The following is a 113,583-nucleotide window of genomic DNA, read 5'->3' as shown; positions in this document are numbered from 1 at the left end:
GTTTCGATGAGCCGAACGATCTGCTGGTCGCAGGCCGGCTGCACGCCAACTTCTTTCAATACCTGCCGTTCCTGGACGATTTCAACCGTCGCACCGGCAACGGGCTGGTGCCGGTGGCGCCGGTCCATATCGAACCGTTCGGAATGTACTCCACGACTATTCGCGACCTCGACGAAATTCCCGACTGCGCCGAGGTCGCGCTGCCGTCGGATCCGGTGAACGTGGACCGGTCGCTGGTCATGCTGGACGAGCTGGGGCTCATCGAATGCCAGCCCGCGCGCCGCGGCGTGGCGAACGTCGGTGATGTGCGGTCGAATCCGCGTCGCCTGGTGTTCAAGGAGCTGACCAGCCGGCTGCTCGGCGACCTGCGCGAGGATTTCGATGCGGGCGGGCGAAGCGGGGCGGGCGCACATGTGGTGTTCCTGTTCGGCAACCAGGCGATGGAATGGGGCGTCGACACCGGCAGCGCGTTGTACTGCGATCGCGGCAATCCGGCGTACGCGGAATACCTGGTGGCACGGCCCGACAACCGCGAGAGCTTCGGTGTCCGTGCGTTGGCCGAGGCGCTGAACCTGGAGTCCACCCGCGAATTCATCACGAATACCTATGCCGGGCAGGTGCTGGCGGCGTTCTGAGTTGCGCTCAGCGCGACGCAAACCCTGTCGCTGCCAGTGCCGGATCGCGAGAGTAACCGGGTGTACCAAGGGGCATCACGACCCGCAACGCCGCCCGTTGACACCGTCAGGGTGGTGCTGGTCCTCGATGTCCCCGTCCGCTCAGCGGAACTACCCAGTCGCACAGCGCAATTGGCCGACGAGTTCGGCCGCCTGATTGCGCGGTCGGTGCCGGGCGTACGCGCGCACAAGGCAATGGTGGCCGCGAGCCCGGTGCGGCTCCCCACCGTCCCGGCGGCTGGCCTGACCATCGACCGGTTCAACCGCGAGGTGCGCCGCGACGGTGAGCTGCTGCGGTTGGCGTATCGCGAATTCGAGCTGCTGTGCTACCTGGCGGGGATGCCGAGACGGCCGGTGTCACGTGCCGAGCTGATGCGCGAGGTGTGGCATGACAGGGCGCCCGGTGGCGACGTGTCGCTTCGCACGGTCGACACCCATGTGCGACGGCTGCGCGCCAAGCTGGGCCGCTACGCGCGGGTGCTGACGACCGTCCGTGGGCGCGGTTACCGGTTCGACCCGAGCCCCGGCGTGCGATACCTCGCCGCGTGATGGTCTACAGGGTCGCGGTGAGCGGGCCCATCGACTTGCAGATTGGTTGCGGCGGGTTGCCCGTATTGGCGCAGCCGCGCCCGGTCGCGACGTACGTCGCCCCTGGCCGGTACGGCTGGTAGAACACCTGCGCGGTCAGAATTCCGTTCTGCTGCGCGCATTGACCTGGCCCGTCGCTTCCCTGCAGCTGCACGCACGCGACGGTCAGATACCCGACTGAGTCGTTACAAGCCGCGAGCGACAGAGTGGAGGTCACCGCGGTGCCGCCGCCTAGCGGAACTACTTGCGGCGGTGACAGCGTGTATTGGCACGGCGGCGGGCTCGGCTCGGCGCTGGCGACCGGCGCGATGCCTGCGAGCGCCAGCGTAACCGCGGCAGACAGGACTATCGGCAACCGGAACATGCCTGGATGGTAGTTCACCGCAGGTGCCGTTCATCGATGATGAACAGACACAGTGTGACCGCAAGGAATCCCGCGGGCAGCCAGATCGCGTGCACGCCCCACGCCCGGCTGGCGAACGCCCCGATCAACGCCCCTGCGGCGAACGCGACGATCAGCGTGCCGTACACCCCGAATGCTCGGCGCGACTCGGCGTGTTTCTCGACGAAGCCGTCGTATCCGGCCTCCACGAACCGCATCAGATTGCCGGTGGTGGCCACGGGCAGATAGACGAGTTCACCGACGTTGCGGAACAGGCCGATCTGCACGGCGGCCAGAAACGAGATCGGCACGGTGACGTAGCTGTGGGGGACCGACGCCGGAACGAAGCCGATCACCGCGAGGACGACGGTTTGGACCGCCATCGTCCACACCAGCGGGCGTGCGACGAAGCGATCTGCGCGACCCGACTTGATGTGCGACGCCAACCCGACGCCCGCGATGAACGCCAACAGCGGCCAGACATGGGCAAGCGCCAACGCCCACTCCCGCTTCGAGGTGTCGATGGCGCCGAAGATCACGTTGGCGGTCTGCACGTTGGCGAACACCCCGCCACGCGCTAGGTAGGTGTGTGCGTCGAGGAAACCGTTGGCCAGTGTCAACAGCAGCGCGAACCACAGGCTTCTCGCGCGCTCGGTGTCCGCCGCCATCCGGCCAAAGTAGCGCTAGCCTGCGCCCAATGCGCTGAGCATGCCCGCCGCCGACCGGGGCCAGGTGAACTGTTCGGCCCGCCGGCGTGCGCTGTCGCGGCGCAGCCCTTCGGGCCTGCTGATGATCGAGGTGACGGCGCTGGCGATGGCGTCGGGATCGTTGTCCGCGGTGGCACCGCTGTCGATGGTCAGGATTTCGGCGAGCGCCGATGTGCGGGACACCACGGCCGGTGTACCGGAAGCAAGCGCTTCCAGCGCCGCCAGCCCGAATGTTTCGTGCGGTCCAGGGGCGAGCGCGACGTCAGCGGTGGCCAGGATGGTCGCGACGGTGTTGCGGCAGCCGATGAAGCCGGTGAAGTCGACGGGCAGGCCGGCGGCCTGACGTTCGAGCCTGGCGCGCATCGGACCCTCACCGACCACGACGAGCCTGGCGTCGACTCCCGAATCACGCAGTGCAGCAACGGTATCGATGCTGCGGTGGGCATGCTTTTCCACCGAGAGCCGACCGCAGTGCACCAGCAGTGTCTGGTCGGGTTCCGCCCAGCGCTGCCGGAGATCCGCCGAATGTCTGCGGGGATGGAACTGGTCGAGGTCGACGCCGAGTGGCACGGTCATGATGTTGGTCGCGTGGATACGGTCGAACTCTTCGCGGGCGAACGCTGTCGTGCAGACGATCGCGTCGTAACTGGCGGCGGTGCGGCGGTTGGCGACGTTGGCGATCGACCGCGCGATGCGCGCCGGAAGTATTTGTCCGACAAGGCGATCCAGGCGTTCGTGGGAGATCATCACGGTGCCCACATCGTGTCGTCGGCCCCAGTCGCCGAGCGAACGCAGGGTCAGCCGGTCCGACACCTCCAACGCGTCCGGGGCCAGCCGTCTGAGCAGCGACGTGACCGGGCCGGGCAGTACCGCACGATAGCCGCCGGTGAACGGGATCAGCTTGGCGGGCAAGGAAATACGAACGACGCCCGTCGGCAGCTCGCGCCATTCGGAGTACCGTCCCGGAACGACAAGGAAGACTTCGTGGCCGGCGGCGCAGTACTCGGCGCCGAGCCGGTCGACCGCCGTGCGCAGGCCCCCCGAGCGCGGGCCGTAGAAATTGGCAACCTGCACTACCCGCATGTGATGAATCAGAACCGGCACGCGTGTTCGGTCAACAACGCGACATCAACCGGCAGGAAAACAGACTGTGAATTGCCGCGAGCAGAATGCGGAGAATTGCCGCGAGCAGAACGCGCACCCTCGCGTACCGGTGACGGTGCGCGAGTTGTACAGATTTTGCGGCGTGTCTGCGTACAGACGCGCACGCTCGCGGAGAAGGGAGAGAGAGGTCAACCCACGTATTGGGTCAGCCACTCCTGCACCTTGCGCCAGGCGTCGTCGGCTGCGGGGGCGCTGTAGCGATCACCCGTGTCGTTGAAGAACGCGTGGTTGGCGTTGGGTTCGGTGACGAGCTGGTGCACCATCCCGGCCTGCTCGAGTGCAGCCCTGACGACAGGTTCGGTGGCGTTCACCCGTTGGTCCTGCTCACCATAGAACGCAAGCACGGCAACGTCTTTCGAGCCGCGGAAGTCAGGTTTGTCAGGCGCGGGCCCGTAGAACGGGAACGCGGCGGCCAGTTGCGATGCACCAGACGCGAGTAGCTGCCAGACCAAGCCGCCGCCCATGCAGAACCCGACGACCGCCAGCTTCTTGCCGGGAACGCGACGCGCCAGTTCGCCGATGCCCGACTGCAGGTTGGCGATGAACTCCTGCGGCGGGATGGCGCCCAGCGCCGCAGTGGCCGCTGCCGGGTCCTTGAACTTCGCCGTTCCGCCCTGCCCGGAGAGCAGATCGATTGCCAGGCTCGAGTAGCCGATGCCTGCGAACCGGCCTGCCACCGACCGGACCCAGTCGGTGAGGCCCTTGTTCTCGTGGATGACCAGGATGCCGCCCTTGGCGTTCGGTGCCTCCGCCCATGCGGCCTGAAGTTGACCCTGTGGGCCGGCCCAGGTGATGGGCGTGGTCTGCAGTGCCTTCGCCGACCCCGGCGGCACCGACGGTGACGTTGCGGCGCCGCTCGACGTTACCGGCGCGTTCGACGTCGTCTTCTTGTTCTCGCCACACGCGGCTATCAATGCCGTGGCCGCAGCGGTGCTCACCCCCAGGAGCGCGAGCCGGCGCAATGCTTCGCGTCTGGATAACAAGCCGTCGACGTGATCGGTCGCAATTTCTTCGGCGATATAGCGCTGTAGCGGGGTCACATTGGCGAGTATGCACTTATGAACTGGACGCCGGATGCGGATGCGCTGGGCGGCCGCGTAGCGGTCGTCGCTGGCGCGACGCGCGGGGCAGGCCGCGGTATCGCAGCGGCACTCGGTGAAGCCGGCGCGACCGTGATCTGTACCGGGCGCAGCAGCGTGACCGGCAACGCGCAGTCCGACTACGACCGCCCGGAAACCATTGAACAGACAGCGGAACTGGTCACCTCGCTCGGCGGCGTCGGCATTCCGATCCAGGTCGACCACCTCGAGATCGCGCAGGTGCAGGCTCTGGCCGATCGAATTCGCCGCGAGCACGGCGCCATCGACATCCTTGTCAACGACATCTGGGGTGCCGAGGTGCTCAAGGGTCACCCGCCCACATGGAATCGGCCGATCTGGGAACACGACCTGGACGACGGCCTTCGAATACTGAAACTCGGCGTCGGTACCCACTTGATCACCGCGCACTGCCTACTCCCGCTACTCATCGCGCGTCCCGGCGGCCTGCACGTCGAAGTCACCGACGGAACAAAGGAATACAACGACAACACGTATCGGATCTCGGTCTTCTACGACCTGTCGAAGGTGGCTGTGAACAGGCTCGGCTACAGCCTCGGCCACGACCTCGCACGATTCGGCGCCACCGCCGTCGCTGTGACACCGGGCTGGTTGCGCTCGGAGATGATGCTCGACAACTGGGGTGTCACAGAAGAGAACTGGCACACCGCGCTCGATCCGAACCGGTCCGACGGCCCGACCGCTCCCCCGGGATTCGCGATCTCGGAGTCGCCCCGTTTCGTCGGACGCGGCGTCGCCGCAATGGCCGCCGACGCGAACCGGGCGCGTTGGAATCAGTGCTCGATCACGTCTGCCGAGCTGGCCCGCGAGTACGGCTTCACCGACATCGACGGCCAGCAGCCGGACGGTTGGGCGGAGGTATAACCCCAGCTCAGCATCGAAAGTAGACATTTTCTGAAATCTGTTCACGGATATCGTTGACACCCGTCGGCACGCGCTGTTCTATGACTTGGTGAGCTACGACACGATCATCCGAAACGGCCGCTGGTTCGATGGCACGGGCGCCCCATCGGCGGTGCGCAACATCGGTGTCCGCGACGGCCATATCGTGGCGATCTCACCCGATGATCTCGACGACAAGGACTGCCAACGGATCATCGATGCGACGGGCAAGTGGGTGCTACCCGGCATGATCGACATCCACACCCACTACGACGTCGAGGTGCTCAACGGGCCGTCGCTTTCGGAGTCGCTGCGCCACGGCGTGACGACCGTGATGCTGGGATCGTGTTCGTTGTCGACGATCTACGTCAACGGTGAGGACGCGGGCGACATCTTCGGCAGGGTCGAGGCGATTCCCCGCGAACACGTCATCGCCGCCGTCGACGAGCACAAGACCTGGACGAACGCCGAGGAGTACATCCAGGCCCTGGAGACGCGGCCGCTCGGCCCGAACCTGGCCGCGTTCATCGGCCATTCCGACATGCGGGCCGCCACCATGGGCCTGGATCGGGCGACGCGGAAAAGCGAGCGCCCGACCAGAGCCGAGCAGGCCCGGATGGAGCGGATGCTCGCCGAGGCGCTGCGGGCCGGCTTCGTCGGAATGTCTTCGCAACAGCTGCTTTTCGACAAAATCGACGGCGAGGTATGTCGGTCGCGCACGCTGCCGTCGACGTACGCCAAGCCACGCGAGTTGCGACGGTTGAAGTCACTGCTGCGGCGCGCAGGCCGAATCCTGCAGTCGGGCCCCGACATTGCGAACCCGTTCAACCTTGGCTCGCAACTGGCCCAGTCGCTCGGCTTCTTTCGCAATCCGCTCAAGACCAGCTTGCTTTCGGCGGCCGACGTCAAGTCGAACCCGTACGCCATCTGGGGTATGGGACCTGCGGCGAGGCTGATCAACCGCCTCGGCGGCAATTTCCGCTGGCAGCATCTGCCGGTACCGTTCGAGGTGTACGCCGACGGCATCGACTTGGTGGTCTTCGAGGAGTTCGGCGCAGGCGCGGCTGCGCTGCATCTGCGCGACGCGGTCGAGCGCAACGAACTACTGCGCGACGAGTCGTATCGCCGCGAGTTCCGCAAGCAATACGACAGCAAGTTCGGTGTGCGCGTATGGCACCGTGACTTCTTCGACGCCGAAATCGTCTGCTGCCCCGACACATCGGTGATCGGCAAGTCGTTCGGTGAGGTCGGCCAGCATCGCGGCGGCCTTCACCCCGTCGACGCCTTCCTCGACCTGGTCCTCGAGCACGGCACGGCATTGCGTTGGCGCACCACGATTTCCAACCACCGGCCCGAGGTACTGAAGAAACTCGCACGCGAGCCCGGTATTCAGATGGGCTTCTCCGACGCCGGCGCGCACCTCCGCAATATGGCGTTCTACAACATGGGCCTGCGGCTACTGCGTCACGTCGCCGACGCGCAGAAGGCGGGCAGGCCATTCATGACCATCGAGCAGGCCGTGCACCGGCTGACCGGTGAACTGGCCGACTGGTATCGCATCGATGCCGGCCATCTGCGCATCGGTGACCGCGCCGATGTCGTCGTCATCGACCCGGAGCGTTTGGATGCAACGCTGGACGAGTACGCGGAGGACACGGTCGAGCAGTATGGCGGGCTGTCCCGGATGGTGAACCGCAACGATGACACCGTCAGCGCTGTCTTGGTCGGCGGTCGTGCGGTCTTCTACGACGGCAACGCCACCGATCTCGTCGGCAAGCAGCGCACCGGACGCTTCCTGCGCGCCGCACACAAGGCTCCCGCAGTCGCTGCACAAGAGAAGGAGTTCGCAAGTGTCGGTTGAGGATACGGTTCGCGGCATGTGGAAGACGCTCTCGGCGCGGGACTGGGAATCGTTGAAGACGTATCTGTCCGACGACTGCATCTACCTCGACATGCCAGTGGGCCCGACGGCGGCGGCGCGTGGGCCAGAAGACATCGTCAAGCGACTCAAGATCGGCCTCGAGCCACTGGCGTCCTACGAGAACTTCGATGGCCTGATGCTCGACAACGGCACCGACGTCATGTACGAGCATCACGAGGAATGGCACTGGCCGACAGGCGAATCCGCGGTGCTGAAGTTCGTCAGCGTGCATCGCGTGCAGGGCGGCAAGATCACGCTGTGGAACGACTACTGGGACATGGGCGCGCTGACCAACTCTGCGCCGCCGACCTGGATGGAAGATTTCGCCAACGCCGACATGTCGTGGATATTCGACGCTACCGGTTTGGTCTGAGGAGCAGCGATGTTTGACCTGAAGATCACCGGCGGAACGGTCGTCGACGGAACGGGCGCTGAGCGGTTCAGCGCCGACGTCGCCATCAAGGGCGGCCGCATCGTCGAAGTGCGCCGGCGCAATGGTGACGACACTGTGCTTGAAGGTGACGCCGCCGAGACGCTCGATGCGACAGGTCGCGTTGTGGCACCGGGGTTCGTCGACATCCACACTCACTACGACGGCCAGGTCAGCTGGGATCCGCTCTTGGCGCCGTCGAGTCTGCACGGCGTCACCACCGTGGTCGGCGGCAACTGCGGCGTGGGCTTCGCACCCGTCACCCCCGGCCGCGAGCAGTGGTTGATCGAATTGATGGAAGGCGTCGAGGACATCCCCGGCAGTGCGCTGGCCGAAGGCATCACCTGGCAGTGGGAAAGCTTCCCCGAATACCTCGACGCCATCGAGAAGCGGCCCTTAGCCGTCGATTTCGGTACCCAGATCGCACACGGCGCAGTACGCGGCTATGCAATGGGCGACCGCGGCGCCCGCAACGAGGTGGCAACCGACGACGACATCGCGGCGATGGCCCGGATCGTGCAGGAGGCTATCGAGGCTGGGGCGCTTGGCTTTTCGACGTCGCGCACCGAGGGCCACCGTGCCATCGGCGGTGAAGCGGTGCCGGGTACCTACGCGGCCGAACAGGAGCTGTTCGGGCTCGGTCGGGCGATGGCCGCCGGTGGCCGCGCAGTGTTCGAGGTGGCGCCGCAGGGCGTGGCCGGTGAAAGTCCCGCCGAGGCGTCGATTCGCGAACTCGAGTGGATGACGAAGCTGGCGGGCGAGATCGAGCGGCCGGTGTCGTTCGCGATGATCCAGACGCCGGGCGCGCCGGATCTGTGGAAGGAGATGCTGGAGCGCGCGGGCAAGGCGGTCGAGAACGGCATCGAGGTCTACGCGCAGATCGCGGCCCGGCCGTTCGGGATGCTGTTCGGCTTCCCTGGCTACCACGCGTTCACGCACCGACCGACCTACCGCAAGCTCAAGGCGGAACTGGATCGCGAGCAATTGGCCCACCGGCTCGCGGACCCCGCTGTCCGCGCCGCGATTCTGGCCGAGTCGGATCTGCCGCCGGACCCGGCGGTGCTATTCGACGCGATGTACGGCCTGATTCAGCACAGCGCCGACAAGATCTATCCGTTGGGGTTCCCGCTCGACTACGAACCGACGCCTGATCAGACCGTCGCCGCCATCGCCGCGCGCCGCGGACAGGGTCCGTTGGCCACCATGTACGACCTGATGCTCGAGTCCGATGCTGGCGCGATGTTGATGCTGCCGTTCTACAACTACGCCGAGGGCAACCACGACGCCATCTACGAGATGTTGACACATCCCGCGGCGGTGTCGGGCCTCTCCGATGGCGGTGCGCACTGCGGGCTGATCTGTGATGCCTCCTACCCCACGTTCCTGCTGTCTCATTGGGCGCGCGACCGGCACCGTGGCCCGAAGCTCTCGCTCGAGTACGTCGTGCGTAAGCAAACGCTGGACACCGCAACCCTTTTCGGCCTGTCAGATCGCGGCGTGATCCAGGTTGGCAAGAAGGCGGATATCAACGTCATCGATATGGATGCGCTCAACCTCGAGCTGCCGAAGATGACCTACGACCTGCCCGCCGGCGGTCGCAGGTTGATCCAGAGCGCACGTGGCTACGACGCGACAGTGGTCAGTGGGGCCGTCACCCGCCGCCACGGCGTCGACACAGGAGCCAGGCCCGGGCGGTTGATCCGCGGCGTGCGGTAGTCAGGCCAGCCCGTAGACCCGGCGTCCGCCTCGCTCCACTCCCGGGAGCCGACGAAGCCGTCCAGCACGTGACGTCATACGCTCCAGGCCAGCCGGAACTTGTCGGCAAGGTCCGCCGGGCTGAGCTCGCCGTAGTTTTGTTGTTCGTAACGCCGCACCGCAAGCACCGCGTCCACCGAATCGTCGCCGAGAATGCCGCGGATCAAGGCGGATTGGTCGAGCGCATCCAGAGCCTCGGCTTGGCTCGAGGCCAACAACTTGATTCCGGCCCGCGTGCGCTGGTCGTCGGTGAGCTTGGCGGGGTCGACCGTTGTCTCGGGTGGCAACGGCAGTTCGCGCTCGATGCCGTCGAGGGCGAGGCCGAGGATCGTTGCGGTCGCGTAGTACGGATTGGCTGACGGGTCGATCACTTTTACTTCGACATTCGCGCCTTGTGGATTGCTGGGGCCGCCGATCAAGTAGCGCACCGCGGCTTCCCGGTTCTCGGTGCCCCAGCAGACGTATGCGCCCGACCAGAATCCAGGCTGCATCCGCAGCCCCGACACCACAGATCCGGACAGGATGCCTTGTGCCTCGGGCAGACCCGCGAGTAGGCCGGCCACCGCGGACTCGCCCTCTGTTGTCATCCCGCCGGCGCCATCGCCACCGGAGAACAACGGCGTCTCGCCGTGTTTCATCGAAAAGTGTTGATGGGCACCCGATCCGACGCTGCCCGCGAAGGGCACCGGTGACAGGCTGACGCGCAACCCGTACTGCCGCGCCACCCGCCCGATGATGATGCGCATCAGCACGAGTTGGTCGGCGGCCGCGACGGGCGACTGCGGTGACAGCGAGATCTCGAACTGATTCAGCCCGTACTCGGGATGGAACTGTTCGATCGGAACACCGGAAGCCGTGGCGGCATCGGTGACATCGCGTATGAAGCCCTCGAACTCCAGGACCCCCGCCAGGCCGTACTGCGCCCACATGTGAGCAGGGAGTCGGCTGCCGTCGGGTGCGACGAGAACGAACTCCAACTCATGCCCGACGAGCGTCTCGATGCCCGCATCCACAAGTCGCTGCTGCACCCGGCTCAGTGCTCCCCTACTGCAGTACGGGTCGGGTGAGCCGTCCTGATTGAAGAAAGCACCTGGAGCCCAAGCTAATCCGTCGCCGAGGATGCGCAGAGCGCCCAGGTCGATCCGGATGCGCTGATCCCCTACGACGCCTGTCTTCTCCCCGAAGACGGTGCCGACCTGATCGATCGCGAACACGTGCCACACAGGACTTGCACCGAGTCCCGGATCCGCGAATGTGCCCATCCTGCGCAGCGGAACCGTCTTGGCGTGCGTGAGCCCGGCCGGGTTGACGACCGTGCCGATCAGCGTGGCGACCCCGTCGGCCTCCAATTGGGCGATGGCCGCAGCGGCCAGCGGTTTGGCTGCCATGACAGCCATTCTGCAGCGGCTAGCCGCGAATCAGAGCGTGATCTTGCAGCTTTGGCCGATGTCGAGCGTGCGCAGCATTCGGCCCATGCCCAGCCACATCGCGCACGACAGCGCCAGGTCGGTCAGCAGTTCGTCGCTGAACTGCTCGCTGCAGCGGGCCCAGAAGTCCTCGTCGTCGCGCAGGCCCGTGTGGTCACTGGCGAAGCGCTCGGCGAACTCGGCGGCGACGCGCTCCTGAGCGCTGTAGCCAGGCCACGTCCGCCATTCGGCGGCGTGGTCGTAGAGGTCCTCGTCGACGCCTGCCGCGATCCCGTCGGAGTCGCGGGTGTTCTGGCAGACCACGCATTCGTTGTCGAGGGCGATGACCATCCGTGCCAACTCGCGGACCCGCATCGGCAGCCGGTTCTTGTTGTAGACCGCGTTGGTGAAGCCGGCCATGGCGATACCGATGTCGGGGGACTTCGCCACCCAGGCGGCCGCGTCGTCGTCAGCGAAGGGTCCAATTCGGCTCATGGCCGAATCGTACGCGTGCGGCGACAAAAGTGGAACGCGTTCTAGAAATCACCCTGAACCTGCTGTTCAGCTCGCTGTCGCGAGCTCTTTGCGTTCGTCGTCCCAGTCGCGCTGCACCAGGACGCGGTGCGCGATGCGTTCCAGCGCCGCCTCGACCTGGACGCGGTCCGGTCGCCCCTCGAAGGTTGGCGAGGACGCCAGCTTCTCGATGATCCGGTTGATCAAAGCCGACGACACCGCATCGACCTGCCTGGCCCCGGCTTGGGTCAGCCACAACAGATCACCTGTGCGCAGCGCGTAGCCCGTGTCGACCAGCCGATCGAACGTCGGCTCGAGGATTTCGCACGGCACCCGCAACCGCTCGGCGATCCCAGTCAGCCGCGCCGACCCGAAAACCTGATTGTGCCGATAGATCTGGATCAGCGCCCACAGTCGCGCGACGTCGAGTTCGCAGCCCTGCCGTTCACAGATGCTGCGCAGCCGGATCTCCGGTGAATTCCGCATCATCCGGCCAATGGCGGTCTCCAGTACCTTGTCCGGCGAGTCGGTGCTCGGCATGCCGAAGCCCTCGCCGAGATCGACGGCGTTGACGGCGTCCATCTCGCGCAGCGGAACCTCTTTGAGAAGCAGCGCGACGATGAATCCGACGAACGCAACCGGAGCAGCGCACAGAAACACCATGCCCAGCGAATCCGCATACGCGTCGACGATCGGCGCGGCGACATCGTGCGGCAATTGGTGCAACACCTGCGGTGACTGCGCGGCCGCAGGTGGTGCCCCGCTGGCGGCCAGCGCGGGACCGATGCGGTCCTGCAGGAAGTTGGTGAACAGCGATCCGAAAATCGCTGCGCCGAAAGAGCTTCCGATGGTCCGGAAGAACGTGACGCCGGACGTCGCCACCCCGAGATCGGCAAAGTTCGAGGTGTTCTGCACGATCAGGATGAGCACCTGCATACACATGCCGATCCCGGTGCCGAGGATGAACAGGTACAACGACTGCAACATTATTGGGGTCGTCGCATCCATCCGCGACAACAGCACGAATCCGAGAACCATCACCGCGGTCCCGACGACGGGGAAGATTTTGTAGCGGCCAGTGCGGCTCACCAGCACGCCGCTGCCCATCGAAGTCAGAAGCAGACCAGCGACCATCGGCAGCGTACGCAGCCCAGACACCGTTGCCGATACGCCGTCGACGAACTGCATGAAGGTCGGCAGGAAGGTCAACGCACCCAGCATCGCGAACCCGACGATGAACGACAGCACACAACACACGGTGAACACCGGGCTGCGGAACAACCGGATCGGCAGGATCGGTTCTGCCGCACGGCTTTCCACCCATACGAATACGGCCAGCGCCGCGGCGGAGGCGACGAACAGCCCGATGATGACGGGTGAACCCCAGGCGTATTCCGTGCCACCCCAGCTGGTGGCCAGCGTGAGTCCCGAGGCGCCAACACCCACGAACACGATGCCGGCGTAGTCGATCAACGGGCGGCCGGTCCGGCCGAGCGACGGTATCGCCGCGATCGCCACGAAGAACACCACCACGGCCACCGGCACGTTGATCCAGAACGCCCAGCGCCAGCTGAGATGGTCGGTGAAGAAGCCGCCGAGCAACGGCCCCACCACCGTCGTGACGCCGAACACAGCACCGAGCGCACCCTGATAGCGCCCGCGGTCCCGCAGCGGGATGACCTCACCTATCAGGGCGGTGGCGGTCACCATGATGGCGCCGCCGCCGATGCCCTGCAGCGCCCGCGACGCCACCAGCATGGTCATCGACCCCGCCAACCCACACAGCACCGAGCCGCCCAGGAAGAAGACGATCGCCGCAGCGAAGACGACCTTGCGGCCGAACAGGTCGCCGAGCTTGCCGACGACGGCAGTGACGATCGTCGACGCCAGCAGATAGCTGGTCACGACCCATGACTGGTGGCCCGCGCCGCCGAGGTCTGCGACCACCGTCGGCAGCGCGGTGGCGACAATCGTCTGGTCCAGCGCGGCCAACAGCATGCCGAGCAATACCGCAACAAAGATCAAGTTGCGGCGCTGCGGGCTGATCAGGGCGCCGCCGGATTCGGGATCCGCGGCGGCGGCCGTCGGTGCCGTTGTTGTCATACCTGCCTCTCCTCGGCGACCCATTCTCCAGCCCATATCGTTAGTCAAGCTAGAAAAGTTACGGTCGCGGTCCGCGAGTCAGGGTTGCCGCGCGGGGAGATGCGAAACGGGGTCTAGAGCGAGGTCGGTGGCCGCGACACGCACTGTGCGAGGTAGAGCTGCTCGCCGAGCTTGTCCATCAGCTGCAGCTGGGTCTCCAAGTAATCGATGTGTTCCTCTTCATCGGCGAGGATCCTCTCGAACAGGTTCGCGGAGGTGGCGTCTTCCTTCTCACGACACATCACGATGCCCGGCTTCAGCCGCGCCATTACTTCGTATTCGATGGCCAGGTCGGCTTCGAACTGCTCGCGCAGGGTTTGGCCGACCCGCAGCGAGAAAAGGCGCTGATAATTCGGCAGCCCGTCCAAGATGAGAATGCGGTCGGTGATTGCCTCCGCATGCTGCATTTCCTCGAACGACTCTTTCCGGGTGTGTTCTGCGATCTCAGTGAATCCCCAATTCGCCTGCATCTTGGAATGCAGAAAGTATTGGTTGATCGCCGTGAGTTCGCTCGTCAACTGCTCGTTGAGCAGTTTCAAAACGTCCGGATCGCCTTGCATGGTCGCTCCTAAGCAACGTGAGGGCTGGATCAAGCTGGGCTGTCTGTAGCGCCTCACCAATCTAGTGCCTGCATGGCGCACGAGCCCATCTTTGCCCTTGCGGCAGGCGTGTTTCCATGCCCCACCAGTCGTTCCGCCGCGGGGGTGTGCAGATCAGGAGGCCAGCCTGGACCCGCTACGCCAAGTAAGGTTAGACTGCGCTAACACTGCAGCCGCTTCGACCAGACAGGGAACCGATGGGTGAGTTTGATCTGCACTCATTCATTTCGGCCTGTGAACTTCGGGTCGAGGACGTCAACCGGATGTGGAAATGGCCCAATACACACCGCGAACCAATCGGTAGCCATCATGTGTTGCCCTACATTTGGGAACCCGGCGGGGTAATGGTGACAATGGGCACCACTCAATTCGTCGGCAATTCCGCGCACCTGGTCAGAATCGGCGAGCGGGTCTGATCGCGATGTTCGTCTGCCTATGCACTGGGACCACCAGCCACGTCGTCGACGAAGTGGTGGCCAACGGCGCGAAGACGTCCAAGCAGATCGCAGAGGCCTGCGGTGCGGGCGGCGACTGCGGACGGTGCAGGCGCACCCTGCGGGCGATCATCGAAGCCCATTACGCGGGGCGCGCCGCGCAAACCGTCAGCCACTAGCCGAGCAGCTGTCGGATTCGCTCGACACAGAACCCGGTCAACGCGAGATCGCCGGTCAGCAGTCCCTGGTTTCGCAGCCGGGTCTCCAACCGGGACACCGGGATACCGAGCTCGACCGCGGCGAGCACTTCGTTGTAGCGCAGGTTCCGCACCGTGCGCCCCGACAACTGCTCGTAGCGATCGATGGTTTCCTCGCGGCTCGGCGTCCCGTCCAGGCGGGGTACGCCCTGATACTCCGCGCAGGCCCAGTCGACGAACAGCAGCCACGCCAGATCGGCCTCGTGGTCACCGATGTAGGCGAGCTCCCAGTCGAGCACCGCGGTGACCTCATAGTCCGGTCCGTAAAGGACGTTGGACAGTCGGCTGTCGCCCCAGCACAACACCAGATGCTCGGGCTCATAGACGTTGTCGCGCAACCACTTCACCGCGTCGACCAGCTCCTTGGGCCTGCTCGCAGGCGACCCCCATGTGAGCAGCTCATCGCAGTACTCGACGACCTGCTCGAGCGGATGCTCGCCTCGCTGTGGCATCAGCAACTTTTCCAGCCGTAGGCTGCGCCAATCGAGCGCGTGCACGTCGGCGATCGCCTGCACGCAGCCCCACCACATCGTGGATCGCTGTTGGGGAGTCGCGTCGTAGTACAGGCCATGCGAGTGATACGACGGGTAGTCGGCGGCGGTGCCGATCGTCGGCAGCTGCTCCATCACGTAATACGGCGTGCCGAGGTCGGTGCCTTCGCGGTCCAGCCAGTACACGGTCGGCACGCTGATCGGGGTGTCGCGAAGCCGGTTCATCACCATGACCTGACGCGTCAGGTCGTAGTCCGGAAAGATACTGATCTCGGGCGGCCGCCGAAACACCAACTGTTTCAGCGTCGTTGGGTCGTCGTCATGCTCAAGGTCGAACAGGAACGTCTCGGTGGACAGGCCGCGCTCGGCGGCAAGCCAGTTGGCGATGCGCGCGTCCGCGGCGCCTGCGATCCGCTGGCGCGCAATCGGCTCGAGCAGCGCGGCAATCTCGTCCGCTGCGGGACGGGAGGTCATGTCAGCTCGTGCGTTTTTGGGTGAACTCGGCAAGCGCATCGGCGTTGGCGGCCGCGCCGAGCAATTCGGCGAATTGTGCTATCTCCCTGGCAGTGGCGGCGGCGATCTCTGCGCGTGTTGGTTCGACGATTGTCTGCTTGACCGCCATCAGGCTCGAAATCGGGCGGGAGGCAAGAACTTCGGCGTGGCGGCGGGCTTCGGGCAACAGCTCGTCCGGCTCGCACACCTTCCACGCCAGCCCCATCCGCTGCGCCTCGGCGGCGTCGACCCACTCCGAGGACATCAGCAGCCACGCGGCGTTTTGCCGGCCCATCAACTGCGGCAGCAGATATGACGACGCCGCCTCCGGCGCCACACCAAGACTGGTGAACGGTGTCTTCAGCCGGGCCGTCGAGGACATGAACACGAGATCCGCGTAGCCCAAGATCGTTGCGCCGATACCCACTCCGAGCCCGTTGACCGCGCAGATCAGCGGCTTGGGCAGCTCGGCGAGCGCATCGATCATCGTGGAGAAGTGGCTGCCCTGCTCATTGAATGTGGGATCGGTGATGCGTCGCTGCATCTCGTTGAGGTCGTTGCCCGCGGAGAACGCCCGTCCCGCGCCGGTCAACAATACGACTGCCACATCGGGATCGTTCGCGGCGTCACGCAGCGCCATCGCGGTCGCGTGGTAGAGCTCCTCGTTGAACGCGTTGAGGGTGTCTGGCCGATTCAGGGTGAGCGTGCGCACTCGGTTCTGGTCAGAGATCTGCAGGATCACGCCAGAAGCGTATGCGCTAACCGTTGCTGTACACCCGGGTGGGTGCGACCAACACCACCGTTGGCCGTTGTACGGCCATCACCCGGTCGTATTCGACGCCTGGATGGTGTTGTCGGCGCGCAGTGTCGAGAGCACCGCAGGCCGCTTTCGTCGGAGGCGAGTGCGATTGCTTCGTCGAGCGTCGTCATCAGATGTCCTTCCCCGCGAACGGCGTCCGGAGGACATACCGACTCGTCGGGACCGTGTCGATGTCGCGATTCGCGCCGAAGGCGGTGGTGCTTGCCACCATGCGCTCCATCCGATGGCGCAGATCGTCGTCGTCGGCGGCCCCGAAGAAGGCTTGGAGATCGGAGGTCGCCTCGATCGGAAAGAGTTCTTCGACGATCGCGTCGACGACCGGCGCACCTGGTGTCAGCGAACGCACCACCGTGTTCTGCGTGTAGCCGAAGGTCGACTGCGTCTCGATGGCCACCGGTGTGTGGTCGATGTGCCAGCGCTGCCGCCAGGTCGCCTCGTCGAGATCGGCCGGCCTGCGCAGCAGCGCAATGTTCGCCAGGCCGGGAGTGCGCTCTCCGAGCGCGGTGTCCGGCGGCGGCAGCGGCACCGATTCGGTCACCAGGTACGCGGCGACGCAGTCGCATTCCTTTTCCAGCCGGGTGATCGTCGAGGTCACCTGATCGCCGTACGACTGCTGCGTCCACAACGTCACGAATCCAACCACCGGCGGCGCCAGCGTCGTCAGTGTCATCAACGAGTCCCGCACGGGGGCGTCACGCACGTTGACCGCGAGCCCCGGCACACCCGAGTCGAGTAGTTCGGCGGCGACGTCCTCGTGCAGACGGCTGCACCACGCGTCGTCTGCGTCCGCACCCCGCAGGGTGATGATGACTTTCTCCACGAGTCGAATCTAGGCCTCGAGCCTTTCGCGGATGCTCGCGAGCCGGTGTTTGAGCTCCGCTTCGTCGATGATGCCGCGAGCCACCAACGAATGCGCCAGCGCAACGAGCTGGCTCTCCGGATACGGCAGATCCGCGTAGACGGATGCGGACAGCGTGTCCTCCTCGTCGCGCCGCTCTTTGAAGCTGGGGACGTTCTCGTCGCACGCGGCGTGGTCGAGCGCGTCGCACAGACCGTCGAGGCTGGTCTTCCACGGCGGCACGGGATTTTCGACGCCGTACTTGGCGGCCATCACCGGCCAGACCTGATTGCGCACGACGATTTCCTCGAGCGTTTCGATGCGCTCGTTCATCCTGCGGTCCCCGGGTGAACGGCTGGACGGGTGTCGGTGATGACGTTGGTGGTGACGCCCGCCTTCGGCAGCGCAACGCCGATCAGGCAGTCGCGAGTGATGATTTCGGTGAGTTGGTCTTCGGACCAGTCGTCGGTGCCCTCGGGGCGCATCGGCATCACCATGAACCGGTGCTTCTGGTTGGAATCCTGGACGTGGATGGAGATTTCGTCGGGTAGATAGAGCCCGAACTCCGCGAGCACCTGGCGGGGCCAGCGGACCATGCGCCGTCGATAGTTCGGCGTGCGATACCACTCGGGCGAGTTGCCGAGGATCGGTCGCGGATAGCACGAGCACAGCGCGCAGACGATCACGTTGTGCACCGTTGGCGTATCCGCGAGGATCTGGAAGGCGGTGAAATCGCTTGGGGTGCCGAACCCAGTCGGCTCCATCCAGTCGACGCCGACCTCCTTGCTGGCCGTCATCGGTTCGGCGAGCGCGAGCTTTTTGAACTCGGGGTCGAGCCACGCCCTTGCGACCAGACGTGCTGCGGGCGTCGGGCCGATCTGTTCGGCGAACTCGGTGAAGCGGCGGTGTTCCTCCGCGGTGAAAATGCCCTTCTCGATACACAATTCGCGCAGCGCGATCTCAAGCACTTCGAAGTCGGTGATCTCGTCGACCATCGGCTTCACGGTGCGATCGTGGTCGTGATCGTGACCCGTCATTCAAAATCCTTTCTGGGCAGCTTATTTGGCGGGTTCGAGCCAGTGTTCGGGAATCTCGGTCTGGACGACGTCATCGGTGGTGCCGGTGTAGCCGTACCAGAGGTCGGACATGTTGAACCGTACGACGTAGAACCATTCCGGCGTCGCCGGGCGGTCCCATGTCTCGTCCTCGGCGGCCGGGCTTTCGTAGGCTACTGCGGCGATTTCACCCTTCGCGCCACGCACGTACTCCGGGGTGCGCGTGTAGAAGATCACCGGAAGCTCGCGCACCACCACCGCGTCGCCGACCTTGAACTTGGGCGCGCCCGCCTGACCCGCGTATACCTGCGGGTCGCCCTTGCCGACCGCGCGCTTGTGGTGCTCGTTGCGTTTGACCTGAGAGCCGTCGCCCTCGGATTTCGGCTTGGCCTCGAGTGTCTTTCCGTCGAGGCCGCCGGCGTAGCGAGCCTTGACCTCGGCCATTCGTTCGCTCAACTCGGTCAGGCCGATGTGGTGCTTCTCGACGAGCACACGCGCGACGGCGAGCAGCCAGCGACCGTAGTACGGCAGCCCGAGATACTCGGCGCGACCGACGTCGACATTGCCGATGCGCCGCCGTTCCTCCGAAAGCCAAATCCCCCGCCACGCGAGCACCTCGCAGATCACGTAGGTCATGTGCTCCCAGAGCTCGTACTGCTTGTTCTCGTACTTCATCGGTGCATCCGGTTCACCGCCCACGTCATGGACGGGCTTCAGATATGCGGTGATGCGGTCGTGGTCCAACATGTCGGGCGTCGGCGCGTCGGGAAGCTCGGGATAGGCCGACTTGAGCCGGGCGACGAGTTCCAGTTGGGCTGCGCGCTCCGCGGCCGTACTCATGTGAGCTCCCTTCGCTTTTCGGACAGGCTGCGCAACGGCGCGCAAAAAATAACTGGGGGGTAATAACGCGAACTGCATGGGATCCGGGACTTCAGATGAAAATCAGCAACGCCGTTGGCGTTGTCGGCCATCGGCACCTCCGACTTGGTCAGCTGATCCGGTTAGCTGACCGTACCTCCGAGCATGGTTTTCGTAGGCCAAATTCGGCGCCAATGGTATGTGCTGTGCCGCAAAGCGTTTGCTCGACGCAATTGACACAGTGTTTGGGGCGTGTACTCCCCCGATCGACTACCGGCATGGGGTCAAAATAAACGGATGGCCACCGGCAGCGGTGTGATCACCCCGGCGGGCTGGGCGTGGACCCGGGTCCTGCGACAGACGACGCCGGATATCGGTGCGGTGTCGCGCAGCTTGCTCGGGGTGCTTGCGATCGTGGCGGTCGCGTTGGCGTCGGCCTCGCCGGCGGCAGCTGTTTGGGCCTCGGGAGCGGCGGCGATCGCCGGTGCCATCGCGATGCAGGACAGCCCAGCTGGGCGAGTGCCGCTGGTCATCGTCGTGTCGCTGGAACTCGGCGCCGCTGTGTTCCTCGGCGCGCTGACCGCGCCTTACAGCGCTCTGTTCATCGTCGTCGTCGCGATCTGGTGCTTCGCGGCGGCCATGCAATGGGCGCTGGGCGGTAAACCGGCGCTGGTCGCCGCCGCGAGCGCCGCCCTGTTGGTGATCTCACCTCCGGTTGCGCCGACGGCCGCCGGGGTGGTTTTTGCGACGTTGCTGACCGTGTCGGCCGGCTGCATTCAGGCGGCCCTTATCGCGGTGTGGCCGCCGCAGCGATCGCGCGTTCAGCGCGACGTGTTGACGCGCGTGTACCGGGGACTCGCCGCCGATGCCCGCGGCATCGCGGCTGACCGGGACGCCGCCGTCGCCATCACCGCCCCACTCACCTGGCTGCGCGAGGCATTCGTCGACAGCCAGGCGACCCAACGGCCGCTGGCGTACCAGGGCGGCTACCGGCTGCCCGAGCGGATCGCCGCGACGCTGGCTGCGCTACGTGGCGGCGATGAAACGGTTGCTCTGCTGCTCGCGCCCGGCGCAGATTTACTGGAAGCGATTGCAAACCATCATCACACCGCGCGGCGGGACGCCGAATACGCGCTGGCGCGCGTCGACGCCACGGCGGCTGCTGTCACCGGTCCGCATGTGGCTGTCGCGCAACGGTTTTCACAACAGATGCACGAAGCCCTCGCCTCTCGGTTCGGCGAATTCCGCCGTCCCGATCTCGCAGGCTCACTTTTGGCGGGCGTCGGCGCGGCGCGTCACCACCTGACGACGACGTCGCCGGTGTTGCGGCATGCCGTGCGGTTGTCGTCGGCTACGGCGCTGGGGGTGGCGGCGGATCGGTTCGGCGCAGTGGCGCACGGCCACTGGATCGCGTTGACGGTGTTGATGGTGCTGCGCCCCGAGACTGCACACACCTATACGCGCTGCGTCGGGCGGGCGGCGGGCATCGCCCTGGGAATTGTGATCGCGTCGGCGGTGACACTGGTGTGGCAGCCGACAGGGTCACCGGCTGCGGTCGTGGCGGTCGCATTTCTTGCGGTGACGTACTTCGTCATCCGCTTTGGCTACCTTGCGGTGAGCGCGGCCATCGCCGCGGCGGTGATGTTTTTCCTTGACATCAACCCGGCGGCGGCAGGCGCGGACGTGAAAGACCTGTTGTTCGCGGTGGTGATCGGCTGCGGTCTGGCCGTGGTGGCGCATGTGGTGCTGCCCGATCACGCGTTGATCCGGCTGCACCAGCGCGCGGGTGAACTGTTGAAATCCGAGATCGACTACGCAGCCGCGGTTGTGAAGGCGTTCGTGCACCAACTGGATCACCCCGCCGAGGCGCTGTCCGCGGCATGGCAGCGAGCGTTCCGGGCCCGCGCGGCGTTCGAGGCGGCATCCGGTGCGACGCGTGCAGATTCACGCGAACTGCGGCGATGGCTACGGTCATACCGCGCAGCGCTGAACGCAGTCACCAGTGCGTGCACCTCGCTTGAGACCAGTCTGTCCAATGAACCCGCGACGGCGTTGACGCCGGAATTCGTTGCAGCCGTTGACGATTACGTCGATGCACTACGCGGAGCACCTCCGAGTGCCGCCACGCCGTGGACGGTCGACATCGAAGAGCTGACCGCGGCGAATCAACAGGTTCGTGAGCAGGGAGCGGGGCTTGCCGCCGACAATGCGGCGGCGCGGGTACTGGTAGCCGAGGTCGCGACGATCACCAGAAGCCTGGCGGGGATCGCCGCTCACCGGCAGCCGGCGGCCAGCACCCGAATCAGTCGCGGGCCCACCGCGGCCGGATGAACACGCCCTCGGCTTCGACCGTGATGCCCTCGTCGTCGGCCAGGTGGCCGACGGCATAGGTCTTCACGCCGTCTGTCCGCAAAATCCGGGCTTCGGCGTGCAGCTCACCGAGCCGGGTGAGCCGTAGATAACGCAACGTTATGGTGCCGGTAAGGCGTGGCTGTAGCGCGCATTGTCGAGTCAGCTTGGAGTCACCGTGGCGCCGCTCCGACGAGGAGCTGACGGATCACCGGGCGGGCCCACGCAATCAGATCGTCGTGGCTGAGCTCCGCGACCGCGGGGTTGGCCAGCACATAGCGAGTGGTGGCCAACCCGACGACGAACGCACCCATCAACCCGGCGCGCTGGGCCGGATGATCGGGGGTCACCGCCGCGAGCTTCGGGGCGACCTGCGTCGCGAAGATCCGCCGCATCGTGTCCGCGGCCGTCGGGCTCGTCATCGCCGCGCGCAGCAGGGCGACGAACGTGGGGTCGTCCTCCCATACCGCAAAGAAGCTGGGCAGCAACGCGTCTGCCACATCATCGGGCTGCACCTTGGAAAGGTCCGGGAGATAAAGGGTGAACTCCGCCGCCTCGGTGAACAGGTCCTGCTTGCTACCGAAGTATCGGATCACCAACGCGGGGTCAATGCCGACATCGGCGGCCACCGCACGCAGCGTGGTCCGCTCGTAGCCGTCGGAGCCGAACCGCGAGCGCGCGGCAGCCAGGATGTCGGCGCGGGTCTGGGTGGCGTTGCGGGCGCGCGGCGATGCCATGGGATGAGAGTAAGTCACCAACCGTTGACATGGCTAGTACCGCGTCATAGTGTCTAAGTCATCGAGTGTTGACTTATCGGGGAAGGAATCCACCATGAACGTGCCCGTGCTGATCGTCGGTGCAGGTCCCACCGGCCTGACCGCCGCCGTCGAGCTGTCCAGGCTCGGCATCGACGTGCGCATCGTCGACCGCGCCACCGAACGCTGCCTCACGTCGCGCGCGCTCGGCATCCAGGCCCGCACCATAGAGCTGCTGCGCGTCCGCGGCGTCGGCGACGAGCTGGTGCGGCTCGGCAACCCCGCGCGAGCGACCACACTCCATTCGGGCGGCGGCAAGCTTGCGTCCATCGAATTGCACCGGATGCCAAGCGAATTCAATTACCTGCTGCTGCTGGCGCAGTCAGACACCGAACGATTGCTCACTGAGCAGCTGAACCGACAGGGCGTCAAGGTGGAACGCGGAGTCGAGTTGGCCGCACTGACCCGGCACCGCGACACTGTCTCCGCCGTGCTGCGCAGCGGCGACGGCACCGAGGAAACCGTCGACGCGTCCTATCTGATCGCCGCCGATGGGTCGCACAGCGTGATTCGCAAGACGCTCGGGCTGCCGTTCGTTGGCAGATCGCTCACGCACAACTACGTCCTCGGCGACCTACATCTAGCAGGCGACGTGCCGCAGGATCAGCTATCGATCTTCTTGGCCCACAACGGCTTTCTTGCCGTGTTTCCGATGGGCGACGGCCGGTTCCGGTTCATGGCCACCGATCCCGACGGCATCACTGGCGACACCGGCGACCCCACGCTTGACGACATCCAGCGACTCTACGACCGCACCGCGCATCTCCCGGCCGAGCTCTACAACCTGAACTGGAGTTCGCGGTTCCGGATCAACAGCCGCCACATGACGACGCTGCGTGAGGGCCGTGTGTTCTTCGGCGGCGACTCCGCACACGTGCACAGCCCCGCGGGCGGCCAGGGCATGAACGCCGGCGTTCAGGACATGATTAACCTGTCGTGGAAGCTCGCCATGGTCATCAACGGCCAGGCTCGCGACGAGCTGCTCGACACCTACCAGTCCGACCGGTTGCCGGTGATCCGCCAGCTGGTCCAGATGACCGAACGCGCCACCAGAGCGTTCAACTCCACCAATTCCCTTGTGCACGCGGCGATCACCCGGCTGGCTCCGATCGTGATGGCCCGCTCGCGGGTCCAGGAGAAGGCCGCGTCACGGCTCGGCCAGATCGCTGCAAGCTACCGGAAGTGTCCAATGAGCAAGGGCGGCGGGCGGATCGGCTCATTGCATGCAGGCGACCGGATGCCCGATCTGCGTTTCGACGATGACCGGCTCTACGATCTGCTGGATCTGTCCACACTCACCCTTGTCGTCACCGGCTCGACGGTGCCCGAGGCATATCTGCCCTGGCGCGACGCCATCGCGCTTCGCCAGGTCCCGATCGACGACATGCCGCCGGGTTGGCTGCTCATCCGCCCCGACGGCTACCTGGCCGCCGCCGGCGGACCCGCTGACGGCGCGGTGCTGTCGCGGTGGCTCGATCGGTGGCTCATTGCACCAACGCGCTGAGCGCTGACCGCGCCGCCGAATCGCGACGGCCGAGTTCCAGCTCCATCAACGCGCACTCCGCCGTCGCCGCGATCCACAACCGCGCGGATGCCCGGGGATGTTGCGCACCCAGCGCCTCGAAGTCGGCCGCAACGACGCCGACATTCATCCGATTGCGGCGCATGACTTCATCCGCGATCGGCAGATGACCACGCGCCTCCAACAGCAGCGCCTTGACGCCGCGGTCGCGCAGGCAACCGTCCAGATAGGTAGCGGCCACCGCGGCGAGCCGGTCCTTGCCGGGGGTCATGTCGGCGATGACGGACATCACCTCGTCGAACAGCGCATCGTGGAAGCGCCGATGCAACGCAACCAGATACGACACTCGATCCGGAAAATGATGGAAGAACGTGCCTTTCGACACGCCTGCGCTCGCGACGACGGCGTTCACCGACAGGCCCTCCAGTCCTAGCTCTTCGGCGAGCACCAGCCCTGTCTCGATCAGGTTCGCTCGCGTCTGCAGCGCGGCCGCCACTCTCTTGTTCGCCACTTCCACATGCGCTAGTGTAACTGACCGACCGACCGGTCAATGAAAGGTTTTCACCGATGCCGACCATGCACACCTCACTCGGGACTGTTTCCTACACCGACGAGGGCTGCGGCCCGCCGATCGTGCTGCTGCACGCCGCATTGCACGACCGCACCGACTTCGCGTCCGTCATTGAAGCGCTGGGCAACGGCCGCCGCGTGATTGCGCTCGACTGGCCCGGCCACGGCGAGTCTCCCCTGCCTGCAGCCCCGCTGGCCGCGGTCGAATTCGGTGATCTGCTCATCGAATTCGCCGACCGGCTGGACCTCACTGACACCGTGATCGTCGGCAACTCAGTAGGCGGCTATGCCGCGTGCAGACTCGCGCTGGAACGGCCCGAGCGCGTCGCCGGTGTAGTGCTGATCAACAACGGCGGCTTCACCCCGCACAGCCTCGCCACCCGCTTCTTATGCGGCGTGATGGGACGCCCAGCGGTGATCAAGGCCGTGTTCCCGTGGTTTGTCCGGGCGTACATGCGCGCGAAGAACCCGACAGACAAGGCGGTCGTCGACCGCGTCGTCGCCCGGGCCAAGACCGTCGACGGTGCGCGTACCGCGGCGGCGCTGTGGAAGAGCTTCACCGACCCCGGCCACGACCTCCGTGCGCGGGCGACTCAGATCAGCGCGCCGGTCCTGATCACCTGGGGCGCCAAGGACTTCACCGCGCCGCTGCGATGGGGCAAGGCGGTAGCGGCCGCGATTCCCGGGTCCCGGTTCGAGACAATGCCGACGGGTCACGTCGCCTTCTCGTCTGAGCCGCAGGCGTGGCTGGACATCGTCCTGCCGTTCGTCGACGCGGCGCTGATCAGTCGACGCTGAATCTGCCGCTGGCCGAGGCGAATCTGAGCCAGGTATGCCGGTTGTCCGCCCAGCAACAGCGGACCTTCGACGCGTTGCGGTTCGCCAGCCCGTCACGGTCTGTTCCGTCGCTGATCCACAACGCGGGTGTCCTGGCGTCCAGCGAGCCATCGGGCTTGCGCCGACATGAGCGGTCATGTCTGCCACCACGAAACCGGGTTTGCCGTTGCGTTGCAGCCGTGATGCCAGCGTCGACGCGTGAGCAAGATCGAACTGCACAGCTAACACAAACGACACACGCCTGACCCGCGATCGCCATCAATCTGGCGTTAATTGTCTGGATGGCTGATGACGCGCGTGGACCGTCCATCGGGCCCTCCGTCGACGAGATTCTTGCGTCACACGCCAGCGGCACCGGTTCGCCCATCAAGACAGCGGCCCGGGTTGCCGACGCGATCGCGAACCGTGGAAGCGACGGCACCTGGCTCTCGACGGTGCCCCGCGATGAGCTGTTGGCCGCCGCCGGGGAGATCGAAAAGCGCTCTGGCGCAAGGACTCTTCCGCTGTACGGCGTGCCGTTCGGCGTCAAGGACAGCATCGACGTCGAAGGCGTGCCGACCACCCTGTCATGCCCCGACTACGCATACGTGGCCTCGGTGACGGCCCCGGTGGTGCGCCGACTACTCGATGCGGGTGCGCTGTACGTCGGCAAGACCAATCTGGACCAGTTCGCCACCGGGCTGAACGGTACGCGGACACCGTATCCGATCCCGCGCAGCGTGTACGGCGGCGAGATGATCTCCGGCGGCTCGAGTTCGGGCTCGGCCTTGGCGGTAGCGCTCGGCCAGGTGCCGTTCGCCGTCGCTACCGACACCGCAGGCTCCGGGCGGGTGCCTGCCGCGCTCAATGGCGTCGTCGGGTTCAAACCCTCGCGCGGGCTGATCAGTACGGTCGGGCTCGTTCCCGCATGCAAGTCGTTGGACTGCATCAGCCTGATGGCCGGCTCGATCGACGATGTCGACCGCGTCTTCGATGTCGTAGCGGTGCGCGACGACAACGATGCCTGGTCGCGCGATCGCGGCCCCCGCTACGACGGCTCACCGATCCGGGTCGGCCTACCGCCCGCCGGCGAGCTCGAGTTCTTCGGCGACGAGCCGATGCGTCGCGCCCACATGGGATTCCGCGAACACCTGGCGCGCACCGCCGCCGTGGTCGACATTTCGCTCGAGCCTTTCCTGGCGGCCGGTTCACTGCTCTATCAGGGTCCGTGGGTGGCCGAGCGGCTCGTCGAGTTCGGTGATTTCCTTGCCGCCCAACCGGACTCGATCCATCCCGTCGTCAGGGAGATCCTGCTTAGCGGCCGCAAGTACACCGCGGTCGACGCGTTCGCGGCGTTGCAGCGGCTGGCCGAACTGAAGGCGGCGGTGGCGCGGCTTTGGCAACAGATGGATGTTTTGGTGGTGCCGACCATCGGTACCACGTTCACCGTCGAGCAGGTGCTCGGCGCGCCGATCGACTGTAACACGATGCTCGGCCACTACACGCACTTCGGAAACCTGCTCGACCTGTCGGGTGTCGCGCTCCCCCTCGGCGTCACCAGCGACGGGCGGCCCTACAGCGCAATGCTTCTCGGCGCCGCATGTACGGATGACACCGTGCTGCATCTTGCCGCGCAGATCCTCGACGAGCCGCGGCAGCTGTCGTCGACCGCAACGACCATGACCGAGGAGCGGGTATGAGTCCCATTGAAGTCCTGGCCGAACCCTCGCCCTTCCGGCTCGTTGCGGGCCAGACGGCGCTGATCGTGATCGACATGCAGCGAGACTTCCTGTTGCCCGGCGGGTTTGGCGAAAGCCTTGGCAACGACGTCAATCAACTGCTCAAGGTCGTGCCACCGCTGGCCGAGCTCATCGCCGCGGCACGCACAGCAGGAGTCTTGGTGATCCACACGCGCGAGGGCCACGAACCCGACCTGTCCGACTGCCCGCCCGCCAAGCTCAACCGCGGCGCCCCATCGAAACGCATTGGCGACGACGGGAAGTACGGACGCATCCTGATCCGTGGCGAATACGGACACGACATCATCGACGAGCTGGCGCCGATCGACGGCGAGGTGGTGATCGACAAACCCGGCAAGGGCGCGTTCCACGCCACCGACCTGCAGGACATCCTCTCCGACGCCGGCATCACCCAACTGCTCGTCACGGGCGTCACCACCGAGGTGTGCGTGCACACCACCACCCGTGAGGCCAACGACCGCGGCTACGAATGCCTGGTTGTATCCGATTGCGTCGGTTCGTATTTCCCCGAGTTCCAGCGTGTCGGCCTGGACATGATCAAGGCGCAAGGCGGCATCTTCGGATGGGTCGCCGACACTGCCGCCGTGATACCCGCGCTGCGGACGCTGACCAGCAGCGCCGCCTGAAAGGACTCTCAATGACAACCGACATCACGAAGCCGGCCGACCCGCCGGTCGAGCCCGCGCCGACGAGGCTGCCGTTCTGGACTCGCGGCGACACCAATGCGTTCTTCGGTCTCGGGTTCAACATTTTGGTCAACGTCCTGACGCTGACCGGCCTGATGATCGGCGTCGTGTCGGTTCCTGCGGGCGACGTCCTCGGCACCGTGCTGCCCGCACTCGGGGTGGCGTTGATCCTCGGCAACCTGTACTACACATTCCTGGCGCGCAGGCTGGCCCGGCGGGAGAACCGCGATGACGTGACCGCGCTGCCGTACGGGCCCAGCGTGCCGCACATGTTCATCGTGGTGTTCGTCGTGATGCTGCCGGTGTACCTCAAAACCAAGGACCCGATTCAGTCGTGGTCGGCCGGGCTGGCGTGGGCATTCATGATCGGCGTGATCGTGATGATCGGCGCGTTCGTCGGGCCCTACATCCGAGCGCTCACGCCGCGCGCGGCGATGCTCGGAACGCTGGCAGGCATTTCGATCACGTTCATCTCGATGCGACCCGCCGCGCAGATGTGGGAGGCGGCGTGGATCGGCCTGCCCGTCATGGCCATCATCCTGATCGGGTTCTTCACCAACGTGAAGTTGCCGTTCGGTATCCCGGTCGGGCTGGCCGCGCTGCTCGTCGGGACGGCGATCGGCTGGATCGGCGGTTTCATGTCCGCACCCGATGTGGGCAAGGCGATCTCCGACATCGCCATCGGTATTCCAGACCTGCGATTGGATCTGCTCTTCCACGGGCTGTCGAACTTGGCGCCGCTGCTGGGCACCGCAATCCCGTTGGGCGTCTACAACTTCACCGAGGCGATGAGCAACGTGGAGAGCGCCGCCGCCGCAGGGGACAACTTCAACCTGCGCAGCGTCCTGCTCGCCGATGGCGCGGGCGCGGTCATCGGCTCGGCATTCGGCTCGCCGTTTCCGCCGGCGGTCTATATCGGCCATCCTGGCTGGAAGGACGCGGGCGGTCGGGCCAACTATTCACTGGCCAGCGGCGTCATGATCGGAATCCTTTGCTTCCTCGGCCTTTTCGGGGTTCTCGACGCGCTGCTTCCGGTGCCCGCGATCGTGCCGATCCTGCTCTACATCGGTCTGCTGATCGGTGCGCAGGCATTCCAGGCGGTGCCACGGTTGCACGCCGTCGCGGTGGTCGCCGCGCTGCTGCCGAACCTTGCGCAATGGGCCAGCGGACTGATCGACAACGCACTCAACGCGGCGGGCACGTCGGCAGGCAAGGTCGGCGCCGACGCGCTGAACAAGGCCGGCGTGGTGTACGACGGGCTGCAGACACTCGGCGAGGGCGCGGTGCTCGTCGGCCTGATTCTTGGCACCATGGTCACGTTCATCCTCGAGAAGAAGTTCGTCTACGCGGCGATCGCGTCGTTCGTAGGCGCGGTGTTGTCGTTCATCGGCCTCATCCACGCACCCGAGGTGGCGTGGGCGGCCAATCCGCAGGTCGCGCTCGGCTACGTGTTCTTCGGAATCGTTTGCCTCGCATACTCATTCTTGCCGGGCGCCAAGGACCCGGTGGAGATCGACGAGGCCGACGTCGTGGCGGGCCACTAGTCCCCGCGAACAGACGCAAAATGCTCCGACACGCCGACGAATTCGGACTTTTGCGTCTGCTCGCCGTGAAAACTCTTAGTCTGCTGGGTGATGGACACCGCCACCGTAGTCGTGACGATCCTGCTCGCGACGCTTTTCACGTTCGCCGCGAGCATCAAGCTGCTCGGTGTCCCGCAATCGCTGGCCATCCGCGATCACCTCGGCGTCAAGCCGCTGCAGTGGCGGCTGATCGGCCTGTGCGAACTCGCAGGCGTCGCCGGGGCGCTCATTGGTCTGATGTGGGCGCCGATCGGAATCGCCGCCGCGATCGGCCTTGCGCTGCTGTCAGTCGGGGCCATCGCGTTTCATCTGCGGGCCTCCGACGGCGTCAAGGACACGTCGGCTGCCGTGATCGGGCTCGCACTAGCGGTGGCCACCGCCGTACTGCACACGCTCTGAAGTAGCGACCGTCACACCAGCTCATACAGGTGTCTTAGATTACCTAAACTTTCGTGGTCAACTGTCTACGAAATCGCTTACGCTGCTCGTATGGCCGCGCGAGCGCACAGCATCGATCCCCGCGCAGAACGGGTCCGCACCCGGCTGCGCGAGGCTGCGTTCGCGTTGGCGCATGAGCGGCCGGTCGACGAGCTGACCGTCGGCGACATCGTCGCCCGCGCGGAGGTCAGCCGACAGGGCTTCTATCAACACTTCACCGATCGCGACGACGCGATCGCGACCGCATTCACCGTGGCGTCCGCCGCGGCGACTGCTGACATCGGCGGCGACGCCCGCGCCCGCATCCTCCGGCTGTTCGACTTCGCTGCCGAGCACCGGTCCATGTACCGCAATATCGTGCCCAGCGCGGTGACGCAGCGGGTGGTGACGGCGTTCCGCGCCGAACTGCAGCCGGCGTGCGAGGAGATCGCGACGAACGGCATGCCGGTGGTCTCCCCGATCGCCGGCCTCACCCCGGAATCAGTCACCCGGTTTCTGGTCGGCGGGTTCATGGAGGTGCTGCGGGCGTGGATGGAAGAACCCGACTCGACCGACCTGAGCGGTCGCGCCAGCGCGGCGCTCGACACCGTCAACGCCCTACTCGGACTCACCACATCTTCGAAAGGTCCACACAATGGCTAAACACCAAGCCCCCGAACGGCACCCGCTGCGCGATCGCGCCGCAGTCCGCACCGTGGCTCTCGCGATGGTCGGGCTCACGCTCTTCGTGCTCGCCATGATCGCCAGTTACTCCGGTGCCTTCGCCAAACCGGCACTGCATCACATGTCCGTGGCCGTCGCAGGCCCACAGCAGCTCGTGGACGGCGTCCGCGGCCAGGACACGTTGAGCGTCACCGAAGTTGGTGACGCCGCGGCCGCGCGCCAGCAGGTCTACGAGCGCAAGGTCGACGCCGCGTACGTCGTCACCCCGCCCGGCGAGTTGAAGATCTACGTCGCGGGCGGCGGCGGCAAGAGCGTGGCCACCGCGGCGGAGACCGTCGGCCGCGCGATCGCCTCGAAGGCCGGGCTCCCTGCGTCAGTTGAAGATGTCGCCCCGGCCTCGACCGGCGATCCGTCCGGCACCGTCGAGTTCTACGCGATCATCTTCATCTCGATCGGCGCCTCGGTCGGCGCAACGGTGTTGGGTCGCCTGATGGGCACCGTTCGCACCGCGCTGACGCTGGCGCTGCGGACCGCGACGCTCGCCGGGTTCTCGACGCTACTGGCCGGCGCAGTGACGGTTTACGTCGACGTGATTCTTGGCGCGCTGACCGGCCACACCTGGCAAGTGTTCGGCGCGCTGTGGCTGTACGCGATGGCCGTCGGCGGAGCGATCACCGGTGTCGCGGCGGCGTTCGGCTCGGCCGCATCGATGGCCCTGACCGCGTTCTTGGTTGTGATCGGGAACGCGGCGGCCGCTGGTCCGGTGGGCCGGCCGCTGCTGTCGGGCTTCTATTCGACGTTCACCACGATCGTGCCGCAGGGCTCCGGTGTCTCTCTGTTGCGCAGCGTCTCCTACTTCGGCGGCAACGGCGCGCAGACCCCACTTGTGACGCTGGCGATCTGGGGTGCGGCGGGATGCGTGCTCGCAATCGCCGCGACCGCTTCGCGAGTGAATTATCGTGCGATCTATGAGCGTTTCGCTTCCCGCGATCGGGCCGTATTACGATCTCGGGTCCTATCACCGGCCGATTGAGACTCCGTCGCCGCAGGCCCAGATCTGGTTCGATCGCGGCATGGTCTGGGCCTACGCGTTCAACCACGAAGAGGCAGTCCGCTGCTTTGACCGCGCGCTGGAACTCGATCCCGATCTCGCGATCGCGCGCTGGGGCGTCGCCTACTCGATCGGGCCCAACTACAACAAGGCGTGGGAGGCGTTCGACCCCGTCGATTTGTCCGCGTCGCTGGCGCGAGCGCGGATGGAACTCGGCCTCGCCGCCAAAGGACGCGCATCTGCCGTCGAACACGGGCTGATCGAGGCGCTGCAGGCCCGCTTCCCCACCGACGACCCCGAAGACGCGGCCGCGCTACAGGACGGGCACGCTGCGTACGCCGACGCCATGGTCACGCTGTCCGAGGTGTACCCGGACGACGTCGACGTGCAGGCGCTGACCGCCGACGCGCTGGTCAACATCACCGCATGGGCGTTGTGGGACACCAGAACCGGCGAGCCTGCGCCCGGCTCGCGGGTAGTGGAAGCCAAGCGGATTCTCGATGACGAGCTGGCCACTCCGGCAGGTCGCGAGCACCCCGGTGTGCTGCACCTGTACCTGCACACCATGGAGATGTCGGGCACCCCGCAGGACGCGCTGCCCGCGGCCGATCTGCTGCGAGGACTGGTACCCGACGCGGGACACCTCGAGCACATGCCTAGCCACATCGACGTGCTGTGCGGCAACTACCGCGATTCCGTGGTGGCGAATCTGTCTGCGGTGCGAGCCGATCGACAGTTCGTCGAGCGTGCGGGGCCACTGAACTTCTACTCGCTCTACCGTGCGCACAATCTACATTTCATCGTCTACTCGGCGATGTTCGAGGGCAACTCGCGCGCCGCGTTCGAGGCGGCCGATGAACTCTCCGACCAGCTCACCCCGGAGCTGCTGGCCGTCGAGTCACCGCCGATGGCCGACTGGCTGGAAGCGTTCGTGCCGTTGAGGATTCACGTGCTGGTGCGGTTCGGTCGGTGGGACGAATTGATCGCGCAACCCCTTCCCGATGACGTTGAGTTGTACTGCGCGACCACCGCAACCATTCACTACGGCCGCGGCGTCGCGCACGCCGCGAAAGCCCAACTGCCGCAGGCGCGTGCCGAACGCGAAGCGTTCACCGAGGCGTACGCTCGCATCCCCGACACCCGCTATCTGTTCAACAACACTGCCCGCGACATCCTGGCGGTCGCTGCCGAGATGCTCGACGGCGAAATCGCCTACCGTGCAGGGCTATTCGACGAGGCTTTCGCGCATCTGCGCCGCGCCATCGAAGTCGACGACGCACTCCCGTATGACGAACCGTGGGGGTGGATGCAACCGACTCGGCACGCATATGGCGCGCTGCTGCTGGAGCAGGGTCGCGTCGAGGAGGCCGCGCAGGTATACGCCGCCGACCTCGGTCTGGACCCCACACTGGCACGGCCATGCCAGCATCCGGGCAACGTATGGAGCCTGCACGGTTATCACGAATGCCTGCAACGGCTGGGCCGCACCGATGAGGCGGCGATCATCGGCCAACAACTCGACCTGCTCAAGGCGCGCGCCGACGTGCCGATTCTGGCGTCGTGCGCGTGTCGGCTCGAGGTCTGTCACTAAGCCTCAACCGAAGCCCGATCACCGCCACCGCATCGCCATGAAGCGCCCACCCGACGTCATCGGTCAAACAGGATGTGCGCGTGGACCGTCGATGAGTGCCAGACTCATCGCGTGGAGACGGTTTGGCGCTATGTGAAAACCGCGCCGCTGACGTACACCTGGCTCGTCGTGCTGCTTGTCACGACGATCATTCAGCACTCCATCCCCGCGCGACACGTACACGCGTTGCTGCAGAAGGAGTCGACGAACCTCCACCACTTGGCTTCTGATCCCATCAGGGTCCTGATCCAGAGCCTGCTGTGGATCGACGGCAAATACTGGTGGCCGTACCTCATCGTGTTCACGCTGTTTCTCGCGCCCGCCGAGCGGTGGCTCGGACAACTGCGATGGCTGGCTGTCGGACTCGGGTGTCACCTCGGCGCCACCTATCTGGGCGAGGGTTATCTCTACTGGCGCATCCAGGAAGCGGCGTCCTCGCCGCGCCTGATCGACGCGCGCGACATCGGCGTGAGCTACTTCGTCGTCGGCATTGTCGGCGTGCTCACCTATCGCATTCCTCGGCCGTGGCGATGGCTCTACCTCGTCGGCGCATTCGCCGTGTTCGGTGTTGTGCTGGCCGTCAAACGCGACTTCACCAACGTCGGCCACTTCACGGCGCTGTTGATCGGGCTGGCGTGCTACCCGCTGACCCGGTCGCCTCGACGCGAGCCCGTGGCTGCGTAAACTCCGGCGTGTGGCGATCAGCGACGACGATCTCGAACACCTGCGCCGCTGCGTGGAACTTGCGCGGGTGGCTCTGGAAAGCGGTGACCAGCCGTTCGGCTCGATCCTGGTGGACGGCGACGGCACCACGCTGTTCGAGGATCACAACCGCGTCAAGGACGGCGACGAAACCCGCCACCCCGAATTCGCGATCGCGCAGTGGGCCGTCGCTAACCTGACTCCCGACCAACGCGCCCGCGCGACTGTGTACACGTCCGGTGAGCACTGTCCGATGTGTTCAGCCGCGCACGCGTGGGTCGGGTTGAGCCGCATCGTCTACGCCGCGTCGTCGGAGCAGTTGAGCCAGTGGCTGCTCGAATGGGGCGCACCGCCGTCGCCCGTGGCGGCGCTCCCGATCAATACCGTCGCGCCCGGGGTGACCGCCGATGGGCCCGCATCAGGGTTGACCGAAACCATGAAGGCGCTCTACAAGGCGAAGTTCAAGCCGTGAGTGAGCCGGCTTGGGTCGAGCACGTGATCTGGTGGCAGGTCTACCCCCTCGGCTTCGTCGGCGCGTATCCCGCCGACTCGGCGCCCACCGCCGACGAACACCGGATGCGCCGAATCGTCGACTGGTTCGACCACGCCGTCGCACTCGGCGCGTCGGGCATCGCGCTCGGCCCTGTGTTCGCGTCTCGCACGCACGGCTACGACACGACCGACCACTACCGCATCGACTCACGACTGGGTGATGATTCCGACTTCGACCACCTGATCGCCGAAGCGCACCGACGCGGGTTGCGGGTATTACTCGACGGCGTGTTCAACCACGTCGCCACCGACTTCGCGCGCGCGGAGTGGTTTCGCAAGCGTGGCAACACCCTTGACACGTTCGAAGGCCACGGCGAGCTGATCGCACTGGACCATGACAACCCCGACGTCATCGATTACACCGTCGACGTGATGATCCATTGGCTGCGCCGCGGTGCCGACGGGTGGCGCCTGGATGCCGCCTATGCCGTCCCCGACCATTTCTGGGCGGCCGCCCTGCCTCGCGTGCGCGCAGAGTTTCCCGACGCGTGGTTCGTCGGCGAGGTCATCCACGGCGACTACGCCGCGCGCGTGCGGGATTCCGGCTTCGACTCCGTCACTCAGTACGAGCTGTGGAAGGCGGTCTGGAGCAGCCTCAACGACGGCAACTTCCACGAGCTCAACTGGGCGCTGGTGCGGCACAACGAGTTTCTCGACGACTTCGTGCCCATGACCTTCGTCGGCAACCACGACGTCACCCGGATCGCCAGCCAGCTGGCCAACACCCGACACCTCGAACACGCGCTGGTGCTCCTGTTGACCACCGGCGGGACACCGAGCGTTTATGCCGGCGACGAGTCGGCCTATCGCGGGGTCAAGGAGGAACGATTCGGCGGCGACGACGCTGTGCGGCCCGAATTCACCGCTCCCCTGATGGGTGTCGACGAACATGGCCACGACATCTACCGACTGCACCAATATTTGATCGGGCTGCGCCGACGTCACCCGTGGCTGCACACCGCGCGGACCACGAAGCTGCAGCTGACCAATCGGCAGTACGTCTACGAGACCCGTAACGGCGCCGACGTGCTGCTGGTGGCGCTCAACATCGACGACGCTCCATTGCCGATATCGCTGAGCGGGCTGGGCTTCGGACAGGGTCAGCTGGTGGCGGGCTCGGGCGCGCCGCCGCAGTCAATCGTCGCCGAGGCCGAGGTTGAGCCACACGGCTGGCTGATCATCGCTCCGTGTTGAGCAGCTCAACGGTGGCCGGATCCTCTTCGCCGTCGTAGAACTTGTCGAGCACCGCCAGAAATCCGGCCTGCGTTTCGGGGTCGTCGCTCGCACGGGCGAACAGGGTCATCGACGAACGCACCTTCAGGTTGTCGGGCCAGCCGAAGATCTCGTCGACGGAGCGGCCCTCGATCGCCGCGACCAACCCGGTGCACTCGCGTAGCCGGGCTCCGAGCACAGGGTGCGCCAGGTAAGCGCGCGCCTCGTCGACCGTGGAAATGCCGTAGTGCTGTGCGGTGGCGCTGCGACCAAGCCCCCGCAGCTGCGGAAACACGAACCAGATCCAATGGCTGCGCTTGGCCCCGCTGCGCAATTCGGTGAGCACGGTGTCGTACACGCGATCCTGTGCCTCGACGAAGCGTTGCAGATCGAACAGATCTGTCCCCTTCACAGCTGTCCTCCCTTTGGACCAGTGGTTTTCAAGCTAGTCTGCGTGATCGACGCCGTTCGACAGAGAAGGAAGCCGATGCTGCAATCGTCAGACGACAGCGCTGCGGTGACAGGCTCGTCGACGGTGGATCCAGCCGCGGCAGAGGCCCCTGACGAGCAAGGCTCCGGCTCACGGAGGTTCAATCGCCTACGTCGGCGCAGGCTGCTCTCGCGGTTCTCGATCCAGTCGAAACTCGTCCTGATGATGGTGCTGTGCACGATCATCTCGACGGCGGTGGTCGGGTTGATCGCCTTTCAGGCCGGCCGGAGCTCGCTGCGCACCCAGGTGTTCAACCGGTTGACCGAGGTGCGCGAGTCACAGTCACGGGCGCTCAACACAGAATTCAAAGACCTCAAAAATTCATTGGTCATCTATTCGCGAAGCGCAACAGCCGTCGACGCTGTCAATGCATTTAGCGCCGGCTTCGATCAATTGGCCACAACGCCGATCGATCCCGCGCAGCAACAGGCGATCGTCGACTACTACAACAAGAGTTTCGTCAAAGAAACCGAGCAGTACAGCGACGCCAAACTCGACGTCAGCGCGCTACTACCGGTGACAAACGCGCAGAAGTACCTTCAGGCCAACTACACGGCGCAGCGCAAGTCCGACGATGTCGCCATCGGGATCGACGACGCTCGCGACGGCAGCGCCTGGTCTGCCGCCAACGCGCGCTTTCAAGACTTCTTTCGCCAAATCGTCACGCGGTTCGAATTTCAGGATGCCCTGCTGCTGGATACTCGGGGGAACGTCGTCTATTCCGCGTACAAAGACGTCGATCTTGGCACCAACATCCTCACCGGCCCCTACAACGAATCGAAGCTGCGTGACGCCTATGACAAGGCACTGGCCTCCAACGCTCTGGACTATGTCGGGATAACCGACTTCGAGATCTACCAGCCCGCGGAGAACCAGCCCACCGCGTGGCTGGTGGCCCCTGTGGGTAGCGGTGGACGCACCGTCGGGGTGATGGCGCTGCAGTATCCGATTACCAAGATCAACCGATTGATCACCTTCGACAAGCAGTGGGCCGCTTCCGGAATGGGCAACACCGGCGAGACCTTCTTGGCCGGACCCGACGACCTCATGCGCTCAGATTCCCGCGTCTTTCTGCAGGACCCGGCCCAGTACAAGCGCGATGTGATCGCGGCCGGTACATCCGCCGATGTCGCAGACACGGCGATTCGGCTGGGCGGCACTACGTTGGTGCAGCCCATCGCGACCGACGCCACCCGGGAGGCACAGCGCGGCCTAACCGGAACCACTATTGCAACGGACTACCTCGGTCATGAAACGCTGCAGGCCTACGCCCCGGTGCAAATTGAGGACACCGGACTGCACTGGTCCATCGTCGCCAAGATCAACACCAGCGAGGCCTTTGCGCGCGAGTCCTCGTTCACGAGAACGATGGTGTTGTCCGTGACCGCAATCATCTTTGCCGTCTGCCTGGCGGCGATGTTCCTGGCCCAGGTTTTCCTGCGACCACTGCGGAGGCTGGAGGCCGGCGTGCAAAGGATCAGCGCCGGCGACTACGACGTGGCAATACCAGTGGAATCGCGAGATGAAATCGGCGATCTGACAGAGGCATTCAACGAGATGAGTCGCAACCTCGGAATCAAGGAGGAACTGCTCAATGAGCAGCGCCGGGAGAACGACCGGTTGCTCCTGTCGCTGATGCCCGAGCAAGTCGTTGAGCGTTATCGTCAGGGTGAGGAGCTCATCGCCCAGGATCACCACGATGTCAGCGTTGTCTTCGCCGACATCGTCGGCTTGGATCGGCTGCAGGCCGAGCTCAGCTCCGAAGACCTGTTGGCAACCACCAATGAGCTGACACGCCAAATCGACGCCGCTGCCGAAGATCTCGGCGTTGAACCGGTCCGCACCGTGCACAACGGCTATCTGGCCAGCTGCGGACTCAACGTAGCGCGGCTCGACAATGTCCGTCGCACAGTCGATTTCGCACTTGAGGCTCAGCGCATCATCGATCGGTTCAGCAGCGAAACCGGATATCGGTTGGGGTTGCGTGCCGGCATTGACACCGGCCCAGTCAGCAGCGGGCTAGTGGGACGATCCTCGATCGTCTACGACATGTGGGGAGCCGCGGTCAATCTCGCATACCAGGCTCAAAGCGGTTCGTCCGAGCTGGGAATCTACGTCACTCAGCGGGTGTACGAGACGATCGGTGACGCCAAGATCTTCACCTCCGCCGGTGCAATCACGATCGACGGGGTCCAGCAGCCCATCTGGCGGGTGTCGGAGCGTCCGACGTGAACGACATCCTGGCCTCTTCGTGGTTCTACTGGGCCATCGGGGTCGCGCTGGGATTACCGCTCGGCCTGATCCTTCTCACCGAGTGGCAGCACGCTCTCGCCCGCAAGAAGAGCTATCTGGTCAGACCCGTCAGCCTCTTGCGGAACTACCTTCTTCCACTTGGCGCCCTGCTTCTGCTGCTCGTCAAGGCGACCGAACTGCCCACGCGGGAAACGTCGGTCAAAATAATCGCGACGCTGTTCGGCTTCATGGTGCTGGTGCTGCTGCTTTCGGGAGTCAACGCGACCCTGTTTCAGGCGGCTCCTCAGGGCACGTGGCGCCAACGTGTGCCGGCGATCTTTGTCGACGTCGCCCGATTCCTTCTGATCTCCGTCGGCCTGGCCATCATCTTCTCGTATGTATGGGGTGCGCATGTTGGCGGACTGTTCACCGCATTGGGTGTTACCTCGATCGTCATCGGCCTGACGCTGCAGAACTCCGTTGGGCAGATTATCTCGGGCCTGCTCATGCTGTTCGAACAGCCCTTCCGGCTCGGGGACTGGATCGAGACGTCTACGGTGCGCGGTCGCGTCGTCGAAGTCAACTGGCGCGCAGTGCATATCGATACCGGCAGCGGATTGCAGATCACGCCGAACTCGGTGTTGGCGGTCGCGTCATTCGCGAATCTGAGCCGACCGCCCGGTACGCACAAGATCAAGATCACCACAACCTTCTCGATCGATGACCCCCCCGACCGCGTGTGTGCGATGTTGTCGCGGATAGCGAGTGAACTTCCACAACTAAGGACCGGCAGCAGTCCGACGACCGTTCCGCTGGGCGGCCTTCAATACAGCACGAGTATCCCGCTGCACTCACCGGCCGATGATGGACCTGCCAAGTCCAATTTCCTGCGGTGGATCTGGTACGCGGCACGCCGCGAGGGTCTTCACCTCGACGAGGCCGAGGATGAATTCGCTACGCCTGAAATCGTCGAACGCGCAATCCGCACGGCCGTTGCGCCGCTATTGCGGTTGACCCCGGCAGATCAACAGCTGCTGACACCGCATGCGATGGTCTTGCGGTATGGCTCTGACGAGGTGATCCAGCACGTCGGTGACGTGCCAGCCCAGATGACCTTCATTGTGGCGGGTCGTGTCCGGCTGACCGTTCCGGTCGACGATGGCTCGCTGGTACCCATCACGACGCTCCACGAGGGATCATTCCTGGGACAGACTGCGTTGACGCGGCAAGCGGTATTGGCCAATGCTCAGGCGCTGGACGAGGTGACCGTTGTGCAAATCGGTCGAGACCACATCGAAGAGGTGCTGCAGCGCAAGCCGGCGCTCTTGCATGAGTTCGGCCGGCTCATTGAGGAGAGACGCAACCATGTCAAGCGGACATTGGCCGCAGCCGGCGACTAGTGGGTTGGCACGATGAAGCGACGCGTGCCCCGGCCCAGCGAACTGGCGCCACTCATCGGCTTCCGCAAGCCGCAACTGAACACCACGGCGCGGCGACTGCAGTCGGCGCTGACCATCGAGGACTTGCGTCGAATCGCCAAGCGCCGCACCCCCAAAGCGGCGTTCGACTACACCGACGGCGCCGCCGAAGGTGAGCTGTCGCTGGCCCGCGCGCGACAGGCGTTCCGCGACATCGAGTTTCACCCGTCGATCCTGCGAAACGTGGAGAAGGTCGACACCGGACGCACAGTGCTCGGCGACCACGTCGCGTTGCCGTTCGGGATAGCACCGACGGGTTTCACCCGGCTGATGCAGACCGAGGGTGAGATCGCAGGCGCCCATGCCGCGGCCCGCGCCGGCATCCCGTTCTCCCTCTCGACGCTGGGCACCTGTTCCATCGAAGACGTGAAGGCGGCAAACCCGCACGGCCGCAATTGGTTTCAGCTGTACATGTGGAAAGACCGGGACCGGTCCATGGCACTGGTGGAACGCGCGGCCGCAGCAGGCTTCGACACGCTGCTGGTCACCGTCGACGTTCCGGTGGCCGGCGCACGGTTGCGCGACACCCGCAACGGCATGTCGATCCCTCCGACGCTGACGCTGCGCACGGTGCTGGATGCGGTGCCGCGCCCGCGCTGGTGGTTCGACCTGCTGACCACCGAGCCGTTGTCGTTCGCATCGCTGGACCGGTGGCCGGGGACCGTCGCGCAGTACCTGGACACCATGTTCGACCCGACGGTGACGTTCGAGGATCTCGCGTGGATCAAGACGCAGTGGCCGAACAAGTTGGTGGTCAAGGGAATCCAGACACTGGCCGATGCCCGTGCCGTCGTCGACCTCGGTGTCGACGGGGTGCTGCTGTCCAATCACGGCGGTCGCCAGCTCGACCGCGCCCCGGTGCCGTTCCACCTGCTGCCTGCCGTCGCACGCGAGCTCGGCGGCGATGCCGAGATTTTGCTGGACACCGGGATCATGTCCGGTGCCGACATCGTCGCCGCGATTGCGCTCGGCGCGCGGTTCACCCTCGTCGGACGCGCCTACCTGTACGGCTTGATGGCCGGCGGTGAGGCGGGCGTCGAGCGGGCAATCGAGATCCTGTCCGGGCAGGTCACACGCACGATGCGGCTGCTCGGCGTGACCTCGTTGGACGAGTTGACGCCGCACCACGTGACACAGCTGTACCGGCTCGGGCGCGGCGCACCGGGCATCGGCGGCTAGTCACAGCTGTAACTCTGTTCCCACAGGTCACACGCCATATCGCGGGTTCTCGAGTCCGGCCCGAGTCAGAATCGTTAGCCAACCGCGATGTCGCAACGCTGTGTCGAGGCGGGAGTTGGCTCGCTCGAGCGTGTTTCATTACGCACGAAAGCGACGGCAATTGCTTTTGTGGCACGTGATGAAAGGTGGGTTGGTTGCCGTTATGAAGTTAAGAGAGAAGTTTCGAGGTAAGTGGTTTCGCCGGCTGGCGGTGAGCGCCTTCGCGGCGTTAACGCTGCCCGGGCTGATCGGCTTCGTCGGGGGTTCGGCGACTGCTAATGCGTTCTCGCGACCGGGTCTGCCCGTTGAGTATTTGGAAGTGTTCTCGGCGGCGATGAACCGCAACATCAAGGTTCAGTTCCAGGGCGGTGGACCGCACGCGGTGTATCTACTCGATGGCCTGCGTGCGCAGGACGATTTCAACGGCTGGGACATCAACACCCCTGCGTTCGAGTGGTACTACGGCTCCGGCCTGTCACTGGTGATGCCGGTCGGCGGCCAGTCCAGCTTCTACAGCGACTGGTATCAGCCGTCGCGGGGCAACGGGCAGGACTACACGTATAAGTGGGAGACGTTCTTGACCCAAGAGCTGCCCGCGTACTTGGAAGCAAACAAGGGCGTGTCGCAGAACGGCAACGCGGTGGTCGGCATATCGATGGCCGGCAGCACCGCGCTAACGTACTCGATCTACTACCCGCAGAAGTTCATCTACGCCGCATCGCTGTCCGGCTTCCTGAACCCGTCCGAGGGCTGGTGGCCGATGCTGATCGGGCTGGCGATGAACGACGCTGGCGGCTACAACGCCGAGAGCATGTGGGGTCCGTCGTCGGATCCGGCATGGAAGCGCAACGACCCGATGGTCAACATGGCCCAGCTGGTAGCGAACAACACCCGGATCTGGATCTATTGCGGCACTGGTACGCCGTCGGATCTCGACTCCGGTACGTCGGGCGAGAACCTGATGGCCGCGCAGTTCCTCGAAGGGTTCACGCTGCGGACCAACGTCACCTTCCGTGACAACTACGTCGCGGCCGGCGGCAGCAACGGGGTGTTCAACTTCCCGTCACAGGGAACGCACACCTGGGCCTACTGGGGTCAGCAGGTCCAGCAGATGTTGCCTGATGTCCAGCGGGTGCTGGGGGCCCAAGCCTCCGCCTAACGACCACCCACAACCAGGGAGCCTGCCGTAACCCCCGAACGGCAGGCTCCCTGCTTTGTGCGCTGTTGACGTCGTGCTCGCCCAACGGCGGGCCAGGCGAACGGTCGCGCAGTTGACGCTGCGGTGAGGGTCTTGACTACTCGAACTTTCGCGCCCTACGCGCAGAGTGAACGCCGGGAACAAACCAGCGGACTCCAAGGTTGAGTCGGTCTGACTGAACTTTGGAGGATTCATGGCTGACGCCAAATCAGTGCCCGTGTTGTTCTTGAGCGACTCGATCGTGCTGCCCGGCATGGTCGTGCCCATCGAGCTCGACGACGCGGCACGTGCTGCTGTCGATGCCGCCCGGGCCAGCGAGTCCGGCGAGCTGCTGATCGCCCCGCGTCTCGAAGACCGGTACCCGTCCTACGGCGTGTTGGCCTCGATCGTGCAGGTCGGCCGTGTCGCCGGCGGCAGCGGCACCGCCGCGGTGGTCCGCGGAAACGGCCGCGCCCAGATCGGAGCGGGCGTCAACGGCCCGGGACCTGCGCTGTGGGTCGAGGTGACCGAGGTTTCCGAACCCGCCGCCACCGACGAGACGCGTGCACTGGCTGCCGAGTACAAGAAGCTGCTGCTGGCCTATCTGCAGCGGCGCGAGGCGTGGCAGATCGTCGACTTCGTCAACCAGCTGACCGACCCGTCAGCGCTGGCCGACACGGCTGGATATGCGTCGTACCTGACGCAGGTGCAGAAGCGCCAGCTGTTGGAGACGCCCGATGTGGCCGAGCGGTTGCGGGCGCTCATCGAGTGGAACAGCGACCACCTCGCCGAGGTGGAGGTCAACGACAAGATCGCCGAAGACGTCCGCGAGGGCATGGAGAAGACGCAAAAGGAGTTTTTGCTGCGTCAGCAGTTGGCGGCCATCCGTAAGGAACTGGGAGAAGCGGACGACGGCACAGGGTCTTCTGATGACTACCGCAGCCGCGTCGAGGCCGCGGACCTGCCCGAGAAGGTGCGCGAAGCCGCACTGCGCGAGGTCGGCAAGCTGGAGCGGTCCAGCGAGCAGAGCCCCGAGGGCGGTTGGATCCGCACCTGGCTGGACACCGTGCTGGACCTGCCGTGGAACACGCGTACCGAGGACTCCACCGACCTGAAGTCGGCGCGCGAGATTCTCGACGCCGACCACCACGGTCTCGAGGACGTCAAGGACCGCATCGTCGAGTACCTCGCCGTGCGGGCGCGTCGTGCGCAGCGTGGCATGGCGGTCGTCGGCGGCCGCGGCTCCGGCGCCGTGATGGTGCTGGCCGGCCCTCCGGGCGTCGGCAAGACGTCGCTTGGCGAGAGCGTCGCAAGGGCGTTGGGCCGCAAGTTCGTTCGCGTCGCCCTGGGCGGCGTGCGCGACGAGGCCGAGATCCGTGGCCACCGGCGGACCTACGTCGGCGCGCTGCCGGGCCGCATCGTGCGGGCGATCGGCGAGGCGGGTTCGATGAATCCCGTTGTGCTGCTTGACGAGATCGACAAGGTCGGCTCCGACTACCGCGGCGACCCGTCGGCGGCGCTGCTCGAGGTGTTGGACCCCGCACAGAACCACACGTTCCGCGACCACTACCTGGAGCTGGATCTGGATCTGTCCGATGTCGTGTTCCTGGCGACAGCCAACGTGATCGAGAACATCCCGTCGGCGCTGCTGGACCGGATGGAGCTGATCCAGATCGACGGCTACACCGCCGACGACAAGGTCGCGATTGCCCGCGACTTCCTGCTGCCCCGGCAGCGGGAGCGGGCGGCACTGACCGAGGACGAGGTGACGGTGACCGAGGACGCGCTGCGCAAGATCGCTGCCGACTACACCCGCGAGCCGGGTGTGCGGCAGTTCGAGCGGCTGCTGGCCAAGGCGCTGCGCAAGGCGACAACCAAATTAGCGGAAGTGGACGCTCGATCTGATGTCGCCGCCGGAGCGGCTCCGAAAGCGCTGAGAATCGATGAGCCGGATCTCGTTGACTACCTTGGCCGTCCGCGGTTCATGCCGGATTCGGAGGAGCGCACGGCGGTGCCCGGTGTCGCGACAGGCTTGGCCGTCACTGGCCTCGGCGGCGATGTGCTGTACATCGAGGCCGGCGCCACCGAGGGTGAACCGGGGCTGCAATTGACGGGTCAGCTGGGCGACGTGATGAAGGAGTCGGCGCACATCGCACTGTCCTACGTCCGTTCACACGCCGAGCAGTTGGGTGTCGACCCGAAGGCGCTGGACCGCCGGATCCACGTGCACGTGCCTGCGGGCGCGGTGCCGAAGGACGGGCCGTCGGCCGGTGTGACGATGGTGACCGCGCTGGTGTCGATGGCCACCGGACGGCAGGTGCGTTCGGATGTCGGCATGACCGGCGAGGTCACGCTGAACGGACGCGTGTTGCCGATCGGCGGGGTGAAGCAGAAGCTGCTGGCCGCTCAACGGGCAGGTCTGTCAACGGTTTTCATCCCGCAGCGCAACGAGGCCGACCTGGACGATGTCCCGGCCGATGTGCTCGAGTCGCTGGAGGTCAAGCCGATGACCGACGTCGCCGAGATCGTCGCGCAGGCGCTGGAGCCTGCGGCCGACGCTGCGACCGTGGCGGCCTGACCCCAAGATTGCACTCAGGGTCGCGATCGATGGGCAGGTCACGACCCTGAGTGCAATATTCGTTCGACACCGGGTCGTGGACCGTCAGCGCCGACGTGGAGTGAATGTCGGAGCCGAGCGCTAACGTCCCCCCATGGCCTATGACGAAGACTTGGCCCACCGGATCCGTGAGCTGATCGCCGCCGAACGCGGCGTCGAGGAGAAGCGGATGTTCGGCGGGCTGGCGTTCCTGATCAACGGCAACATGTCGGTTGCGGCCAGCGGGCGTGGCGGCCTGATGGTGCGGGTGCCCCCGGACGAAACCGAGAAGTTGGTGGCGCGCGACCACGTCGAACCCATGGTGATGGCGGGGCGTGAGGCTCGCGGCTGGATTCGGGTATCCAACGACGGTGTCAAGACCAAACGCCAGCTGCAGGGCTGGGTGAGCCGCGGTGTCGCCTACGCGAAGAGCCTCCCGCCGAAGTAACGAGATCCGCATCGGCACCTCGGGATGGTCCTACGACCACTGGGACGACGTGCTGTATCGGCCCGGGCTGCCGGTGGCCAAGCGGCTGGCGCGCTACGTCGAGGAGTACGACACCGTCGAACTCAACGCCAGCTTCTACCGCTGGCCCAAGGACGCCACCTTTTCCGGCTGGCGGGACCGGCTGCCGGAGGGCTTCACGATGTCGGTCAAGGCGCATCGCGGGCTGACCCATTACCGGCGCCTGGGCACACCCGAGCCGTGGGTGGAGCGGTTCGAGCGGTGCTGGACCGCTCTTGGCGATCGTCGGGAGGCACTGCTGGTGCAGTTGCACCCGGGAATGGAACGCGATGACGAACGGCTCGACCACTTCCTGACCGTGATGCCCGACTGGATTCCCGTCGCGATGGAGCTGCGGCATCCGTCGTGGGACGACCCCGCGGTGTATGCGCTGTTGGAACGACACGACGCGGCATATGTCGTGATGAGCGGCGCGGGCCTGCGATGTGTCCCCCGCGCGACGAGCTCGCTGGTCTACGTCCGGATGCACGGACCGCCGCAGGAGTCGATCTACGCCGGTTCGTATCCCGACGACGAGCTGCGGCAGTGGGCCGACCGGGTGTCCGAATGGCATTCAGAGGGCCGACGGGTGCTGGTCTACTTCAACAACGACCTCGGTGGCCACGCGATCCGCAATTCGCGCACGCTCAAGGAGCTGCTGGCGGCGCGTGTCGGCTGAAGACCGCGGCGAGTAGGCTCAGGCAACATGACAACGTCGTCCACATTCGCCATCGTCGGCGGCGGTCTCGCCGGCGCCAAAGCGGCAGAGGCATTGCGCGACAACGATTTCGACGGCCACGTCGTCTTGTTTGCCGCTGAAGAACACCTCCCCTATGAGCGTCCGCCGCTGTCCAAGGAATACCTGGCAGGCAAGAAACAACTCGCCGACTTCACGCCGGCTTCGTCGGCTTGGTATCGCGATCACCACATCGAATTGCAGCTCGGCACCGAGGTCGCGGCGATCGACCCTGGCGCACACACCATCTCCCTTCCCGATGGCAGCACGGTGCGCTACGACAAGCTTCTGCTCGCCACCGGCTCGCAACCGCGCAGGCCGTCGATCCCTGGCGCAGACGCCGACGGTGTGCACTACCTGCGCACCCTCGACGACGCCGACGCACTGAATTCCGCACTGGTCGAGGGGTCCTCGCTGGCCGTCGTCGGCGGCGGGTGGATCGGGCTTGAAGTCGCAGCCGGTGCCCGCGATCGCGGCGTCAACGTCACCGTCGTCGAGGTGGCGGAGCTTCCCCTGATGGCGGCCCTCGGTCGCGAAGTCGGCGAGGTGTTCGCCGACCTGCACCGCGAACACGGCGTCGACCTTCGCCTCGGTGCCTCCGTTGCCGAAATCACCACCGCCGACGGCAAGGCGACTGGGCTCAAGCTCGGCGACGGCTCCACCGTCAACGCCGACGCAGTCCTTGTCGCGGTCGGCGCCGCCCCCAACACCGCTCTCGCTGAAAAGGCGGGGCTGGCCATGGGCGACGGCGGCGTGCTCGTCGATTCCTCGCTGTGCACCAGTGACCCCGACATCTTCGCGGTCGGCGACATCGCCTCGGCTGAGCACCCGCTGTTCGGCATGCGCATTCGCACCGAGCACTGGGCCAACGCGCTCAAGCAACCCGCCGTCGCCGTCGCAGGCATGCTCGGCAAGCAGGCCTCCTACGACGAACTCCCCTACTTCTTCACCGATCAGTACGACCTCGGCATGGAGTACGTCGGCCACGCGCCGCACTATGACCGAGTCGCTTTCCGTGGTGACGTCGCCAAGCGCGAATTCACCGCGTTCTGGCTCGACGGCGACGACCGGGTGCTGGCCGGGATGAACGTGAACATCTGGGAAGGACTCGACGACATCAAATCGCAGATCCGGTCCCGTGAGCCATTGGGAGACGCTTGATCCGCCACACCATGGCCGCACTGTCCGCGGTCGCGATGCTCGCTGGCTGTTCCGGGCCGACCGTTGTCAACACCTCCGAGGCGCCGCCCGAGCGCGACGCCGCCCCGTCCGTCGCGCCCTCGCCACCGCCCAGCAACGCGCACCTCGTCAACGCGTTCGACTACGTCGGGCAGGCCGGCGAGATCACGGGCTACTACTTCACCACGCCAAGCGGCAAGTGGCGCTGCGCGATCCTGACGCGTACCAAGGCGGGCTGTCAGGCGGCGAGCAGCTGGCAGTCCGGGCTTGGCATCGCGGGCGAGCCGGATTCGACGAACGCTCTCGTTGTCGACGAACAGGGCGATCCACAGTTCGTCACGCTTGAGCAGCCAGAGTTCTCGATGGCGTCCGGATCGGCAAAGGCGTTGCCGTTCAACAGGATTCTTGCTGCCGCTGGATTCCGCTGCAACGTCCAGGAATCCGGCGTCTCATGCAGCAGTGATACGAGCGGAAAGGGATTCACCTTTTCCGCGGACGGGTTCGTACCCCAATACACCGATGTGCCCCAAGGAGCACCGTGAAAATCGAGGCGGGACAGACCGCGGTGGTCACCGGCGGAACAAGCGGCATCGGCTTTGCCATCGCTGAAGCGCTGGTGCAGCGTGGCGTGAACGTGATGATCGCCGACATCCGCGAGGACGCGATCCCCGTCGCGGTCGACGCGCTGGCCGGCCAGGCCGGACATGCGGCTGGCGTGCGGGCAGACGTCAGCGTCGACGCCGATCTGGACGCGCTCGCCGACGAGACCGTCGAACGGTTCGGCCGCGTGGATCTTGTCTGCAACAACGCCGGAGTCGTATGCGAACAGGCGCCGACGTGGGAGCAGCTGCCGGGGACCTGGCGCTGGCTCATCGACGTCAAGCTGATGGGCGTCGTCAACGGGATCCGCACGTTCGCCCCGCTGTTCATCGCGCAGGGCTCCGGGCATTTCCTCAACACCGCCTCGGCGGGCGGGCTGATGGCGCTGCCGATGCTCGCGCCCTACGCCGCGACCATGCATGCGGTGGTCGGGCTGACAGAGACGCTGAACACCGAATTACGCTCGGTGTCAAACCTTTTGGGCGCAACGGTGCTCTGCCCGGGACTCGTCGACACGCCGTTGGGCGCGAACTCGGCGCGGCTGGTCCCGCCGGATGCGGCCGCCACACCCGGCGACGGCAGCGGCATGCCTGACGGCGCCATCAACCCCGCGGTCGTTGCTCAGGCCGCGATCGAAGCCATCGAGGCCGACCGAGTGCACGCAATCGTCGGCCCGCACACCGATGTGGTGGTGCAACAGCGCGTCGACGGGTTGCTGGCTGATCTGGTCTAGAGCAGGCTCGCGGTGCCGTCCGCGTTGACCTGCACCTTGGCACCTGCAATGTCGTCGCGGATGGTGGCGTCGGCCTCCGCCGGATCGGGGATTACCGCGAGCGCCCGCGCGTCCTCGGGCGTGCGGACGGCCAGGAAGGCCTTCTCTGCGGTGCCGGTGCGGCTGAACGGGGTGGTCCACGCCTCGACCGTGCCGACGCCTGACCATTCGACGACTGCCTCCCGGATCGGTTCGCGGTCTACCTCGGATTGCACGTCCTCCCAACGGAACTCGTGACTCGGCGGCTCCGTGCCGTATACCCCGAAGCTGTGCTTGGTCAGGTAGCCGCCGTTGGCGGTGACGAGCCCGCGCTGGCCGGGGTTGGCGACAAGGCGCTCGGCCATGGTGGCGATCGAATGGGTGACGTAGTTGTTCCACGGCCCCCCTGCGAACGTCAGACCACCGGTGACCGTCAACGGCCTGCCCGGGTCGCCGAGCGGCAGCCCCAGCTCGTTGGCCGCCACCTGGACCGCCGACGGGAAACACGAGTACACGTCGATCAGGTCGAGGTCGTCGACCCCGACACCTGCCAACTGCATGGCCCGCTGCCCGGCGATCCTGATCGCGGGTGAGCTGTGGAACTCGGCCCGTTCACCGATGGCGTAGGTGTCGTGTGAATCGGTGCCCGCGTACGGGAAAACCCAACGCTCAGAAGGAATTTGCAGATACGTCGCCTTCTCCGCCGAGGTGAGCACCAGCACCGCGCCCTGGTCGACCATGTTGTTGGAGTTCATCAGCTTGGTGTAGGGCCAGCTGATCATCCGGTTGCGTGGGCTGGGCTGCCAGATCTGGTGCGGCGCCAGTGGCTCGCGGCTCCAGGCGTGCGGATTCTTCGCGGCCACCCCGCTGAACTGCGACCACAGCTCGCCGATGCGACGTACATGCTCATCGGCAGACTCCCCTGCCGCCATCCGCAGCGCCTGCTCGAACATCGGATAGACATAAGCGGGCCGGTCCAGCTTGATCCGGAGCTCCGCGGGGCCGGCCATCTGCATGTCCTCGTCGAGACGCTCGGCCATCGGAACGGACTCGTCCTGGCTGGTCCAGTCCGGCTTGGCGCCGCTGGCCCGCAGTCGTGTTCGGGTACGCCAGGTTTCGGCCCCCGCGATCAGTACCGTGTCAGTGCGGCCCGCCTGAATGTCCAGGCAGGCCTGGTTGACCAGTGTCTGCGGCACATTGCCGCCGACCCCGGTGTACCGGGTTGCAGCGTCCTTGGCGCGCAGCCGCTGGGCCAGCAGCAGTCCAGGGTCGCGGTAGCGCCAGGACAGCACGTTGACGACGCGGATCGAGTCGACGGCCTCGAGGACCCGCGGATCCGCAGCGGCCCGCGCGGCCGCCGCCATCAGGTCGACGGGTTCCACGCCTGGGTGGTCGTCGTGCTGATTGACCTGGCCGTAGCCGATGAGTACCGGCGTCCTCGGGTCGATGGGCATGGGTTTAGTTTGACGGGCCGACCTCAGTGATCGGTTCGTGGGGTCTGTGGGTGAACAGCACACCCTCGGCGATCAGTCGATCGGTCTGGTCGGCGTCCATGGCCAGTAGCTTCTGGCAGACCTCACGGGTGTGCTCGCCGGGCATTGGGGCGGGCCGCAGCTCGGCGGGTGGGATGTGGAGGTACGGCGCGGGTCCGGTCTCGGTCGGCATCGGTGCGTCAAACAGCGGATGGGCCATGTCGCTGAACACGTTTCGATGCGTCAGTTGAGGATCGGTCAGCACGTCGACGGCCCGGTACATCGGCGCCGCGAGCACCCCCGCGCGTTGCAGTGCATGCGCGACGTCCATCTTGTCGCGGGTGCGCGTCCACTCAGACGGTTCCGCACCGCCGGTGACCGCCGACAACGCCGCGCGGTCGGCGTCGTCGCGCAGCGAGATCACGCACCACTCGTCGTCGCCGTCGCACGGACAGACCAGATGCACCGAGGGATCGTCGACGATCGGCTGACCCGCGGCGCGCGCCTCCTCGGCCACGTAGGTGGTGGCGAGCTGGTTCACCGCCGCCTCGGCCTGCGAAATATGCACGTGTGCACCGGATTCGGTGCGGTCGCGGCCGATGAGCGCGGCCAGTGCTGCGACCGCGGTGAGGCGGGCGGACACGTGATCTGGGAAGATGGTGGTCGCGTCATAGAAGCTGCCGGGCGGGGCGTCGTTCGAGGTCCACAGCCAGGTCACTCCGGTGGTGGCCCGCACCAGCGGGCCGTAGCCCATCCGCTCGCTCCACGGGCCGCTGGCCCCGAACGCGCTGCTTTCGGCGAGCACGATGCGCGGGTTGAGTTCGCGTAGCCGCTGGTAGGAAAAACCAAGTGACGCAAGCGTTCCCGGCTTGAAGTTGGCGAACACCGCGTCGGCGCCCGCCACCAACTTCTCGAACAGCGCGCCACCTGACGGGTGTCGCAGATCCAGGCCTAGGCTGTACTCGTTGCGATGGGTCAACGCCCACGACCTGCTCATCACCATGCCGGGCGGGGTCTGACGCAGGCCGTCGGGATAGGCCGCGCTCTCGATCTTGATTACCTCGGCCCCAAGGTCGGCGAACAACCTGCCCAGCTCCCCGCCCGCCACGATCACGCCGAGGTCCAGGATCCGCATACCGTCGAACGGCCGGGCGCAGGCATCAGCCACCGGCTTATCGGGACGGGCTGTCGCCCAGACTTTTTCGTCTGCGCCGAGCGACGGTGCAGGATGCGTGTAGCCGGCGTGCTCACCGTCGACAACGAACGGTCCCACCGGAACCGACAGGCCCCGTTCCACCTCGGCCAGTGCCCCGATGGCCCGGAAATGCTCGGACGACAGCGCCTGCGCGGGCGTGAGCACAGCGGCGATGGGGACCCCGCGTCGTTGGCCCTCGGCCACCAGGTCACGCATCGTCTGGTCGGCGCACAGCGCCGCGATGGCCTCATTCAGTTCGCGCGATGCGGCGTAGCGCGCCGCGATCGTGTCGAACTTCGGATCGGCGAACTGTTCGGGCTCACCCAGCCAGCCACGCATACCGCGCCACTGGCGTGGTGACAGCAGGCAGATCCGCACGTATCCGTCCTGGCACGCAAAGATCGGGTACAGCTGCTGGTTTCGGGGCCTGCCGCGCCACAGTTCGGTGGATTTTTTCAGCCCGACGGCCGCCTGCCCCTCGGAGCCGAACGGCGGATCGAGTGACTGCACGACCGCCTCGTATCGGGAGAAGTCGATGTATTCGCCCGTGCCGCAGCGTAATCGGCGAAAGTAGGCCGCCAGCGTGGCCCACGCGGCCTGCGCCGCGGCGGTGGCAGACGCGATCCCGAGCGGCGGAAGCACCGGCGTGCCCGACGTTGGCCCGGTGCGCGACAGCGCTGTCGACATGGCGTACAGCACGGCGTCGGTGGCCCCCCACGATGCATGCGGGCCTGCCGTCCCGAAGTCCGTGACGGACAACGCCACCAGATGTTCGAACCGCTCGGCCAGCCCCGCGCACGAGGTGCCGTAGGCGGACAACGTGCCGTCGTCCACCACGATGTCGGCCGTGCTTGCCAGCTGGATCAGCCGGTCGCGGTCGGTGGCATTCTGCGGATCGAGCACCGTGCTGCGCTTGTTCGCGTTGTGCAACACGAACGGAAGGCTCATGCCGGCCACGCTGGGCAGCGCGTTGCGTGCTGGGCTGCCTTCTGGCGGTTCGATTTTCAACACGTCCGCGCCGAGGTCGGCGAACAACCGGCCCACTGCGTCGGAGTCGGCGCCGCCGGCATCGAGCACGCGAACGGCCTCGAGCAGTCCTTTCCTCATCGTGTCAGTAGCCGTCTGCAAGTGGGCGTCGGTGTCGGTCGCCACGTACTGAAGGTCGACGAACGCGTCGGGATAGCCGTTGTCGGCCAGCAGCGCCACCGCGTCGGCGACCTTGTCAACGGGCGTGCCATCGGCGACGTTGATCCGCACATAGGTGTGGATCGTCGACGGGTCACGGCCGGCAGCGCGGGCGGCGTCGTCGATCGATTGCCGCTGCCAGCGCAGCATGTCGAGGCTGACGTTCTCCGGTACGTTCACCCCTGCCATCCAGCCGTCGGCGCGCTTGCCGATGCGGACGAGCCCGGCTGGCGTGAATGCCCCGAGATAGATCGGCGGGTGTGGGCGCTGCACCGGCTTGAGGTTCACCCACGATTCCGGGATGGTCCACCGCTCGCCGTCGTGGCGAACGGGGTTGACGGTCCACAGCGTCTCGAGCATGTCCAGCAGTTCGTCGAGTTGCGCGCCGCGGCGGCGAAACGGTGCGCCGGCGGCCCGGTACTCCTCGGGCGCCCAGCCGATGCCGAACCCAGGCAGCAGGCGGCCGCCACTGACCACGTCGATGCTCGTCAATTGGCGGGCCAGCTGCACGGGCGGGTACCAGGGCGCGACGAGCACGCTGCTGCCCAGTCGCGCGGTCGTGGTGGCGGTCGCGGCTACCGTCAACGCGATGAACGGGTCCAGATTGGTGCGGAACTGCTCGGGAATGGTGTCCGTTCCGGCGTAGCCGACCGTCGGATCGACCGCTGCCAGCAGCCGGTCCCCCACCCACAGGCTGTCGGCGCCGAGTTGTTCGGCCGTCGACGCGAAGCGGGCGAGCTCACCGGCGGCCAGGCCGGCGGACGCTCCGAACTGCGGCACCGCGAATCCGAGCACGACCGTCAGGCTAGTGCTGACGACTGGGCGATTCGGGTACTGGGCCCCTACTTTTGTTCACCCTCCGAGACGATGATGAACCGAGTGACCGCCCAAGTCCTTTCCCCGACACTGTCCGACCGCGAACTCGAACTGATCAACGCCTACTGGCGCGCCGCCAATTACCTGTCGGTGGGCCAGATCTACCTGCTGGACAACCCGCTGCTGCGCGAGCCCCTGGCGGCCGAGCACATCAAGCCGCGACTGCTCGGGCACTGGGGCACCACGCCCGGGCTGAACCTCATCTACGCGCACCTCAACCGCGTCATCCGGCACCGCGACCTCAACGTCATCTACATCACCGGCCCCGGCCATGGCGGTCCGGGCCTGGTGGCCAACGCCTACCTGGAGGGCACCTACAGCGAGGTGTACTCCGGCATCGAGGAGGACGTCGACGGACTGCGAAAGTTGTTCCGCCAGTTCTCATTTCCTGGTGGGATACCTAGCCACGTCGCCGCAGAGACACCCGGGTCGATCCACGAGGGCGGCGAGCTGGGCTATGCGCTGGTGCATGCATATGGTGCCGCCTTCGACAACCCGGACCTGATCGTGGCGTGCGTGATCGGCGACGGCGAGGCCGAGACCGGCCCGCTGGCGACGAGCTGGCATTCGAACAAATTCCTCAACCCCGTCACCGATGGCGCCGTGCTGCCGATCCTGCATCTCAACGGCTACAAGATCGCCAACCCGACGGTGCTGGCGCGCATTCCGCAGGAAGAGTTGGAGTCGCTGTTCTACGGATACGGCTACCGGCCGATCACCGTCGCGGGTGACGATCCGACCAATGTGCATCAGCAGCTGGCCACCGCATTGGACGAGGCCTTCGATCAGATCGGCGCCATCCAGCAGGCGGCGCGGCTGGACGGCGAGACCGGCCGGCCACTGTGGCCGATGATCATCATGCGCACCCCGAAAGGCTGGACCGGGCCGAAAGAGGTGGACGGCAAGAAGGTCGAGGACACCTGGCGCTCACATCAGGTGCCGCTGTCCGACACCCACACCAACCCCAACCACATGGCGCAACTCGAGACGTGGCTGCGCAGCTATGCGCCCGAGGAACTGTTCGACGCCCAGGGTGTGCTGCGGCCGGAGTTGCGGGCACTGGCACCGACCGGGCAGCGCCGGATGAGTGCGAATCCACACGCCAACGGCGGGTTGCTGCTTCGCGATCTCGACCTGCCCGACTTCGCCGAGTACGCCGTCGCCGTCGACCAACCGGCGACGTCGACGGCCGAAGCCACCCGTGTGCTCGGCACGTTCCTGCGCGACGTGATCGTGCGCAACCCCGACCGGTTCCGGTTGATGGGGCCCGACGAAACGGCGTCGAACCGGCTCGCGGCGGTGTTCGAAGCGACCGACAAGGCATGGCTGGCCGAGACCGGGCCCGACGACGAGAACCTCGGGCCTGAGGGCCGTGTGATGGAGGTGCTCTCCGAGCATCTGTGCCAGGGCTGGCTCGAGGGCTATCTGCTGACCGGCAGGCACGGGTTGTTCAATTGCTACGAGGCGTTTGTGCACATCGTCGACTCGATGCTCAACCAGCACGCCAAGTGGTTGACCCGCAACCGGGAGCTGCCGTGGCGCCAGCCGATCGCGTCGCTGAATTACCTTCTGACATCCCATGTTTGGCGCCAAGACCACAACGGGGCGTCGCATCAGGATCCGGGCTTCATCGATCACGTCGCCAACAAGCGGCCCGAAGTGGTACGGGTGTACCTGCCGCCGGACGCCAACACGCTGCTGTCGGTCGCCGATCACTGCCTGCGCAGCCGCGACTACGTCAACGTCATCGTGGCCGGCAAGCAACCGGCCCTGACGTACCTGGACATGGACTCCGCGATCGCACACTGCACGCGGGGTCTCGGTATCTGGGAGTGGGCCAGCAGCGGCGGCGGGCAGCAGCGCAGCGACTCGGGAATGTACCGGGGCGAACCCGATGTGGTGCTGGCATGCGCTGGAGACATCCCGACCCTCGAGACGCTGGCCGCCGCTGACATTCTGCGGCGCGAACTGCCGGACGTGGCGGTGCGCGTGATCAACGTCGTCGACATCATGCGGTTACAACCGGATTCCGAGCACCCGCACGGGCTTTCGGATCACGAGTTCGACTCCTTGTTCACCGCTGACAAGCCGGTGATCTTCGCGTATCACGGCTACCCCTGGCTGATCCACCGGCTGACCTATCGCCGGGCCAATCATGCGCAGATGCACGTGCGCGGGTTCAAGGAGCGCGGCACCACGACGACGCCGTTCGACATGGTGATGCTGAATGACCTCGACCGGTTCCATCTGGTGCTGGACGTGATTGACCGGGTGCCCGGTCTCGCCAACCGCGCCGCGGTGCTCAGGCAGCGAATGCTCGATGCCCGACTGGCGGCCCGGCGCTACACCCGCGCGCACGGCGAGGACGACCCCGCCATCTCGGGGTGGACGTGGGACGCGGACTACCGTTCGCCCTCGTTATCTCAGGACACGCTCAGCGAGAACGGCGGAAATCACCGGTAAACTGGCCCGCAATGTCCGTACAGGCCCTACCCGATACGTCGGCTCAGTGGACGATGCCCCCGCACCCCGTCGTGGGCCAACTCGCCGCGCTACACCACATGCGTACGTATGTGGACATCGGTGTGGTCGTGGTGGTACTGGCGCTCACCAACGTGATCGCGCATTTCACGACGACGTGGGCCAGCATCGCGACGGTGCCGGTCGCCGCGGCGGGCCTGTTGGTCCTGGTGCGGTCGCGGGGGCTCGGTTGGGCTGAGCTGGGGTTGAGCCGTGAGCACTGGAAAGCGGGCGCGGGCTATGCCGCGGCCGCCGTCGCGGTGGTGTTGACGGTGATCGCGGTCGGGATGCTGATGCCGTGCACCCGGCCGATGTTCATGAACAACAACTACGCGACGGTGTCCGGCGCGCTGATTGCCTCGATGGTGATCATCCCGCTGCAGACCGTCATCCCCGAGGAACTCGCGTTCCGCGGAGTTCTGCACGGCGCACTCAACCGCGCCTGGGGCTTCCGCGGTGTCGCGGCGGCAGGTTCGCTGCTGTTTGGGCTGTGGCACATCGCCACGTCGCTAGGTCTGACGAGTAGCAACGTCGGCTTCACGCGGATCTTCGGCGGTGGCTTGTTCGGCACTGTCGCGGGTGTGGTGCTGGCGGTTGCGGCGACGGCGTTCGCCGGTTTTGTGTTCACCTGGCTGCGCAGGCGCAGCGGCAGCCTGATCGCGCCGATCGCATTGCACTGGTCGCTGAACGGGTTGGGCGCATTGGCGGCCGCTTTGGTGTGGCACCTGTCGACCTGACTAGCGCGCCTTGCTCCTTGCCCGAAACGCGCGGTTCTTGAGCTTGTTGCCGCATGTGGCCATGTCGCACCAGGTGCCGCCGTGGTTGCGTGACTTGTCGTAGAACGCCCACTGGCATTCATCGTTGGCGCAGGCTTTCAGCAGCGCCCAGGTGCCATCGCGCTGGGCGTCACGAATGATCAGCAGTAGGTCGACCAGGCGCTCGCGCAATGAGTCGCCGTCTGCGGTCAGGCGGACTTCGCCGTGCTCCCCGAGATCGGCGCGCGCGCTGCCGCCGTCGGCGATGGTCCTCAAGACAGCAAGCGCAGCTTTATTCGGTGGCGGGCCGCCTGCGTTGTGTACCAACATGGTTCGTAGCGCCTCGCGCACGGCGCGAAGGAGTTCTAGATCGGCCGGTGTCGGGTCAACCCGCGGGGGCAGCAGGCCGTTGTCGACCAACCACGGCCCTGCGTCGGCGGGGGCGACAAGCCGATCCGCTCCGTCCGGCAGTTCGACCGTGTTCACCAGCGACTGGACCAACTGCAACGGGTGCGGCGCCGGTTTCGATTCGTCGTCGCCGAGCCAGCGAGTGGGCCCAGGAGTCATGACGCGACCCTACTCCGACATGACCGCTAAATCAATTTGACTGGTCATGCATGACCGGTATAGCGTGTTCAACAGTCACGCGGTTGAAGCGCAGTTCCACAGGCAAGAGGTAGATGAAGATGTCGGACAACAGAATTTCGCCGGACCTCTTTTCCGTCGCTGGCGACGCGATGCTGCCGACCGCTGCAGCGCGGCCGTCCGTGATCGCGCGGGTGATCGCGCGGTTGCGGGCCGAGAGGTTCGACCATCAGCTCGCCGTCGGCGTTCCCGCCCCGGCAGGCAGCGCGCTCGCGGCGCACGAAGCGCGGCTGACGTCGACCAGCGAACGCGAAGCCATCGCGCGATCGCTGCGACAGGCCGTCCGCAACTCACACACCGGGGCCGTGTTCTCGTCTCGAATTCCGGTGCATCCCCGCAACATTGCGGCCGCGGAGGACCTGATCGACACGATCACGTTGCGGCTGCACTCCCCTCAGCCGGTGAGGGCCCGCGGGATGGCGCGGCTGCGGCGCGTGCTTTCCGACGGCAGCGGCCCCCTCTACTGGTACGGCAAGGGCGACCTTGGCGGCCGGCTCGGCGCGGCACTCGCGGCGCTTTAGACCAACAGCACCGCGGCGCCGGCGATGCGGCCCTCGCTCAGGTCCGTCAACGCTACATCCGCGCGGGCGAGCGGATACTCCGGACTGGTCACGTCGATGTGGTGCTGGCCGGCGAACGCCAGGAACTCGCGGGCGTCGTTGCGGGTGTTGGAGGTCACCGATCGCACCTGCCGTTCCTGGAATACGTGGCGCTCGTAGTTCAGTGCGGGGATGTCGCTGAGGTAGATGCCCGCGATGGCCAGCGTGCCGCCACGGTCCAGCGCCTCGAGCGCGGGCAGCACGAGATCGCCAACGGGCGCGAACAGGATCGCAGAATCCAGTGGCACCGGCGGCCGGTCGGTGGAGCCCTGCGCGGACGCCGCGCCCAGTGACAGCGCCAACTCGCGGGCCTGCTCGCCGCGGGTCATCACATGGACCTCAGCGCCCTGTGCGATGGCCACCTGGGCGGTGAGGTGGGCGCTGCCGCCGAAACCGTAGATACCAAGCCGGCCGCCGGCTGGCAGATCGGCTCGCATCAGTGAGCGGTAGCCGATGATGCCTGCGCACAGCAGCGGGGCCAATTCGGTGTCGGAATAGCCTGTGGGCAGACGATGTGCGAAAGCCGCAGGGGCAGTGGCGAATTCGGCGTAGCCGCCGTCGGCGTCCCAGCCGGTGTAGCGGGATTCGGGGCAGAGGTTCTCCTGGCCTCGGACGCAGAACTTGCAGTGCCCGCAGGTGTGCCGCAGCCACGCGATGCCGACGCGGTCACCGACTGTGAAGTCGTCAGTATCGGGGCCGACTTCGGCGACCTCGCCGACCACCTCGTGGCCGGGGATCACGCCCGGCCGATGCACCGGCAGGTCCCCCTCGGTCACGTGCAGATCGGTACGGCACACCCCGCAGGCATGCACGGCGACGAGAAGTTCACCCGGCCCGGGCCGCGGCACGTCGGCGGTGACGCGGTCCAGCGGACGAGTGGTCATCGGGCCCGGTTGTCGGACCCGCCACGCGCTCATGGTTGGGGCGGTCATGCCCCTATGGTGCGCGCCCGTTCGGTCCGCGGCTAAGTCTTAGCGGTGCGTCCCTTTACGAACCCGACGATCAGCAAGAGGATCACTGCACCAACGAGCGCGCCCAAGAAGGAATGGTTGATCGGTGGGGTGATCGTGAATTTGTGCGGCGCAAAGACAACGCTGCCTAGTGTGCCGCCGACATAGCCGCCGACGATCCCGAGGAGCGCCGTCAGGATCAGGCCCATGTCGTGCTTGCCGGGCACGATGAATCGAGCGATCGCGCCGACGATCAAACCGAGAATGAGCATCCAGAGGACATGCCAAATCACGTCTCAGCTCCCTCCATAACGTGGGTATGCGTAGTCACGGTGACGGTATACCGCGCACGGCAAACGAGTCGGGGCACGAACGTTAATTCTTTCCGCAGGTCACCGGCGATCGCGCCGGAGTCGGCGGCCCTGGCGACGAAAATCCGTAGGAATGGGCATTCCCAACTCGTCACGGCGGAATAACCTGGAGATAACGGGCCGGGGACTCGGTACCGGCGATGCCGGTACAGCGGAAATAAGGGGTGAAGAATGAAAGCACTTGTCGCACTGGCGGTAAGCGGCCTCATCGCGAGCGGCATCGTCCTGGCCGCGCCGGCGAACGCCGGTTGCCAGAGCGGATGGACGCCGTGGGGCGGCGGAGAGATTTGTGACGGACCGATCGCCGCTGACGGAACCTTCCAGCGTTGTCAGACTGTCGGCGTCTTGGGATTTGGCGGGAGCATGCCCTGCTTCATCGTTGACGCCAACAATCTGAACGGCCAGCCGCCATGGGTTGGCCCTTAAGGGCCAACCCAGTCAGCCGCTAGGACGGCGGCATCATCCCGGGTGCGCTGTTCGGGTCGACCGGGACCGGCACCCCAACGTTCGGGTTCTGCCCCGGTGCGTTGGTGCCGCCCGCGGGTGGTGGAGGCGCGTTGGGGTCCGGTGGCGGCGGAGCCGGAGGCGTGTACGGCCGGATCGACTGCGCCAGCGTGACGGCCTCGTTCTTCGGCACCGGGTTGTTGGCGGTGCCGAGCCAAACCACGAACCACCGCTCGGGTGCGCGCTGTCCGCGCGGTGTGCCGGGCGCAGTGGGCGCCCCGACCACGCCGGCCCAGATCTGGCCGACGGGCTTGTTCGTGTCGGTGAACTTCACCTCGTAGTACGACGCGACGCCATCCATGCCGCCCGCATTGAGCGGGACGGTCTGCTGATTGACGCGCGTACCGGGGAACGGCATGAAGAATTCACCCATGTCGGAGGCGAGCCGCTGGGCTGCCTTCGTGTTGTCGGTCTCGGCGCCCGCGAACAGCTTCAGATCCAGCCGGCCGAGCAGCACGCTGGTGTCGCTGGGCGGCTGAGCCGGCTGACCGTTCGGCCCGGGGGCTGCCTCCGGCGGCGGGATCTTGTTCAGCAGTGCCTGCCCGTAGGACAGCTGGGTGGCGTCGGCCACCTTCCAGCCCGCGGGCACCACGTAGCTGAAGCCGCCGGCCGAGTTGTTGACCCGGCCCGGCTCTGGCGGCGGAGCGGGTGCGGGCGCCGGCGCGTTCGGATCCGGCGGCGGCGCATTCGGATCGGCGGGCTGGGGCGGAGCCGCGTTGGGGTCCGCAGGCGGCGGGGGTGCCGGCGCCTCCGGGGGCGCGCCATCGAGGAACGTATTACCCGCGGGCGGTGGCGGCGGTGGCGGCGGCGTCGGATCGGCATTGGCCACCGACGGCAGCGACAGCACCACCACGGAGGCGCCGGTCAGCGCGGCGATCGCCAGTGTCTTCGGGAGGCCCTTGCGGTGTTCCGGCTCAAGCATGTGGAAGAAACTACCGTGTTACGGCCGTGACGCAAGTGCGTGTTGCTCAAAAAGTGCTCAGCTGAAAAATTGCTGTATGCCAAATAGTTACTGTTAGAGTGTATTTCACCCGATTGCTGGCACGGCGAAGCCCCCGCGCGTCGCGCGGGGTATGTGTCCTCAACTGCGCCCCCGGTTTTGTGGCCGATTCGCAACGTTTTGATCGCGCCGGCGAGCCGCGCCGTTACGGGCCCGGATGCACGGTGACCTCCTGAGCCTTCACCGAGAAGTAAACCCGATCGCCGGGCACCAGGTGCAACTCGGCCGCCGATTCGGCGGTGATGTCGGCAGCCAGTCCCGGTGCGCCGTCGGGTTGCTCGTCGGCGCGCACCCGGATCACGCTCCCGCGGCTGTCGAGTTCGGCGACCGTCACCTCAACGGTGTTGCGGGGGCTTCCGTGCGGCTTGTCGCGGTAAACCGCGACGGCGGCAGGGTTAAACAGCGCCACCGCCGATTCGCCTGCGACCATGTCCGCCCCTGGACTGCCGTGCCATGTCGTCCCCCACTGCGTCGTCAGCACGCCGCTGGCATCCGCAGTGCCGCCGACCAGGTTGACGCCGGCGAAGCGCGCCCCAAACCGACTTCGCGGTGTCGCCAAAACCGTTGCAGCCGAGCCGGATTCGACTATCCGGCCAGCGTCGAGCACCAGCACGCGATCCGCCAGCGTGAGCACATCGAGCAGGTCGTGGGTGATCAGCACCGCAGAGCGGCCGTCGCGGGCCAGCACGCGGCGCAGCACCTTGCGCATAGCGGTGGCCGCACCGACGTCCAGGCCGGCAAGCGGCTCGTCGAGCAGCAGCACGTCGGGTTCTGCGGCCAGCGCTCGGGCCAACGCCACCCGCTGGGCCTGTCCTCCCGACAACTGCCGCGGCATCCGGTCGCCGAGATCTGCCGCGTCGACCTCGGCGAGCCAATGTGCCGCTGCCGCACGGGAACTGCTCGGGGCGAACGCCACGTTGGCGGTGACGGTCAGATGGGGGAACAACAGCGGGTCCTGCAGCAGCAGACCGACGCGACGATCGTGGGTGGCGACGTGCACGCCTGCCGCCGTGTCGGTCAGCACGCGGTCCCCGACGCGCACGACGCCGCGGTCTGGTCGCACAAGCCCCGCGATCACATGCAGCGCCGTCGACTTGCCTGCCCCGTTCGGCCCGAGCACGGCCAGCACTTCGCCCGCAGCGACGTCGAATTCGATGTCTAAGCCGCGACTTTCGACGACCGCCCGCAGCGCAACCCCGGTCATCGTCGGCTACCACGCATTGGCGCCCCGCAACCGGCGAATGCCAAGTCCGACAACGACGACGGCGGCCACCGCGACGAGAAGCAGGGACAGCGCCACCGCCGCGTCGGCGTCGCTTTCGCGCTGCAGGTAAATCTCCAGTGGCAGTGTGCGCGTGACACCCTCACGGGATCCGGCGAAGGTCAGCGTCGCACCGAACTCCCCCAGCGACCGCGCGAACGCCAGCACTGCGCCGGAGATCAGACCAGGCGCCAGCAGCGGCAGCGACACCCGCCACCACACCGCCGTCGGCTTGGCCCCGAGCGTCGCGGCCACCACCTCGTAGTCGGCTCCGGCGGTGCGCGCGGCGCCTTCCAACGCGATGACTAGGAACGGCAGCGACACGAACGTCTGCGCCAGCACCACCGCCGTCGTCGTGAACGCGATCTGGATGCCCGCGGCGTTGAGGTACTGGCCGATCAACCCGAGCCTGCCGAATGCATACAGCAGCGCGATCCCGCCAACCACCGGCGGCAGCACCAGCGGCAACAAGATGAGCGGCCGTGCCATCCGCACCAGGCGGGCGTCGCTGCGCGCCAGCACCAGCGCCATCGGCACACCGAGCAGCAGGCAGAGCAGGGTGCTCGCGGCCGCGGTCTTGAGGCTGAGCAGCAGCGCCGTCGTCGACGACTCGCTGGAAATCAGCGACCAAAAGTGCGGCCAATCGACCTTGGCGGCGACCGCGATCAGCGGGAGGACCACGAAGAATGCGCCGATCGCTGCGGGCACATAAATCCAGCGGGGCAGCACAAATCACGACCCTATGGCACGTACACCGAACTGTTGTCGTGTCGAGTTTCACGCCCTAGCTACTGTCCAGTAACATGACCCTGGATCGCTGGGGTTCAGCGTTGAACGAAAGCAGGAGGTCCTTGTGATGGAGGTGCTCGTCACCGGCGGCGATACAGATCTGGGGCGCACGGTTGCGGAGAGCTTCCGCGACGCAGGCCACCGGGTCGTGATTGCAGGCGCACGCCGCGACGACCTCGAGGTCGCCGCCAAGGAGCTCGAAGTCGACGCGATCGTGTTCGACAACACCGATCCGGCCAGCCTCGAAGAGGCCCGCAGCCAATTCCCGCACCACCTCGACACCATCGTCAACGTGCCCGCGCCGCGGTGGGATGTAGGCGATCCGCGCACCTACACGCTGTCCGACCTGGCCGCTGCATGGCGCAACGCCCTCGACACGACCGTGCTGTCGGCGGTGTTGACCGTGCAGATCCTCGGCGATCATCTGCGCTCCGGTGGCTCGATCGTCAACGTCGTCCCCGAGCAGCCGCGCGAAGGCAGCGCCGAGGCCGCGGTGAAGGCCGCGATCGCCGACTGGACGGCCGGTCAGGCCACGCACTTCGGCACCCGCGGCATCACGGTCAATGCGGTGGCGTCCGGCCGCAACGCCGAGCCCGGCTACGACGGTCTGTCCCGCACGCCGGCTCCGGTCGCCGCGGAGATCGCCCGGCTGGCGTTGTTCCTGACCACGCCCGCCGCCCGGCACATCACCGGGCAGACGTTGCACGTCAGCCATGGTGCGCTGGCAAACTTCGGCTAAATATTCCGTCGTTCGCCCGAAGCTGAACCGGGGTGACCGCCCCGCTTAGTTGTGGTTACGTGAAGGCGTGACCATCAAACTCGGACTTCAAATCCCCAACTTCTCCTACGGCACCGGCGTCGAACAGCTCTTCCCGACGGTCATCGCGCAGGCGCAGGAGGCCGACGCTGCCGGCTTCGACTCCGTCTTCGTGATGGACCACTTCTATCAGCTGCCCGGCCTCGGCACGCCGGACCAGCCGATGCTCGAGGCGTACACCACCCTCGGCGGGCTGGCGACCGTGACCAAGAACGTGCAGCTTGGCACGCTGGTCACCGGCAACACCTACCGCAACCCGACATTGCTCGCCAAGGCCATCACCACCCTGGACGTCGCGAGCCAGGGCCGCGCCATTCTCGGCATCGGCACCGGATGGTTCGAACTCGAGCACGACTCACTGGGGTATGAGTTCGGTACCTTCACCGACCGCTTCAACAAACTCGACGAGGCGTTGCAGATCATCCTGCCGATGCTGAAGGGTGAGCGGCCGACATTCGAGGGTAAGTACTACCGCGCCAAGGAGGCGATGGCCGAGCCGCGGTTCCGTGACCACATCCCACTGATGATCGGCGGCAGCGGCGAGAAGAAGACAATTCCGTTGGCGGCCAAGTACTTTGACCACCTGAACATCATCGCCGGCTTCGACGAGCTGCCGCGCAAAGTGGCTGTGGTCAAGGAGCGCTGCGAGGAGATTGGCCGCGATCCGGCCACGCTGGAAACCAGCATGCTGGTGATCGCGATCATCGACGAGAACGTCACCCCCGATCTGATTCCTGATGACTTCAAGCAGCAGGCCGTAGTCGGTGGGCCCGAGCAGGTGGCCGACCAGATCAAGACGAAGGTCCTCGACGCGGGCGTCGACGGGGTCATCCTCAGCCCGGTGACGAGCCTGAACGGCTACCAGCCCGGCGGCATCACCGCGGTGGCCGAAAAGTTGAAGCCACTGCTCGGGTAATCCCCCGCGGGGTGGTAAATCTCACCGTTTTGCGGGGACGCACGGCGGCTACCGTAGTGTCTATGTAAGTGCACGTGTAGTCCGTCGAGGAGCCCAACATGAGCCATCCCGGAGCCACTGCAACCGATCGGCACAAGGTGGTGATCATCGGTTCGGGGTTCGGAGGGCTGAACGCCGCCAAGGCACTCAAGCACGCCGACGTCGACATCAAGATGATTGCCAGGACCACGCATCATCTGTTCCAGCCGCTGCTGTATCAGGTGGCCACCGGCATCATCTCGTCGGGCGAGATCGCTCCGCCCACCCGGATCATCCTGCGCAAGCAGAAGAACGCGCAGGTATTGCTGGGCAACGTCACACACATCGACCTGGCCAACCGGACGGTCAAGTCGGAGCTGCTCGGACACGACTACGTCACGCCCTACGACACCCTGATCGTGGCGGCCGGCGCTGGCCAGTCCTACTTCGGCAACGACCACTTCGCCGAATGGGCGCCGGGCATGAAGACGGTCGATGATGCGCTCGAACTGCGTGGCAGGATCCTCGGTGCGTTCGAACAGGCCGAGCGCTCCAGCGATCCCTCCCGCCGAGAGAAGCTGCTGACGTTCACCGTTGTCGGTGCCGGTCCCACCGGCGTCGAAATGGCAGGGCAGATCGCCGAACTCGCCGACCACACGCTCAAAGGTGCGTTCCGCCATATCGATTCGACGCAGGCGCGGGTGATCCTGCTCGATGCGGCTCCTGCGGTGCTACCGCCGATGGGCGAGAAGTTGGGCAACAAGGCGAAGGCCCGGCTGGAGAAGATGGGCGTCGAGATCCAGCTCGGTGCAATGGTCACCGATGTTGATCGCAACGGCATCACGGTGAAGGACGCAAACGGCATCCGCCGCATCGAATCCTCGACCAAGGTGTGGTCGGCCGGTGTCTCGGCCAGCCCGCTGGGCCGCACCCTCGCCGAGCAGTCCGAGGTGGAGCTTGACCGCGCGGGCCGGGTCAAGGTGCTGCCGGACTTGACGATCCCCGGTTATCCGAACGTCTTTGTCGTCGGCGATATGGCGGCAGTCGAAGGCGTGCCTGGCATGGCGCAGGGCGCTATCCAGGGCGCCAAGTACGCCGCTAAGGCCATCAAGGCCGAGCTGAAGGGCGCCGACCCGACCAAGCGCGAACCGTTCCAGTACTTCGACAAGGGCTCGATGGCGACGGTGTCGCGGTTCTCGGCGGTAGCTAAGGTCGGGCCGCTGGAGTTCGGCGGCTTCATCGCTTGGCTCGCGTGGCTCGTGCTGCACTTGGTGTATCTCGTCGGATTCAAGACGAAGATCACCACGCTGCTGTCGTGGACGGTGACGTTCCTGTCGACAGCTCGCGGCAACCTGACCATCACTGAGCAGCAGGCGTACGCGCGCACCCGGATTGAAGAGCTGCAGGAGATAGCGGCGTCCGTGCAGGACAAGGAGAAGGCGGCCAGCTAGAGCCGCTCCCCCTGCCAGGTCGACAGGCAGCCCCCACCGGCCAATGCCAGTGAGACGCCTGCCGTCTCGATATCCGTATCGGGATAGTGCAATTCGCTGATGCATGCCATCGGCGTTCCCAGTGCGTCGTCGGCCACCGCTCCGTGGCCAAGCTCGATGCGGTGTCGCAGTAGCGGTGACCCGTCCACATCGGCGTGCAGCGATCCCGACCAAAAGCCTTGCTGCTCATCTGATCTGCCGATCTGAACGCGCTCACGCATACGAACGCGGCCTGCTGGCGTCAACGCGAGCCGCGTCGAGGTGAAATGGCGCGACGTGGCGGCGACGACCGTCGGCTGCGGGTCGATGTCGAGATCGCCTGCCGATTCGACCGTCCAAAATGCGTGCGACTCCGTTGTTATCGCGCCGGGCAGCGTGACTGTCGCCGCCGCGGTGCGCACCCGCAGTCGCGCGCCCTCTTCCACCACCACGCGGATGTGGATCGCGTCGCCGCCGAGCGGGGTGGCGGCCGCCGAAACCAGGTGGACGGTCTCGGGTTCGGTACGCCGCGCCGCGACTCCGCCCCCGCATTCGATGCGCGGCGCACGGTCGCGGTGCGCGACGATCAGGACGTCGGAACGCACAGTTGCTCCCGCACCCACGCCAGCACGGCAGTCGCAGCCGGGTCTTCCGTCAACGAGATCAACACTGCCGGCCTGTCGCCGCGGACCTTGGCCGCGTCGCGGCGCATGACGTCCAGGTCGGCGCCAACCAGCGGAGCGAGGTCAGTCTTGTTGATTACCAACAGATCCGAGAAGGTGACGCCTGGGCCGCCCTTACGCGGCACCTTGTCACCACCGGCGACGTCGACGACGAAGATCTGCACGTCGACCAGACCCGACGAGAAGGTGGCGGTCAGATTGTCACCGCCGGACTCGACCAGAATCAGATCGAGGCGGTCATTGCGTGCAATCAGGTCGTCGATGGCGTCCAGATTCGCCGTGATGTCGTCGCGGATCGCCGTGTGCGGGCAGCCACCCGTTTGCACCGCGGCGATCCGCTCGTCCGGCAGCACTGCATGGCGGCGCAGGAAGTCGGCGTCCTCGGTGGTGTAGATGTCGTTGGTCAGCACCGCCAACGACAGTTTGTCGCGCAGTTGCCTGCACAGCGCAGCGACGAGCGCGGTCTTGCCGGAACCGACGGGGCCGCCGATGCCGATGCGCAGCGGCTCACCCGGCTGCCGCTCGCGGCGCGGACGCGCGGTGTGGGCATGGGGCTCGCCGTCGAGGTAATGCGGTGGCATGGTTTGCCTTTCAGGAGACGAACAACGGGCGCTCGCGTTCGCTGTGCCGCTGGGCAAGCACGTCGAGCAGCGGATCGGACAGGTCGGCCAGTTCCTTGCCGGCCACGGCGGCCGTGACCTCGCATAGCGGCGCCAGCTCAAAGGTCAGCGCTGCGACGTCGGCGGGATCGAGCGCCAGTAGTCGCTGCGCGGCCGTGGCTGAGCCGGTCATCGTGGTGTAGACGACCGACAGCGCGGTCTGGTCGGGATTCAGTCCGCTGGCGTTGCCGACGGCGCCTGCGGCAACCGCGAGGTGTGGTGTCGTCCCGAGCGGGTGCCAGTCATGGTCGGGCCATACCCGCCGCGCCAGCCGCGCAAGGCCCCGCCCTTGCGCGCGCGACGCCTGCCGCGCAGCGGCAGCCGGTGTGCGGGCGTCGGTTTCGCGATCGGCATCCGCGATGGTCAGGCTGCCCGCGTGCACCGCGGCGGCCACCGATGCCGTCACCAGACCGTGGGTGCGGATCCGGCGGCCCAGGTACGCCCGCAGCGTCGCGAGGTCAACCACGATACCCGAGGTAACCGCCTCCTCGACACCGCCGGAATGCACATGCCCGCCGGTCGGCAGTCGCGAATCGGCCAGCGTCAGCAGTGTCGAGAGGTTGGTCATCAGAACAGGAAATACCTTTGCGCCATCGGCAATTCGGCGGCGGGCTGCTCCTGCCACACATCGCCGTCGATGCGCACGGTGAAGGTGTCCGGATCGACCTCGATGCTCGGCAGTGCATCGTTGAGCGGCATCTGAGCTTTACCGACTTGCCGAACGTTTTTGACCGCAAACAGTTTTCGGTTGACAGCGAGTCGGTCGGCCAGTCCATCCTCGACGGCTTGCGGCGAAACGAAGTGGACTGACGTGGCCGCGGCTGCTGCGGGTGCGGCGCCGAACATCGGCCGCGGCAGCACCGGTTGCGGCGTCGGGATCGAGGCGTTGGCGTCTCCCATTGCGGCCCAGGCGATCATGCCGCCCTTGAGCACCGCGTGCGGGCGGACGCCGAAGAACGCAGGCTCCCACAGCACCAGGTCGGCGAGCTTGCCGACCTCGACCGAGCCGATGTGGTCGTCGAGGCCGTGGGCGACGGCCGGGCAGATCGTGTATTTCGCGACGTAACGCCGGGCCCGGTTGTTGTCGGCCTTCCCGTCGCCGTCCAGCGCACCGCGCCGACGCTTCATCACGTGCGCGGTCTGCCAGGTGCGCAGCACCACCTCACCGATGCGGCCCATCGCCTGCGCGTCGCTGCCGATCATCGAGATCGCGCCGATGTCGTGCAGCAGATCCTCGGCGGCAATGGTCGAGGGCCGGATGCGACTCTCGGCGAATGCGAGATCCTCAGGGACACTGGGGTTCAGGTGATGGCACACCATCAGCATGTCGAGGTGCTCGTCGAGCGTGTTGACCGTGTGCGGCCGGGTCGGGTTCGTCGAACTCGGTAGCACATTGCCGTGTGAGACCACGGTGATGATGTCGGGTGCGTGGCCACCGCCGGCGCCTTCGGTGTGATAGGCGTGTATCGAGCGTCCCTTGACCGCGGCCAGCGTGTCCTCGACGAAGCCTGCCTCGTTCAGCGTGTCGGTGTGGATGTTGACCTGCACGCCGGCAGATTCCGACACCGTCAGGCAAGCGTCGATTGCCGCAGGTGTCGTCCCCCAGTCCTCGTGCAGCTTGAATCCCGCTGCGCCACCACGCAATTGCTCCCACATCGAATCGGCGCTGACGGTGTTTCCCTTGCCGAGAAGCGCGATGTTCAGCGGCCACGAGTCGAGGGCTTCGAGCATGCGGGCTAGATGCCAGGACCCCGGGGTGACGGTGGTCGCCTTACTGCCTTCGGCGGGCCCGGTGCCGCCCGCGATGATGGTGGTGATGCCACCGCCCAGCGCCTCCTCCATGATCTGGGGGCAGATCAGGTGCACATGGCAGTCGATGGCGCCCGCGGTGACGATGCGGCCGTTGCCCGCGATGATCTCGGTCGACGGGCCGACCACGAGGTCGGGATGCACACCGGACATGATGTCCGGGTTACCGGCCTTGCCGATCGCGACGATGCGCCCGTCGCGAATTCCGATGTCGGCCTTGATGATTCCCCAGTAGTCGAGAATCACCACCCCGGTGATGACGGTGTCGGGTGCGCCGTCGGCGCGGCTGACGCGACCCTGCCCCATCGACTCGCGAAGCACCTTGCCGCCGCCGAACACCGCCTCGTCGCCCGCCAATCCGGGGCCGCCGCTGCGGTCTTCGGTGATCTCGATGACCAGGTCGGTGTCGGCGAGCCGGATCCGGTCGCCGGTGGTCGGGCCGAACAGCGTGGCGTAACGGGCGCGCGAAAGCTGAGTCATGACGCGTCCAACTTGCCGGGAGGATCGAGGGTAAGCCCATGCACCTCGCGCGAACCGCTCAGGGGTACGGCCGAAACCCGCTGGGCCACACCGGGTTCAAACCGGACTGCGGTACCGGCAGGGATGTCGAGCCGATGACCGTGCGCGGCATCTCGGTCGAACTGCAGCGCAGCGTTGGCCTGCGGCAGGTGCACATGGCTGCCGACCTGAACCGGGCGATCGCCGCTGTTGACGACGTCGAGCGTCAGCCGGGTGGCACCGGCGTTGATCTCGATATCGCCGTCGCCGTAGAAGACTTCACCCGGCTTCCACGGTGCGCGATCCGCCTTCGGCTTCTCGCTGGTCATGGGATCGGCTGGTGGACGGTGACGAGCTTGGTGCCGTCGGGGAAGGTGGCCTCCACCTGGACGTCGTCGAGCATCTCGGGTACGCCGTCCATGACCTCCTCGCGGGACAACACCTCGCGGCCGCTCACCATCAACTCCGCCACTGTGCGGCCGTCGCGGGCGCCCTCGAGGAGGTGGTCGGTGATCATGGCGACGGCCTCGGGATGATTGAGCCGCAGCCCGCGCGCCTGTCGGCGGCGCGCTAGCTCGGCGGCATACGAGATGAGCAGCCGGTCCTGCTCATGCGGGGTCAGACGCATAGCGAGCGATATTGCCACGGGTGGGGCCAGTCAGCAGCGCACGCGATCCGGCGCGAGGTCAGACTCTTCGCACGCGAATGGCCGTTTCGCGTGCCGGAATCTGATTTCGGCCTGTGAGGTGGCTGCTACTCGGGCGGAATGTTCTGCAGCCGCACCTGGCCGCGGGCGACGACGCGGTCGTCGTCGTCGGTGATGGTGACCAGCCACAGCTGCTGGCGGCGGCCCCGATGGATCGGCGTCGACTGCGCCGTCACGGTTCCCGACGAGATCGCGCGCAGGAAGTCGGTGTTGTTGTTGACGCCGACGACCGTGCCGCCGCCGTGTTCGGCCAGCCAGACTGCGCCGGACACGCTGGCCACGCTCTCGATCACGGCGCAGTACACGCCGCCGTGCACGATTCCGGCCATCTGCAGCAGTTTGTCGTGGATCTGTAACTGCGCCCGCAGGCCGTCGGGGCTGAATTCCAGGTACTCGAGCCCGAGCTCGTTGTCGAATCCCTTGCCCAGTTGGCCGGCTACGTCCGTCGTCACGCACTTGTGTCTACACGTCGTGGACCGGGCCACGGCCGCGGCCCCCGGCGTTATCGTCGGGCATGGCCAAGAGCGTGAAGGACTTGTTGGAAGCCGCCAATGCCGTTGTGCCGCGGATTTCGCCCGCACAGGGTCAGGAGTTGATCGCGAAGGGTAATGCCGTCGTCGTCGACGTACGCGACGCACCGGAGGTCGCGCAGAGCGGCAAGGTCGCGGGTGCGGTGCACATTCCACGGGGGCATGCTCGAATTCCGCGCTGACCCCGAAACCCCTTACCACGACCAGAATCTTGCGAAGGACAAGACCGTCATCCCGTACTGTGCATCGGGCGGCCGCTCGGCGTTGTCGGGTCAAACGCTCAAGGAACTTGGCTATACCGACGTCTACAACGTGGGGTCGTTCAAGGAGTAGACCGACGCGGCCGGCGCCGTCGAGCCCGCCTGAAGCTCGGAACATGGATGGGCCCCACGCCGATTGCGCGGGGCCCATCCTTCGAGCGGACCGGGAGTCTCTGCAGCCCTCAGGACTCCGGCGCGGTCCGGTGGTTCGTATTCATTCGTATTCAGTTGTGAACTTGTGCGGTAAGGATAGGCAAGGCTGCCCTAATTAAGCAAGGCCTTCCGTGCAGCCATCCGGCTGCAGCCGCGCACCGGCAAGCCGAAACCGACCAGCGCGTCGAGTACGGCCTGTGCGCGCCGCATGCTCGTCAGCTCGCTCGACCCGGCCAGCAGCGGTACCTGTGTCGCGGCGCTGACGACGGCACCGCCGACGATGTGCCACATCGACGCGACCGGCATGGCGCCAGCACACACGTCGAACAGCTTCGCGAACAGTGGATCGAGTGCGCGGTGGCAGCGGTGCGCGACCCAGGTGGTCAACGCCGCCTCGCTCGGCAGCGCAACGATGCCTGCACCGGACAGATCAGGATCATCGGGCAGCGCCCGCAGCTGCGGATCCGACACGCCCACCCAGTCGATCGCGCCCTCGGAATCCACGTGCACCCAGAGGTTCTCGAGGCCGGTGTCCCAGGCGCGGCCCTCGAGCACCAGCAGCGGCACGACGCGCCCGACCACGACGTGTGCCAGTGTGGCGGCCAGCTGCTGGGCGATCGCCCCGCGGCTGTCAGTCTCGGCGGCCGCGATGTCATACATCGCCTGCAGTCGATCGGCCGTCACCGCCTCGACCAACGGCCACCACCGCCGACGCGACAGGTCGCCCATCACGGCAACGCCGTAGACGCGAGGGCATTCGGGATAGAGCACGCGCAGCCTGCGGCTGGATTCGTGCAGCGGCAGTGTCCGCCTGATCGCCATGCTCGAGATGAGTGGATCCTCGATCAGAACCGTCATGAGGGCCTCCCGACATTGACTTAGGTTAGCCTTACTATAATCATTGCGTGCTGAAGCGATATCGCCTGTGACTGGACTCACAAGCGCGCGAGACGGGCCTGATGACCACTGCCGGAACAGTGCGCACCATCGGGGCCGTTGTTCTGAAGCGCTAGATACGACGCAACGTAGTAACGCCGTAGTACCCTGGATCTACTGCCCGTAGGAGATGAACGGAACATGGCAAAGTTGACGCGTCTTGGGGAACTTGAACGCGCTGTGATGGACCACCTGTGGTCGTCCGGTGAGCCCCAAACCGTGCGCCAGGTCCACGAGGCACTGTCGGCTCAGCGCGATCTGGCCTACACAACGATCATGACCGTGCTGCAGCGGCTGGCCAAAAAGAACCTCGTCGTGCAGCACCGCGATGACCGCGCTCATCGATACGCTCCAATGCACGGTCGCGATGAGCTGGTCGCCGGGCTGATGGTCGATGCGCTCGACCAGGTCTCGGACTCCGGCAGCAGAGAGGCCGCGCTGGTGCACTTCGTCGAACGCGTCGGCGCCGACGAGGCCGCAGCACTGCGCCGTGCGCTCGCCGAGTTGGAAAGTAAGCAGAGCGAATCCCCGCCCGCTGGTAATCCGGGCACCGGCTGAGAAATACTGACAGCGTGTCCGCGCTGGCCTTCACCATCGTCGCGCTGGTCCTGTCGGGACCAGTCCCGGCAGTGCTGGCGCGGGCGTCATGGCCGCAGCGCGCACCGCGGGCCGCGATCGTGCTCTGGCAGTCCATCGCCCTCGCCGCGGTGTTGTCGGCCTTTTCGGCAGGCATCGCAATCGCAAGCCGGCTGTTCGTCCCTGGCCCCGACGGCCGCCCCACCGCAACCGTCAGCAGTGAGATCGATGCGCTGGGCTGGCCGCTGTGGGGTGCCCTCCTCATCGTCTTCGCGCTCACCCTTGTGATCGGGGCGCGGCTGACCTACGCCGTCCTGCAGGTCGCCATCGCCACCCGTCGCAGGCGCGCACATCACCGGATGATGGTGGACCTGCTCGACATGTCGCACGAGTCGAACCCGCCCCAGGTCTGTACCAAGGCCAGCGGTCTGCGCATCCTCGATGTGAGGCAACCGCTGGCCTACTGCCTGCCGGGCGTGCGCAGTCGCGTGGTGGTCAGCGAGGGAACACTGAAATCCTTGTCCGACAGCGAGATTGACGCGATTCTCACCCACGAGCGCGCGCACCTGCGGGCCCGTCACGACCTGGTTCTGGAAATGTTCACCGCGGTGCACGCCGCGTTCCCCCGATTCGTCCGCAGCGGCAACGCCCTGGATGCCGTGCGCCTGCTCATCGAGATGCTTGCCGACGACGCCGCCGTGCGCGCCGCAGGGCCCACTCCCCTGGCGCGTGCACTGGTCGCCTGCGCGTCCGGTCGCACCCCGTCGGGTGCGCTTGCCGTCGGCGGTCCGACCACCCTGCTGCGGGTGCGCCGGCTCGGCGGGCAACCGAACAGCCGCGTACTCGCCGCGATCGCCTACCTCGCCGCCGCCGCCGTGCTTGTGGTGCCCACTCTGGCTCTGGCCGTGCCGTGGCTGACGGAACTACATCGACTGTTCATCGCGTAGTCACAGGTGTGGGTCGAAGACTGTCTGTCATAACCAAACAACGAAAGGCCGCCCGCATGAGCTCGTCTGCAAACCCTGACACGACCGGCACCGCTCAGATCGGGGTCACCGGTCTGGCCGTGATGGGCTCCAACATCGCACGCAACTTCGCCAGGCACGGCTACACCGTGGCGCTGCATAACCGATCGGTGGCCAAGACCGATGCACTGCTCAAAGACCACGGCTCCGAGGGAAAGTTCGTCCGCAGCGAAACCATCGCGGAATTCCTTGACGCGCTTGAGAAACCGCGGCGGGTGCTGATCATGGTCAAGGCGGGCGACCCCACGGACGCCGTCATCAACGAGCTCGCCGACGCGATGGAAGAAGGCGACATCATCATCGACGGCGGCAACGCGCTCTACACCGACACCATCCGCCGCGAGAAGGCGATGCGGGAGCGTGGGCTGCACTTCGTCGGCGCAGGCATCTCCGGCGGCGAGGAAGGCGCGCTGAACGGTCCGTCGATCATGCCAGGCGGTCCGGCCGAGTCCTACACATCGCTGGGCCCGCTGCTGGAGGAGATCTCCGCCCACGTCGACGGTGTGCCCTGCTGCACTCACATCGGCCCCGATGGCGCAGGGCATTTCGTGAAGATGGTGCACAACGGCATCGAGTACTCCGACATGCAGCTGATCGGCGAGGCCTATCAGCTGCTGCGCGACGGCCTCGGCAAGTCCGCCGGTGAGATCGCCGATGTCTTCGACGAATGGAACAAGGGCGACCTGGACAGTTTCCTGGTGGAGATTACCGCCAAGGTGCTGCGCCAGGTCGACGCGAAGACGGGCCAGCCGCTCGTCGACGTCATCGTCGACGAGGCCGAGCAGAAGGGCACGGGCCGCTGGACGGTGAAGTCCGCGCTCGACCTCGGCGTGCCGGTCACCGGTATCGCCGAGGCGGTGTTCGCCCGCGCGCTGTCGGGATCGGTGGCGCAGCGGAAGGCGACGACGGGCCTGGCGTCCGGTGATCTCGGCGAAAAGCCCAGCGACGCAGACAAATTCGTTGAGGACGTGCGCCAGGCGCTTTATGCGTCGAAGATCGTCGCCTACGCACAGGGCTTCAATCAGATCCAGGCGGGCAGCGCAGAGTACGACTGGGGCATCACACCCGGCGATCTGGCCACCATCTGGCGCGGCGGCTGCATCATTCGCGCGAAGTTCCTCAACAGGATCAAGGACGCGTTCGACGAGGACCCGAACCTGCCGACGCTGATCGCGGCGCCGTACTTCCGCAGCGCGGTGGAAAACGCCATCGACAGCTGGCGCCGCGTGGTGGTCACCGCGACACAGCTCGGCATCCCGATCCCAGGCTTCTCGTCCGCGCTGTCCTATTACGACGCGCTGCGCACCGAGCGGCTGCCCGCGGCGCTGATCCAGGGTCTGCGCGACTTCTTCGGCGCGCACACCTACGCGCGCACGGATGCTGACCGCGAGCAGAAGTTCCACACGCTGTGGAGCGGCGACGGCAGCGAGGTGCCCGCCTAGCCACACGCACATTTGCGCGGGAAGTACGAGTGGAAGCCGCCAAAACGTCGATCTCGGCGGGGTAGTTCTGTCCAACTAGAATCGCAGGTGATGCGATTTCTCGACGGCCACCAGCCTGCCTATGACCTGACCTACAACGACGTCTTCATCGTCCCTGGACACTCGGACGTCCAGTCACGCTTCGACGTCGACCTTTCGACGACGGACGGGTCGGGCACCACCATCCCCGTGGTGGTCGCGAACATGACCGCGGTGGCCGGTCGTCGGATGGCCGAGACCATCGCCCGCCGTGGCGGCATCGTCGTCCTCCCGCAAGACCTGCCCATTTCGGCGGTGAAGGAGACGGTCGACTTCGTCAAGAGCCGCGACCTGGTCGCTGACACGCCGGTCGTGCTGTCCCCCGACGACTCGGTCTCCGACGCGATGGCGCTGATCCACAAACGTGCACACGGCGCCGCGGTGGTGGTGTTCGAGGGCCGCCCCATCGGCCTGGTCACCGAGGCCAATTGCGACGGGGTCGACCGATTCACCCGAGTGCGTGACATCGCGATATCCGATTTCGTCACCGCACCAACCGGCACCGACCCGCGCAAGGTCTTCGACCTGCTCGACCATGCGCCGGTCGACGTGGCTGTACTGACCGAACCCGATGGCACGCTGGCCGGCGTGCTGACCCGCACCGGCGCGGTCCGGGCCGGCATCTACACCCCCAACGTCGACGCCAGCGGAAGGCTGCGGATCGCAGCGGCCGTCGGCATCAACGGCGACGTCGGCGCCAAGGCCCGTTCGCTCGCCGAAGTAGGTGTCGACCTGCTGGTGATCGACACTGCGCACGGCCATCAGCTCAAGATGCTCGACGCGATCAAATCGGTGTCGTCTCTCGACCTGGGGCTGCCCATTGCCGCGGGCAACGTCGTCTCCGCCGAAGGCACCCGCGACCTGATCACAGCGGGTGCGTCGATCGTCAAGGTCGGCGTCGGGCCCGGAGCGATGTGCACCACCCGAATGATGACCGGCGTCGGCCGACCGCAGTTCTCCGCAGTAGTCGAATGTGCTTCTGCAGCAAGGCAACTCGGCGGCCACGTGTGGGCCGACGGTGGTGTTCGTCACCCCCGCGACGTGGCCCTGGCGCTGGCGGCGGGCGCGGCCAACGTGATGATCGGCTCATGGTTCGCGGGTACCTACGAGTCGCCCGGCGACCTGATGCGCGACCGCGAGGACCAGCCGTACAAGGAGAGCTACGGCATGGCGTCCAAGCGCGCCGTTGCCGCCCGCACCGCAGGCGACAGCTCCTTCGACCGGGCCCGTAAGGCGTTGTTCGAGGAGGGCATCTCGACCTCACGGATGGGGCTGGATCCGTCGCGCGGCGGGGTCGAGGACCTGCTTGACCACATCACCTCCGGGGTACGCAGCACGTGCACATACGTCGGCGCCGCGACCATCGCCGAACTCCACGACAAGGTGGTTGTCGGGGTGCAGTCCGCTGCCGGATTCGCCGAAGGCCACCCACTGCCCACCGGATGGTGAGGCCCCGCGGCGGCCGAGACGGCTAACATAGGTTTTTCCTCACGCGCCTACTCGAAAGGGACCCCGTGCCGCAGGCACCCGTCGAGGCCGTCGGCTGCCCTGTCGAGCGGCCGGAGCCTTCCGACTCCGAGCCGTCCACTAGTCGGCCGGGCATGCGGCCCGGCGAACGTTTGGTGATGACGCGATGAGCGTCGTGTACTCCGTGCTCGCGCTGTTGGCCTTCGCCGTTCTGACCGCAGGCACCGCGGTGTTCGTCTCCGCCGAGTTCTCGCTGACCGCGCTCGAGCGCAGCACGGTCGACGCGAACGCGCGCAGCGGTGGGCGCCGCGACCAGCTCGTGCAGCGGGCGCATCGAACGTTGTCGTTCCAGCTCTCCGGCGCCCAGGTCGGCATTTCGATCACCACGCTGATCACCGGCTACCTGGCCGAGCCCCTCGTTGCGCATCTGCTCGAGCCGGTGTTCGCGGCGACGTCGTTGTCGCCCGACGTGTCCGGCGGCCTGGCGTTGGGGCTGGCGCTGCTGATCGCGACGTCGGTATCGATGGTGTTCGGTGAGCTCGTCGCGCAGTACCTGGCCGTGGCAAAGCCGCTGCCGGTCGCACGCGTGGTGGCAGGCCCGCAGGTGCTGTTCTCGATGCTGTTCACCCCGTTGATTCACCTGACCAACGGAAGCGCGAACTGGATCCTTCGTCGTCTCGGCATCGAGCCTGCAGAGGAGTTGCGCTCGGCCCGCTCGCCGCAGGAGCTGGTGTCGTTGGTGCGCAACTCGGCGCGGCGGGGTTCGTTGGATCCTGTCACCGCGACGCTGGTCGACCGCTCGCTGCAGTTCGGCTCCCGGACAGCCGAGGAGCTGATGACGCCACGGACGGAAATCGTCACGCTCGAGGTTGACGACACCGTCGCCGATCTGGTGGAAGCGGCCATCCAGAGCGGTTATTCGCGATTCCCGATCGTCGAGGGCGACCTCGACGAGACCGCCGGCATCGTGCACGTCAAGCAGGTCTTCGAAGTCCCGCCGCAGCGGCACAAGACAACCAAGCTGGCCGGCCTGGCGCAGCCCGTCGCTCGAGTGCCGTCAACCCTGGACGGCGATGACGTGATGGCGCAGTTGCGGGCCAACGGCCTGCAGACCGCATTGGTTGTCGACGAATACGGCGGGACAGCGGGCATGGTGACGGTCGAGGACGTCATCGAGGAGATCGTCGGCGACATCCGTGACGAACACGACGAGCCGACCGCCGACGTCGTGCAGGCCGGCCAGGGCTGGCAGGTATCCGGTCTGCTGCGCATCGACGAAGTGGCAGGAGCCACCGGATTCCGGGCCTCAGAAGGCGAATACGAGACCATCGGCGGCCTCGTGCTTCAGGAGCTGGGCCACATCCCCGAAGAAGGTGAGTCTGTCGAATTGACGGCCTTCGACCCCGACGCGCCGCTGGATGATCCGGTGCGCTGGCTTGCCACGGTGGTGCGGATGGACGGGCGGCGCATCGATCAGCTGGAGCTGACGCAGCTGGGCAGGCGCGACGACGAACCGGAGGGCACCGATGAGCACTAGCGCGAGGAGAGGTGGCTGCGATGGGTGACTTCCTCGGCGTGATCTTGACCTTGGTGCTGCTCGCGGCCAACGCGTTTTTCGTCGGCGCCGAGTTCGCGCTGATCTCGGCGCGGCGCGACCGGCTCGAGGCGCTGGCCGAGCAGGGCAAGCACAGCGCGGTGGCGGTGATCAGAGCCGGCGAGAACCTGCCGCTGATGCTGGCGGGCGCGCAGCTCGGCATCACGGTCTGTTCGATCCTGCTGGGCCGGGTTGGCGAACCGGCGGTGGCGCACCTGCTCGAGCGGCCGTTCCACTTGTTCGGCATTCCCGACACCGTGCTGCACACGGTGTCGTTCGTCATCGCGATCACGATCGTCGTGGTGCTGCACGTGCTCCTCGGTGAAATGGTGCCGAAGAACATCGCGATCGCGGGGCCCGAGTCGGCGGCCATGCTGCTGGTGCCGCCATACCTGCTGTGGGTGCGCGCCGCCAGGCCCGTCATCGCGGTGTACGACTGGTGTGCCCACGTGATCCTGCGGATGTTCGGGGTCGAGGCGAAGACCGAACTGGAAAACACGGTTTCGACCGTCGAACTCTCCGAGATGATCGCCGAATCGATGTCTGAGGGCCTGCTCGATCCCGAGGAGCACAACCGGCTGTCGCGGGCACTGCAGATTCGCAACCGAGTGGTCGCCGATGTCGCGGTACCGCTCAGCGCGGTGCACGCGGTGACGGCAAGCGGCGACGGGTCCGGACCGACAGTGGCGGCGATCCAGCGTGCATTGGCAGAGACTGGCTACTCGCGTTTCCCGGTCGTCGATTCATGGGGCAGCTTCGTCGGCTACGTGCACATCAAGGACGTGCTGGCGCTCGTCGATGATCCGGATGCCGTAGTGGACCCGACGTCGGTGCGGCCGCTTCCGGAGGTGCCCGACGCGACGCCGCTGCCCGATGCGTTGTCGCTGCTGCGGCGCAACAACAGCCATCTGGCTCTCGTTACCGCCGCCGACGGCGGGGTCTCGGCGATGGTCACGCTTGAAGATCTGGTGGAGGACGTGGTCGGCGCCGTGCGCGACAGGACGCACCGTGCCTGATGTCGTGCGCCGCACGACCGTGCCTGATGTAGTGCACCGCACGATCGTGCCTGAAATGGTCGTCCTCGACGAGGCCGACTGGACCATCCGCGAGCGCGTGCACCAGAACCGGGTGGACGAGTTTTGTGAGCCTCATCGCAGGCGAGCGCGGGTCGGTGAGACCCACCCGGTCTGGGACTTCCTGTTCACCTACTACAGCCTTCGGCCGCGGCACCTGCGGGTCTGGCACCCCGGCTTCGGTGTCGAGATCCGCGGCGATGCGGCGGAGCGCTATCTCGAGCGCAGCGGCTACGGGCGTGGACGCCACGGCGTGACAGTCACCGATGAGCACCTGGTGTCGCGCGCAGACACGGTGCGGTTCATCGCCAGGCTGCTGCGGGCGACGGCCGCACGCCCCGCCCGGATGAATTGCTTCGGGATGCACGAGTGGGCGATGGTCTACCGGGCGCCCGCGGTGCGCCACGGCCAGGTGCCGCTGCGCCTCGGCGCGGAAGGCACCAACGCCGTCGTCGAGTCGATGCCGTTGCGCTGCAGCCACTTTGACGCGTTCCGCTTCTTCACCGAGCCGGCCACCCGCCGCAACACCGAGCAGCTCACCCGCGACAGCCAGCTCGCGACCGAACAACCGGGCTGCGTGCACGCTGCGATGGATCTGTACAAGTGGGCCTTCAAACTCGGCCCGCTGGTTGATTCCGACGTCGTGATGGACTGTCTGCGACTCGCCGCCGATGCCCGTTCGCTGGACATGCGGGCGAGCCCCTATGATCTCCGCGACTACGGATTCGAGCCGATCGCCGTCGAAACGCCGGCCGGTCGCGCCGAGTACGTCCGTGCCCAGCAGCACATCGCTGAGCGGGCCACACCACTGCGGGCCACTCTGGCCGACCGGTGCGACCTGCTACTGACCGCGGTGAACCGCGGAGCAGCCAGCGTGGCTGCTGGCGAATAGCCCCAGTTACCGCTGGGTAAGCTGGATCGACGGCTTTAGGGAGGAAACATGGCCAGCGAGCGAGCAGCGAAGGCGGATCGCGCATGAGTAACCGTGTGACGGTGGGGAACCTGCGCGTCGACCAGGTGCTGTACGACTTCGTCAACAACGAGGCGCTTCCGGGCACCGACATCGACCCCGACAGCTTCTGGGCGGGCGTCGACAAGGTCGTCACCGACCTGTCTCCCCAGAATCAGGATCTGCTGGCTCGCCGCGACGACCTGCAGGCGCAGATCGACAAGTATCACCGCCAGCACGTCATCGAGCCGCTCGACCCGGACGGCTACAAGCAGTTCCTCACCGAGATCGGCTACCTGCAGCCCGAGCCTGACGACTTCACCATCACCACCGCAGGCGTGGATGACGAGATCACCACGACCGCGGGTCCGCAGTTGGTGGTGCCGATCCTCAACGCCCGGTTCGCACTGAACGCCGCCAACGCGCGCTGGGGTTCGCTCTATGACGCGCTCTACGGCACCGACGTCATCTCGGAAGAAGACGGCGCCGAAAAGGGCACCAGCTACAACAAGGTGCGCGGCGACAAGGTCATCGCGTACGCGCGCAAATTCCTCGACACCGCGGCGCCGCTGGCGTCCGGCTCGTGGAGTGAGGCCACCGGACTCAAGATCGAGGACGGCCAACTGGTCATCGAATTGGGCGAGGCCTCGACGGGCCTTGCGACGCCCGGGCAGTTCGTCGGCTACACCGGCGAACTCGGTTCGCCGCAGTGGTCGGTCTTACTGCGCAACCACGGCCTGCACGTCGAGATCCTGATCGACCCCGACTCCCCCGTCGGCTCGACCGACGACGCGGGCATCAAGGACGTGGTGCTGGAGTCTGCGATCACCACGATCATGGACTTCGAGGATTCGGTGGCCGCCGTCGACGCCGACGACAAGGTGCTCGGGTATCGCAACTGGCTCGGCCTGAACAAGGGCGATCTCACCGAAGAGGTCGCCAAGGGCGGCAAGACCTTCACCCGCGTCCTCAACCAGGACCGCACCTACACTCGGCCGAATCCGGGCCCTGACGGGCCTAGCGAGCTGACGCTGCCGGGGCGCAGCCTGCTGTTCGTCCGCAACGTGGGTCACCTGATGACCAACGACGCGATCGTCGACGCCGAGGGTAACGAGGTGTTCGAGGGCATTCAGGACGCCCTGTTCACCAGCCTGATCGCGATCCACGGCCTCAAGCAGGGCGACGGCAACGGGCCGCTGGTGAACAGCCGCACCGGTTCGGTGTACATCGTGAAGCCCAAGATGCACGGACCCGACGAGGTGGCCTACACGTGCGAGCTGTTCAGCCGGGTCGAGGACGTGCTCGGCCTGCCGCAGAACACGCTCAAGGTCGGCATCATGGACGAGGAGCGGCGCACGACGCTCAACCTGAAGGCCTGCATCAAGGCCGCCGCCGACCGGGTGGTGTTCATCAACACCGGATTCCTGGACCGCACCGGCGACGAGATCCACACCTCGATGGAGGCAGGGCCAATGATCCGCAAGGGTGCGATGAAGAGCACCCAGTGGATCAAGGCGTACGAAGACCAGAACGTCGACATCGGCTTGGAGACCGGCTTCTCCGGTAAGGCCCAGATCGGCAAGGGCATGTGGGCGATGACCGACCTGATGGCCGACATGGTCGAGCAGAAGATCGGTCAGCCCAAGGCCGGCGCGACCACCGCGTGGGTGCCGTCGCCGACCGCGGCCACCCTGCACGCCATGCACTACCACGAGGTCGACGTCTACGCGGTGCACAAGGAACTCGAGGGTAAGCGGCGCGCAGGAGTTGATGAGCTGTTGACCGTTCCACTGGCAAAGGAGCTGGCGTGGGCGCCTGAGGAGATCCGCGAAGAGGTCGACAACAATTGCCAGTCGATCCTCGGCTACGTGGTGCGCTGGATCGACGCGGGTGTCGGCTGCTCGAAGGTGCCCGACATCCACAACGTGGCATTGATGGAAGACCGTGCGACGCTGCGGATTTCGAGCCAGCTGCTGGCAAACTGGTTGCGCCACGGCGTGATCACCGAAGAGGACGTGAAGGCCAGCCTGCGCCGGATGGCTGCGGTGGTCGACGAGCAGAACGCCAAGGATCCCGAATTCCGGCCGATGGCACCGGATCCCGAGGGCAGCATCGCGTTCCAGGCCGCCCAGGAGTTGATCCTGTCCGGTGGTGCGCAGCCCAACGGCTACACCGAGCCGATCCTGCACCGACGTCGACGCGAATACAAGGCAGCTGCGCAGTGAGCACAAGGGGTTAAGTGGGTAGGCATAGCGCTCCCGATCCCGAGGACTCGGCTGACGAAGGCGTGCCCGAAGAGCCGCCTACACAACGCTTCGGTCGTCAGCCGCCGCCAGAGCCCGACGGTCCGGGCGCCGGCTACGACGAGCCCGCCGCCTACCCGTCCACCCCGTATCCCGACGGCGACTTCGACGAGCCGAGTTACGACGACGCGGGCTACGACTCCGGCTATGACGGGCCGGGCTATGACGAGCCCGACTACGGCGGCGATTACGGCCAAGCCGACTTCGACGAGCCCGCCGACGAGTACCCGCACCCGGAACCTGCACGCGGTGCCGGTCCGCCGCCCCGATCCGGACAGAAGCACAGCGGTGAATGGGAAGGCGGCGAGTGGACGGGTAGCCACCGCGCAATCACACCCGGCAGGCGGGGTGTCAGCGTTGGCGTGATCGCCGCTCTCGTGGCCGTCGTGGTGATCGTCGGTGCGTTCATTCTGTGGCGATTCTTCGGCGACGCTCTGTCCCATCGCAGCGATGCGCTCGCCGCGCGGTGCGTGGACGGCGATCTGGCGGTCAGTGTCGTCGCCGACCCGTCGATCGCCGATCAGGTCCACAAGCTGGCCGATGCCTACAACAAGAGCGCGGCGCCCGTCGCCGACAAATGCGTGAAGATCGGTGTCCGGCCCGCCGATTCCGACCAGGTCGTCAACGGCTTCATCGGCAAGTGGCCCCCCGAACTCGGTGAGCGGCCCGCGCTGTGGATCCCGGCCAGCTCGGTGTCGGAGGCCCGCCTCGAGGCAGCCGCCGGTGCGCAGACGGTCAGCGACAGCCGCTCCCTTGTCACCTCGCCCGTTCTGATCGCCACCAGGCCGCAGCTCAAAAATGCGCTGGCCCAACAGAATTGGGGAACGCTGCCGGGCCTGCAGACCAATCAGACAGCGTTGGACGGCCTGAATCTGCCCGGTTGGGGGCCGTTACGGCTGTCGTTGCCGCTGAGCGGCGACAGCGACGCCTCCTATTTGGCGGCAGAGGCCGTGGCGGCGGCGTCGGCGCCCGCGGGCCAACCGGCCAGTGCTGGAGCGGGAGCGGTCAACACGCTGGTGGGTGGCCAGCCCAGGCTCGCCGACAACAAGTGGACCACCGCGATGGACGCATTGGTGAATTCGTCCGATCCGGCGACTGCGCCGGTGCACGCCGTCGTCAGCACCGAACAACAGTTGTTCGCACGCGCCGCTTCGATGCCGAACGCCAAGGACAGGCTCGCCTCGTGGTTGCCGCCAGGCCCGACGGCCATCGCCGACTATCCGACGGTGCTGCTCAGCGGCAACTGGCTGTCGCAGGAACAGGTCAGCGCGGCCAGTGAATTCGCCCGGTTCATGCGCAAACCCGAACAGCTAGCCGAGTTGGCCAAGGCCGGTTTCCGGACCGAGGGCGCCACGCCGCCGAAGAGCGACGTGACGAGTTTTGCGCCGGTGTCGGCACCCCTTTCAATTGGTGACGCCTCGATGCGGGCGACGCTGGCCAACGCGTTGACCGCGCCGGCCGAGAGCCCTGCGGTGACCATCGTGCTCGACCAGTCGATGCCTACCGATGAGGGCGGCAAGTCGCGGCTGGCCAATGTGGTGGCTGCACTCAACGCGCGGCTGCGGGCCCTGCCGCAGAATGCCGCGGTCGGGCTGTGGACGTTCGACGGTGTCGAAGGCCGCTCGGAGGTGAGCACCGGTCCGCTGTCGGATCAGGTCAACGGTCAGCCGCGCTCGGCGGCGTTGACCAGTGCGCTGAACTCGCAGACCGCGTCGGGCGGCGGTGCGGTGTCATTCACCACGCTGCGGATGCTTTACGACCAGGCAAAGGCGAATTACCGTCAGGGCCAGAACAATTCGATTCTGCTCATCACCGCGGGGCCGCACACCGACCAGTCACTGGACGGCTCGGGCCTGCAGCAGTACATCCGCGGTGCCTTCGATCAGGGCCGCCCGATCGCGGTGAATGTGATCGACTTCGGCAACGATTCGGACCGCTCCACCTGGGAGGCCGTCGCACAGGCCAGCGGTGGCAGCTACCAGAACCTCGGCAGCTCGGCCTCGCCCGACCTCACCGCAGCGATCACGCAGTTCGTCGGTTAGTGCGACGCCGTCGTCAGCAGGCTCAGTGCTGCGCGGGTGAACACCTCGGGCACTTCCACTTGCGGATAGTGCCCGACGCTGGGTAACTCGACAACGTCTGCGGCGGGCCGCAATTCGCGTAGTCCGTCGAGCACATTCGTGGTCGCCACCGGATCGTCGAGCGCCCACAGGAAGCTCAGCGGTTTGGGCCAGTCGCGCACAGCGCCGTGCCACCGGTCGGCGTATCGCTCGCGCTCGTCGAGATACGAGATCAGCAGGTGCGCGATGCGGTGCCCGTCGTTGTTGGCGATCAGTGCCCACTGCGCGTCGGCTTCTTCCTTGCCCAGTGGATGGTTCGCGCTGAACAGTCGCCCGAACTCCTTGGTGAACCTGCCGCCGCTGGACAGGCGCGCGGCCAGCGGGCCGAGCGGGCCGCGCAGCAGCTTCTGGACGGGCCGCAGGCTGGCGCGACTCAGGATCACGCTGCCGTTGCTGAGCACGACGCGTTGGAGGTCAAAGGGCAAGGCGCCCTGAAGGTCTCGGGCCAACAGCTCCGTCGTCACCGATGTCCCCATGTCGTGCGCGATGAGAACGACCGACCCCGGCGCCTCGGCGGCGACGACGGCCTGCACGATGTCGGCCTGCTCCAGCAGGCTGTAGCGGTGCGGCCGAGGCTTGTCCGAGAGGCCGAAGCCCAGAAAATCCAGCGTCAGCCAGGCCCGGCCTGCGAGGTGCGGCACCACGCCGCGATAGTCATACGAACTCGACGGGTAGCCGTGCAGCAGCAGGATCGTCGGGCCGTCGCCGGGTGCCGAGCGGACGAATACCTTGCCGGCAGGCGTCGTCAGCCAGCTGCCGCCATCACGCCACTCGGCCACACTCGGGGGCACCACACCACGGACCCTAGCCGCCGAACGTGGATTACCCGCACGCTTCGGGCGCGCGGAACGTGCGTTAAGCCCACACTCGGTGGACCTGGGTTAGGCGAACGCCTCGACCGGCGGGCACGAGCACACCAGATTGCGGTCACCGTAGGCACCGTCGATGCGGCGCACCGGCGGCCACACCTTCGGCCGGAAGCCCTTGCCAAGCGGGTAGGCCGCCTGCTCACGGGTGTACGGATGATCCCAGTCGGCCACCAGCAGGCACTCCGCGGTATGCGGCGCACCGCGCAGCGGGTTGTCGTCAACCGTCCACGTGCCCGCGCCGACCTTGTCGATTTCGCTGCGGATCGCGATCATCGCGTCGCAGAACGCATCGACCTCGGCCAGGCTCTCGCTTTCCGTCGGCTCGACCATCAGGGTGCCCGCGACGGGAAAGCTCATCGTCGGCGCGTGAAAACCATAGTCCGCCAAGCGTTTTGCCACATCGTCCACGGTGACGCCGGTGTCTTTGGTGATACCGCGCAAATCAAGGATGCACTCGTGGGCCACCATGCCGTTCTCGCCCGTGTACAGCACCGGGTAGTACTCATCGAGGCGCCGCGCAATGTAGTTGGCCGACGCGATCGCCGTCAACGACGCCGCGCGCAGGCCGCCGGCGCCCATCATCCGGATGTATGCCCACGTGATCGGCAGGATCGAGGCAGACCCATACGGCGCCGACGACACGGTGTACTTGTCGGGTAGCTCCCCGGCCAGCGGATGGCCGGGCAGGTATTTGGCCAGATGCTCGCGCACCGCGACCGGCCCGACGCCAGGACCGCCGCCACCGTGCGGGATGCAGAACGTCTTGTGCAGATTGAGATGACTGACGTCGCCGCCGAACCGGCCAGGCCGGGCCAGCCCGACGAGCGCGTTGAGGTTCGCGCCGTCGACGTACACCTGGCCGCCGACGTCATGAACGGCCGCGCAGATATCTGCGATGTCGTGCTCATACACGCCGTGCGTCGACGGATACGTGATCATCAACGCCGACAACCGATCCGCGTGCTCGTTCACCTTGGCGCGCAGGTCGTCAAGGTCGACGTCGCCGTTCGTCCGGCACGCCACCACCACGACCCGCATGCCAACCAGCGCGGCCGACGCCGCATTGGTGCCGTGCGCACTCGACGGAATCAGGCACACGTCGCGGTCGGGCTGGCCGCGCTCGGCGTGATACGCCTGGATCGCCAGCAAGCCGGCGTACTCGCCCTGCGAACCGGCATTCGGCTGCAGCGACACCGCGTCATAGCCGGTGATCGCGGTCAGCCAGGTCTCCAGGTCGGCGATCAGCTTGCGCAGCCCCGGCGTGTCCGAGGCAGGTGCGAACGGGTGCTGACGGGAGAACTCCGGCCAGGTGATCGGCTCCATCTCGGCGGCCGCGTTGAGTTTCATCGTGCAGGACCCGAGCGGAATCATGCTGCGGTCCAACGCAATATCCTTGTCAGCCAACGACCGCAGGTAGCGCATCATCTCTGTTTCGGTGCGATACTGCGTGAACGCCGGATGGGTGAGGAATTCCGAAGTGCGCGTTGCGATTTCGGAGTGCAGCGACCCGGCGGGCGCCAACCCGAACGCCTCGATCACCCGGGCGACGTGTTCGTCGGTGGTGGCCTCGTCGCAGGACACCGACACGTGGTCGGCGTCCACGCGCCACAGGTTGATGCCGTTGGCCTTGGCCGCAGCGATCACCTCGTCGGCGCGCCCAGGAACGTTAGCGAGCACGGTGTCGAAGAACTTTTCGTGGACAAGCGCGTCGCCAAGCGCACCGGCGATCGCCTCCGCGCGCGCATGCACGCGGCGCGCGATGCCGGTCAGGCCGTCGGCGCCGTGGTAGCTGGCGTACATCGAGGCGATCACCGCAAGCAACACCTGCGCGGTACAGATGTTGCTGGTGGCCTTGTCGCGGCGGATGTGCTGTTCGCGGGTCTGCAACGCCAGCCTGAAGGCCGGCGACCCATCTGCATCGACCGAAACGCCGACCAGTCGACCGGGCAATTGGCGTGCGTGCTTCGCGTGGACCGCGAGGTAGCCCGCGTGCGGGCCGCCGAATCCCATTGGCACACCGAAACGTTGGGTGGTGCCGAACGCGACGTCGGCGCCGATGTCGCCCGGCGATGCGATCAACGTCAGCGCCAGCAGGTCGGCGCCGATCGCCACCAGCGTGCCGCGCTCGTGCGCAGCGGCCACCAACTCGGTCCAGTCGACGACCCCGCCGCTGGCGCCGGGAAGCTGGGTGATCACCCCGAAGAAGTCGCCGTCAGGCAGGCCTGCGCGCAGATCGGTGGTGACGATCTCGATGCCGAGCGGTTCGGCGCGGGTGGCCACGATGGCGGCCGTCTGCCTGTACACATCCGCGTCGATGACCAGCCGGTTCGACGGCCCACGCACGGCGCGGTGCATCAACGCCATCGCCTCGGCGGCCGCGGTGCCCTCGTCGAGCATCGAGGCGTTGGCGACCTCGAGTCCGGTCAGGTCGGCGACCATCGTCTGGAAGTTCAGCAGCGCCTCGAGCCGGCCCTGGCTGATCTCCGGCTGATACGGGGTGTAGGCGGTGTACCACGCCGGGTTCTCAAGTATGTTGCGGCGCAACACCGGTGGCGTCAGCGTGTCGAAGTAGCCCTGCCCGATCATCGAAACGGCAACGGTGTTCGAATCAGCAATGGCGCGCAACTCGGCCAGCGCTTCGTGCTCGCTGGCGGCGGGCAGCAGTTGATCGAGTCCCGGCGCGACGCCGTCGGCGGACAGCGCGTCGAGGATGCCCGCGGGCAACGCTATGTCGGCCAGTTCGTCCAGAGATCCCACGCCGATGATCTTGAGCATCGTCGCGACGGCGTCGGCGTCGGGTCCGATGTGACGATCCGCGAAGTTGGGCTGGTTGTGATCGAACACTGAGGTGCACTCCCGGAGAGGAACGTCCCTCCCCCTCAGTCGTCAACCCGGTCGGGTGTCTCCAGAGGCATCGGGGCCTTGCGCGGTCCTGGGTGCCTGAGAGGTTGACGGAGAGGTGTTGCTCCTTCGGCGTCCGTGGCTGGCGGTCACGGAACTCTCCCACACAAGGGCGATGCATAGGCGAGTTTACCGGCACCACCGCTGAGCGGCGATTTCGGCTGGCAAAGCAGGCGGCGTGTCAGCCGATTTTGCGGTCGCGATGCTTGCGGCGCGAGGCCAGCTCGTCCTCGGGCGTGGCGATCGACTCGCCGCCGTCGGCACGCTCGCCGGGGAATTCGGCGATCGCGCCGGTCAGCTCCCGCATGGCGCCGGACACCGCGATGCCGAACACGCCCTGGCCGCCCTGCAGCAGGTCGACAACCTCTTCGGCCGACGTGCACTCGTAGACCGTGGTGCCGTCGGAGAACAGCGTGATGTTGGCCAGATCGCGGACGCCGCGCTGACGCAAGTGGTCGACGGCGACGCGGATGTTGTGCAGCGAGATGCCGGTGTCCAGCAAGCGTTTGACGATCTTGAGGACCAGGATGTCCTTGAACGAGTAGAGCCGTTGGCTACCCGACCCGGCTGCGCCGCGGATGGACGGCACTACGAGCGAGGTCCGCGCCCAGTAATCCAGTTGTCGGTAAGTGATTCCGGCGATCTGGCAGGCGCTGGGACCGCGGTAGCCCACGAGTTCGTCGGGCACCGAGTCGTCGGGGAACAGACCGGCCTGCACGGGTTCGCTGGGGGCGGCTGCCGGCGATTCGGCGGGCCCGCTGCTGGTGGACAGGTCCAGCTGCTCTTGACGTGGCGTGTCTCCCACTCTGCCAATCCTCTCGCCGATCGAACTCGCGTCTGTGACCTGCATGGGCGCACGTTTGCCGAAGCTCGAATGTGTCGAGCATACGCTTCCCGTCGAGCCATTTCTGCTCGTCACGACCAAGTATGGCTGCCCAATTCATAGTTCGAAGAAACCCGCGCCGCGTGTCGGGCGCGACGAGACGTTTCCGTGACAAAACCCCAGCGGACAGGGCCCACGCGTCAGTTCTGGACTATGTCGCCTTGAAATCGTCGGGCGACACGCTGTCGAGAAACTCTTTGAACTTCTCGACTTCGTCCTCGCGCACCGCGCCCGCAGCCTCTTCGTCGTTTTCGTCGGGAATCAGCAGGCCCGCCTCGGCGAGCACCGCCTCCTCGACATAGATCGGAACGCCGACGCGCAGCGCGATGGCCACCGAATCCGACGGCCGCGCCGACACCTTGATGTCGCGGTCAAAGATCAAGTCCGCGTAGAAGGTGCCCTCCTGGAGGTCGACGATGCGCACCTCTTTGAGCGAATGACCAAGGGCCGTAATGAGATCTCGGATCAGATCGTGCGTCAGCGGCCGAGCGGGCTCATGGCCCTGCTGTTCGAGCGCGATCGCTGCAGCCTCCGGCTGGCCGATCCAGATCGGCAAGTAGCGGTCACCGTTGGCTTCCCGCAGCAGCAGCACCGGCTGGTTCTGCGGCTGCTCCACGCGAATGCCGACCACACGAACCTCACCCATCTGTGTCTGCCCTCCGCACAAAGAAGCCGTCAAAAAACGAGTCTAATCCTCAGCGATCCAGAACGTCGCGTACGGCGGACTTGATCAGCGACGTGTGCAACGTGATCGCCAGCGCGGCCACCTCGCGGGCCAGATCGTCGGCGCGGTCACGGGCGCCGGCCTTACCCGCCTTGACCACCGGACCGGCGATTTGGGCGATCAGATCGGACTGGCGGTCGGCCGCGGAGCGAAACGCCCGCAGATGCCGCGGCTCGACGCCGTACTCCGCCAGCGCCTTGGCGCACTGCGCGATCACGACCGAATGTTCGTCGAAGAAACCCGCTGCGCCGGGTTTGACGATGCCGCCCTTGACCAGCTCGTTGAGCAACGCGTCGTCAATGCCGGATCGCAACAGCAGATCCTCGCGGCGAAGACGCACCTGCGACTGTGCCACCGACACGCCGCCGTCCGGTGTGTCGGAATCAACGGGGACCAAACGCGGTACGCCGTAAGCGGATCCGCCCTGGGGCAGCTCGCCGTCGGGTTGAGCGTCCAGCTGGGCCTTGATGACCTTCAACGGCAGATACTGATCGCGCTGCGCGGTCAGGATGAACCGCAGCCGTGCGCAGTCGTAGGCGGTGAATCGCCGATACCCCGAGGGGGTGCGCTCGGGCGTGACCAGTCCCTCGGCCTCCAAAAAACGAATCTTGGAGATGGTCACGTCCGGGAAGTCCGGTCGCAGCAGATCCAGGACCGCTCCGATCGACATCCCGGCGAGGGATGAGCGGACGTCCGGCTGTGTCATCGGCTCTTCGCGCGCGCGCTCATCGCTTAGCTGCCTGGGCCGCTGTCGTCGTCGCCCTTGGGCCCGGTCAAGAACACCAGGCGGAACTTGCCGATCTGCACCTCGTCGCCATTGGCCAGCACCGCCGAATCGACGGGCTCCCGGTTGACGTAGGTGCCGTTGAGGCTGCCCACGTCGACCACCTGGAACTCGCCACCTTCCAGCCGGAACTCGGCGTGCCGACGGCTCACGGTGACGTCGTCGAGGAAGATGTCGCTGTCGGGATGGCGACCGGCCGAGGTGGTGGGCTGGTCGAGCAGGAATCGCGACCCTGCGTTGGGGCCGCGCTTGACGACCAGCAGGGCCGACCCGGCAGGTAGCCCCTCCACACCCGAGACCGCACCCTCGCTGCCGGCGGCGGGCGGAGCGTCCAGTTCGTTGAGGAAGTCGGCGCGGAAGACCGATGTCGTCTCCACGGTGACATCCTCAGACTGGTCAGCCCCAGAGTTGTGGTCCTTTTCCGTCACCCGCTGCTCCTCACTGGCTGCTGTGGCGATATCAGGCCGGGCCCCCAGCCGTCATTACACGTCTGGTGTTGACCGTACCGCGCAGTAGACATGATTGGGTCCACCACCGCCGGATCCGCCTGTGTTGGACTTTGGTCGCAAAAACCCTAACAACTCGTCATTCGGTTGTGGTGGCGCGGTAGCCGTCGGGATCCAGCAACCCGGACAGCGCGTCGTCCAGCGACGAGCCCTCGACCTTCAGATCGACGAGCCAACCTTCGCCGTAGGGGTCGGAGTTGACCAGTTGCGGGTTTGCTTCCAGATCACCGTTGACCGCAACGACTTTCGCGCTGACGGGCGCGTAAAGGTCGGACACCGACTTCGTCGATTCCACTTCGCCGAACGACTCGCCCGCCGTGACCTCGGCTCCGACGTCTGGCAACTGCACGAAAACCACGTCGCCGAGCGCCGACTGCGCGTAGTCGGTGATGCCGACCCGGACGGTGTCGTCACCGGTGCGCTGCACCCACTCGTGTTCCTCGGTATAGGACAGGTCGGCTGGGATTTCGCTCACGGCGCTCCTAGTTATCGGCGGCTGGCAAGTGCCTTCATTTGACTGGCTGAGCGTATTGGCGGGGTTTCGGTTGCCGCAAGGCGGTTACGTCGACGCGGTCGGACTGTTGTACCACCATCTTGCCGCCGACGCGCTCGACACTGTCCATGGCGCCGCCGGGGATGTTCATCGCCGCCGCCAGCGTCGCCGGATCCCCAATGGCCAGAACCGAATACGGCGGGCTGAGGGTCGCGTTGTCGACGACAAGCGCGCCTGGCGTGCCGACCACCCAAGTGTCGACACCGACGCGCACCGCCACCGACCCGCCCCGAATCTCCATCGCCTCGGCACCCGCCGCCCGCAACTCGTTGATCACGTCGAGCATGGTCTCGGCGGGCACACCCGGTGCGGTGTCCTCGATCGTCAGCGTCACGCCGGGGCCCGTCGCGGCGACAGTGCCGAGCTGGATTGACAGCGCGGCCAGCCGCGCCCGTGCGTTCTCGATCGCCGCCTGGTCGCTGCTCCCGGACGCCTGCAACTGCGCCAAGTTGCGCTGCAGGTCGGCCACTTCGGTGTTGAGCGCGGCCTCACGCTGCTGCAGCGAATCCAGCAGCACCAGCAGATCGGCCGGCCGCGCCGTCTCCAGCGCGTCGCCTGATTCGGTCTGCCGTGCCTGCGTGACGATCGCGATGCCGAGTATCACCAGCAGCACGATGGCTAGGGCGCCGAACGCGAGTTGCGATCGGCCCCTTCGCGCCACCCCCATCACTCCGTTGGAATGCAGCTCGCCGATCTCCGGCGCCGGTTCGTCGGGCGGCAACTCGTGCCGGCCGTGTTGTTCCGGCTCGGCCGCGTGTTGCGGTGGGTGGTCTTCACTCATGAGCTCTATGCGCCGAACAATCTGCGCCGCAAGGCGGCCGCGTTGCCGAAGATCCGGATACCGAGCACCACGATGATCGCCGTGGACAACTGGGTGCCGACGCCGAGCTGGTCGCCGACGTACACGATCAACGCGGCCACAAAGACGTTGAACACGAACGAGATCACGAACACCTTCGAGTCGAAGATGCGCTCCAGATAGGCCCGCAATCCGCCGAACACCGCGTCGAGCGCGGCCACCACCGCGATCGGCAGGTAGGGCTGGACGACCTCGGGGACGCTGGGGTGAAACACCAACCCCAACACGATCCCGACGACCAGTGCGGCAATTCCGATCATTTGTGTCCCGTCATTAGGGCCCAATCTGCTTGGCGAAGTTGACATCTCGAACCGAACCCGCGGGCAGCGTCAGGCCCTCGCCGGAGCTGACGTTGACCCCGACGCCATAGCTGGTCTCCAGCAACCGAAGTCGCTGTAGGCCCGGGCTGCGGTCGAACACCTCGGCCATGGCGTGCGGCGGTCCGATCGCGAGAATGACGTATGGGCTGCTGATCGGTTGATTGTCGACCAGGATGCCGCCGCCCGCCTGCCGGATCGTCACGTTCGGGCCGATCCGCACACCGCCAACCGAGACGGCCTCGGCTCCGCTGACCCACAGCGAGTTGACCACCAGCTGCAGGTCGCGGTCGAGGATCACTTGCTGGCTGCCGGGCAGACGCTCCTTCGAGACGTCGCTGAGGTCCTTCGACATTCCAGGGTCGGTGACCCTGATCGTCAGGCCGGGCCCGATCACGGCGGTGGTGGCCGCAGCGAAATTCGCCGCATCCAGACTGCCCAGCAACTGCTGGCCGCGTTCGTCGCCCTCGAGCCTGCTGCGCCGCTCGGCGTCCACCTGAGCGGCAAGGGCATTGCGACGGGCGGTGGCTTCGTTAGTGGTGGCTTCCGCGGACTTCACGCTTCCCGCCAGCACGTGCTGGCTCTCCCGCACACCCGGCGCTGTCGAACGCGCCTGCGCAACTGCCGCGGCGAACACCACCGCGATCATCAGCGCACCGCCGATCTGCCACGTCCACGCCTGCCACCACGTCCTGCGCTTGCCGGTGGCCTCTTTCGCGTGAGCCGCCGCGGCGTAGCCCGGATCGAGGTGATCGGATAGCAGTGAGCGCAGCAGCGATGGGACGGGGATCAGCGTCGGCGTGTTGGCCTCATGCGCGTTGCGGCCCGCGTGGGGGTCGTAACCGCCCAGGGTGCTCACGTCGACGACTTGGGTAGTTGGCGCGCCACCATGGACACCTGGATCAGGTACAGCACCGCGGACCACAGGTACATGGCCAGGCCCCAGATCAGGAACGCCCAGCCGCATGCCAGCACGACGCGGCTCCACAGTGCATCGAACTGGCCGAGCAGTATCAGCGGGAAACCCGACATCAGCGCGAAGGTGGCGGCCTTGCCGATGTAGGTCACCGGCAGCGCGGTCAACCCGCGGCTGCGCAGCACCGGCAGCGTCGCGGCCAAGACGACGTCACGACCGATCAGTGTCAGCACGATCCACCATGGCACCGCACCGTAAATCGCCAGCGCCACAGGCACTGTCACCATGTAGATGCGGTCGACGGCAGGGTCGAGCAGCTCGCCGAGCCGCGACGACTGGTTGTCGACGAGCCGGGCGATCTTGCCGTCAGCCCAGTCGGAGAAGCCGCTGAACATCAGCAGCGCCGTCGCCCAGCCGGTGGCATGAGCCACCAGCAGCAGGTAGAGGAACACCGGCACCAGCAGCAAGCGCAGCACCGACAGTGCGTTGGGCACCGTCAGCACCCGGGATTCTGACGTCAGCGCGGCCCCCGCCTGATGTTGCCGGCCGAGCGGCTCCTCCATGGGCTAAACCTATCGGAAGACTCCCGGCAGGCTCAGTGCCGACATGGTCTCGTCTGCCAGCGGATTGTCGTGCACCATGTATGTCCACGTCGACGTCGGCCGGGCCAGCTTGGACAGGTCGATGCCCGGCTCGTCCGCTATTGAGGGAGCGGTCTCGAACGTCTGCTGGGCCGCCTCGATCGCGTCGGCGGCCAGCGAGGCGAATGCGTCGACGGCCATCCGGTGGAACTCGTCGATCGGCGTCTGGTTGCCCAGTGCCCGCAGGTGAATGCTCTCGCGGATGTCGGCCAGGTACGCCAGATGGTCGGCCCAGCCGCGGTCAAGGTGATACAGCATGATCAGCCGGCAGATCTTCTCCAGCTTCTCCTCGCCGAGCTCGTCGACGATCTCCTCATAACGCTTGGGTGCGCGCTCGGCCAACTCCTCGCGGGCAGTTGCGGTGCGCAGCAACGTGTCTCGTCGTTCGACAATGATCGCGCGCTGCTGGGCGATCAGCTGGTTGTAGCGCCAGTTGTTGGCGTGGATGTCGAGCATCCGGCCCTCAGCGACGCGCTGTGCGTGATCAAGCAGTGTCGCGGCCTTGTTGCTGACGATGCGGCCGTCCCCTTTTTCCGGGTCGGTTTCCATCGGCAGCTTGCTGGGATCGAGGTGTGCGACGACCACGTCGTCTTCCCAGCTGGCGAAGAACACCGACGACCCAGGGTCGCCCTGGCGTCCGGCGCGGCCACGCAGTTGGTTGTCCAGCCTCTCGGTGTGGTGGCGGCCGGTGCCGATGACGTGTAGTCCGCCCAGCTCGGCGACCTCATCGTGATTGGCCTCATCGGAGCCGCCGAGCCGGATGTCGGTGCCGCGGCCCGCCATCTGGGTGGACACGGTGACGCTGCCGAGCTTGCCCGCCTCAGCGATGACGCGTGCTTCTTCTTCATCGTTCTTGGCGTTCAGCACGGCGGCGGGAACGCCGGCCTTGACCAGTTTTTCGTGCAGCTCCTCGGACTCGGCGACGTCGTGGGTGCCGACCAGCACGGGCTGATTGGTTTCGTGCACTTCCTTGATGTGGTCGACGATCGCGTCGGTCTTGGCTGCCGCGGTGATGTACACGCGGTCGATGTCGTCTTCGCGAATGTTAGGAGTATTCGGCGCAATTGGTGACACACCGAGCTTGTAGAACTGGCGCAGCTGTTCGCCTGCCGCAAGCGCGGTGCCCGTCATGCCGCACACCCGCGGGTACCGATTGATCAGCGCCTGGACCGTGATGGTGTCGAGCACCTCCCCCGTTTCGGTGGTCTCGATCCCCTCCTTCGCCTCTACGGCGGCCTGCAGCCCGTCGGGCCAGCGCTGCAATTGCGCGATGCGGCCGCGTGACGCGTTGATCAGATGCACGGCGTCGTCGCGGACGATGTAGTGGACGTCGCGCTGCAGCAGCACGTGCGCGTGCAATGCGACGTTGACCTCCGTGAGGGTGGTGCCGACGTGTTCCTCGGAGTAGAGATCGATGCCGCCGAGTTTTGCCTCGAGCTTCTGCGCGCCGGACTCGGTGAGGTGGACGTTGCGGTTGTCGGCGTCGGTGTCGTAGTCCTTGCCCGGGATCAACTCGCCGACGAGCCGGATGATCTCGACTTTCGGTGTCTCCCGGTGGGTGGTACCCGCGAGGACGAGCGGCACCAACGCCTCGTCGACGAGCACCGAGTCGGCCTCGTCGATCAGCGCGACGTCAGGGTTCGGCGACACCAGATCCTCGACGTCGGTGACCAGCTGGTCGCGCAGCACGTCGAAGCCGACCTCGTTGACCGAGGCGTAGGTGATGTTGCACCTGTAGGCCTTGCGGCGCTCTTCGGCCGTGGAGTCCGCGGTGATCCACCCGACCGTCAGTCCGAGCGCTTCGATCAGGGGGCCCATCCATTCGGCGTCGCGGCGGGCCAGGTAGTCGTTGATGGTGATGACGTGAACGTTGCGTCCGGCGATGGCGTATCCCGCGGCCGCGATCGCACCCGCCAGCGTCTTGCCTTCACCGGTCGCCATCTCGACCACGTCGCCCGCCAGCATCCGCAGCGCGCCCTGCAGCTGGACGTCGAACGGCTCCAAGGTGGTGGTCCGCTTGGCCGCCTCGCGGGCGATGGCGAGGAACTGCGGGATATCGGATGACTCGGCCAGGTCGTCCAGGTTCAGCAGCTGGGCAGCCTTGCGCAGCTGCTCATCGTCGAGGTCGGCCGCCTTCTCTTCGAACTCGGCCGACTTGCGCACGGACGACATCGACTGGGCCTGGTCGCGGTCGGTGCTGGCGCCGAGCAGCTTCCAGAACCGGTTGCTGACACGACCTGAGGTGCGGTTTTTGGTCTTCGCCACACATTTACCGTACCTGCGGCTTTTCCGACCGCGTGGGCACGCTCGCGTCAGTCGAGCGCGACGAAGTCGATCCGGACACTGTCAGCGACCGGTTGGAAGCCAATCCGTTGGTAAATGGCGTTCGACGTCGGATTTGCGAGATCGGCGAACAGCACAACGTCCGGCGTGCCGCTGCGGTGGGCGAGCCGCACGGCCGCGGCGGTGACGACCGAGCCGTAGCCGTGGCCGCGCAGCTCGCGGGGTGTGAACACCGGGCCGATCCGCGATACGCCCGCGGCGGGCACGCGCAGCATCGCCACGCTGACAGGCAAGCCGTCGACGTCCCAGAGCACGAACCGGTGTCCGACCTGGTTCGCGTTGTCGACGAACTCTTGGCTGCCATCGTGGCGCGCTGAGCCAAACGCGTCCTCGAAAAACCCCTGCACCCAGTCGATGAGAAGGCCGCGGTCGTCGTCGTTGGCGTCTCTCGGCGCGCCGGCAACGCCAGCGGGTGCCCTCAGCGTGCCCAATCGATACAGCCGTTCTTCGGTGCTGATCGACGCTTCGCGTCCCGTGATCGCCTGCCACGCATCCGCGAACGCCGTTGCGGACGATCTGTCTCCGCGCACGCTGGTCAGTTCGGGCCGCCCGGCGACAAGCTCGGCGGCGACGGCATCCATGGTGTCTACCGGAATTGCATTGCACGCCAACGGGTATGGCGGCGTCTGCAGAGCTGCACCCACGGGCGTGCCGTCGTCCCACACCGTGAGCAGGAGCGAGTCGGCAGGAAACGCTCCCGCCGACAGCAGGGTCAGCTCGATGGTGTTCGTGATCGGGTCGCGTCTGTACAACGGTTCCGCGATCTCGCGGAACTCGTCGACAGAGTCGTGCAATCTGACTGTCACGCCTTCAGGATGGTCGCCAATGCTCAAGGCGTCCAGTGATTTACAGCCCGCGAGCGTGCGCTTTGGTACAGACTTCTACGGCGTGTCGTGGGCAAACACGCGCGCGGCACTTGAAGCTAGGCCAGATTGGAGCGGCGGGGGTACGCGACGGTCGGGTCGGTCAGCGCATTCACCACAGCAGGCAAGCCCGACGAGAACGCCCGCTCCAGCGCCGGCCGAACCTGTGCCGGAGTCGACACCAGCTCCCCATGCCCGCCGAGCGCTGTCACCACCTGGTCGTAGCGGGTGCCCGGCCGCAATTCGGCGACCACCGAGTAGCCGTACAACATCTCCATCGGATGCTTCTCCAGCGCCCAGATGCCGTTGTTGCCGATCACCGAGACGACGTGAATACCGTGGCGCACCAACGTATCCCACTCCATACCGGAGAATCCGAAGGCGCCGTCGCCCTGGAGCAGCACCACCTGCCGATCCGGCCGGGCCAGCTTGGCGGCCAGCGCATAGCCAGGCCCGGAACCCAGGCAGCCGAACGGGCCGCTGTCCAGCCACGCGCCCGGCACGTAGCTGTCGATCACCCGCCCTGCATACGAGCCGAAGTCGCCAGCGTCGATGACGACGATCGCGTCGCGGTCCAGCAGCGGCCTGAGTTCGGCGTACAACCGCATTGGATGCAGCGGGGTGCGGTCGTCGTCCAACTCCGCCTGCTCGGCGGCCCGCGCAGCGTCCTCGACGGCACGCAATTCGCCGATCCAGCCCTCGTGCTCGCCCGCCGCAGCGGAAGCCAGCGCCGACAACGTGGCGCTCAAATCGCCGTAGAGTTCGGCCGCGACGTCGCGCGGATGCGCGCGGTCGGGTTCGACGCGATCGGCGACGATCAGCTTGGTCTGCACACCGAAAACCCCGCCGAAGCCCAGCCGAAAGTCCATCGGCACCCCGACGACGAGCGCAACATCAGCCTCCCCCAACGCTTTTGACCGTGCCCTTGAGAACGCCAACGCGTGGTCCGCCGGCACCGTGCCGCGGGCCATCCCGTTCATCAGTACCGGGATCCGCAGGGCCTCGGCCAACTCCAGCAAGGCCCTCTCTGCATGCCCCCACCACACGTTGGTGCCCGCCATGATGACCGGCCGCTGCGCCTGCGCCAACAGTCGCGTGGCCGCGTCCACCGCATTGCCGTCCGCGTCGGCCGCAACCGGACGCTGACTCAGCGCGCCGGGGCCGCCTGCGTCCTGCGCCTCGCTGAACACGTGGTCCATCGGGAAATCGATGAACGCAACACCCGACGGCGCACCAACCGCGGCGCGAAGCGCGTCGTCGATCAACCCGCCGACGGCATCCGCCGACTGCGCGGTGGCGGCGAAGCGGGTCAACGGCGCGACGAACGGCACGTGGTCGATCTCCTGCAGCGACCCCTGCCCCCACCGCAACGCGGGCGCCCGCCCGCCCAGCACCACCAGAGGTGACTGATTCTGCTGCGCGGCCGCCATCGCGCTCATCCCGTTGGTCACGCCGGGGCCCGCCGTCAGCACGGCCACCCCGGGCACCCTGGTCACTTTCGACCAGCCTTCGGCGGCAAACGCCGCGGTCTGCTCGTGGCGGGTATCGATCAGCCGGATGTTCTCGGCGCGGCATCCGTCGTAAATCGAGAACAGATGTCCACCGGACAAGGTGAAGATGGTGTCGATGCCGCTGGCGCGCAGCCGTCGAGCGACCAGATGCCCGGCATTGACGGTAACTGGAGCGTCGATGCTCATTTCCGCAGCATAATCACCGGGTGAATGACACCGATGTGCTCATCGCAGGCGCGGACCCGGGGCCGACATGAATCCGTTCCGGCCGTCGATCGACTGGAGTCACGAAGCCGTCAACTCGGCGGTGTGGGTGCTGCACGTATGGGTGATCACCGCGGCTGCCCTGCTGGCGGTGCTGTTGCTGGTCGGCCGGATGACGGAATGGGGACGGCAGTTCTGGCGCATCACCGGCGATTACTTCAAGGGCAGGCAGAGCGTGCCGGTGTGGGCTGTGGTGGGGCTGCTGTTGTTGTCGGCAATCCTGGTCGTCCGCATCAACGTGCTGCTCAGCTACTACGCCAACGACCTTTTCTCGTCGCTGCAACTGACGTTTCAGCCCGACTCGGCGAGAAGCGCGGGCATTCATGGCTTTTGGGTGACGATCCTGGTTTTCGCGGTGCTGGCCGTTTGTTATGTGGCGCGCACGCTTGCCGACCTCTGGTTGACTCAAACGTTCATCATGCGATGGCGAATCTGGTTGAGCCACCGCTTCATTGGTGACTGGCTCGGCGACTACGCCTACTTCCGCAGCCAATTCTCGCGACGGGCCATCGACAATCCTGATCAACGCATTCAGCAGGACATCGACATCTTCACCGCGGGCGTCGGCGGCGAGCCGAACAATCCGGCCTACACCTCGGATCGGCTGCTGCTGTTCGGCGCCGTCGAGGCGGTGGTGTCGGTCTTCTCGTTCGGCGCGATCCTCTGGCATCTCTCTGGCCCCCTGACGCTGGGCACCGTGACCCTGCCGAGGGCGCTGTTCGTGGTGGTGATCGGCTATGTGCTCGCGGCCACCGTCATCGCGTTCGTAATCGGCAGGCCGCTGATCCGATTGAGCTTCATGAACGAACTTCTCAATGCGGGCTTCCGGTACGCGCTCGTCCGCTTGAGAGATGCGAGCGCAGCCGTGGGCATGTACCGCGGTGAGAACGCCGAACGGTTTGTGCTCACTGGCCGCCTGTCGGCCGTCATGGACAACTACGGCAACTGGCGCAACCGGATGGTGTTGTTCACCGGATGGAATCTGTCCATGAGCCAGGCGATCGACCCGCTGCCGTTCATCGTCCAGGCACCGCGGCTTTTCGCAGGACAGATTTCACTTGGCGATATTTTCCAGTCCGCCGCCGCATTTCACACTATTCACAACTCGTTGTCGTTCTTCCGCGACGCATACGATTCGTTCGCGAGCTATCGGGCGGCGATCATCCGGCTGAATGGACTGGTCGACGAGAACTCGCTGGCACGCAGGTTCGGCCAGGTGACCACGATCAAGTCGCAGGACGGCGCCCTACAGGTCGACGGTCTAGCCGTTCGCACCCCCGAGGGTGAACCGCTCATCCGCGACCTCGACTTCCACCTGGCGCCGGGGGACGCGCTGCTGATCAGCGGACCGTCAGGCATTGGTAAGACCGTGCTGTTGCAGAGCCTCGCCGGGCTGTGGCCGTTCGTGTCCGGCAGCGTGCGGTTGCCGTCGGACCAGCGCGACGCGATGTTCGTGCCGCAACTGCCCTACATCCCGCTTGGCGACCTCCGTGCCGTCGCGTCGTATCCACACGAGGCGGGTTCCCTCGACGATCGCGACATTCAGCAGGCCCTCGTCAAGGTGGCCCTGCGACATCTGGCCATCCGGCTCAACGACGTCAAAGACTGGGCGAAGGTGCTCTCGGTCGGCGAGCAGCAGCGCATCGCGTTCGCGCGCATCCTGCTCGCCAAACCGCGGGCGGTCTTCCTCGACGAGTCGACCGCAGCGATGGACGAGGGGCTGGAGCTGATGCTCTACGAACTGCTGCGGACCGAGCTCTCCGACTCAGTTCTGGTCAGCGTGAGCCATCGCGGCACCATCGAGCAGTTCCACGGCCGGCACCTGCAGTTGGTCGGCGACGGCGAGTGGCGCCTCGACGCGCTTCCTACCAGGAGCTAGACCCTCCCAGGGGGCTCACAACAGATTGTCGAGGTACCTTGCCGGGATGAACCCGGACATGTTCACCCCAACGCTGGACTGGGGCAGCGAGCTGTTGAAATCGCTGTGGTGGATCGCCCGCTGGTGGACGTTCATGGCGGTCGGCACTTTTCTGGTGTTGCTGCTGATCGCCAGGTTCACCAAGTGGGGCAGGCAGTTCTGGCGTATCACCGGCGGCTACTTCACCGGTCGCGACAGCCTCAGAGTCTGGATCTGGCTGGGGGCACTGCTGCTGTCAGTAGTCGTCGGCGTTCGCATCGACGTGCTGTTGTCCTTCCAGGGCAATGACATGATGAGCAGCTTCCAGTCGGTCGCAGCAGGCCTCACTGGTGACGAGGCCGTTAAGAATTCGGGCAAGGACGGCTTTTGGTTCTCGATCATTGTGTTCGGCGTCCTGGCCACCATCCACGTCGCCCGCGTGATGGTGGACCTGTTCCTGATGCAGCGATTCATGCTTCGGTGGCGGGCGTGGCTGACCGATCGGCTCACCGGCGACTGGCTGGACGGCAAGGCCTACTACCGGTCCCGCTTTATCGATGACACGATCGACAACCCGGATCAACGCATCCAGACCGACATCGACATCTTCACCGCAGGTGTCGGTCCCCTGCCCAACACTCCGAACAACACGTCCGCGGCCACGCTGGTGTTCGGGGCGGTCTCAGCCATTCTGTCGATGATTTCGTTCACGAAGATCCTGTGGGACCTGTCGGGCCCGCTCACGCTGCCCATCATCGGGTTTCAGGTGCCCAAGGCGATGTTCATCATCCTGATTGTGTACGTCATCTTCGCGACGATCTTCGCGTTCTGGATCGGCAAACCAATTATCTGGCTCGCCTTCAACAACGAGAAGTTCAACGCGGCCTTCCGCTACGCGCTGGTGCGACTGCGCGACGCCTCGGAGGCGGTTGCTTTCTATCGCGGCGAGATCGCGGAGCGAACGGGGCTGCGACGCCTGTTCGCGCCGGTCGTCTCCAACTACAAGCGGTACGTCAATCGGATGATCGGCTTCTACGGGTGGAACCTGTCCATGAGCCAGATCATCGTGGTCGTGCCCTATATCTTGCAGTTCCCGCGATTCCTCGCCGGCGAGATCAAGCTCGGCGCCATGTCGCAGTCGGCGTCGGCCTTCGGCAGCATCCAAGACGGGCTGTCGTTCTTCCGAAATGCATACGACTCGTTCGCCGGCTATCGCGCGGCGATCATCCGTCTGCACGGCCTGGTCATCGCCAACGAAGAAGGAAGGGCGCTACCGGAAGTCACGACCACCCCATGCAAGGACGGCGCGGTTGTGCTCGACGACGTCGAGGTCCGCACCCCCGACGGCAAGCAGCTCATCAAGCCGCTCGACATGCGCCTGGAAATCGGCGACACGTTGGTGGTCACCGGGCCATCCGGCAGCGGGAAGACCACGCTGCTGCGCAGCCTGGCGGAGTTGTGGCCGTTCTGCTCCGGCACCCTGACCCGGCCGTGCGGCCCCAACGAAACGATGTTCCTTTCGCAGCTGCCGTACGTGCCGCTGGGTAATCTGCGCGCGGTCGTGAGCTATCCGAGTGAAGAGGGGTCGATCGACGATCGAACCCTGCAACAAATGCTGCACAAGGTTGCGCTGCAGCACCTCGTCCACCGGCTAGACGAGGTGCTGGATTGGGCCAAGGTGCTCTCTCCTGGCGAGCAGCAGCGCATCTCGTTCGCCCGCGTCTTGTTGACCAGGCCGAAGGCCGTCTTCCTCGACGAGGCCACCTCAGCGTTGGACGAAGGTTTGGAGTTCCTGCTGTACAACCTGGTGCGCACCGAGCTGCCGGAGACCATCCTGGTCAGCGTCAGCCACCGCAGCACTGTCGAGCAGCATCACACCCACGAACTCGAACTGCTCGGCGACGGCGAATGGCGTCTCGGCCGGGTGCAAGGCGACGAGCCCGTCCCTGTGTAACGCTGAGCCGGTAGCTTCCCGGCATGGAAACGTTCACGCCGTCCCTGAATTGGGGCGACGAGCTGATTACGTCCCTGTTGTGGGTGGCGCGGGCTTGGGCGATCGCAGCGGTGTCCACCCTCTTGGTGCTGGCGCTGCTCGCGCGGTTCACCACCTGGGGCCGGCAGTTCTGGCGGATCACCGGCGACTATTTCAAGGGCCGCCAAAGCATTCCGGTGTGGTCGTTGCTCGGCGTGCTACTGGCCTCAGTGATGATCGACGTGCGCCTCGGTGTGCTGTTCAGTTATCAGTCCAACGACCAGTTTTCGGCGTTGCAGGCTGCGTTTGACGGCGGCGGGACAGCGAAACAGGTTGCGATCGACGGCTTTTGGGCGGCGATGCTGCTCTACGTCGGGCTGGCCCTCTCCGACATCGTCCGCAACCTGCTTGATGTGTACCTGATGCAGCGATTCATCATCCGGTGGCGGGTGTGGCTGACGCACCGGCTCACCGGCGACTGGCTCGACGGTGACGCCTACTACCGGGGGCGATTCGTCGAGCCGCCGATCGACAACCCCGATCAGCGCATCCAGCAGGACATCGACGCGTTCACCACCGGCACCGGTCAGGGGACCAACGTGCCGACGGTTGGGACGTCGCAAACCCTGTTGTTCGGCACCGTCTTCGCCGTCGTCAACGTCGTTTCGTTCACGCCGATCCTGTGGGGCCTGGCCGGACCGCTCACCATCTTCGGTGTCATCGTGCCTAAGGCACTGTTCTGGATGGCGCTGGTGTACGTGTTCTTCACGACGGTCGTCGCGTTCTGGATCGGCAGGCCGCTGATCCGGCTGTCGTTCCGCAACGAGCGCACCAACGCCGCGTTCCGCTATGCGCTGGTGCGGCTTCGAGACGCCGCAGAGGCCGTTGGTTTGTACCGCGGCGAAGGCGCTGAACGTGGCCAGCTGGTAACGCGATTCGCCGCCGTCATCGCGAATTACCGCGCCTTCGTCCGGCGGACCCTGGTCTTTTTGGGGTGGAACCGGTCAATGAACCAGATCGTCAGCCCATTGCCGACCGTGGTGCAGGCCCCGCGGTTGTTCGCCGGCGAGATCCAGCTCGGAGACGTCACTCAATCGTCGAGCGCATTCATCTCGGTGCACGATTCGCTGGCGTTCTTTCGTGCCGTCTACGACTCGTTCGCCAACTACCGGGCGGTGGTCATCCGCCTCGACGGCTTGGTCACCGCCAACGAACAGGCAAGGGAGCTGCCGGCTTTGACGGCACTCCCCGCTACCGACGGCTTGCTGGAGCTCAGCGCCGTGGAAGTCCGAACCCCGCAGGGCGCACGGCTGGTCGAGCCCCTGGATGTCCGGCTGGACTCCGGCGAATCGTTGGTGATCACCGGAGGCTCGGGAACGGGTAAGACGACGCTGCTACGCAGCCTCGCACAGCTGTGGCCGTTCACCTCGGGCACGGTGCGGTGTCCAGCCGACGGGACCATGTTCCTGTCGCAGCTGCCCTACATGCCGCTTGGCGACCTTCGCACCGTGATTTCGTATCCGGCTGTCGCTGGCGAATTCGATGACGCGGCAATCCAATCCGTGCTCGACACCGCCGCGCTCGGCCATCTCGCCAGCCGCCTCGATGAGACAGCCGACTGGGCCAAGGTGCTCTCGCCGGGCGAACAGCAGCGCATCGCGTTCGCGCGGGTGCTGCTGGCCAAACCCAGAGTGGTGTTCCTCGACGAGTCGACCTCCGCGCTTGACGAGGGCCAGGAATTCGCGCTGTACCGGTCGTTGCGTACGGCGCTGCCCGACTGCATCGTGGTCAGCGTCAGCCATCGCAGCACCGTCGAACAGCACCACGACCGTCGTCTGGAACTTCTTGGCGGCGGCCAGTGGCGCCTTGCGCCGGTTTAGCTTGCGGCGGCGTGCGCTCCGGCGCGGCGGCCGAAGAACGAGCCCTCGCCGAGTTGGGTGCCACTGGCATAGCCCTTGCCGTCCTGGGCGATGTTCGACGCGCACGCGCCTGCGGCATAGAGGCCGGAAATCACGGTGCCGTCCTCCCTCAATACTTGGCCGTCGACGTTCGTCGCGAGACCACCGACCGTGAAGCCGGCGTACATCGCCTTGCCCAGTGACAGGTCGAACGCACCCCACGGTCCTTTATCCTGTGGGGCAAGGAATTCCGGCTGCTTGTGGAAATCTGGATCCTCGCCGCGGGCGGCGTGCTCGTTGTAGCGGTTCAGCGTTTCGACCAGCTTGCCCTTCGGAATGCCAAGGGCGGCTTCCATTTCCTCGACCGTTTCCCAGCCGTCGATCAGCGGCACCAGCGGCACCTCTGGTCGTTTCAGGTGGTCCTCGTCGACGATCAGGAACGCGGCGCTGTCGGGCTGATCCATCACGTATCCCGATGTGCGCGAATGGTAGGAGTCCTCGGTGACGAAGCGCTGGCCGTCCTTGTTGACGATGATGCCGGTGAGCAGAATCGACGGCGGGTATGCCGGCGCGGTGATGAAAACCTGATCCATGTGTTTGGTTGCGCCGCCTGCCGATTCACCGAGGCGGATGCCGAGGCCGTCGTCATAGGTGTTGCCCAACACGAACGGCTTTTCGGCCAGCTTCGGGGTGTAGTCGGCGACCATCTCCGGATTCATCACGAATCCGCCGGCGGCGATCACCACCGCCTTGGCGCGGATCGCGCCGGTGTCGTTGAAGTGCTTGAAGCTGACGCCGACGACGGCGCTGTCGTCTTGGATGAGCGCGGTCGCCCCTGTCTCATAACGGATCTGGACGCCGAGTTGTTCTGCCCGCTTGAGCAGTAGGTCGATCACCATGCTGGCTCCGCCGGTGTCGCCGGGCACCGGCACCTTGTGCCCGCGCGGCGCGGGTACCGCCCGGTCCTTGAAGGGCCAGACCTTCTCGTTGCCGGTGAACATCAGGCCCTCGGTGTTGGGCTGAATGACGGCCTTGCCGGGGAAATAGCTCCGTTCGAACTGAAAACCCAAGTCCTCCAACCAGTTGAAGTGCTCGACGCTGCCGTCGCAATAGGCTCGAATCTTGTCGTGCTCGGGTTCGCGGGACACTGCGACGAGGTATTTGTACATCTCGTCGGCGCTGTCGACATGTCCGGTGGCCTGCTGCACGGCGGTGCCCCCGCCGAGATAGAAATGCCCGCCCGCCATCGACGTCGTACCACCCGCGGCCGCAGCGCGTTCCAGCACCAGCACCCGTGCCCCCGCCGCCGCGGCGCTGACCGCTGCGCAGCCGCCCGCGATGCCGAAGCCGACCACCACGACGTCGGCCTCGTCGGACCACGCGGGCACGTCGGCGGCGTTGACGGTCTCCGGGATTTGGCTGCTCACTTCTGCTCCTGCTTGATGTAGTCGAAGAACGCCCGGATCTCGGGCGGGATATACGCGATCTCGACGTAGGGCACGCCGGCGTCCTTGGCTGTGACGTACGCGAACTCCATGCCGCCGGGCATCACACCGCGCTGGACCACCTCCGCACCGCGCTCGGCCACCGCGCGCTCGACGTCGTCGGCCTCGATACAGACGTGATGCAATCCGGGTCCGGCGCCGTCCAGAAACTCGGTATAGATGCTCTGGCCGGTCACCGGTGCGATGAGCTCGAGCTGGGTGTCGCCGGCATAGGACAGCGAGATGTCGGCGACGAAGTCCGCGGGGCCGCCTCGGTACGTGCACGCGTCGGGGCCGAAGTGAACCCCGGGCATGCGAATCCATTTCTTGGCGCCCAATAGCGTGGTCAGCGCCGTTTCGGTGGCATCGAGGTCTCGCGTGACCCACGCGATCTGGACAGGTGTCTGGTCAGGCATCGCCTCGAGAATATCCCCGGGCCGCGGCCGTGGCTAGAACGTGTTCTAGTTTGATTCCTCGCCGAGGTAGGCCGCCACGCAGCGATCCGCCATCGCGCGCGCCGCCGCGGGATCAGTTCCGAAAGCGACGTTCACCTCGTACCACGCCTCACCGGACAGCGCCATGAAGCGACGACCGTCCTCGGTGCCCACCCACTGTTGCCCTAACGAGGGGTCGATGGCTTCGCCCGTGGCCAGATGCAGGGCCAGCCCGAGCAGCATGGAATCCCAGCCCATGCCGACGGCGCCGGGGCCGAACTGACGCCAGATCTCGTCATCGGCCACCGGCATGATGTGCTCGAGCACCAGTCGCGCGCGGTCGGGGCCGTCGCTCTAGATGCTCACGTCGATCCAGCTGACGTTGCCGCCGAACTCCCACGTCGCGGTGAAGTTCTTCGGCGGGTCGCACGTCAGGACGGTTCCGCCCGCTTGGCCCTCCAACTGATAGGAGCCGCCGAGCTGCAGCTCACCGGAAATCGGCAGGAACCACCGCGGTATCCGCTCGATGTTGGTGACCGCATCCCAGAGGTCGGCTGCATCGGTGCGTAGGTCTGGCTGACGGTGACTACGTGCGCCTCCCCGACGTCGATCGTGCGGGTGCCGACGTTGCGCACAACCGCGTGGATCTGATGGTCGACGTCGATCTCGATCATGTCGCCTTCCTTCGTCGTTGCCGTTTGCCCCTGGCGATCTCGGTGGCCAGTGCGCCAAAGTGTGGGGTCCAAAACCGACGGAACCCGTCGAGCCACTCGTCCACGTCACGTAATGCCCTGCCGTCCACTGCGTACAGCCGTCGCTGGCCGTCGGGCCGCACCGAGGCAAAGCCGTTGTCGCGCAGCACCTTCAGATGCTGAGATACCGCGGGCTGAGTGATCGCGAACTCGCCCTGAATGGTGGCGCCGATCGCTCCCGCCGACATCTCGCCTCCAGCGAGCAGTTCCAGAATGCGGCGGCGCACTGGATCGCCAAGGACGTCGAACGCGTGCACTCGTCCAAAATAGAAGCTGCTACTTATATAAGTCAAGTCTACAATTAGGCGCTCAGCGTCTTGATCAGCAGCCGGACCTGGGAGTCGAACACTGCGCCCGGCTCTGTCAATGTGTCGGCGCCATATTGGCCGAACACCTCGAGGCTGATTGCGCCGACCACGCAGGCCCACAGCAGAAAGCATTTGGCGACCGCCGAGTCGTCGCCCGCAAACCCGAACTCCTCGCGAAGCCGGTCGAAATCTGACGACAATGGTTGGTCCACAGCAACATTCGACGGTGGTATGTCGCCGGCCGCAATTCCGCCTGCGACCGCGCCGAACAGTGCGCCGACCACTCTGGTGCCGGGGCCGACCGTGCTCTCGCGCGGCGCGTGGTATCCGGGCACGGGGCTGCCGTACAACAACGCCCAGCGGGCCGGTTGATCGACCGCCCACGCGCGGGCGGCATGCGTCATCGCCAGGAGTTGATCGCGCCACGTCCCGTTGGCGGCCGCCGCGGCGTCATCGACCGCGTCGGCCAGTTCCGAGTACGCGTCGACCAGCAGCAGCGTCAGCAGGTCGTCACGACTGGACACGTACCGGTACACCGCGGACGACACCATGCCGAGGTCGCGCGCGATCGCGCGCAGCGACAGTCCCGCCGCCCCTTCGGTCAGCAGGTGGTGCCGTCCGAGCTCGATGATCTGCGCCTCGATCATCTCGCGCGACTCCTGCCGCTTGCCCATCTGGCAAGTGTGACACAAAACGAGATCGGTGCTCTTGATTTCCCGCCCTGGGCGTGCCAACCTATTAGAGAGCACCGCTCTCCCTTAACCGAAAGGCACAACGATGACCGCTCGATACGACGAACCGAACGTCGCCGCCCGCGCAGGCAACGAGCTGATCCGCTGGCTGGCGGAAGCCGGCATCAGCATCGCCGGAACGCGAGCGCTGCGAGTGCGCGGCCGCAAGACCGGTAAGCGCCGCGGGGTTGTGATCAACCTGCTCACCGTCGACGGCCGCGACTACGTCGTGTCTCCGCGCGGCAATACGCAGTGGGCACGCAACGCCCGTGCGGCGGGTGCCGTCGAGATGGGTCCGCGCTGGCGCAGCAGAACCGTGCACATCGCGGAAGTGGCTGACGATGACAAGCCCCAGTTGTTGAAGCGCTATCTCGATAGGTGGTTCTGGGAGGTCAAGGGTCACGTCGGCGGGTTGACTCCACAGTCGACGGTCGACGAAATGCGTGCCGCCGCACCGGCTATCCCAGTGTTCGAACTTCTCCGCTAGGGCGATGGCGGCGCGGCGTTGACGCTACCCGCCGCGGCGGAGATGACGTCCTCGCGGGCCTCTTGGCTGGCGACTTGCCAGGACACCGCGGCCGGATACTGGCCCCACGTGCTGTTGAACATCCCGACTATCGCGGCCCTGCCGTCCGGCGTGAGGTTGTACACCGGCCCGCCAGAGTCGCCCTTCTGGCTCACGACACCGTTGGCCATCGTGAACCAGCCGTTGTTCACGGCCTGGATGGTGCCGCAGGTCTCCCCCGTGACAACACCGAAGTGGCACACCGGCAAGCCGGCGACGGGCGTAATACCGGGATCGGCGATCAGCGCACGTCCGCCCGGCAGGATGTTGTTGACCGCGACGTCGGGCGCGAGGCTGATCGCCTCCCAATCGGCGATCTGATGATTTGTGTCGATAGTGGCACCGTTTGGCGTGTTGTCGCGGAACAGAGAAAGACTGCCAACCACGTTGCCGTCTCTGTCGGTCACCTGGCCGCTGCCGCGGCAATGCCCTGCGGTGAACGCGATGCGCATCTGCGGGTCGACATAACCCAGCGTGCAAACGTTGGTGCCTTGCCGAATTTCCATCCCGGGGAACACGAGCACGCCGGGTGTTGCCTGGGCCGGTGCTGTGGACAACGTGAGCGCGAAAATCGGAGCAACCGCTGCAAGCATGCGCAAGCCTGGTCGGCGCACTGTGGTCTCCGATCTTGGAGTGTCAAGGCTGTCAAGCGTACCGGTGAGCTGCGATAACGGCATACGCAATTGGTCATCGGACTACGACGCTGTGACGTTACACAACCGAGATCTGTAAAACAGTGATGGCCCAGACCGTTCAGCCCGGGCCACTGCCGTGTGGGTCGGGAAGGGATCGTCAGCACCTGGCCCGGATAAATCAGGTCTGGGTTGGAGCCGCCGCTGGCGTCGGCGATCACCGGATACTTGCTGCAGCTGAGCCTACTGATCTCGGCTGTCTCCGTGGGGATTACGAGTCAAGAATCGAAGCCGAGGCCGAGCGCATCGAGTGCGCGCAGCAGGATGTTGCGCCGGCCCGCCGAGTGGTCGGCGCGATCCAGCGACCATCGCGTCGCCTGGATACCAATGCTGGCCAGTGGCTCCGGCGGGAACGGCAACGGCCGCTTGTGCACCATCTCCAATTCGGTGCGCGCGGTGGGCTTGCCGTCCAGCAGATCAAGACAGACGTCGGCGGCGAACCGCGTTGCGGCCACCCCGAGGCCAGTGAACCCGTTGACGTAGGCCACGCGCCCGTCACGAGCCAGCCCCCAGTGCGCACAGAACCGGGTGTTGGTGTCGATCGCACCGGCCCAGCGATGGGTGAACCGGACATCGTCGAGCGCAGGGAAGGTGACGAAGAAGTGCGCCGCCAGCCGCTGGTAGGTGGAGGCTCGGTCTTCGTAGCGCTCGTGGACCTTGCGGCCGAAGTGGTAGACAGCGTCGTAGCCGCCCCACACAATCCGGTTGTCCATCGTCAGCCGGTAATAGTGAAACTGGTTGGCGCAGTCGCCGATTCCCTGCCTGCGCCGCCAGCCGATCCGGTCCAGCTGCGCATCCGTGAGGGGCTCGGTGGCGAGCACGTAGTCATACACCGGCACGGTGTACAGCCGGTTGCGGCGCAGCAGGCTCGGGTAGACGTTGGTCGCAAGCACCGTGTTGCGGCAGGTGATGGCTGCGTCGCCGGCCTGGATGTGCAGCGCGACGCCTGCGGAGTCGAGATGCCGCGCATTGGTGTGCTCATAGATCTGAACTCCGGCCTCCTGGCAGGCGCGCGCCAGTTCGAACGCGAGCTTGGCCGGGTGCACGATGGCGCAGGAGTCGGGGTTGTACAGGCCCGCGAGGTAGGTCGGCGAATGCACCTCGTCGCGGACCTCACGCAGGCCGAGCAGCTGTCCCTCCCCTGCCGCGGCAGACTCGGTAAGCCAGTCGACTTGATGCGGTTCGGTCGCGACGGACAGCATGCCAGTGCGCTGCCATTCGGCGTCGAGCCCCAGAGACTCGATATCGGCCTGCATGCCGTCGAGGTTTTCCCTGCCCATCGCGTCGAGGGTGTCAATCTCGTTGGGCCAGCGTGTCTTTCCATTCTCGAAGCCGTGCGTCAGGCTGCCGTCGACGAAGCCGCCGTTGCGTCCCGATGCGGCCCAGCCGATCCGGTTTGCCTCGATCAGGACGATGCGGCGGTCCGGATTTCGCTGAGCGGCATGCAATGCGGTCCACAGCCCGGTATATCCGCCACCGATTACCAGCAGGTCGCAGATGATCGAACCGCCGGCTCGCGGGTATTCGGGGCGCGGGATGTCGAGCCACATCGAGCCGAACGTGCTTGCCGCAAGGGCACGTTCGATCAGCCCGGGATCGACGTGGGCATCAAACACCGTCTCCACATCGGCGACACTACGGGCTTCTCGCGGCGCGCGGCGAATATCCGCCGGTGAATCGGGCCAGCACCGGTCCGACCATCGCAAGGATGAACACGTATGGCGTGGCCACCGCCTCGACGGCCTCGTATGTCGTACCGACCAGCCCGATGATGACCAACGAGAATTCACCACGCGCGATCAGCGCTGTGCCCGCGCGCAACTGACCGGGCCTGGCCACTCTCTCACGGCGGGCGGCGAATTGACCCGTCAGCACCTTGGTGCCTGCAGTCACCGCCGCCAGCGCGGCTGCGGCAGGCAGCATCGGGATCAGTTCGGCTGGATCCACCGAGACGCCGATGGCCAGGAAGAAGATCGCCGCGAAAAGGTCACGCAACGGGCTGAGTACCGTTCGCGCGCGATGCGCGGACTCACCGGTCAGGGTGAGGCCGACGAGGAACGCTCCGACCGCCGCGGAGGCGTGTACGAATTCGGCGAGGGCAGCGACGATCAGCGTCAGGCCGAGGATGCGCAGCAGCATCTGCTCGTTGTCCGGGTGCGCGACGATCCGCCCGACGTGATGACCCCAGCGGTAGGAGGCGAAGAATGCGACGGACAGCGCGGCGATGGCGATCGCCATCCCGAACAGCGCCTGCGGCCACGTGCCGCCTGCGGCCAACACCGCCAGCAGCGGCAGGTACGCCGCCATCGCGAAGTCCTCGAGCACAAGGATCGACAGCACGGCCGGGGTCTCTCTGTTGCCGAGCCGGCGCAGGTCGGACAGCAGCCGCGAGATCACACCGGACGACGAGATGTAGGTGACGCCCGCAAGCGCCAAGATGCCGACGCCGCCAAGGCCGAGCAGCCACCCCGCGATCGCACCGGGAATCGCGTTGAGCAACAGGTCCACCCACGCCGACGGCAGGTGTCGCCGAAGGCTGCTGGCGAACTCCCCGATGGTGAACTCCAGCCCGAGAGTGAGCAGCAACAGCACCACGCCGATCGTCGCGCCGGTGCTGACGAACTGCGTGGCGGACGGAATCGGCGCGATGCCGCCCTCGCCCAGAGCGAGGCCGGCGACGAGGTACAGCGGAATCGGCGACAGAGCGAGTCGGCGCGCGGCGGTGCCCAGGATGGTGAGCACCGTCAGGATGACGCCGAGCTCGAGGAGCAGCGTCGCCGATACTTCCATCGGTCAGCCCGCGACGATGATTGCTTCGACGGCGCTGATGCCGTCTTCTGTGCCGATGACGACCAATACGTCGTTGGCCCGCAACA

Annotated in this window: 109 protein-coding genes, 6 pseudogenes and 1 riboswitch (2 of these 116 running past the window's edge); of the genes and pseudogenes, 53 read left to right on the top strand and 62 right to left on the bottom strand. The window is 66.1% G+C overall.

What is annotated here, in order from left to right; genetic code table 11:
• Positions 1-635, top strand: the 3' portion of a protein-coding gene (locus MYCSM_RS16145; RefSeq protein WP_041312183.1) for a MetQ/NlpA family ABC transporter substrate-binding protein. The gene continues 148 nt to the left of window position 1, outside the view; 635 of the gene's 783 nt are visible here — the last part of the coding sequence; its start codon lies off the left edge, out of view; it ends in the stop codon at positions 633-635.
• Positions 636-749: 114 nt separating this feature from the next.
• Positions 750-1,223, top strand: coding sequence for a winged helix-turn-helix domain-containing protein (locus tag MYCSM_RS16140; RefSeq protein ID WP_232425600.1), 474 nt, complete (start codon positions 750-752; stop codon positions 1,221-1,223).
• A 4-nt stretch (positions 1,224-1,227) separates the two neighbouring features.
• Here MYCSM_RS16140 and MYCSM_RS16135 read toward each other — a convergent pair whose 3' ends face one another.
• From MYCSM_RS16135 to MYCSM_RS16120, 4 genes are all read right to left on the bottom strand, one after another.
• Positions 1,228-1,626, bottom strand: coding sequence for a hypothetical protein (locus tag MYCSM_RS16135; protein WP_041314150.1), 399 nt, complete (start codon positions 1,624-1,626; stop codon positions 1,228-1,230).
• Between the two features lie 14 nt (positions 1,627-1,640).
• Positions 1,641-2,312 carry a YoaK family protein gene (locus tag MYCSM_RS16130; RefSeq protein WP_015307230.1) on the bottom strand — a complete coding sequence of 224 codons (672 nt, stop codon included), beginning with the start codon at positions 2,310-2,312 and terminating at the stop codon, positions 1,641-1,643.
• A 15-nt stretch (positions 2,313-2,327) separates the two neighbouring features.
• Entirely contained in the window at positions 2,328-3,434 is a 1,107-nt protein-coding gene (locus MYCSM_RS16125; protein WP_015307229.1) for a glycosyltransferase, read from the bottom strand.
• A gap of 209 nt (positions 3,435-3,643) precedes the next feature.
• Positions 3,644-4,555, bottom strand: a complete 912-nt coding sequence (locus MYCSM_RS16120; protein ID WP_015307228.1) for a dienelactone hydrolase family protein — start codon at positions 4,553-4,555, stop codon at positions 3,644-3,646.
• Between the two features lie 18 nt (positions 4,556-4,573).
• Here MYCSM_RS16120 and MYCSM_RS16115 point away from each other — a divergent pair, with 18 nt between their 5' ends.
• The 4 genes from MYCSM_RS16115 to MYCSM_RS16100 all read left to right on the top strand — a co-directional run bounded on the left by MYCSM_RS16115 (position 4,574) and on the right by MYCSM_RS16100 (position 9,582).
• Positions 4,574-5,497: an SDR family oxidoreductase gene (locus tag MYCSM_RS16115; protein ID WP_015307227.1), complete on the top strand. Its 924-nt coding sequence runs from the start codon at positions 4,574-4,576 to the stop codon at positions 5,495-5,497.
• Between the two features lie 88 nt (positions 5,498-5,585).
• Complete coding sequence (locus tag MYCSM_RS16110) at positions 5,586-7,376, top strand: N-acyl-D-amino-acid deacylase family protein (protein ID WP_015307226.1); 1,791 nt, start codon at positions 5,586-5,588, stop codon at positions 7,374-7,376.
• Positions 7,366-7,809, top strand: coding sequence for a nuclear transport factor 2 family protein (locus MYCSM_RS16105; RefSeq protein WP_015307225.1), 444 nt, complete (start codon positions 7,366-7,368; stop codon positions 7,807-7,809). Before MYCSM_RS16110 ends, MYCSM_RS16105 begins: the two co-directional genes overlap by 11 nt.
• 9 nt (positions 7,810-7,818) lie before the next feature.
• Entirely contained in the window at positions 7,819-9,582 is a 1,764-nt protein-coding gene (locus MYCSM_RS16100) for an N-acyl-D-amino-acid deacylase family protein (protein WP_015307224.1), read from the top strand.
• Positions 9,583-9,656: 74 nt separating this feature from the next.
• Here MYCSM_RS16100 and MYCSM_RS16095 read toward each other — a convergent pair whose 3' ends face one another.
• From MYCSM_RS16095 to bfr, 4 genes are all read right to left on the bottom strand, one after another.
• Positions 9,657-11,018: a glutamine synthetase family protein gene (locus MYCSM_RS16095; RefSeq protein ID WP_015307223.1), complete on the bottom strand. Its 1,362-nt coding sequence runs from the start codon at positions 11,016-11,018 to the stop codon at positions 9,657-9,659.
• A gap of 21 nt (positions 11,019-11,039) precedes the next feature.
• Positions 11,040-11,522 (bottom strand): carboxymuconolactone decarboxylase family protein, encoded by a 483-nt coding sequence (locus MYCSM_RS16090; protein WP_015307222.1) that lies wholly within the window; start codon positions 11,520-11,522, stop codon positions 11,040-11,042.
• A gap of 66 nt (positions 11,523-11,588) precedes the next feature.
• The gene (locus MYCSM_RS16085) at positions 11,589-13,643 is read right to left on the bottom strand and encodes an MDR family MFS transporter (RefSeq protein ID WP_015307221.1); all 2,055 of its coding nucleotides are present in this window, start codon (positions 13,641-13,643) and stop codon (positions 11,589-11,591) included.
• A 113-nt stretch (positions 13,644-13,756) separates the two neighbouring features.
• The gene (bfr, locus tag MYCSM_RS16080) at positions 13,757-14,242 is read right to left on the bottom strand and encodes a bacterioferritin (protein WP_015307220.1); all 486 of its coding nucleotides are present in this window, start codon (positions 14,240-14,242) and stop codon (positions 13,757-13,759) included.
• Positions 14,243-14,478: 236 nt separating this feature from the next.
• On the opposite strand from bfr, the gene MYCSM_RS16075 reads away from it, so the two are divergent.
• Positions 14,479-14,697 (top strand): hypothetical protein, encoded by a 219-nt coding sequence (locus MYCSM_RS16075; RefSeq protein WP_015307219.1) that lies wholly within the window; start codon positions 14,479-14,481, stop codon positions 14,695-14,697.
• Between the two features lie 5 nt (positions 14,698-14,702).
• Positions 14,703-14,894 (top strand): (2Fe-2S)-binding protein, encoded by a 192-nt coding sequence (locus tag MYCSM_RS16070; RefSeq protein WP_015307218.1) that lies wholly within the window; start codon positions 14,703-14,705, stop codon positions 14,892-14,894.
• Here the strand turns inward: MYCSM_RS16070 and MYCSM_RS16065 are convergent.
• From MYCSM_RS16065 to MYCSM_RS16040, 7 genes and pseudogenes are all read right to left on the bottom strand, one after another.
• Positions 14,891-15,937 (bottom strand): phosphotransferase family protein, encoded by a 1,047-nt coding sequence (locus tag MYCSM_RS16065; protein ID WP_015307217.1) that lies wholly within the window; start codon positions 15,935-15,937, stop codon positions 14,891-14,893. The genes MYCSM_RS16070 and MYCSM_RS16065 overlap by 4 nt on opposite strands.
• 1 nt (position 15,938) lies before the next feature.
• Entirely contained in the window at positions 15,939-16,697 is a 759-nt protein-coding gene (locus MYCSM_RS16060) for an enoyl-CoA hydratase/isomerase family protein (RefSeq protein WP_015307216.1), read from the bottom strand.
• Between the two features lie 16 nt (positions 16,698-16,713).
• A pseudogene (locus tag MYCSM_RS37805) lies at positions 16,714-16,806 on the bottom strand (pyridoxamine 5'-phosphate oxidase); the annotation flags it as partial.
• 78 nt (positions 16,807-16,884) lie between these two features.
• Positions 16,885-17,595 (bottom strand): EthD domain-containing protein, encoded by a 711-nt coding sequence (locus tag MYCSM_RS16055; RefSeq protein WP_015307215.1) that lies wholly within the window; start codon positions 17,593-17,595, stop codon positions 16,885-16,887.
• Between the two features lie 9 nt (positions 17,596-17,604).
• Positions 17,605-17,946 carry a hypothetical protein gene (locus MYCSM_RS16050; RefSeq protein WP_015307214.1) on the bottom strand — a complete coding sequence of 114 codons (342 nt, stop codon included), beginning with the start codon at positions 17,944-17,946 and terminating at the stop codon, positions 17,605-17,607.
• Positions 17,943-18,650 (bottom strand): thiocyanate hydrolase subunit gamma, encoded by a 708-nt coding sequence (gene scnC / locus MYCSM_RS16045; protein WP_015307213.1) that lies wholly within the window; start codon positions 18,648-18,650, stop codon positions 17,943-17,945. Before scnC ends, MYCSM_RS16050 begins: the two co-directional genes overlap by 4 nt.
• A gap of 21 nt (positions 18,651-18,671) precedes the next feature.
• Positions 18,672-19,508, bottom strand: coding sequence for an SH3-like domain-containing protein (locus tag MYCSM_RS16040; protein ID WP_015307212.1), 837 nt, complete (start codon positions 19,506-19,508; stop codon positions 18,672-18,674).
• Between the two features lie 315 nt (positions 19,509-19,823).
• Here MYCSM_RS16040 and MYCSM_RS16035 point away from each other — a divergent pair, with 315 nt between their 5' ends.
• Positions 19,824-21,857, top strand: coding sequence for an FUSC family protein (locus tag MYCSM_RS16035; RefSeq protein WP_015307210.1), 2,034 nt, complete (start codon positions 19,824-19,826; stop codon positions 21,855-21,857).
• Here the strand turns inward: MYCSM_RS16035 and MYCSM_RS36000 are convergent.
• Both MYCSM_RS36000 and MYCSM_RS16030 read right to left on the bottom strand, forming a co-directional pair.
• A pseudogene (locus tag MYCSM_RS36000) lies at positions 21,829-22,017 on the bottom strand (PaaI family thioesterase); the annotation flags it as partial. The gene MYCSM_RS16035 and the pseudogene MYCSM_RS36000 overlap by 29 nt on opposite strands.
• Before the next feature lie 31 nt (positions 22,018-22,048).
• Positions 22,049-22,612 (bottom strand): TetR/AcrR family transcriptional regulator, encoded by a 564-nt coding sequence (locus tag MYCSM_RS16030; RefSeq protein ID WP_015307209.1) that lies wholly within the window; start codon positions 22,610-22,612, stop codon positions 22,049-22,051.
• Between the two features lie 94 nt (positions 22,613-22,706).
• Between MYCSM_RS16030 and MYCSM_RS16025 the strand changes: the two genes are divergently transcribed.
• Positions 22,707-24,194 carry an FAD-dependent monooxygenase gene (locus tag MYCSM_RS16025; RefSeq protein WP_015307208.1) on the top strand — a complete coding sequence of 496 codons (1,488 nt, stop codon included), beginning with the start codon at positions 22,707-22,709 and terminating at the stop codon, positions 24,192-24,194.
• Here the strand turns inward: MYCSM_RS16025 and MYCSM_RS16020 are convergent.
• A complete protein-coding gene (locus MYCSM_RS16020) occupies positions 24,175-24,723 on the bottom strand; it encodes a TetR/AcrR family transcriptional regulator (protein WP_232425599.1) in 549 nt (182 codons plus the stop codon). The genes MYCSM_RS16025 and MYCSM_RS16020 overlap by 20 nt on opposite strands.
• Before the next feature lie 56 nt (positions 24,724-24,779).
• Here MYCSM_RS16020 and MYCSM_RS16015 point away from each other — a divergent pair, with 56 nt between their 5' ends.
• Entirely contained in the window at positions 24,780-25,580 is an 801-nt protein-coding gene (locus MYCSM_RS16015; protein WP_015307206.1) for an alpha/beta fold hydrolase, read from the top strand.
• On the opposite strand, the gene MYCSM_RS38220 is transcribed toward MYCSM_RS16015, so the two are convergent.
• Positions 25,567-25,878 (bottom strand): DUF5701 family protein, encoded by a 312-nt coding sequence (locus tag MYCSM_RS38220; RefSeq protein ID WP_083906294.1) that lies wholly within the window; start codon positions 25,876-25,878, stop codon positions 25,567-25,569. The genes MYCSM_RS16015 and MYCSM_RS38220 overlap by 14 nt on opposite strands.
• Before the next feature lie 22 nt (positions 25,879-25,900).
• Here MYCSM_RS38220 and MYCSM_RS16010 point away from each other — a divergent pair, with 22 nt between their 5' ends.
• The 10 genes from MYCSM_RS16010 to MYCSM_RS15965 all read left to right on the top strand — a co-directional run bounded on the left by MYCSM_RS16010 (position 25,901) and on the right by MYCSM_RS15965 (position 35,857).
• On the top strand, positions 25,901-27,298 hold the full coding sequence (locus MYCSM_RS16010; RefSeq protein WP_015307205.1) for an allophanate hydrolase: 1,398 nt from the start codon (positions 25,901-25,903) through the stop codon (positions 27,296-27,298).
• A complete protein-coding gene (locus tag MYCSM_RS16005; RefSeq protein ID WP_015307204.1) occupies positions 27,295-27,984 on the top strand; it encodes a cysteine hydrolase family protein in 690 nt (229 codons plus the stop codon). Before MYCSM_RS16010 ends, MYCSM_RS16005 begins: the two co-directional genes overlap by 4 nt.
• Positions 27,985-27,995: 11 nt before the next feature.
• Positions 27,996-29,588 (top strand): permease, encoded by a 1,593-nt coding sequence (locus tag MYCSM_RS16000; RefSeq protein WP_015307203.1) that lies wholly within the window; start codon positions 27,996-27,998, stop codon positions 29,586-29,588.
• Positions 29,589-29,678: 90 nt separating this feature from the next.
• On the top strand, positions 29,679-30,026 hold the full coding sequence (locus MYCSM_RS15995) for a DoxX family protein (protein WP_015307202.1): 348 nt from the start codon (positions 29,679-29,681) through the stop codon (positions 30,024-30,026).
• Between the two features lie 90 nt (positions 30,027-30,116).
• Complete coding sequence (locus MYCSM_RS15990; RefSeq protein WP_015307201.1) at positions 30,117-30,707, top strand: TetR/AcrR family transcriptional regulator; 591 nt, start codon at positions 30,117-30,119, stop codon at positions 30,705-30,707.
• Positions 30,700-31,761, top strand: a complete 1,062-nt coding sequence (locus MYCSM_RS15985; RefSeq protein WP_015307200.1) for a hypothetical protein — start codon at positions 30,700-30,702, stop codon at positions 31,759-31,761. The genes MYCSM_RS15990 and MYCSM_RS15985 overlap by 8 nt, the downstream gene beginning before the upstream one ends.
• Positions 31,697-33,370, top strand: a complete 1,674-nt coding sequence (locus MYCSM_RS15980) for a tetratricopeptide repeat protein (RefSeq protein WP_015307199.1) — start codon at positions 31,697-31,699, stop codon at positions 33,368-33,370. Before MYCSM_RS15985 ends, MYCSM_RS15980 begins: the two co-directional genes overlap by 65 nt.
• 72 nt (positions 33,371-33,442) lie before the next feature.
• Positions 33,443-34,093, top strand: coding sequence for a rhomboid-like protein (locus tag MYCSM_RS15975; RefSeq protein ID WP_015307198.1), 651 nt, complete (start codon positions 33,443-33,445; stop codon positions 34,091-34,093).
• A gap of 10 nt (positions 34,094-34,103) precedes the next feature.
• Positions 34,104-34,583, top strand: coding sequence for a nucleoside deaminase (locus MYCSM_RS15970; protein ID WP_015307197.1), 480 nt, complete (start codon positions 34,104-34,106; stop codon positions 34,581-34,583).
• Positions 34,580-35,857 (top strand): alpha-amylase family protein, encoded by a 1,278-nt coding sequence (locus MYCSM_RS15965; protein WP_015307196.1) that lies wholly within the window; start codon positions 34,580-34,582, stop codon positions 35,855-35,857. The genes MYCSM_RS15970 and MYCSM_RS15965 overlap by 4 nt, the downstream gene beginning before the upstream one ends.
• Here MYCSM_RS15965 and MYCSM_RS15960 read toward each other — a convergent pair.
• Complete coding sequence (locus MYCSM_RS15960) at positions 35,841-36,287, bottom strand: DUF1810 domain-containing protein (protein WP_015307195.1); 447 nt, start codon at positions 36,285-36,287, stop codon at positions 35,841-35,843. The genes MYCSM_RS15965 and MYCSM_RS15960 overlap by 17 nt on opposite strands.
• Positions 36,288-36,362: 75 nt before the next feature.
• On the opposite strand from MYCSM_RS15960, the gene MYCSM_RS15955 reads away from it, so the two are divergent.
• From MYCSM_RS15955 to MYCSM_RS15910, 10 genes are all read left to right on the top strand, one after another.
• On the top strand, positions 36,363-38,597 hold the full coding sequence (locus MYCSM_RS15955) for an adenylate/guanylate cyclase domain-containing protein (RefSeq protein ID WP_015307194.1): 2,235 nt from the start codon (positions 36,363-36,365) through the stop codon (positions 38,595-38,597).
• Positions 38,594-39,997: a mechanosensitive ion channel domain-containing protein gene (locus MYCSM_RS15950; RefSeq protein ID WP_015307193.1), complete on the top strand. Its 1,404-nt coding sequence runs from the start codon at positions 38,594-38,596 to the stop codon at positions 39,995-39,997. Before MYCSM_RS15955 ends, MYCSM_RS15950 begins: the two co-directional genes overlap by 4 nt.
• Before the next feature lie 12 nt (positions 39,998-40,009).
• On the top strand, positions 40,010-41,254 hold the full coding sequence (locus tag MYCSM_RS15945; RefSeq protein WP_015307192.1) for an alpha-hydroxy acid oxidase: 1,245 nt from the start codon (positions 40,010-40,012) through the stop codon (positions 41,252-41,254).
• Positions 41,255-41,456: 202 nt separating this feature from the next.
• Positions 41,457-42,452: an esterase family protein gene (locus tag MYCSM_RS15940; protein WP_041312172.1), complete on the top strand. Its 996-nt coding sequence runs from the start codon at positions 41,457-41,459 to the stop codon at positions 42,450-42,452.
• Between the two features lie 232 nt (positions 42,453-42,684).
• The gene (lon, locus tag MYCSM_RS15935) at positions 42,685-45,048 is read left to right on the top strand and encodes an endopeptidase La (protein ID WP_015307190.1); all 2,364 of its coding nucleotides are present in this window, start codon (positions 42,685-42,687) and stop codon (positions 45,046-45,048) included.
• Positions 45,049-45,181: 133 nt separating this feature from the next.
• Complete coding sequence (locus tag MYCSM_RS15930; protein ID WP_015307189.1) at positions 45,182-45,514, top strand: TfoX/Sxy family protein; 333 nt, start codon at positions 45,182-45,184, stop codon at positions 45,512-45,514.
• Complete coding sequence (locus MYCSM_RS15925; protein WP_015307188.1) at positions 45,480-46,250, top strand: DUF72 domain-containing protein; 771 nt, start codon at positions 45,480-45,482, stop codon at positions 46,248-46,250. The genes MYCSM_RS15930 and MYCSM_RS15925 overlap by 35 nt, the downstream gene beginning before the upstream one ends.
• 27 nt (positions 46,251-46,277) lie before the next feature.
• Entirely contained in the window at positions 46,278-47,468 is a 1,191-nt protein-coding gene (locus MYCSM_RS15920) for an NAD(P)/FAD-dependent oxidoreductase (protein WP_015307187.1), read from the top strand.
• A gap of 11 nt (positions 47,469-47,479) precedes the next feature.
• Complete coding sequence (locus MYCSM_RS15915) at positions 47,480-48,028, top strand: hypothetical protein (RefSeq protein WP_015307186.1); 549 nt, start codon at positions 47,480-47,482, stop codon at positions 48,026-48,028.
• Positions 48,025-48,819 carry an SDR family NAD(P)-dependent oxidoreductase gene (locus tag MYCSM_RS15910; protein ID WP_015307185.1) on the top strand — a complete coding sequence of 265 codons (795 nt, stop codon included), beginning with the start codon at positions 48,025-48,027 and terminating at the stop codon, positions 48,817-48,819. The genes MYCSM_RS15915 and MYCSM_RS15910 overlap by 4 nt, the downstream gene beginning before the upstream one ends.
• Here the strand turns inward: MYCSM_RS15910 and MYCSM_RS15905 are convergent.
• The 3 genes and pseudogenes from MYCSM_RS15905 to MYCSM_RS37195 all read right to left on the bottom strand — a co-directional run.
• Positions 48,816-50,291, bottom strand: coding sequence for an acetyl-CoA acetyltransferase (locus MYCSM_RS15905; RefSeq protein ID WP_015307184.1), 1,476 nt, complete (start codon positions 50,289-50,291; stop codon positions 48,816-48,818). The genes MYCSM_RS15910 and MYCSM_RS15905 overlap by 4 nt on opposite strands.
• A gap of 4 nt (positions 50,292-50,295) precedes the next feature.
• On the bottom strand, positions 50,296-52,611 hold the full coding sequence (locus MYCSM_RS15900; RefSeq protein ID WP_041314139.1) for a CoA transferase: 2,316 nt from the start codon (positions 52,609-52,611) through the stop codon (positions 50,296-50,298).
• A gap of 72 nt (positions 52,612-52,683) precedes the next feature.
• A pseudogene (locus tag MYCSM_RS37195) lies at positions 52,684-53,469 on the bottom strand (TIGR03619 family F420-dependent LLM class oxidoreductase); the annotation flags it as partial.
• Between the two features lie 90 nt (positions 53,470-53,559).
• Between MYCSM_RS37195 and MYCSM_RS15895 the strand changes: the two are divergent.
• Positions 53,560-56,028, top strand: coding sequence for a phosphoketolase family protein (locus tag MYCSM_RS15895; RefSeq protein ID WP_015307182.1), 2,469 nt, complete (start codon positions 53,560-53,562; stop codon positions 56,026-56,028).
• An 11-nt stretch (positions 56,029-56,039) separates the two neighbouring features.
• Entirely contained in the window at positions 56,040-56,822 is a 783-nt protein-coding gene (locus tag MYCSM_RS15890; RefSeq protein ID WP_015307181.1) for a CPBP family intramembrane glutamic endopeptidase, read from the top strand.
• Here MYCSM_RS15890 and MYCSM_RS15885 read toward each other — a convergent pair whose 3' ends face one another.
• Positions 56,823-57,407, bottom strand: coding sequence for a CGNR zinc finger domain-containing protein (locus tag MYCSM_RS15885; protein ID WP_015307180.1), 585 nt, complete (start codon positions 57,405-57,407; stop codon positions 56,823-56,825).
• A gap of 119 nt (positions 57,408-57,526) precedes the next feature.
• On the opposite strand from MYCSM_RS15885, the gene MYCSM_RS15880 reads away from it, so the two are divergent.
• Positions 57,527-58,006: a hypothetical protein gene (locus MYCSM_RS15880; RefSeq protein ID WP_015307179.1), complete on the top strand. Its 480-nt coding sequence runs from the start codon at positions 57,527-57,529 to the stop codon at positions 58,004-58,006.
• Here the strand turns inward: MYCSM_RS15880 and MYCSM_RS15875 are convergent.
• Positions 58,003-59,016 carry a zinc-binding alcohol dehydrogenase family protein gene (locus MYCSM_RS15875; RefSeq protein ID WP_015307178.1) on the bottom strand — a complete coding sequence of 338 codons (1,014 nt, stop codon included), beginning with the start codon at positions 59,014-59,016 and terminating at the stop codon, positions 58,003-58,005. The two genes, MYCSM_RS15880 and MYCSM_RS15875, sit on opposite strands and share 4 nt — an antisense overlap.
• A gap of 32 nt (positions 59,017-59,048) precedes the next feature.
• Positions 59,049-59,327 (bottom strand): GlsB/YeaQ/YmgE family stress response membrane protein, encoded by a 279-nt coding sequence (locus MYCSM_RS15870; protein WP_015307177.1) that lies wholly within the window; start codon positions 59,325-59,327, stop codon positions 59,049-59,051.
• Between the two features lie 249 nt (positions 59,328-59,576).
• On the opposite strand from MYCSM_RS15870, the gene MYCSM_RS15865 reads away from it, so the two are divergent.
• Positions 59,577-59,831, top strand: a complete 255-nt coding sequence (locus tag MYCSM_RS15865) for a CDGP domain-containing protein (RefSeq protein ID WP_015307176.1) — start codon at positions 59,577-59,579, stop codon at positions 59,829-59,831.
• 19 nt (positions 59,832-59,850) lie between these two features.
• Here the strand turns inward: MYCSM_RS15865 and MYCSM_RS15860 are convergent, their stop codons facing one another.
• The 4 genes and pseudogenes from MYCSM_RS15860 to MYCSM_RS15850 all read right to left on the bottom strand — a co-directional run bounded on the left by MYCSM_RS15860 (position 59,851) and on the right by MYCSM_RS15850 (position 62,899).
• Entirely contained in the window at positions 59,851-60,831 is a 981-nt protein-coding gene (locus MYCSM_RS15860) for an APA family fibronectin-binding glycoprotein (RefSeq protein WP_015307175.1), read from the bottom strand.
• Between the two features lie 223 nt (positions 60,832-61,054).
• Entirely contained in the window at positions 61,055-61,339 is a 285-nt protein-coding gene (locus MYCSM_RS39070; RefSeq protein WP_442928534.1) for a TOBE domain-containing protein, read from the bottom strand.
• Positions 61,340-61,657: 318 nt separating this feature from the next.
• A pseudogene (locus tag MYCSM_RS39065) lies at positions 61,658-62,065 on the bottom strand (ATP-binding cassette domain-containing protein); the annotation flags it as partial.
• A gap of 54 nt (positions 62,066-62,119) precedes the next feature.
• Positions 62,120-62,899: an ABC transporter permease gene (locus MYCSM_RS15850; protein ID WP_015307173.1), complete on the bottom strand. Its 780-nt coding sequence runs from the start codon at positions 62,897-62,899 to the stop codon at positions 62,120-62,122.
• Positions 62,900-63,026: 127 nt separating this feature from the next.
• Between MYCSM_RS15850 and MYCSM_RS15845 the strand changes: the two genes are divergently transcribed.
• The 3 genes from MYCSM_RS15845 (at position 63,027) to MYCSM_RS15835 (ending at position 66,161) form a co-directional block, all read left to right on the top strand.
• Positions 63,027-63,698, top strand: a complete 672-nt coding sequence (locus MYCSM_RS15845; RefSeq protein WP_015307172.1) for an SDR family oxidoreductase — start codon at positions 63,027-63,029, stop codon at positions 63,696-63,698.
• A 67-nt stretch (positions 63,699-63,765) separates the two neighbouring features.
• Positions 63,766-64,692 (top strand): LLM class F420-dependent oxidoreductase, encoded by a 927-nt coding sequence (locus tag MYCSM_RS15840; RefSeq protein WP_015307171.1) that lies wholly within the window; start codon positions 63,766-63,768, stop codon positions 64,690-64,692.
• Between the two features lie 98 nt (positions 64,693-64,790).
• Entirely contained in the window at positions 64,791-66,161 is a 1,371-nt protein-coding gene (locus MYCSM_RS15835) for an NAD(P)/FAD-dependent oxidoreductase (protein WP_015307170.1), read from the top strand.
• Here MYCSM_RS15835 and MYCSM_RS15830 read toward each other — a convergent pair.
• The 7 genes from MYCSM_RS15830 to MYCSM_RS15800 form a co-directional block, all read right to left on the bottom strand.
• Complete coding sequence (locus tag MYCSM_RS15830) at positions 66,158-66,784, bottom strand: urease accessory protein UreD (RefSeq protein ID WP_015307169.1); 627 nt, start codon at positions 66,782-66,784, stop codon at positions 66,158-66,160. The two genes, MYCSM_RS15835 and MYCSM_RS15830, sit on opposite strands and share 4 nt — an antisense overlap.
• Entirely contained in the window at positions 66,766-67,443 is a 678-nt protein-coding gene (gene ureG, locus MYCSM_RS15825; protein ID WP_015307168.1) for an urease accessory protein UreG, read from the bottom strand. The genes MYCSM_RS15830 and ureG overlap by 19 nt, the downstream gene beginning before the upstream one ends.
• Positions 67,444-67,453: 10 nt before the next feature.
• Positions 67,454-68,089 (bottom strand): urease accessory protein UreF, encoded by a 636-nt coding sequence (locus MYCSM_RS15820; protein ID WP_015307167.1) that lies wholly within the window; start codon positions 68,087-68,089, stop codon positions 67,454-67,456.
• On the bottom strand, positions 68,089-69,810 hold the full coding sequence (locus MYCSM_RS15815; RefSeq protein ID WP_015307166.1) for an urease subunit alpha: 1,722 nt from the start codon (positions 69,808-69,810) through the stop codon (positions 68,089-68,091). Before MYCSM_RS15815 ends, MYCSM_RS15820 begins: the two co-directional genes overlap by 1 nt.
• Positions 69,807-70,157 carry an urease subunit beta gene (locus tag MYCSM_RS15810; RefSeq protein ID WP_015307165.1) on the bottom strand — a complete coding sequence of 117 codons (351 nt, stop codon included), beginning with the start codon at positions 70,155-70,157 and terminating at the stop codon, positions 69,807-69,809. The genes MYCSM_RS15815 and MYCSM_RS15810 overlap by 4 nt, the downstream gene beginning before the upstream one ends.
• Complete coding sequence (locus MYCSM_RS15805; protein WP_015307164.1) at positions 70,154-70,456, bottom strand: urease subunit gamma; 303 nt, start codon at positions 70,454-70,456, stop codon at positions 70,154-70,156. Before MYCSM_RS15805 ends, MYCSM_RS15810 begins: the two co-directional genes overlap by 4 nt.
• 125 nt (positions 70,457-70,581) lie before the next feature.
• On the bottom strand, positions 70,582-70,986 hold the full coding sequence (locus MYCSM_RS15800; protein ID WP_041312166.1) for a PaaI family thioesterase: 405 nt from the start codon (positions 70,984-70,986) through the stop codon (positions 70,582-70,584).
• A 62-nt stretch (positions 70,987-71,048) separates the two neighbouring features.
• On the opposite strand from MYCSM_RS15800, the gene MYCSM_RS37800 reads away from it, so the two are divergent.
• Positions 71,049-71,246 (top strand): rhodanese-like domain-containing protein, encoded by a 198-nt coding sequence (locus MYCSM_RS37800; RefSeq protein ID WP_198345036.1) that lies wholly within the window; start codon positions 71,049-71,051, stop codon positions 71,244-71,246.
• Positions 71,227-71,397 (top strand): rhodanese-like domain-containing protein, encoded by a 171-nt coding sequence (locus tag MYCSM_RS37795; RefSeq protein ID WP_198345035.1) that lies wholly within the window; start codon positions 71,227-71,229, stop codon positions 71,395-71,397. The genes MYCSM_RS37800 and MYCSM_RS37795 overlap by 20 nt, the downstream gene beginning before the upstream one ends.
• A gap of 191 nt (positions 71,398-71,588) precedes the next feature.
• Here the strand turns inward: MYCSM_RS37795 and MYCSM_RS15790 are convergent, their stop codons facing one another.
• Positions 71,589-72,335: a Ferric iron reductase FhuF-like transporter gene (locus tag MYCSM_RS15790; protein ID WP_015307162.1), complete on the bottom strand. Its 747-nt coding sequence runs from the start codon at positions 72,333-72,335 to the stop codon at positions 71,589-71,591.
• Between the two features lie 219 nt (positions 72,336-72,554).
• Between MYCSM_RS15790 and MYCSM_RS15785 the strand changes: the two genes are divergently transcribed.
• The 9 genes from MYCSM_RS15785 (at position 72,555) to MYCSM_RS15745 (ending at position 84,962) form a co-directional block, all read left to right on the top strand.
• Positions 72,555-72,971: a BlaI/MecI/CopY family transcriptional regulator gene (locus tag MYCSM_RS15785; protein WP_015307161.1), complete on the top strand. Its 417-nt coding sequence runs from the start codon at positions 72,555-72,557 to the stop codon at positions 72,969-72,971.
• Positions 72,972-72,985: 14 nt separating this feature from the next.
• Entirely contained in the window at positions 72,986-73,936 is a 951-nt protein-coding gene (locus tag MYCSM_RS15780) for a M56 family metallopeptidase (protein WP_015307160.1), read from the top strand.
• Positions 73,937-73,992: 56 nt separating this feature from the next.
• On the top strand, positions 73,993-75,456 hold the full coding sequence (gene gndA, locus MYCSM_RS15775) for an NADP-dependent phosphogluconate dehydrogenase (RefSeq protein ID WP_015307159.1): 1,464 nt from the start codon (positions 73,993-73,995) through the stop codon (positions 75,454-75,456).
• 87 nt (positions 75,457-75,543) lie between these two features.
• Positions 75,544-76,983 (top strand): GuaB1 family IMP dehydrogenase-related protein, encoded by a 1,440-nt coding sequence (locus tag MYCSM_RS15770; protein ID WP_198345034.1) that lies wholly within the window; start codon positions 75,544-75,546, stop codon positions 76,981-76,983.
• Between the two features lie 184 nt (positions 76,984-77,167).
• Positions 77,168-78,538 carry a hemolysin family protein gene (locus tag MYCSM_RS15765; RefSeq protein ID WP_015307157.1) on the top strand — a complete coding sequence of 457 codons (1,371 nt, stop codon included), beginning with the start codon at positions 77,168-77,170 and terminating at the stop codon, positions 78,536-78,538.
• A gap of 20 nt (positions 78,539-78,558) precedes the next feature.
• Positions 78,559-79,611, top strand: coding sequence for a hemolysin family protein (locus MYCSM_RS15760; protein ID WP_015307156.1), 1,053 nt, complete (start codon positions 78,559-78,561; stop codon positions 79,609-79,611).
• 55 nt (positions 79,612-79,666) lie between these two features.
• Positions 79,667-80,560 carry a 3-methyladenine DNA glycosylase gene (locus MYCSM_RS15755; protein ID WP_051073908.1) on the top strand — a complete coding sequence of 298 codons (894 nt, stop codon included), beginning with the start codon at positions 79,667-79,669 and terminating at the stop codon, positions 80,558-80,560.
• Positions 80,561-80,643: 83 nt separating this feature from the next.
• On the top strand, positions 80,644-82,842 hold the full coding sequence (locus tag MYCSM_RS15750; RefSeq protein ID WP_015307154.1) for a malate synthase G: 2,199 nt from the start codon (positions 80,644-80,646) through the stop codon (positions 82,840-82,842).
• A 14-nt stretch (positions 82,843-82,856) separates the two neighbouring features.
• Complete coding sequence (locus MYCSM_RS15745) at positions 82,857-84,962, top strand: substrate-binding domain-containing protein (RefSeq protein ID WP_015307153.1); 2,106 nt, start codon at positions 82,857-82,859, stop codon at positions 84,960-84,962.
• Here MYCSM_RS15745 and MYCSM_RS15740 read toward each other — a convergent pair.
• The 14 genes from MYCSM_RS15740 to MYCSM_RS15675 form a co-directional block, all read right to left on the bottom strand.
• The gene (locus tag MYCSM_RS15740) at positions 84,959-85,834 is read right to left on the bottom strand and encodes an alpha/beta fold hydrolase (protein ID WP_015307152.1); all 876 of its coding nucleotides are present in this window, start codon (positions 85,832-85,834) and stop codon (positions 84,959-84,961) included. The genes MYCSM_RS15745 and MYCSM_RS15740 overlap by 4 nt on opposite strands.
• An 87-nt stretch (positions 85,835-85,921) precedes the next feature.
• On the bottom strand, positions 85,922-88,753 hold the full coding sequence (gene gcvP / locus MYCSM_RS15735; RefSeq protein WP_015307151.1) for an aminomethyl-transferring glycine dehydrogenase: 2,832 nt from the start codon (positions 88,751-88,753) through the stop codon (positions 85,922-85,924).
• Positions 88,754-88,826: 73 nt separating this feature from the next.
• Positions 88,827-88,925: riboswitch (glycine riboswitch) on the bottom strand.
• A 66-nt stretch (positions 88,926-88,991) separates the two neighbouring features.
• Positions 88,992-89,615 carry a MerR family transcriptional regulator gene (locus tag MYCSM_RS15730; RefSeq protein ID WP_041314129.1) on the bottom strand — a complete coding sequence of 208 codons (624 nt, stop codon included), beginning with the start codon at positions 89,613-89,615 and terminating at the stop codon, positions 88,992-88,994.
• Positions 89,616-89,844: 229 nt separating this feature from the next.
• Positions 89,845-90,339: a bifunctional nuclease family protein gene (locus MYCSM_RS15725; protein WP_015307149.1), complete on the bottom strand. Its 495-nt coding sequence runs from the start codon at positions 90,337-90,339 to the stop codon at positions 89,845-89,847.
• 49 nt (positions 90,340-90,388) lie between these two features.
• Positions 90,389-91,123 carry a transcriptional regulator FtsR gene (ftsR, locus tag MYCSM_RS15720; protein ID WP_015307148.1) on the bottom strand — a complete coding sequence of 245 codons (735 nt, stop codon included), beginning with the start codon at positions 91,121-91,123 and terminating at the stop codon, positions 90,389-90,391.
• Positions 91,124-91,149: 26 nt separating this feature from the next.
• Positions 91,150-91,629 (bottom strand): glycogen accumulation regulator GarA, encoded by a 480-nt coding sequence (garA, locus tag MYCSM_RS15715; RefSeq protein WP_015307147.1) that lies wholly within the window; start codon positions 91,627-91,629, stop codon positions 91,150-91,152.
• 157 nt (positions 91,630-91,786) lie between these two features.
• Positions 91,787-92,182 carry a glycine cleavage system protein GcvH gene (gcvH, locus tag MYCSM_RS15710; protein ID WP_015307146.1) on the bottom strand — a complete coding sequence of 132 codons (396 nt, stop codon included), beginning with the start codon at positions 92,180-92,182 and terminating at the stop codon, positions 91,787-91,789.
• A 34-nt stretch (positions 92,183-92,216) separates the two neighbouring features.
• Entirely contained in the window at positions 92,217-93,041 is an 825-nt protein-coding gene (locus MYCSM_RS15705) for a DUF881 domain-containing protein (protein WP_015307145.1), read from the bottom strand.
• Between the two features lie 5 nt (positions 93,042-93,046).
• Entirely contained in the window at positions 93,047-93,379 is a 333-nt protein-coding gene (locus MYCSM_RS15700) for a small basic family protein (protein ID WP_015307144.1), read from the bottom strand.
• A gap of 13 nt (positions 93,380-93,392) precedes the next feature.
• Positions 93,393-94,295 (bottom strand): DUF881 domain-containing protein, encoded by a 903-nt coding sequence (locus MYCSM_RS15695; RefSeq protein ID WP_015307143.1) that lies wholly within the window; start codon positions 94,293-94,295, stop codon positions 93,393-93,395.
• A complete protein-coding gene (locus MYCSM_RS15690) occupies positions 94,292-94,915 on the bottom strand; it encodes a CDP-alcohol phosphatidyltransferase family protein (RefSeq protein ID WP_015307142.1) in 624 nt (207 codons plus the stop codon). Before MYCSM_RS15690 ends, MYCSM_RS15695 begins: the two co-directional genes overlap by 4 nt.
• Before the next feature lie 9 nt (positions 94,916-94,924).
• Positions 94,925-97,258, bottom strand: coding sequence for an accessory Sec system translocase SecA2 (secA2, locus tag MYCSM_RS15685; protein ID WP_015307141.1), 2,334 nt, complete (start codon positions 97,256-97,258; stop codon positions 94,925-94,927).
• Between the two features lie 47 nt (positions 97,259-97,305).
• A complete protein-coding gene (locus MYCSM_RS15680) occupies positions 97,306-98,142 on the bottom strand; it encodes a GNAT family N-acetyltransferase (protein ID WP_015307140.1) in 837 nt (278 codons plus the stop codon).
• 116 nt (positions 98,143-98,258) lie between these two features.
• Positions 98,259-99,896 carry an acetolactate synthase gene (locus tag MYCSM_RS15675; RefSeq protein WP_015307139.1) on the bottom strand — a complete coding sequence of 546 codons (1,638 nt, stop codon included), beginning with the start codon at positions 99,894-99,896 and terminating at the stop codon, positions 98,259-98,261.
• Between the two features lie 67 nt (positions 99,897-99,963).
• On the opposite strand from MYCSM_RS15675, the gene MYCSM_RS15670 reads away from it, so the two are divergent.
• From MYCSM_RS15670 to MYCSM_RS15660, 3 genes are read left to right on the top strand one after another with little or no spacing between them, the layout of a single operon-like run.
• On the top strand, positions 99,964-101,853 hold the full coding sequence (locus MYCSM_RS15670) for an ABC transporter ATP-binding protein/permease (RefSeq protein ID WP_015307138.1): 1,890 nt from the start codon (positions 99,964-99,966) through the stop codon (positions 101,851-101,853).
• 46 nt (positions 101,854-101,899) lie between these two features.
• Positions 101,900-103,825 (top strand): ABC transporter ATP-binding protein/permease, encoded by a 1,926-nt coding sequence (locus MYCSM_RS15665; protein ID WP_015307137.1) that lies wholly within the window; start codon positions 101,900-101,902, stop codon positions 103,823-103,825.
• A 23-nt stretch (positions 103,826-103,848) separates the two neighbouring features.
• Positions 103,849-105,723, top strand: a complete 1,875-nt coding sequence (locus tag MYCSM_RS15660; protein ID WP_015307136.1) for an ABC transporter ATP-binding protein/permease — start codon at positions 103,849-103,851, stop codon at positions 105,721-105,723.
• On the opposite strand, the gene MYCSM_RS15655 is transcribed toward MYCSM_RS15660, so the two are convergent.
• The 5 genes and pseudogenes from MYCSM_RS15655 to MYCSM_RS15635 all read right to left on the bottom strand — a co-directional run bounded on the left by MYCSM_RS15655 (position 105,720) and on the right by MYCSM_RS15635 (position 109,393).
• On the bottom strand, positions 105,720-107,168 hold the full coding sequence (locus MYCSM_RS15655) for an FAD-binding protein (protein ID WP_015307135.1): 1,449 nt from the start codon (positions 107,166-107,168) through the stop codon (positions 105,720-105,722). The genes MYCSM_RS15660 and MYCSM_RS15655 overlap by 4 nt on opposite strands.
• Entirely contained in the window at positions 107,165-107,641 is a 477-nt protein-coding gene (locus tag MYCSM_RS15650) for a VOC family protein (protein WP_015307134.1), read from the bottom strand. The genes MYCSM_RS15655 and MYCSM_RS15650 overlap by 4 nt, the downstream gene beginning before the upstream one ends.
• A 45-nt stretch (positions 107,642-107,686) precedes the next feature.
• Positions 107,687-108,333: pseudogene (locus MYCSM_RS15645) on the bottom strand (SRPBCC family protein).
• Positions 108,330-108,668 (bottom strand): ArsR/SmtB family transcription factor, encoded by a 339-nt coding sequence (locus MYCSM_RS15640; RefSeq protein WP_015307133.1) that lies wholly within the window; start codon positions 108,666-108,668, stop codon positions 108,330-108,332. The pseudogene MYCSM_RS15645 and the gene MYCSM_RS15640 overlap by 4 nt, the downstream one beginning before the upstream one ends.
• Positions 108,669-108,712: 44 nt before the next feature.
• Entirely contained in the window at positions 108,713-109,393 is a 681-nt protein-coding gene (locus tag MYCSM_RS15635) for a TetR/AcrR family transcriptional regulator (protein WP_041312161.1), read from the bottom strand.
• Positions 109,394-109,496: 103 nt separating this feature from the next.
• On the opposite strand from MYCSM_RS15635, the gene MYCSM_RS15630 reads away from it, so the two are divergent.
• The gene (locus tag MYCSM_RS15630; RefSeq protein WP_015307131.1) at positions 109,497-109,937 is read left to right on the top strand and encodes a nitroreductase/quinone reductase family protein; all 441 of its coding nucleotides are present in this window, start codon (positions 109,497-109,499) and stop codon (positions 109,935-109,937) included.
• On the opposite strand, the gene MYCSM_RS15625 is transcribed toward MYCSM_RS15630, so the two are convergent.
• The 5 genes and pseudogenes from MYCSM_RS15625 to MYCSM_RS15610 form a co-directional block, all read right to left on the bottom strand.
• Positions 109,934-110,608: an Rv1815 family serine proteinase gene (locus MYCSM_RS15625; protein ID WP_015307130.1), complete on the bottom strand. Its 675-nt coding sequence runs from the start codon at positions 110,606-110,608 to the stop codon at positions 109,934-109,936. The two genes, MYCSM_RS15630 and MYCSM_RS15625, sit on opposite strands and share 4 nt — an antisense overlap.
• A 191-nt stretch (positions 110,609-110,799) precedes the next feature.
• A pseudogene (locus MYCSM_RS38215) lies at positions 110,800-110,880 on the bottom strand (LysM peptidoglycan-binding domain-containing protein); the annotation flags it as partial.
• 45 nt (positions 110,881-110,925) lie between these two features.
• Entirely contained in the window at positions 110,926-112,332 is a 1,407-nt protein-coding gene (locus MYCSM_RS15620) for an NAD(P)/FAD-dependent oxidoreductase (protein ID WP_015307129.1), read from the bottom strand.
• A gap of 10 nt (positions 112,333-112,342) precedes the next feature.
• On the bottom strand, positions 112,343-113,497 hold the full coding sequence (locus MYCSM_RS15615; protein ID WP_015307128.1) for a cation:proton antiporter: 1,155 nt from the start codon (positions 113,495-113,497) through the stop codon (positions 112,343-112,345).
• A 3-nt stretch (positions 113,498-113,500) separates the two neighbouring features.
• Positions 113,501-113,583, bottom strand: the end of a protein-coding gene (locus MYCSM_RS15610; protein ID WP_015307127.1) for a cation:proton antiporter regulatory subunit. Its footprint extends 400 nt past the window's final position; the window shows 83 of its 483 coding nt (coding positions 401-483); its start codon lies off the right edge, out of view; it ends in the stop codon at positions 113,501-113,503.

Origin of the sequence: Mycobacterium sp. JS623 (assembly GCF_000328565.1) — a bacterium.
Taxonomy (GTDB): domain Bacteria; phylum Actinomycetota; class Actinomycetes; order Mycobacteriales; family Mycobacteriaceae; genus Mycobacterium.
This window is presented reverse-complemented; position numbering and strand designations above follow the sequence as displayed.

What these genes read in the sequence shown, in the direction of transcription:
- MYCSM_RS39070 (WP_442928534.1), bottom strand. Translation starts at nt 61,339, where the DNA reads ATGGTCGCAGGCGAATCGGCGGTGGCGCTGTTTAACCCTGCCGCCGTC.
- MYCSM_RS15625 (WP_015307130.1), bottom strand. Translation starts at nt 110,608, where the DNA reads ATGCTTGCAGCGGTTGCTCCGATTTTCGCGCTCACGTTGTCCACAGCA.
- MYCSM_RS15660 (WP_015307136.1), top strand. Translation starts at nt 103,849, where the DNA reads ATGGAAACGTTCACGCCGTCCCTGAATTGGGGCGACGAGCTGATTACG.
- MYCSM_RS15805 (WP_015307164.1), bottom strand. Translation starts at nt 70,456, where the DNA reads ATGCGTCTGACCCCGCATGAGCAGGACCGGCTGCTCATCTCGTATGCC.
- MYCSM_RS15820 (WP_015307167.1), bottom strand. Translation starts at nt 68,089, where the DNA reads ATGACCAACCTCTCGACACTGCTGACGCTGGCCGATTCGCGACTGCCG.
- MYCSM_RS15980 (WP_015307199.1), top strand. Translation starts at nt 31,697, where the DNA reads ATGAGCGTTTCGCTTCCCGCGATCGGGCCGTATTACGATCTCGGGTCC.
- MYCSM_RS16035 (WP_015307210.1), top strand. Translation starts at nt 19,824, where the DNA reads ATGGCCACCGGCAGCGGTGTGATCACCCCGGCGGGCTGGGCGTGGACC.
- MYCSM_RS15705 (WP_015307145.1), bottom strand. Translation starts at nt 93,041, where the DNA reads ATGAGTGAAGACCACCCACCGCAACACGCGGCCGAGCCGGAACAACAC.
- ureG (WP_015307168.1), bottom strand. Translation starts at nt 67,443, where the DNA reads ATGCCACCGCATTACCTCGACGGCGAGCCCCATGCCCACACCGCGCGT.
- MYCSM_RS15690 (WP_015307142.1), bottom strand. Translation starts at nt 94,915, where the DNA reads ATGGAGGAGCCGCTCGGCCGGCAACATCAGGCGGGGGCCGCGCTGACG.
- MYCSM_RS15940 (WP_041312172.1), top strand. Translation starts at nt 41,457, where the DNA reads ATGAAGTTAAGAGAGAAGTTTCGAGGTAAGTGGTTTCGCCGGCTGGCG.
- MYCSM_RS15905 (WP_015307184.1), bottom strand. Translation starts at nt 50,291, where the DNA reads ATGCCCATCGACCCGAGGACGCCGGTACTCATCGGCTACGGCCAGGTC.
- MYCSM_RS15865 (WP_015307176.1), top strand. Translation starts at nt 59,577, where the DNA reads ATGAAAGCACTTGTCGCACTGGCGGTAAGCGGCCTCATCGCGAGCGGC.
- MYCSM_RS15815 (WP_015307166.1), bottom strand. Translation starts at nt 69,810, where the DNA reads ATGACTCAGCTTTCGCGCGCCCGTTACGCCACGCTGTTCGGCCCGACC.
- MYCSM_RS16070 (WP_015307218.1), top strand. Translation starts at nt 14,703, where the DNA reads ATGTTCGTCTGCCTATGCACTGGGACCACCAGCCACGTCGTCGACGAA.
- MYCSM_RS16085 (WP_015307221.1), bottom strand. Translation starts at nt 13,643, where the DNA reads ATGACAACAACGGCACCGACGGCCGCCGCCGCGGATCCCGAATCCGGC.
- MYCSM_RS37800 (WP_198345036.1), top strand. Translation starts at nt 71,049, where the DNA reads ATGGCCAAGAGCGTGAAGGACTTGTTGGAAGCCGCCAATGCCGTTGTG.
- scnC (WP_015307213.1), bottom strand. Translation starts at nt 18,650, where the DNA reads ATGACGGGTCACGATCACGACCACGATCGCACCGTGAAGCCGATGGTC.
- MYCSM_RS16040 (WP_015307212.1), bottom strand. Translation starts at nt 19,508, where the DNA reads ATGAGTACGGCCGCGGAGCGCGCAGCCCAACTGGAACTCGTCGCCCGG.
- MYCSM_RS15875 (WP_015307178.1), bottom strand. Translation starts at nt 59,016, where the DNA reads ATGACCGCCCCAACCATGAGCGCGTGGCGGGTCCGACAACCGGGCCCG.
- MYCSM_RS15615 (WP_015307128.1), bottom strand. Translation starts at nt 113,497, where the DNA reads ATGGAAGTATCGGCGACGCTGCTCCTCGAGCTCGGCGTCATCCTGACG.
- MYCSM_RS15880 (WP_015307179.1), top strand. Translation starts at nt 57,527, where the DNA reads ATGTCGGACAACAGAATTTCGCCGGACCTCTTTTCCGTCGCTGGCGAC.
- MYCSM_RS15920 (WP_015307187.1), top strand. Translation starts at nt 46,278, where the DNA reads ATGACAACGTCGTCCACATTCGCCATCGTCGGCGGCGGTCTCGCCGGC.
- MYCSM_RS16095 (WP_015307223.1), bottom strand. Translation starts at nt 11,018, where the DNA reads ATGGCTGTCATGGCAGCCAAACCGCTGGCCGCTGCGGCCATCGCCCAA.
- MYCSM_RS38220 (WP_083906294.1), bottom strand. Translation starts at nt 25,878, where the DNA reads ATGGCGATCGCGGGTCAGGCGTGTGTCGTTTGTGTTAGCTGTGCAGTT.
- MYCSM_RS16075 (WP_015307219.1), top strand. Translation starts at nt 14,479, where the DNA reads ATGGGTGAGTTTGATCTGCACTCATTCATTTCGGCCTGTGAACTTCGG.
- MYCSM_RS15675 (WP_015307139.1), bottom strand. Translation starts at nt 99,896, where the DNA reads ATGAGCATCGACGCTCCAGTTACCGTCAATGCCGGGCATCTGGTCGCT.
- MYCSM_RS15790 (WP_015307162.1), bottom strand. Translation starts at nt 72,335, where the DNA reads ATGACGGTTCTGATCGAGGATCCACTCATCTCGAGCATGGCGATCAGG.
- MYCSM_RS15755 (WP_051073908.1), top strand. Translation starts at nt 79,667, where the DNA reads ATGGTCGTCCTCGACGAGGCCGACTGGACCATCCGCGAGCGCGTGCAC.
- MYCSM_RS15650 (WP_015307134.1), bottom strand. Translation starts at nt 107,641, where the DNA reads ATGCCTGACCAGACACCTGTCCAGATCGCGTGGGTCACGCGAGACCTC.
- MYCSM_RS15760 (WP_015307156.1), top strand. Translation starts at nt 78,559, where the DNA reads ATGGGTGACTTCCTCGGCGTGATCTTGACCTTGGTGCTGCTCGCGGCC.
- MYCSM_RS15885 (WP_015307180.1), bottom strand. Translation starts at nt 57,407, where the DNA reads ATGACTCCTGGGCCCACTCGCTGGCTCGGCGACGACGAATCGAAACCG.
- MYCSM_RS15725 (WP_015307149.1), bottom strand. Translation starts at nt 90,339, where the DNA reads ATGGGTGAGGTTCGTGTGGTCGGCATTCGCGTGGAGCAGCCGCAGAAC.
- MYCSM_RS16100 (WP_015307224.1), top strand. Translation starts at nt 7,819, where the DNA reads ATGTTTGACCTGAAGATCACCGGCGGAACGGTCGTCGACGGAACGGGC.
- gndA (WP_015307159.1), top strand. Translation starts at nt 73,993, where the DNA reads ATGAGCTCGTCTGCAAACCCTGACACGACCGGCACCGCTCAGATCGGG.
- MYCSM_RS15785 (WP_015307161.1), top strand. Translation starts at nt 72,555, where the DNA reads ATGGCAAAGTTGACGCGTCTTGGGGAACTTGAACGCGCTGTGATGGAC.
- MYCSM_RS15915 (WP_015307186.1), top strand. Translation starts at nt 47,480, where the DNA reads ATGGCCGCACTGTCCGCGGTCGCGATGCTCGCTGGCTGTTCCGGGCCG.
- MYCSM_RS15810 (WP_015307165.1), bottom strand. Translation starts at nt 70,157, where the DNA reads ATGACCAGCGAGAAGCCGAAGGCGGATCGCGCACCGTGGAAGCCGGGT.
- MYCSM_RS16000 (WP_015307203.1), top strand. Translation starts at nt 27,996, where the DNA reads ATGACAACCGACATCACGAAGCCGGCCGACCCGCCGGTCGAGCCCGCG.
- MYCSM_RS15900 (WP_041314139.1), bottom strand. Translation starts at nt 52,611, where the DNA reads ATGAGGAAAGGACTGCTCGAGGCCGTTCGCGTGCTCGATGCCGGCGGC.
- MYCSM_RS15835 (WP_015307170.1), top strand. Translation starts at nt 64,791, where the DNA reads ATGAGCCATCCCGGAGCCACTGCAACCGATCGGCACAAGGTGGTGATC.
- MYCSM_RS16115 (WP_015307227.1), top strand. Translation starts at nt 4,574, where the DNA reads ATGAACTGGACGCCGGATGCGGATGCGCTGGGCGGCCGCGTAGCGGTC.
- MYCSM_RS16015 (WP_015307206.1), top strand. Translation starts at nt 24,780, where the DNA reads ATGCCGACCATGCACACCTCACTCGGGACTGTTTCCTACACCGACGAG.
- MYCSM_RS15895 (WP_015307182.1), top strand. Translation starts at nt 53,560, where the DNA reads ATGAACCGAGTGACCGCCCAAGTCCTTTCCCCGACACTGTCCGACCGC.
- MYCSM_RS16030 (WP_015307209.1), bottom strand. Translation starts at nt 22,612, where the DNA reads ATGGCATCGCCGCGCGCCCGCAACGCCACCCAGACCCGCGCCGACATC.
- MYCSM_RS15665 (WP_015307137.1), top strand. Translation starts at nt 101,900, where the DNA reads ATGAACCCGGACATGTTCACCCCAACGCTGGACTGGGGCAGCGAGCTG.
- MYCSM_RS15990 (WP_015307201.1), top strand. Translation starts at nt 30,117, where the DNA reads ATGGCCGCGCGAGCGCACAGCATCGATCCCCGCGCAGAACGGGTCCGC.
- MYCSM_RS16025 (WP_015307208.1), top strand. Translation starts at nt 22,707, where the DNA reads ATGAACGTGCCCGTGCTGATCGTCGGTGCAGGTCCCACCGGCCTGACC.
- MYCSM_RS15945 (WP_015307192.1), top strand. Translation starts at nt 40,010, where the DNA reads ATGAAGCGACGCGTGCCCCGGCCCAGCGAACTGGCGCCACTCATCGGC.
- MYCSM_RS15700 (WP_015307144.1), bottom strand. Translation starts at nt 93,379, where the DNA reads ATGATCGGAATTGCCGCACTGGTCGTCGGGATCGTGTTGGGGTTGGTG.
- bfr (WP_015307220.1), bottom strand. Translation starts at nt 14,242, where the DNA reads ATGCAAGGCGATCCGGACGTTTTGAAACTGCTCAACGAGCAGTTGACG.
- MYCSM_RS15995 (WP_015307202.1), top strand. Translation starts at nt 29,679, where the DNA reads ATGGACACCGCCACCGTAGTCGTGACGATCCTGCTCGCGACGCTTTTC.
- MYCSM_RS15985 (WP_015307200.1), top strand. Translation starts at nt 30,700, where the DNA reads ATGGCTAAACACCAAGCCCCCGAACGGCACCCGCTGCGCGATCGCGCC.
- MYCSM_RS15765 (WP_015307157.1), top strand. Translation starts at nt 77,168, where the DNA reads ATGAGCGTCGTGTACTCCGTGCTCGCGCTGTTGGCCTTCGCCGTTCTG.
- MYCSM_RS16135 (WP_041314150.1), bottom strand. Translation starts at nt 1,626, where the DNA reads ATGTTCCGGTTGCCGATAGTCCTGTCTGCCGCGGTTACGCTGGCGCTC.
- MYCSM_RS15955 (WP_015307194.1), top strand. Translation starts at nt 36,363, where the DNA reads ATGCTGCAATCGTCAGACGACAGCGCTGCGGTGACAGGCTCGTCGACG.
- MYCSM_RS16130 (WP_015307230.1), bottom strand. Translation starts at nt 2,312, where the DNA reads ATGGCGGCGGACACCGAGCGCGCGAGAAGCCTGTGGTTCGCGCTGCTG.
- MYCSM_RS15845 (WP_015307172.1), top strand. Translation starts at nt 63,027, where the DNA reads ATGGAGGTGCTCGTCACCGGCGGCGATACAGATCTGGGGCGCACGGTT.
- MYCSM_RS16005 (WP_015307204.1), top strand. Translation starts at nt 27,295, where the DNA reads ATGAGTCCCATTGAAGTCCTGGCCGAACCCTCGCCCTTCCGGCTCGTT.
- MYCSM_RS16125 (WP_015307229.1), bottom strand. Translation starts at nt 3,434, where the DNA reads ATGCGGGTAGTGCAGGTTGCCAATTTCTACGGCCCGCGCTCGGGGGGC.
- ftsR (WP_015307148.1), bottom strand. Translation starts at nt 91,123, where the DNA reads ATGACACAGCCGGACGTCCGCTCATCCCTCGCCGGGATGTCGATCGGA.
- MYCSM_RS15635 (WP_041312161.1), bottom strand. Translation starts at nt 109,393, where the DNA reads ATGGGCAAGCGGCAGGAGTCGCGCGAGATGATCGAGGCGCAGATCATC.
- MYCSM_RS15630 (WP_015307131.1), top strand. Translation starts at nt 109,497, where the DNA reads ATGACCGCTCGATACGACGAACCGAACGTCGCCGCCCGCGCAGGCAAC.
- MYCSM_RS15890 (WP_015307181.1), top strand. Translation starts at nt 56,040, where the DNA reads ATGTCCGTACAGGCCCTACCCGATACGTCGGCTCAGTGGACGATGCCC.
- MYCSM_RS16050 (WP_015307214.1), bottom strand. Translation starts at nt 17,946, where the DNA reads ATGAACGAGCGCATCGAAACGCTCGAGGAAATCGTCGTGCGCAATCAG.
- MYCSM_RS15975 (WP_015307198.1), top strand. Translation starts at nt 33,443, where the DNA reads ATGTGCGCGTGGACCGTCGATGAGTGCCAGACTCATCGCGTGGAGACG.
- MYCSM_RS15930 (WP_015307189.1), top strand. Translation starts at nt 45,182, where the DNA reads ATGGCCTATGACGAAGACTTGGCCCACCGGATCCGTGAGCTGATCGCC.
- MYCSM_RS16010 (WP_015307205.1), top strand. Translation starts at nt 25,901, where the DNA reads ATGGCTGATGACGCGCGTGGACCGTCCATCGGGCCCTCCGTCGACGAG.
- MYCSM_RS15670 (WP_015307138.1), top strand. Translation starts at nt 99,964, where the DNA reads ATGAATCCGTTCCGGCCGTCGATCGACTGGAGTCACGAAGCCGTCAAC.
- MYCSM_RS15860 (WP_015307175.1), bottom strand. Translation starts at nt 60,831, where the DNA reads ATGCTTGAGCCGGAACACCGCAAGGGCCTCCCGAAGACACTGGCGATC.
- MYCSM_RS16065 (WP_015307217.1), bottom strand. Translation starts at nt 15,937, where the DNA reads ATGACCTCCCGTCCCGCAGCGGACGAGATTGCCGCGCTGCTCGAGCCG.
- lon (WP_015307190.1), top strand. Translation starts at nt 42,685, where the DNA reads ATGGCTGACGCCAAATCAGTGCCCGTGTTGTTCTTGAGCGACTCGATC.
- MYCSM_RS16090 (WP_015307222.1), bottom strand. Translation starts at nt 11,522, where the DNA reads ATGAGCCGAATTGGACCCTTCGCTGACGACGACGCGGCCGCCTGGGTG.
- MYCSM_RS37795 (WP_198345035.1), top strand. Translation starts at nt 71,227, where the DNA reads ATGCTCGAATTCCGCGCTGACCCCGAAACCCCTTACCACGACCAGAAT.
- MYCSM_RS15750 (WP_015307154.1), top strand. Translation starts at nt 80,644, where the DNA reads ATGAGTAACCGTGTGACGGTGGGGAACCTGCGCGTCGACCAGGTGCTG.